Annotated in this window: 110 protein-coding genes and 2 tRNA genes; 73 read left to right on the top strand and 39 right to left on the bottom strand. The window is 54.7% G+C overall.

The window, feature by feature from the left end:
• Positions 1-35 precede the first annotated feature (35 nt).
• The 4 genes from ACT3UM_RS13770 to leuS all read right to left on the bottom strand — a co-directional run bounded on the left by ACT3UM_RS13770 (position 36) and on the right by leuS (position 4,661).
• Positions 36-434 carry a PA2779 family protein gene (locus ACT3UM_RS13770; RefSeq protein ID WP_498899637.1) on the bottom strand — a complete coding sequence of 133 codons (399 nt, stop codon included), beginning with the start codon at positions 432-434 and terminating at the stop codon, positions 36-38.
• Between the two features lie 86 nt (positions 435-520).
• A complete protein-coding gene (gene holA / locus ACT3UM_RS13765) occupies positions 521-1,588 on the bottom strand; it encodes a DNA polymerase III subunit delta (protein ID WP_498899635.1) in 1,068 nt (355 codons plus the stop codon).
• The gene (locus ACT3UM_RS13760) at positions 1,585-2,079 is read right to left on the bottom strand and encodes an LPS-assembly lipoprotein LptE (RefSeq protein WP_498899633.1); all 495 of its coding nucleotides are present in this window, start codon (positions 2,077-2,079) and stop codon (positions 1,585-1,587) included. Before ACT3UM_RS13760 ends, holA begins: the two co-directional genes overlap by 4 nt.
• Positions 2,076-4,661, bottom strand: coding sequence for a leucine--tRNA ligase (leuS, locus tag ACT3UM_RS13755; RefSeq protein ID WP_498899631.1), 2,586 nt, complete (start codon positions 4,659-4,661; stop codon positions 2,076-2,078). The genes ACT3UM_RS13760 and leuS overlap by 4 nt, the downstream gene beginning before the upstream one ends.
• A gap of 161 nt (positions 4,662-4,822) precedes the next feature.
• Here leuS and ACT3UM_RS13750 point away from each other — a divergent pair, with 161 nt between their 5' ends.
• Entirely contained in the window at positions 4,823-5,344 is a 522-nt protein-coding gene (locus ACT3UM_RS13750; protein ID WP_226251462.1) for a zinc ribbon-containing protein, read from the top strand.
• Between the two features lie 4 nt (positions 5,345-5,348).
• Here ACT3UM_RS13750 and ACT3UM_RS13745 read toward each other — a convergent pair whose 3' ends face one another.
• Together ACT3UM_RS13745 and ACT3UM_RS13740 are read right to left on the bottom strand one after the other, a co-directional pair.
• On the bottom strand, positions 5,349-6,662 hold the full coding sequence (locus tag ACT3UM_RS13745) for a hypothetical protein (RefSeq protein WP_498899629.1): 1,314 nt from the start codon (positions 6,660-6,662) through the stop codon (positions 5,349-5,351).
• 413 nt (positions 6,663-7,075) lie between these two features.
• Complete coding sequence (locus ACT3UM_RS13740; protein ID WP_498899627.1) at positions 7,076-8,038, bottom strand: integron integrase; 963 nt, start codon at positions 8,036-8,038, stop codon at positions 7,076-7,078.
• A gap of 310 nt (positions 8,039-8,348) precedes the next feature.
• On the opposite strand from ACT3UM_RS13740, the gene ACT3UM_RS13735 reads away from it, so the two are divergent.
• Genes ACT3UM_RS13735 through ACT3UM_RS13720 form a run of 4 tightly spaced genes read left to right on the top strand, consistent with a single transcriptional unit; the run spans position 8,349 to position 10,839 of the window.
• A complete protein-coding gene (locus tag ACT3UM_RS13735; RefSeq protein ID WP_498899625.1) occupies positions 8,349-8,969 on the top strand; it encodes a hypothetical protein in 621 nt (206 codons plus the stop codon).
• A 31-nt stretch (positions 8,970-9,000) separates the two neighbouring features.
• Positions 9,001-9,813 (top strand): DUF2971 domain-containing protein, encoded by an 813-nt coding sequence (locus tag ACT3UM_RS13730; protein WP_498899623.1) that lies wholly within the window; start codon positions 9,001-9,003, stop codon positions 9,811-9,813.
• Positions 9,785-10,408 carry an acetyltransferase gene (locus tag ACT3UM_RS13725; RefSeq protein ID WP_498899621.1) on the top strand — a complete coding sequence of 208 codons (624 nt, stop codon included), beginning with the start codon at positions 9,785-9,787 and terminating at the stop codon, positions 10,406-10,408. Before ACT3UM_RS13730 ends, ACT3UM_RS13725 begins: the two co-directional genes overlap by 29 nt.
• Positions 10,393-10,839, top strand: coding sequence for an ester cyclase (locus ACT3UM_RS13720; RefSeq protein ID WP_498899619.1), 447 nt, complete (start codon positions 10,393-10,395; stop codon positions 10,837-10,839). The genes ACT3UM_RS13725 and ACT3UM_RS13720 overlap by 16 nt, the downstream gene beginning before the upstream one ends.
• Before the next feature lie 197 nt (positions 10,840-11,036).
• Here the strand turns inward: ACT3UM_RS13720 and rlmF are convergent, their stop codons facing one another.
• A complete protein-coding gene (gene rlmF / locus ACT3UM_RS13715; RefSeq protein ID WP_498899617.1) occupies positions 11,037-11,975 on the bottom strand; it encodes a 23S rRNA (adenine(1618)-N(6))-methyltransferase RlmF in 939 nt (312 codons plus the stop codon).
• A 113-nt stretch (positions 11,976-12,088) separates the two neighbouring features.
• Between rlmF and ACT3UM_RS13710 the strand changes: the two genes are divergently transcribed.
• The 13 genes from ACT3UM_RS13710 to ACT3UM_RS13650 all read left to right on the top strand — a co-directional run bounded on the left by ACT3UM_RS13710 (position 12,089) and on the right by ACT3UM_RS13650 (position 20,342).
• Positions 12,089-13,603: an alkaline phosphatase D family protein gene (locus ACT3UM_RS13710; RefSeq protein ID WP_498899615.1), complete on the top strand. Its 1,515-nt coding sequence runs from the start codon at positions 12,089-12,091 to the stop codon at positions 13,601-13,603.
• Positions 13,604-13,903: 300 nt separating this feature from the next.
• Entirely contained in the window at positions 13,904-14,311 is a 408-nt protein-coding gene (locus ACT3UM_RS13705; protein WP_498899613.1) for a VOC family protein, read from the top strand.
• Positions 14,312-14,464: 153 nt separating this feature from the next.
• Entirely contained in the window at positions 14,465-14,884 is a 420-nt protein-coding gene (locus ACT3UM_RS13700; RefSeq protein ID WP_498899611.1) for a DUF899 family protein, read from the top strand.
• Positions 14,884-15,408, top strand: coding sequence for a GNAT family N-acetyltransferase (locus ACT3UM_RS13695; protein WP_498899809.1), 525 nt, complete (start codon positions 14,884-14,886; stop codon positions 15,406-15,408). The genes ACT3UM_RS13700 and ACT3UM_RS13695 overlap by 1 nt, the downstream gene beginning before the upstream one ends.
• A gap of 126 nt (positions 15,409-15,534) precedes the next feature.
• The gene (locus tag ACT3UM_RS13690) at positions 15,535-15,792 is read left to right on the top strand and encodes a GFA family protein (RefSeq protein WP_498899609.1); all 258 of its coding nucleotides are present in this window, start codon (positions 15,535-15,537) and stop codon (positions 15,790-15,792) included.
• A 4-nt stretch (positions 15,793-15,796) separates the two neighbouring features.
• Positions 15,797-16,438, top strand: coding sequence for a SagB/ThcOx family dehydrogenase (locus ACT3UM_RS13685; protein WP_498899607.1), 642 nt, complete (start codon positions 15,797-15,799; stop codon positions 16,436-16,438).
• A gap of 20 nt (positions 16,439-16,458) precedes the next feature.
• Positions 16,459-16,683: an addiction module protein gene (locus ACT3UM_RS13680; RefSeq protein ID WP_498899605.1), complete on the top strand. Its 225-nt coding sequence runs from the start codon at positions 16,459-16,461 to the stop codon at positions 16,681-16,683.
• A 331-nt stretch (positions 16,684-17,014) separates the two neighbouring features.
• Complete coding sequence (locus tag ACT3UM_RS13675; protein WP_498899603.1) at positions 17,015-17,389, top strand: VOC family protein; 375 nt, start codon at positions 17,015-17,017, stop codon at positions 17,387-17,389.
• A gap of 63 nt (positions 17,390-17,452) precedes the next feature.
• Positions 17,453-18,025, top strand: coding sequence for an isochorismatase family protein (locus tag ACT3UM_RS13670; protein ID WP_498899601.1), 573 nt, complete (start codon positions 17,453-17,455; stop codon positions 18,023-18,025).
• Positions 18,026-18,139: 114 nt separating this feature from the next.
• Positions 18,140-18,685 carry a macro domain-containing protein gene (locus ACT3UM_RS13665; RefSeq protein ID WP_498899599.1) on the top strand — a complete coding sequence of 182 codons (546 nt, stop codon included), beginning with the start codon at positions 18,140-18,142 and terminating at the stop codon, positions 18,683-18,685.
• A 491-nt stretch (positions 18,686-19,176) separates the two neighbouring features.
• The gene (locus tag ACT3UM_RS13660; RefSeq protein WP_498899597.1) at positions 19,177-19,596 is read left to right on the top strand and encodes a GFA family protein; all 420 of its coding nucleotides are present in this window, start codon (positions 19,177-19,179) and stop codon (positions 19,594-19,596) included.
• Positions 19,597-19,824: 228 nt separating this feature from the next.
• On the top strand, positions 19,825-20,052 hold the full coding sequence (locus tag ACT3UM_RS13655) for an addiction module protein (RefSeq protein ID WP_498899595.1): 228 nt from the start codon (positions 19,825-19,827) through the stop codon (positions 20,050-20,052).
• Positions 20,052-20,342, top strand: coding sequence for a type II toxin-antitoxin system RelE/ParE family toxin (locus tag ACT3UM_RS13650; RefSeq protein WP_498899592.1), 291 nt, complete (start codon positions 20,052-20,054; stop codon positions 20,340-20,342). Before ACT3UM_RS13655 ends, ACT3UM_RS13650 begins: the two co-directional genes overlap by 1 nt.
• On the opposite strand, the gene ACT3UM_RS13645 is transcribed toward ACT3UM_RS13650, so the two are convergent.
• Complete coding sequence (locus ACT3UM_RS13645) at positions 20,321-21,229, bottom strand: LysR family transcriptional regulator (protein WP_498899590.1); 909 nt, start codon at positions 21,227-21,229, stop codon at positions 20,321-20,323. The two genes, ACT3UM_RS13650 and ACT3UM_RS13645, sit on opposite strands and share 22 nt — an antisense overlap.
• Before the next feature lie 159 nt (positions 21,230-21,388).
• On the opposite strand from ACT3UM_RS13645, the gene leuC reads away from it, so the two are divergent.
• From leuC to ACT3UM_RS13570, 15 genes are all read left to right on the top strand, one after another.
• Positions 21,389-22,840: a 3-isopropylmalate dehydratase large subunit gene (gene leuC, locus ACT3UM_RS13640; protein WP_498899588.1), complete on the top strand. Its 1,452-nt coding sequence runs from the start codon at positions 21,389-21,391 to the stop codon at positions 22,838-22,840.
• A gap of 3 nt (positions 22,841-22,843) precedes the next feature.
• Positions 22,844-23,491 carry a 3-isopropylmalate dehydratase small subunit gene (gene leuD / locus ACT3UM_RS13635; protein WP_386077940.1) on the top strand — a complete coding sequence of 216 codons (648 nt, stop codon included), beginning with the start codon at positions 22,844-22,846 and terminating at the stop codon, positions 23,489-23,491.
• Between the two features lie 35 nt (positions 23,492-23,526).
• A complete protein-coding gene (leuB, locus tag ACT3UM_RS13630) occupies positions 23,527-24,606 on the top strand; it encodes a 3-isopropylmalate dehydrogenase (RefSeq protein ID WP_498899586.1) in 1,080 nt (359 codons plus the stop codon).
• A 276-nt stretch (positions 24,607-24,882) separates the two neighbouring features.
• Positions 24,883-25,995, top strand: a complete 1,113-nt coding sequence (asd, locus tag ACT3UM_RS13625) for an aspartate-semialdehyde dehydrogenase (protein ID WP_498899584.1) — start codon at positions 24,883-24,885, stop codon at positions 25,993-25,995.
• A gap of 180 nt (positions 25,996-26,175) precedes the next feature.
• A complete protein-coding gene (locus tag ACT3UM_RS13620) occupies positions 26,176-28,203 on the top strand; it encodes a type IV pilus assembly protein FimV (RefSeq protein WP_498899582.1) in 2,028 nt (675 codons plus the stop codon).
• A gap of 9 nt (positions 28,204-28,212) precedes the next feature.
• Positions 28,213-29,151 carry a tRNA pseudouridine(38-40) synthase TruA gene (truA, locus tag ACT3UM_RS13615; RefSeq protein ID WP_498899580.1) on the top strand — a complete coding sequence of 313 codons (939 nt, stop codon included), beginning with the start codon at positions 28,213-28,215 and terminating at the stop codon, positions 29,149-29,151.
• Entirely contained in the window at positions 29,148-29,786 is a 639-nt protein-coding gene (locus tag ACT3UM_RS13610) for a phosphoribosylanthranilate isomerase (protein WP_498899578.1), read from the top strand. Before truA ends, ACT3UM_RS13610 begins: the two co-directional genes overlap by 4 nt.
• 147 nt (positions 29,787-29,933) lie before the next feature.
• The gene (trpB, locus tag ACT3UM_RS13605) at positions 29,934-31,121 is read left to right on the top strand and encodes a tryptophan synthase subunit beta (protein WP_171051224.1); all 1,188 of its coding nucleotides are present in this window, start codon (positions 29,934-29,936) and stop codon (positions 31,119-31,121) included.
• A gap of 23 nt (positions 31,122-31,144) precedes the next feature.
• The gene (trpA, locus tag ACT3UM_RS13600) at positions 31,145-31,948 is read left to right on the top strand and encodes a tryptophan synthase subunit alpha (RefSeq protein WP_035579702.1); all 804 of its coding nucleotides are present in this window, start codon (positions 31,145-31,147) and stop codon (positions 31,946-31,948) included.
• 94 nt (positions 31,949-32,042) lie between these two features.
• Positions 32,043-33,062, top strand: coding sequence for an acetyl-CoA carboxylase, carboxyltransferase subunit beta (accD, locus tag ACT3UM_RS13595; protein ID WP_498899576.1), 1,020 nt, complete (start codon positions 32,043-32,045; stop codon positions 33,060-33,062).
• The gene (gene folC / locus ACT3UM_RS13590; protein ID WP_498899574.1) at positions 33,055-34,413 is read left to right on the top strand and encodes a bifunctional tetrahydrofolate synthase/dihydrofolate synthase; all 1,359 of its coding nucleotides are present in this window, start codon (positions 33,055-33,057) and stop codon (positions 34,411-34,413) included. The genes accD and folC overlap by 8 nt, the downstream gene beginning before the upstream one ends.
• A complete protein-coding gene (locus tag ACT3UM_RS13585) occupies positions 34,400-35,113 on the top strand; it encodes an SPOR domain-containing protein (RefSeq protein ID WP_498899572.1) in 714 nt (237 codons plus the stop codon). The genes folC and ACT3UM_RS13585 overlap by 14 nt, the downstream gene beginning before the upstream one ends.
• 3 nt (positions 35,114-35,116) lie before the next feature.
• Complete coding sequence (locus ACT3UM_RS13580) at positions 35,117-35,692, top strand: CvpA family protein (RefSeq protein WP_498899570.1); 576 nt, start codon at positions 35,117-35,119, stop codon at positions 35,690-35,692.
• 80 nt (positions 35,693-35,772) lie between these two features.
• Positions 35,773-37,293, top strand: coding sequence for an amidophosphoribosyltransferase (gene purF / locus ACT3UM_RS13575; protein ID WP_141441012.1), 1,521 nt, complete (start codon positions 35,773-35,775; stop codon positions 37,291-37,293).
• Between the two features lie 12 nt (positions 37,294-37,305).
• Positions 37,306-38,517: an O-succinylhomoserine sulfhydrylase gene (locus ACT3UM_RS13570; protein ID WP_498899568.1), complete on the top strand. Its 1,212-nt coding sequence runs from the start codon at positions 37,306-37,308 to the stop codon at positions 38,515-38,517.
• A gap of 115 nt (positions 38,518-38,632) precedes the next feature.
• On the opposite strand, the gene ACT3UM_RS13565 is transcribed toward ACT3UM_RS13570, so the two are convergent.
• Entirely contained in the window at positions 38,633-38,911 is a 279-nt protein-coding gene (locus tag ACT3UM_RS13565) for a hypothetical protein (RefSeq protein WP_498899566.1), read from the bottom strand.
• A 354-nt stretch (positions 38,912-39,265) separates the two neighbouring features.
• On the opposite strand from ACT3UM_RS13565, the gene ACT3UM_RS13560 reads away from it, so the two are divergent.
• The 3 genes from ACT3UM_RS13560 (at position 39,266) to ACT3UM_RS13550 (ending at position 41,925) form a co-directional block, all read left to right on the top strand.
• Complete coding sequence (locus tag ACT3UM_RS13560) at positions 39,266-39,832, top strand: cytochrome b (protein WP_498899564.1); 567 nt, start codon at positions 39,266-39,268, stop codon at positions 39,830-39,832.
• Positions 39,833-39,911: 79 nt separating this feature from the next.
• Positions 39,912-40,496, top strand: coding sequence for a YceI family protein (locus ACT3UM_RS13555; protein ID WP_498899562.1), 585 nt, complete (start codon positions 39,912-39,914; stop codon positions 40,494-40,496).
• A 94-nt stretch (positions 40,497-40,590) separates the two neighbouring features.
• Positions 40,591-41,925, top strand: a complete 1,335-nt coding sequence (locus ACT3UM_RS13550; protein WP_498899806.1) for an MATE family efflux transporter — start codon at positions 40,591-40,593, stop codon at positions 41,923-41,925.
• A gap of 51 nt (positions 41,926-41,976) precedes the next feature.
• Here ACT3UM_RS13550 and ACT3UM_RS13545 read toward each other — a convergent pair whose 3' ends face one another.
• From ACT3UM_RS13545 to ACT3UM_RS13535, 3 genes are read right to left on the bottom strand one after another with little or no spacing between them, the layout of a single operon-like run.
• Entirely contained in the window at positions 41,977-43,167 is a 1,191-nt protein-coding gene (locus ACT3UM_RS13545) for an amino acid aminotransferase (protein ID WP_498899561.1), read from the bottom strand.
• On the bottom strand, positions 43,168-43,506 hold the full coding sequence (locus ACT3UM_RS13540) for a 4a-hydroxytetrahydrobiopterin dehydratase (RefSeq protein ID WP_498899559.1): 339 nt from the start codon (positions 43,504-43,506) through the stop codon (positions 43,168-43,170).
• A 31-nt stretch (positions 43,507-43,537) separates the two neighbouring features.
• Complete coding sequence (locus tag ACT3UM_RS13535) at positions 43,538-44,440, bottom strand: GGDEF domain-containing protein (RefSeq protein ID WP_498899557.1); 903 nt, start codon at positions 44,438-44,440, stop codon at positions 43,538-43,540.
• Positions 44,441-44,685: 245 nt separating this feature from the next.
• On the opposite strand from ACT3UM_RS13535, the gene cobA reads away from it, so the two are divergent.
• From cobA to dcd, 4 genes are all read left to right on the top strand, one after another.
• Complete coding sequence (cobA, locus tag ACT3UM_RS13530; protein ID WP_498899555.1) at positions 44,686-45,507, top strand: uroporphyrinogen-III C-methyltransferase; 822 nt, start codon at positions 44,686-44,688, stop codon at positions 45,505-45,507.
• Positions 45,508-45,729: 222 nt separating this feature from the next.
• Positions 45,730-46,971 (top strand): coiled-coil domain-containing protein, encoded by a 1,242-nt coding sequence (locus tag ACT3UM_RS13525; RefSeq protein WP_498899553.1) that lies wholly within the window; start codon positions 45,730-45,732, stop codon positions 46,969-46,971.
• A 174-nt stretch (positions 46,972-47,145) separates the two neighbouring features.
• Complete coding sequence (gene apbC, locus ACT3UM_RS13520; protein WP_050713426.1) at positions 47,146-47,946, top strand: iron-sulfur cluster carrier protein ApbC; 801 nt, start codon at positions 47,146-47,148, stop codon at positions 47,944-47,946.
• A gap of 11 nt (positions 47,947-47,957) precedes the next feature.
• Positions 47,958-48,524 carry a dCTP deaminase gene (dcd, locus tag ACT3UM_RS13515; RefSeq protein WP_498899551.1) on the top strand — a complete coding sequence of 189 codons (567 nt, stop codon included), beginning with the start codon at positions 47,958-47,960 and terminating at the stop codon, positions 48,522-48,524.
• Positions 48,525-48,612: 88 nt separating this feature from the next.
• Here dcd and purN read toward each other — a convergent pair whose 3' ends face one another.
• The gene (gene purN / locus ACT3UM_RS13510; RefSeq protein WP_498899549.1) at positions 48,613-49,362 is read right to left on the bottom strand and encodes a phosphoribosylglycinamide formyltransferase; all 750 of its coding nucleotides are present in this window, start codon (positions 49,360-49,362) and stop codon (positions 48,613-48,615) included.
• The gene (gene purM, locus ACT3UM_RS13505; RefSeq protein ID WP_498899547.1) at positions 49,359-50,426 is read right to left on the bottom strand and encodes a phosphoribosylformylglycinamidine cyclo-ligase; all 1,068 of its coding nucleotides are present in this window, start codon (positions 50,424-50,426) and stop codon (positions 49,359-49,361) included. The genes purN and purM overlap by 4 nt, the downstream gene beginning before the upstream one ends.
• Before the next feature lie 316 nt (positions 50,427-50,742).
• Here purM and ACT3UM_RS13500 point away from each other — a divergent pair, with 316 nt between their 5' ends.
• Positions 50,743-51,873 (top strand): AI-2E family transporter, encoded by a 1,131-nt coding sequence (locus ACT3UM_RS13500; protein ID WP_498899545.1) that lies wholly within the window; start codon positions 50,743-50,745, stop codon positions 51,871-51,873.
• Positions 51,870-52,577, top strand: a complete 708-nt coding sequence (gene hda / locus ACT3UM_RS13495) for a DnaA regulatory inactivator Hda (protein ID WP_035579662.1) — start codon at positions 51,870-51,872, stop codon at positions 52,575-52,577. The genes ACT3UM_RS13500 and hda overlap by 4 nt, the downstream gene beginning before the upstream one ends.
• Positions 52,578-52,683: 106 nt before the next feature.
• Here the strand turns inward: hda and ACT3UM_RS13490 are convergent, their stop codons facing one another.
• A complete protein-coding gene (locus ACT3UM_RS13490) occupies positions 52,684-53,058 on the bottom strand; it encodes a phasin family protein (RefSeq protein ID WP_064233518.1) in 375 nt (124 codons plus the stop codon).
• 290 nt (positions 53,059-53,348) lie between these two features.
• Between ACT3UM_RS13490 and ACT3UM_RS13485 the strand changes: the two genes are divergently transcribed.
• Positions 53,349-54,725 carry a class II fumarate hydratase gene (locus ACT3UM_RS13485; RefSeq protein WP_035579659.1) on the top strand — a complete coding sequence of 459 codons (1,377 nt, stop codon included), beginning with the start codon at positions 53,349-53,351 and terminating at the stop codon, positions 54,723-54,725.
• 36 nt (positions 54,726-54,761) lie between these two features.
• Here the strand turns inward: ACT3UM_RS13485 and ACT3UM_RS13480 are convergent, their stop codons facing one another.
• Positions 54,762-55,832: an endonuclease/exonuclease/phosphatase family protein gene (locus ACT3UM_RS13480; protein ID WP_035579657.1), complete on the bottom strand. Its 1,071-nt coding sequence runs from the start codon at positions 55,830-55,832 to the stop codon at positions 54,762-54,764.
• A gap of 244 nt (positions 55,833-56,076) precedes the next feature.
• Between ACT3UM_RS13480 and ACT3UM_RS13475 the strand changes: the two genes are divergently transcribed.
• Both ACT3UM_RS13475 and ACT3UM_RS13470 read left to right on the top strand, forming a co-directional pair.
• A tRNA-Val gene (locus ACT3UM_RS13475) sits at positions 56,077-56,153 on the top strand.
• A 23-nt stretch (positions 56,154-56,176) separates the two neighbouring features.
• Positions 56,177-56,253: transfer RNA gene (locus ACT3UM_RS13470), tRNA-Val, on the top strand.
• Between the two features lie 55 nt (positions 56,254-56,308).
• On the opposite strand, the gene ACT3UM_RS13465 is transcribed toward ACT3UM_RS13470, so the two are convergent.
• From ACT3UM_RS13465 to ACT3UM_RS13450, 4 genes are all read right to left on the bottom strand, one after another.
• Positions 56,309-56,794, bottom strand: coding sequence for a GAF domain-containing protein (locus tag ACT3UM_RS13465; RefSeq protein ID WP_498899542.1), 486 nt, complete (start codon positions 56,792-56,794; stop codon positions 56,309-56,311).
• Between the two features lie 100 nt (positions 56,795-56,894).
• Positions 56,895-57,686, bottom strand: a complete 792-nt coding sequence (locus tag ACT3UM_RS13460) for a MetQ/NlpA family ABC transporter substrate-binding protein (RefSeq protein ID WP_007114419.1) — start codon at positions 57,684-57,686, stop codon at positions 56,895-56,897.
• A gap of 103 nt (positions 57,687-57,789) precedes the next feature.
• Positions 57,790-58,443 carry a methionine ABC transporter permease gene (locus ACT3UM_RS13455; RefSeq protein WP_007114418.1) on the bottom strand — a complete coding sequence of 218 codons (654 nt, stop codon included), beginning with the start codon at positions 58,441-58,443 and terminating at the stop codon, positions 57,790-57,792.
• Positions 58,424-59,467: a methionine ABC transporter ATP-binding protein gene (locus tag ACT3UM_RS13450; protein WP_498899539.1), complete on the bottom strand. Its 1,044-nt coding sequence runs from the start codon at positions 59,465-59,467 to the stop codon at positions 58,424-58,426. Before ACT3UM_RS13450 ends, ACT3UM_RS13455 begins: the two co-directional genes overlap by 20 nt.
• A 316-nt stretch (positions 59,468-59,783) precedes the next feature.
• On the opposite strand from ACT3UM_RS13450, the gene ACT3UM_RS13445 reads away from it, so the two are divergent.
• From ACT3UM_RS13445 to moaE, 10 genes are all read left to right on the top strand, one after another.
• Positions 59,784-60,461 (top strand): riboflavin synthase subunit alpha, encoded by a 678-nt coding sequence (locus ACT3UM_RS13445; RefSeq protein ID WP_498899537.1) that lies wholly within the window; start codon positions 59,784-59,786, stop codon positions 60,459-60,461.
• A 213-nt stretch (positions 60,462-60,674) separates the two neighbouring features.
• Positions 60,675-61,973 carry an NCS2 family permease gene (locus tag ACT3UM_RS13440; protein ID WP_498899535.1) on the top strand — a complete coding sequence of 433 codons (1,299 nt, stop codon included), beginning with the start codon at positions 60,675-60,677 and terminating at the stop codon, positions 61,971-61,973.
• Between the two features lie 38 nt (positions 61,974-62,011).
• Positions 62,012-62,557 carry an adenine phosphoribosyltransferase gene (locus tag ACT3UM_RS13435; protein WP_035579646.1) on the top strand — a complete coding sequence of 182 codons (546 nt, stop codon included), beginning with the start codon at positions 62,012-62,014 and terminating at the stop codon, positions 62,555-62,557.
• A 6-nt stretch (positions 62,558-62,563) separates the two neighbouring features.
• A complete protein-coding gene (gene gpt / locus ACT3UM_RS13430; protein WP_009286932.1) occupies positions 62,564-63,043 on the top strand; it encodes a xanthine phosphoribosyltransferase in 480 nt (159 codons plus the stop codon).
• A gap of 2 nt (positions 63,044-63,045) precedes the next feature.
• Positions 63,046-63,729, top strand: a complete 684-nt coding sequence (ung, locus tag ACT3UM_RS13425; protein WP_498899804.1) for a uracil-DNA glycosylase — start codon at positions 63,046-63,048, stop codon at positions 63,727-63,729.
• Between the two features lie 95 nt (positions 63,730-63,824).
• The gene (upp, locus tag ACT3UM_RS13420; protein WP_498899532.1) at positions 63,825-64,454 is read left to right on the top strand and encodes a uracil phosphoribosyltransferase; all 630 of its coding nucleotides are present in this window, start codon (positions 63,825-63,827) and stop codon (positions 64,452-64,454) included.
• Positions 64,455-64,541: 87 nt separating this feature from the next.
• Positions 64,542-65,774, top strand: a complete 1,233-nt coding sequence (locus ACT3UM_RS13415) for a uracil-xanthine permease family protein (protein WP_035579639.1) — start codon at positions 64,542-64,544, stop codon at positions 65,772-65,774.
• Positions 65,775-65,858: 84 nt separating this feature from the next.
• A complete protein-coding gene (gene mobB, locus ACT3UM_RS13410) occupies positions 65,859-66,440 on the top strand; it encodes a molybdopterin-guanine dinucleotide biosynthesis protein B (RefSeq protein ID WP_498899530.1) in 582 nt (193 codons plus the stop codon).
• A 4-nt stretch (positions 66,441-66,444) separates the two neighbouring features.
• The gene (gene moaC / locus ACT3UM_RS13405) at positions 66,445-67,242 is read left to right on the top strand and encodes a cyclic pyranopterin monophosphate synthase MoaC (protein ID WP_498899528.1); all 798 of its coding nucleotides are present in this window, start codon (positions 66,445-66,447) and stop codon (positions 67,240-67,242) included.
• A 1-nt stretch (position 67,243) separates the two neighbouring features.
• Entirely contained in the window at positions 67,244-67,711 is a 468-nt protein-coding gene (moaE, locus tag ACT3UM_RS13400; protein WP_498899526.1) for a molybdopterin synthase catalytic subunit MoaE, read from the top strand.
• A gap of 25 nt (positions 67,712-67,736) precedes the next feature.
• Here moaE and ACT3UM_RS13395 read toward each other — a convergent pair whose 3' ends face one another.
• Positions 67,737-69,347, bottom strand: coding sequence for a ribonuclease J (locus tag ACT3UM_RS13395; protein ID WP_498899524.1), 1,611 nt, complete (start codon positions 69,345-69,347; stop codon positions 67,737-67,739).
• A gap of 230 nt (positions 69,348-69,577) precedes the next feature.
• Between ACT3UM_RS13395 and purU the strand changes: the two genes are divergently transcribed.
• Complete coding sequence (gene purU, locus ACT3UM_RS13390) at positions 69,578-70,432, top strand: formyltetrahydrofolate deformylase (RefSeq protein WP_498899522.1); 855 nt, start codon at positions 69,578-69,580, stop codon at positions 70,430-70,432.
• Positions 70,433-70,456: 24 nt separating this feature from the next.
• Positions 70,457-71,128: an energy-coupling factor ABC transporter permease gene (locus ACT3UM_RS13385; RefSeq protein ID WP_498899520.1), complete on the top strand. Its 672-nt coding sequence runs from the start codon at positions 70,457-70,459 to the stop codon at positions 71,126-71,128.
• A 19-nt stretch (positions 71,129-71,147) separates the two neighbouring features.
• Here the strand turns inward: ACT3UM_RS13385 and lexA are convergent, their stop codons facing one another.
• A complete protein-coding gene (gene lexA / locus ACT3UM_RS13380; protein WP_035579627.1) occupies positions 71,148-71,828 on the bottom strand; it encodes a transcriptional repressor LexA in 681 nt (226 codons plus the stop codon).
• A gap of 267 nt (positions 71,829-72,095) precedes the next feature.
• On the opposite strand from lexA, the gene ACT3UM_RS13375 reads away from it, so the two are divergent.
• The 4 genes from ACT3UM_RS13375 to ACT3UM_RS13360 all read left to right on the top strand — a co-directional run bounded on the left by ACT3UM_RS13375 (position 72,096) and on the right by ACT3UM_RS13360 (position 75,024).
• A complete protein-coding gene (locus ACT3UM_RS13375) occupies positions 72,096-72,788 on the top strand; it encodes a TetR/AcrR family transcriptional regulator (protein WP_498899518.1) in 693 nt (230 codons plus the stop codon).
• On the top strand, positions 72,766-73,302 hold the full coding sequence (locus ACT3UM_RS13370) for a L,D-transpeptidase family protein (RefSeq protein ID WP_498899516.1): 537 nt from the start codon (positions 72,766-72,768) through the stop codon (positions 73,300-73,302). Before ACT3UM_RS13375 ends, ACT3UM_RS13370 begins: the two co-directional genes overlap by 23 nt.
• Positions 73,303-73,365: 63 nt before the next feature.
• Positions 73,366-74,397 carry a beta-N-acetylhexosaminidase gene (gene nagZ / locus ACT3UM_RS13365; RefSeq protein WP_144813636.1) on the top strand — a complete coding sequence of 344 codons (1,032 nt, stop codon included), beginning with the start codon at positions 73,366-73,368 and terminating at the stop codon, positions 74,395-74,397.
• Positions 74,398-74,445: 48 nt separating this feature from the next.
• Positions 74,446-75,024 (top strand): hypoxanthine-guanine phosphoribosyltransferase, encoded by a 579-nt coding sequence (locus ACT3UM_RS13360; RefSeq protein WP_007114399.1) that lies wholly within the window; start codon positions 74,446-74,448, stop codon positions 75,022-75,024.
• Positions 75,025-75,055: 31 nt separating this feature from the next.
• Here ACT3UM_RS13360 and ppsR read toward each other — a convergent pair whose 3' ends face one another.
• Positions 75,056-75,889: a posphoenolpyruvate synthetase regulatory kinase/phosphorylase PpsR gene (gene ppsR, locus ACT3UM_RS13355; RefSeq protein WP_035579619.1), complete on the bottom strand. Its 834-nt coding sequence runs from the start codon at positions 75,887-75,889 to the stop codon at positions 75,056-75,058.
• A gap of 271 nt (positions 75,890-76,160) precedes the next feature.
• On the opposite strand from ppsR, the gene ppsA reads away from it, so the two are divergent.
• Positions 76,161-78,536: a phosphoenolpyruvate synthase gene (gene ppsA, locus ACT3UM_RS13350; protein WP_498899802.1), complete on the top strand. Its 2,376-nt coding sequence runs from the start codon at positions 76,161-76,163 to the stop codon at positions 78,534-78,536.
• A 107-nt stretch (positions 78,537-78,643) separates the two neighbouring features.
• Entirely contained in the window at positions 78,644-80,434 is a 1,791-nt protein-coding gene (gene ggt, locus ACT3UM_RS13345; protein WP_498899513.1) for a gamma-glutamyltransferase, read from the top strand.
• Positions 80,435-80,442: 8 nt separating this feature from the next.
• Here ggt and ACT3UM_RS13340 read toward each other — a convergent pair whose 3' ends face one another.
• From ACT3UM_RS13340 to acnB, 3 genes are all read right to left on the bottom strand, one after another.
• Positions 80,443-82,386 carry a glycerophosphodiester phosphodiesterase family protein gene (locus ACT3UM_RS13340; protein ID WP_035579615.1) on the bottom strand — a complete coding sequence of 648 codons (1,944 nt, stop codon included), beginning with the start codon at positions 82,384-82,386 and terminating at the stop codon, positions 80,443-80,445.
• 42 nt (positions 82,387-82,428) lie between these two features.
• On the bottom strand, positions 82,429-82,926 hold the full coding sequence (rraA, locus tag ACT3UM_RS13335; RefSeq protein ID WP_035579613.1) for a ribonuclease E activity regulator RraA: 498 nt from the start codon (positions 82,924-82,926) through the stop codon (positions 82,429-82,431).
• A gap of 185 nt (positions 82,927-83,111) precedes the next feature.
• Positions 83,112-85,715, bottom strand: a complete 2,604-nt coding sequence (gene acnB, locus ACT3UM_RS13330) for a bifunctional aconitate hydratase 2/2-methylisocitrate dehydratase (protein ID WP_498899510.1) — start codon at positions 85,713-85,715, stop codon at positions 83,112-83,114.
• A 608-nt stretch (positions 85,716-86,323) separates the two neighbouring features.
• Here acnB and ACT3UM_RS13325 point away from each other — a divergent pair.
• Complete coding sequence (locus ACT3UM_RS13325; RefSeq protein WP_035579609.1) at positions 86,324-86,953, top strand: MiaE family protein; 630 nt, start codon at positions 86,324-86,326, stop codon at positions 86,951-86,953.
• A 27-nt stretch (positions 86,954-86,980) separates the two neighbouring features.
• Positions 86,981-90,880, top strand: coding sequence for an ATP-binding protein (locus tag ACT3UM_RS13320; RefSeq protein WP_498899508.1), 3,900 nt, complete (start codon positions 86,981-86,983; stop codon positions 90,878-90,880).
• On the opposite strand, the gene ACT3UM_RS13315 is transcribed toward ACT3UM_RS13320, so the two are convergent.
• Genes ACT3UM_RS13315 through queC form a run of 4 tightly spaced genes read right to left on the bottom strand, consistent with a single transcriptional unit; the run spans position 90,877 to position 93,346 of the window.
• Entirely contained in the window at positions 90,877-91,134 is a 258-nt protein-coding gene (locus ACT3UM_RS13315) for a YkgJ family cysteine cluster protein (RefSeq protein ID WP_498899506.1), read from the bottom strand. The genes ACT3UM_RS13320 and ACT3UM_RS13315 overlap by 4 nt on opposite strands.
• 6 nt (positions 91,135-91,140) lie before the next feature.
• Positions 91,141-91,989, bottom strand: coding sequence for a 6-carboxytetrahydropterin synthase (locus ACT3UM_RS13310; RefSeq protein WP_498899504.1), 849 nt, complete (start codon positions 91,987-91,989; stop codon positions 91,141-91,143).
• On the bottom strand, positions 91,989-92,633 hold the full coding sequence (gene queE / locus ACT3UM_RS13305; RefSeq protein WP_498899502.1) for a 7-carboxy-7-deazaguanine synthase: 645 nt from the start codon (positions 92,631-92,633) through the stop codon (positions 91,989-91,991). The genes ACT3UM_RS13310 and queE overlap by 1 nt, the downstream gene beginning before the upstream one ends.
• Positions 92,633-93,346, bottom strand: a complete 714-nt coding sequence (gene queC / locus ACT3UM_RS13300) for a 7-cyano-7-deazaguanine synthase QueC (protein WP_498899500.1) — start codon at positions 93,344-93,346, stop codon at positions 92,633-92,635. The genes queE and queC overlap by 1 nt, the downstream gene beginning before the upstream one ends.
• 221 nt (positions 93,347-93,567) lie before the next feature.
• Here queC and ACT3UM_RS13295 point away from each other — a divergent pair, with 221 nt between their 5' ends.
• Positions 93,568-93,984: an SRPBCC family protein gene (locus ACT3UM_RS13295; RefSeq protein WP_498899498.1), complete on the top strand. Its 417-nt coding sequence runs from the start codon at positions 93,568-93,570 to the stop codon at positions 93,982-93,984.
• Complete coding sequence (locus ACT3UM_RS13290) at positions 93,977-94,642, top strand: TVP38/TMEM64 family protein (protein ID WP_035579595.1); 666 nt, start codon at positions 93,977-93,979, stop codon at positions 94,640-94,642. Before ACT3UM_RS13295 ends, ACT3UM_RS13290 begins: the two co-directional genes overlap by 8 nt.
• Before the next feature lie 10 nt (positions 94,643-94,652).
• Here ACT3UM_RS13290 and ACT3UM_RS13285 read toward each other — a convergent pair whose 3' ends face one another.
• From ACT3UM_RS13285 to ACT3UM_RS13245, 9 genes are all read right to left on the bottom strand, one after another.
• Positions 94,653-94,892 carry a DUF2789 domain-containing protein gene (locus ACT3UM_RS13285; RefSeq protein ID WP_498899496.1) on the bottom strand — a complete coding sequence of 80 codons (240 nt, stop codon included), beginning with the start codon at positions 94,890-94,892 and terminating at the stop codon, positions 94,653-94,655.
• Between the two features lie 87 nt (positions 94,893-94,979).
• Entirely contained in the window at positions 94,980-96,050 is a 1,071-nt protein-coding gene (locus ACT3UM_RS13280; RefSeq protein ID WP_498899494.1) for an asparaginase, read from the bottom strand.
• A 17-nt stretch (positions 96,051-96,067) separates the two neighbouring features.
• Entirely contained in the window at positions 96,068-97,279 is a 1,212-nt protein-coding gene (locus tag ACT3UM_RS13275) for an MFS transporter (protein WP_498899492.1), read from the bottom strand.
• 25 nt (positions 97,280-97,304) lie between these two features.
• Complete coding sequence (locus ACT3UM_RS13270; RefSeq protein ID WP_498899490.1) at positions 97,305-97,808, bottom strand: hypothetical protein; 504 nt, start codon at positions 97,806-97,808, stop codon at positions 97,305-97,307.
• A 95-nt stretch (positions 97,809-97,903) separates the two neighbouring features.
• Positions 97,904-99,160, bottom strand: a complete 1,257-nt coding sequence (locus ACT3UM_RS13265; RefSeq protein WP_498899488.1) for a DEAD/DEAH box helicase — start codon at positions 99,158-99,160, stop codon at positions 97,904-97,906.
• A gap of 279 nt (positions 99,161-99,439) precedes the next feature.
• The gene (locus tag ACT3UM_RS13260; protein WP_498899486.1) at positions 99,440-99,946 is read right to left on the bottom strand and encodes a helix-hairpin-helix domain-containing protein; all 507 of its coding nucleotides are present in this window, start codon (positions 99,944-99,946) and stop codon (positions 99,440-99,442) included.
• 65 nt (positions 99,947-100,011) lie between these two features.
• On the bottom strand, positions 100,012-100,599 hold the full coding sequence (locus ACT3UM_RS13255) for a PqiC family protein (protein WP_498899484.1): 588 nt from the start codon (positions 100,597-100,599) through the stop codon (positions 100,012-100,014).
• Positions 100,600-100,609: 10 nt separating this feature from the next.
• The gene (gene pqiB / locus ACT3UM_RS13250) at positions 100,610-102,295 is read right to left on the bottom strand and encodes an intermembrane transport protein PqiB (protein WP_498899482.1); all 1,686 of its coding nucleotides are present in this window, start codon (positions 102,293-102,295) and stop codon (positions 100,610-100,612) included.
• The gene (locus tag ACT3UM_RS13245) at positions 102,288-103,661 is read right to left on the bottom strand and encodes a PqiA/YebS family transporter subunit (RefSeq protein ID WP_498899480.1); all 1,374 of its coding nucleotides are present in this window, start codon (positions 103,659-103,661) and stop codon (positions 102,288-102,290) included. Before ACT3UM_RS13245 ends, pqiB begins: the two co-directional genes overlap by 8 nt.
• Before the next feature lie 342 nt (positions 103,662-104,003).
• Here ACT3UM_RS13245 and ACT3UM_RS13240 point away from each other — a divergent pair, with 342 nt between their 5' ends.
• From ACT3UM_RS13240 to ACT3UM_RS13215, 6 genes are all read left to right on the top strand, one after another.
• Positions 104,004-104,981, top strand: coding sequence for a calcium/sodium antiporter (locus tag ACT3UM_RS13240; protein ID WP_498899478.1), 978 nt, complete (start codon positions 104,004-104,006; stop codon positions 104,979-104,981).
• Positions 104,982-105,239: 258 nt separating this feature from the next.
• Entirely contained in the window at positions 105,240-106,655 is a 1,416-nt protein-coding gene (locus tag ACT3UM_RS13235) for a cytochrome ubiquinol oxidase subunit I (RefSeq protein ID WP_035579577.1), read from the top strand.
• Positions 106,656-106,657: 2 nt separating this feature from the next.
• Positions 106,658-107,659, top strand: coding sequence for a cytochrome d ubiquinol oxidase subunit II (gene cydB / locus ACT3UM_RS13230; RefSeq protein WP_035579575.1), 1,002 nt, complete (start codon positions 106,658-106,660; stop codon positions 107,657-107,659).
• Positions 107,660-107,662: 3 nt separating this feature from the next.
• A complete protein-coding gene (cydD, locus tag ACT3UM_RS13225) occupies positions 107,663-109,336 on the top strand; it encodes a thiol reductant ABC exporter subunit CydD (protein ID WP_498899475.1) in 1,674 nt (557 codons plus the stop codon).
• The gene (gene cydC / locus ACT3UM_RS13220; RefSeq protein ID WP_498899473.1) at positions 109,333-111,039 is read left to right on the top strand and encodes a thiol reductant ABC exporter subunit CydC; all 1,707 of its coding nucleotides are present in this window, start codon (positions 109,333-109,335) and stop codon (positions 111,037-111,039) included. The genes cydD and cydC overlap by 4 nt, the downstream gene beginning before the upstream one ends.
• A gap of 42 nt (positions 111,040-111,081) precedes the next feature.
• The gene (locus ACT3UM_RS13215; RefSeq protein WP_498899471.1) at positions 111,082-112,074 is read left to right on the top strand and encodes an adenosine deaminase; all 993 of its coding nucleotides are present in this window, start codon (positions 111,082-111,084) and stop codon (positions 112,072-112,074) included.
• The last annotated feature ends 195 nt before the right edge of the window (positions 112,075-112,269 follow it).

Here is a 112,269-nt window from a genome sequence, read left to right as displayed (position 1 = left end):
ATTCAACAACATAGGAGTCATGTGCTGCCTATTAATTAACGAGTAAACGGGTAAACGTCGGTCAGGCCAAGAATATCGGTTACCAGCAGGATGATGAAAACAGCAAATAGGGCGCCTACAACGCCAGCACCGGCAGGCAGTTGCTCAAGCTGTTCGGCCATTTGCTGCGCTTCAGCATCGCTCAGTGCGGCAACACGAGCTTCGACTTCGTCCAGGTCAACACCTTGTTTTACCAACTGATCTTGCACATCGGCGCGGGCCAGGATCTCGTTAATCCGTTCGCGATCAGCGCCAGCACGGTCAGCTGCCAAAACAGATTGGGTGGAGACTAAATCCATGGATTGGGGCGCAGTGGGTGCAGCGGCAACGGGTAAGCTGGTAATAACCAGCGCTGCAATCAGTAGGGTAGAGAGGTAAGCACGCAATGTTTTCATCGTCTTCTTCCTTATAGACTAGTCGGGGTGGTGTGGAATGAGTATAGAAACAAATGGGTTGATTTTTAAGCTTAAGATGCAAAATGCTAATTGTTTGCACTAATGCGATAGGTCCAGGCGGATTCGGATAGCAGCCCGCGGCCCCCGGCCATGGTCATCGCCAAATCGTGCAGGCCGGGCCATAGCGGCACCGCCGCCGCGCCTTTGACGGCTAAGTCGAGGCGTTGCGCCATTAACAGCAATTTATGCAGCCGCTTCATGGGCAGGCGGCCAATCGCTTTCTGGTACGCCGGGCGGCGTTTATCAAAAATCATCGGCTTTTGGGTTTTGCAGGCGTGCTCAAAGCTTTGGCCTTGATCCAGGTGCTGATGCAGCGAGAGCAGGGTACGTAGCTCCCGGCTAAGCGCCCACAGCACAATCGGTGCCTCAACGCCTTCACTGCGTAGCCCGTTGACAATGCGCGAAGCACGGCTGGGTTCGCCTTTTAAGCAGGCATCGGCCAAGTTGAAAACATCGAAGCGGGTGCTGTCTTCGACTCCTTGGGCAATGCTTTCAACGTTTAAGCGCGTGCCCTGAGGATGAATCAGTGCCAGCTTCTGAAGCTCTTGGTCAGCGGCCAGCAAATTGCCTTCGGTGCGCTCGCCCAGCAGTCGGGCGGCGTCCAGGTCAATCTGTAAGCCATGAAATGATGCGCGGTCGCGCAGCCAATAACCTAACCGGGAGGCATCCACCGGCCACACCGGTACAAACAGGCCGTGTTTATCCAGGGTTTTAAACCAAGCGGTTTTCTGCTGCTTGGCGTCTAGCTTACCCATGCTGATCAGTAGTACATCGTCGCTGTTATCCAGGGTTTCAGCGTACTGCGCCAACGCTTTACTGCCTTCTTGGCCTAGCTTGTGATTGCCTAGCCGCAGTTCCAGCAGCTTGCTGGTCGCAAACAGCGAGAGATTGCTCGACATTTCCATCAACCGGCCCCAAGCGAAATTGGGCTCCACGTCGAGGACTTCGCGTTCTTCAACGCCTGCCTGGCGTGCGGCGGCCCTCACCGCATCGCAGGCGTCGCGATGCTGTAAGGGTTCATCGCCCGAGACAATCACTACGCGGGGCAGCTTTTTTGCCAACGCAGCGGGTAGCTGATCAGCAAATACCTTCACTGCATACCCTCAACGTACGCCAGGCGTTCGATAATGCGATCAGAGAGCTGGCGTGAAAGCGTTTGCTCAGCTTCCATCATCAGCGTTTCGCGGTTGAGCAGGTCGTCATCGCTAACGCGAATGCGGGTATCCGTCGACAGCGTTTCATTATTGATGTGGTAAGCATTAGACGCCCGCTCTTGAACGGAAAGCCTGACGCTGAGTGTTAGCTCGTGCTCACGGCTTGCTCTGCCATCGCCGCCTAATCGACGCTCGGTCAATACAGGCGAGCCCAAGGTGACCCGCCAGGGCGCATCAGCGGCTACCTGAGTGCCTAACTGTTGAAGCCGCGAAGCGACCTGCTGGGCGACGGCACTATTGTTGTCGCCTTCTAAGGCAAGAGTGGGCAGCGTAGGCAGCGATTCAGTGCCGCGTAGCCGAAACCCGCAGCCGCTGAGCAGCACCGCCGCCGAGGCGGCGATGCTTGTGGTTAGAAAAGTGCGTCGGTTCATCCACTCACCACGATGTTAACCAGTTTGCCGGGCACCACGATCACTTTACGCACGGTGTTGCCTTCAAGGAAACGTTGTACGTTTTCGTGTTCCATGGCGAGTTTTTCGATGGACGCTTTATCGGCGCTTGAAGGTACCTCAAGGCGCGCGCGCAGTTTACCGTTGACCTGCACCACCAGCTCAATAGAGTCGCGTGTAAGGGCAGATTCATCCACCACCGGCCAGGTTGCTTCAATCGCCGGGCCTGAGTGGCCAAGCGCTTCCCAGAGACTATGGCACAGGTGCGGCGTAATCGGCGAGAGCAGCAGCACGCAGGCTTCCAGCGCTTCGCGGCTAACCGCCAGGCCAGGCTCAGAGCTATCGTCGAACTTGCCAACCGCGTTAGAGAGCTCCATCACCGCGGCAATAGCGGTATTGAAGGTGGTGCGGCGGCCAATATCGTCGCTGGCTTTCTTGATGGTTTCGTGGGTTTTGCGCCGCAGCGTTTTCTGGTCGTCATTGAGTTCGCTGATATCCAGTTTGCTAGGCGTACCCGCTGCCAGATGGTCATTCACCTGACGCCATAGGCGCTTCAAGAAGCGGTGGGCGCCTTCTACGCCGGAGTCCGACCACTCCAGGGACTGCTCGGGCGGGGCGGCAAACATCATAAACAGGCGCACGGTATCGGCACCGAACTTGTCGATCATCGACTGCGGGTCAACGCCGTTGTTTTTCGATTTGGACATCTTCTCAATGCCGCCCATCTCCACCGGCTCGCCGTCGCTCATCAAAATAGCGCTAAGCGGGCGACCTTTCTCATCACGCTTCACTTCCACGTCAGCGGGGTTAAACCACTGCTTGCCGCCGTTATCGGTGGGGCGGTAGAAGGTTTCCGCAATGACCATGCCCTGGGTCAACAGCTGCTGGAAGGGCTCGTCGGAATCCACCAAACCGAAGTCGCGCATCAGCTTGTGGAAGAAGCGCGCATACAGCAGGTGTAGAATGGCGTGTTCGATACCACCGATATAGAGATCCACCGGCAGCCAGTAGTTGGCGCGGTCATCTAGCATCGCTTCGGTATTATCGGCACAGCAGAAGCGCGCGTAGTACCAAGACGACTCCATAAAGGTGTCGAAGGTATCGGTTTCGCGGGTCCAGCCGTCGCCCAGATCAGAGAACGCTGGCATCTTCTTCAGCGGCGAGCCCGAGGCGTCGACGGTAACTTCCATAGGCAACGATACCGGTAGCTCGTCATCGGTCAGCGGTACCGTCTGACCTTCCGGGCCGTATTTAACCGGAATCGGCGCGCCCCAGTAGCGCTGGCGGGCAACGCCCCAATCGCGCAGGCGGAAGTTGGTTTTGACTTCGCCACGGCCAAGTTCCGCCAGCTTCGCGGCAATGGCATCGAACGCTTGCTCAAAGCCCAGCCCATCGAACTCCCCGGAATTGACCACGGTGCCGTACTCGGCGTAAGCGGCTTCGGAAATGTCCGCAGGTTTGCCGCTCTCGTCAGCAATCACTGCTTTAATTGGGACGCCGTACTTGGTGGCAAACTCCCAGTCGCGCTGGTCGTGGCCGGGTACCGCCATCACCGCACCGGTACCAAACTCCATGAGTACAAAGTTAGCCACGTAAACGGGCACTTCATCGCCGGTTAGCGGGTGAACCGCCGTATGCCCGGTGAGCATGCCTTTCTTCTCTTTGGTAGCCATCTCGGCTTCGGAAGTGCCACCCCTGGCGCACTCATCACAGAAAGCTGCAAGCTCACTGTTCTGCTCGGCCGCCTGCTTGGCCAGCGGGTGGCCAGCGGCAACCGCCACATAGGTAACGCCCAGCAGCGTATCCGGGCGAGTGGTATAGACCGCTAGCGGCTCATTGGCTTGGCCATCAGCGCCTTTGACATCAAAGGTCAGCTCGACACCGCGGGATTTGCCAATCCAGTTGCGCTGCATGGTTTTGACCTGCTCGGGCCACTCGACTTTATCCAGATCGGCCAACAGCTCATCAGCGTAGTCGGTAATCTTCAAGAACCACAGCGGGATCTCTTTACGCTCAACCAGCGCGCCGGAGCGCCAGCCGCGGCCTTCAATGACCTGCTCATTGGCGAGCACGGTCTGATCAACCGGATCCCAGTTCACCGTCGACATCTTTTTATACACCAAGCCCTTCTCCACCAGCTTGGTGAAGAACCACTGCTCCCAGCGGTAGTAGCTGGTATCACAGGTGGCGAACTCGCGGCTCCAGTCGTAGGCAAAGCCCAGTGCCTTCAACTGATTGCGCATGTAATCGATGTTTTGGTAGGTCCACTTGGCAGGCGGCACCTGATTCTGAATGGCGGCGTTTTCCGCGGGCATGCCAAACGCATCCCAGCCCATGGGCTGCATGACATTTTTACCCTGCATGCGCTGGAAACGGGACACAACGTCGCCGATAGTGTAGTTACGCACGTGGCCCATGTGCAGCTTGCCGCTGGGGTAGGGGAACATGGAGAGGCAGTAGAACTTCTCCTTGTTGGCATCCTCTACGGCTTTGAAGCACTGATGTTTGTCCCAGTACTGCTGGGCGTCGCGTTCGATATCACGAGGGCTGTAGTGTGCGTCCATCGGTTTATTAATGCCTTGGCGTATTCGCCCAAAAGGGGCGCAAAGTGAATGTTAGATGACATCTGTCAGATAAGTGAGGTCGATTGTATCCTATGCGGGTGTATCCTTGAACGGTAAGCCGATGATAGGTAACTGCACGCGTCGACAAAAGGAGAGGCACCATGAGTGAACAGCAGAATGACAATCGCCTACGCGAAGGCTACGAACGCCTGCTAGAGCGGATGCAGGGGGGCGCTAACGAGCTAACCTGGGAAAACTTACAGAAGGATCTGGACGACGCGGTCGAGTTTGAAGCGGAGCTGGAAGAGTACACCAAGGACGAGCTGGCCTTGCTGCGCGCCTGGGTCGAGCGTGACCTGAAAGATATGCGCTACTACATGGCAGATACCGGCAAGCAGGTGGCCAGCTGGTTGGGTATCGATATTGATGGCCTTTCACGCCGTGTGGCGGAGTCGCTGCTTTCGATTGCCGACCGTAGCGTGGTCGAACGCGAGCGCTTTGAGGAAGATTTAGAGGCCGCCCGCGCCGACTACTGCGAAGGTGAGATGGCGGCGCCCGGTCTAATGGCCTGCACCCACTGCGATGCCCAGGTAATGCTGCCCACCGTGGCGCGCCTGGAGCCTTGCCATCAGTGCGGCCATCGCTATTTCTACCGCTTCCCTAGCAAAATCGTTGAGACCTGATCGATTAGGTAACCAGTAAACTGACGCCTGCGATCGCCCCCAGCGAGAGCAGGCTCATCACCGCCGCATAGAACAGGTTATTTTTCATCATGCGGTAACCGCTCACCCCGTAGCGTCCCTGCAGTGACAGGTTAATGCCCGAAAGCGGGCCCACGCTGGTGCCCACCGCCCAAGAGGTTAACGCCACAAACGCAAATACAGTCTGTTCGCCATTCTGCAGATTCAGCATTGAGGCCAACACCGACACCCCAATAATGGGATGTAAGCCTGCCAGTGCGCTCAACGTGATCCCCGCAAAGCTAAGCATCGCCTGGGGCGCACCAAAGCGGGTGAACAATGTCCAGTCGCTGCCAGCCGCGGCGGTTACCAGGGTCGAAAGGCCAATGGTTAATAACCCCGCCGCCAAAAACAGCGAAATCTCCCCGCGCATGGCGGGTAGCCGCGTGGTAGTGTGCTGGCGAATGCGTCGCAGGGTAAAACGGGGCCCATGGGGTAGGTTGCTCAACACCGCCACGCTGGGCAGCAGAAAGGTAATAATGCTGACGATGGTAAGGGCAGGGGTAAGCACAAAGTGAAACAGCATCACCAACGCCGCCATGCCCACTGGCATTAACAGGCTGCGCGGAGCCAGTGAGTAGCCATCCACCTCAGCAAGATCGAACCGCCGCCTAAGCTCCAGAGTGGTTAACAGCCCCGACAGCATCGCCATGGGAAAGCCCACCACGGCAATTTGCGCATACTCAACGTCGGGTACTAGCGCGATCACCACGCCCATGGAGGCAAAAAAGGGCGACCACAGCGCCGCGCTGCTCAGCCCACGGTTAAGCGCCAACAGCTGCGGCGTAGTGAGCGGCCCACGCCGAGCCAGCTTATCGCCAACCATAAACACGGTAGAGAGATTTAAAATCGTACCCAGGAAGTGAACGCCCAGCCAAGTACGCAAAATACCGCCCGCCCCAGTCACGCGGCTTCCCGTTGCGCCCTTATTACCTTGCTTACCAATCAGCGAGATAAAGCTAACGCCCACCAACATAGCCGCCACAAACGAGTTGCCCTGCAACATGGCAGGCCAATCGACATCCGTACCATACACAAACCGCGCCACCAGCAGCATGCCCGCACCGAGTGCGATGAGTACGGCCGCCTGGACACGCGAACGGCGAGGAATATCCCGCCACAGCAACACAACCGCCGCCCACAGCAAATAACTCACCGCATGGGCAGTGCTCAACCAGCCAGTAAAGCCAATAATTTGTGCGATCAAACCAAGCAAAATCAGCACGCCCGCCAAGCGCTGCCGAGGAGTCGTCTCTTGCATGCCAAACCCTTAATAGTGAATTAGCAGGCTAATCGGATTTGCAAAGGAAGGCCAGTGGCAACAGCGCATCAGACCGTCAATATTGTGGGAGGGCGCTTCAGCACGCGAAGATTAAGCCGCAATGCTGGCGGTGTTACTGAAATGTAAGAAAGCAACCTTGTAGCGCGTGGTAACGAATCTGCGAGGAACGAGCAAATGAGGCACCCGCGAAAGTACCGCGAAGCGGTACCAGATCAAGGCAACCAACGATCTATTGACCCCAAAGAGGAAACACTTTTTTGCACCGGCACGTGACCTAAACCAAATTTATGAATAAGGTGTAATTAATGAGTCAAGCACAGTTGCAACTGGAACGTTCTAACGTAACCCAGGTGTGCCGTGGCGGTAGCGTGGTTAGAGTAAAAGTCTAGTCACTATGTTATAGCATCAAGAGGGCTTGTTAAGCCTGCAAAATGCTGGCCAAGGACGTGTGTGTAAATCTGTGTCGTAGATACGTCAGAATGCCCCAGTAACTCTTGAACCGTTCGAATATCTCTGCCGTTTCTTAGCAGCTCGGTAGCAAAACTGTGGCGAAACGTGTGGCAAGATATTTTTTTATTAGACAGCTTTGCCGCAACCACTGCCTTCTTTAACGCTTTTCTGGGTACCGAGTCATGTAAATGGTGGCGACAAAGCACGCCAGTGACTGGGTGGCGAGAAATGCTGATAGAGGGAAATAAATACATCCATGCAGGCTGGCGATAAGCAGAAGGGTATTTTTTGGCTAAAACACCTGGAATAGAAGGGCCAATACCTTCCTTGTTGTCCCGTGCTTGTAGTTCCAGCGCATTGGAGATTACCTCTCGCGTGCTTTCAAAAAGGGATGGGCTAAAGATGGTCACTCGATCTTTCGACCCTTTACCGTCTCTCACGGTGATTGCCCCTCGGGAGAAGTCGATATCTTTCACCCTTAAGCGCAGGCATTCAGTAATTCGTAACCCAGAACCGTACAGAAGTGAAAAAATCAGTTTATCTCTACCGGTCATCTCCTTAAGGATATTAGCGACTTCAGCCGCCATGAGCACTTCAGGCAAACGTTGTGGTTTAGAGGCATAATTGAATTCAAGATCGCCTAATGGCTGCTTGAGAAATTGGTTATATAAATAAGCCAGCGCATTCAACGCTATACGTTGGGTATTGACTGCCACATTGCGTTCAGTGGCGAGGTAGCCCAGAAAACGTACTACTTCAGTTGCCCCCATCTCACTGGGGTGGCGACAATTGTTGTACCGAATGAAAAAACGTATCCAGTAAATATATGTTTTCTCGGTTCGGATGCTCATTCCACGAACACGGATGGAGGTGCGAACCTCATTAAGGAAAGGGCTGCTAGCCATTTGTGGAAATCCTCAATTTGCTGTATATAAAAACAGTATAATTGGGTATTTTCAATCTGCAATGCGTGTTTCTCAGTATTCCTGGTATGGTTATGTGCTCAATTTCACGTGTGCTGCTTTATAAAACGTATAAATAACAAGGAGTTGGTAAATTTCTTTATGTGTTTATGTGCAATTTTTAAAGATGGCTTAAAATGATAACGCGCATGCGCATTTTTCTAGCAAGCTCAAACATGGGGATTGGTGGTTTTTTATGATTATCAATGGCTTGTAGGTTGTTTGTGAGGCTGGGCTTTCCAGGAAAACGCGCATGCGCACTAATAAACTGTTAGCTCTAGGAGAGTACATGGGCTTCAAAGTTGTCGTAGATACACTTGCTTCGTTGGCTGCACTTATAGCAATCCTGTCAGTTTTGGTTGGATGGTATAGCAGTGCGCGGAAGCCTCTTAGTATTTCTAGGGTGGTGGTACATAAAAAGGATGACGGCTTAACCTATATCATAGTGACGAAGAACAGAACGTCGTATCCAGTTGAAACAAAAAGAATTGATTGCTTTTCACAGAAAACTTTCGAGATAGAGCAGCGGGTAGGAGAAAAGCCAGAATACGTTGAGAAACTATCCAGCCGATACTCTGTGTTTTCGTCAAAAGCTTCATTCGAGGTGCCAGCCAAAGGAAATATCGATATTCGTATGGAGGTGGGTGGACAGAACGACATCCCCGATCGCCTTATCTTTTCGATTGATACTACTCACGGATACCATGAGATTTCCTGTAACGATATTACCGTCGTCGAAATCGGAAAGTCCGTGGTTTACTCGGTCGAATTCAAGAAGGAATATGGTTCCAAGAGTCGCGCGATGATGGTGTACTTTTGGAAGCGAATTGTCGAGCTAACCAAGCGCTGCAGCCGACGGCTTCGCCGCGCCTGAGCTCAGCGTTAGCTTCTTTTGAGGGAGGTTCATGATTCTATACAAGTACATGTCCTTCGGTGCCGCGCGAAAGGTAATCGATACCCTATCACTAGGATTTTCTTGCCTTGAAGATTTGAACGACCCTTTTGAGTGTACAGCCTTTGGCTTTAAGGATAGCGATGAGTCTATAAGCGCGAAAACCGTCACGGGTGCTTGTAAAAACCGTTTCTCGAGAAAATACGGTGTCTTATCGTTGACTCGTCAGCCGTTGAACGCGCTTATGTGGTCGCATTATGGAGACTCTCACCAAGGGGTAGTTCTTGGGTTCGATAGTGATTCGGCCGGCTTTTCAGACCCGCAAAGCAATGTGATTCCAAGCCAGTATGGAGAGATGATTTACTCAGCTACGAAGCCGCACAACGATCTACCCGTGATTGGCGAGCATGAGCTAATGAATATTGGTGGTAGCCTTCGTTTTGACTCGAATGCCTTCAATCTAATGAAGAGAGCTTTTCTGTATAAGTCTCTCGAGTGGGCATACGAAGAAGAGGTCCGTGTTGTAAAAAGTATAGAAAATATCCCCTTTGGTTATCACACGGGTGGTGGTCGCTATCGTGAATGGAATAAGGTGACTGTCTTTGGTCGACCTCTATACTGCTTTGATTTGCCGGAGAACTCGCTTAGAGAAATTTACTTGGGGCGACATTTATATAGAAATGTTACCAAAGGCGGCTCTGTTACCGGTGAAGAGTTGAAAGGTGTGCTTCAGTCCTGGGGGAGGAAAGATATCAAGATGATGCAATGTGAACCCGATGTTCACTCGTGGAACCTCGTTGCAAAACTATCTATCAACCAAAGCTAACCAGTGGCTGTTGGCGGACGCACCTGGCGCTCCGGCACGCCGCAAAGCCAGGGCGTTAAATTTTCAATCGGGTTTAGTGATGAATATTGAGATCGTAGAAAAAGCAGATCACCTTCAGCTGATAGAAGTCTGGGAAGCCTCAGTCAGGGCAACGCATGATTTTCTGGCTGAAGTTGATCTACAGGAGTTAAAGCCGTTAATTCTGGAACAGTATTTTGACGCAGTTGATTTAAGGTGTGCTAAAAACGGTAAAGGTGAAATTCAGGGATTCTGCGGAGTACATGACGGTAATATTGAGATGTTGTTCATTTCACCTTATGCACGCGGCAAAGGCATTGGTGCCATGCTAGCGGCCCATGCTATCAAAGAGCAGGGGGCATCAAAGGTTGATGTAAACGAGCAGAATGAACAGGCGCTAGGTTTTTACCAGCATATTGGCTTCAAAGTGACAGGTCGATCACCAGTTGATGGGCAGGGTAAGCCTTATCCGTTGTTGCATATGGCGCTATGGAAATTTAACAAGGCCAGGCACGGCGACGTCTTTTTCGTTGCGGCTTCGCCTTCACTACAAAGCCGCGCGTGCTGGCGGCGTTAGGCCTCAGAGGAAGTTATCTCTTGCGTGCATTGGACATCATTCAGCGCCTTCACGATCTCTGGAACTCAGGTGCTGCCGACGAAATACCGTTGGTCTACTCCTCATCCTTCGTTGCCCATATGCCGAAGGGGTGGTCTCAGTCGACATTCGAAGGGCATGCAGGTGCCAGAGCCATGCTCTTGCGCATTAGGACAGCTTTTCCCGACTGGCGCGAGGAGATTCTCGATACCATCGAGACCGCCGACACGGTTGTCACTCGCTATCGCTCGAGTGGGATCAACACGGGCCCGCTGGACGGCGCTCCACCTTCGGGGCGCAAGATCGTAGTCGATGAGATTTCCATCTACCGCATCGCGGATGCCCTCGTACAGGAGCAGTGGTGCCTTGTGGACGATCTGACATTTGCGCGTCAACTAGGCCGCCTTGGGTAGCCTTATAACTACGATCAGAACATCGTGGTGGTGATCAACTACCAAGATCAGCTTCAACCAGACTCCTTCTGAACACGCAGCGCACTGTCTGATCAAGCACAAGCTCGACTTGGTGGTTTTCTATCCAGGGCGATGTGCTTATAGCGTAGTAATGCCACGGCAGGTTTCGCATAATGATGCGCTACCTCACGAACGGCTCACATAAATGTCCAGGCCAATATCCTCGTGATCTTATTTCCCTGCTTCATCTCTATTTCCCGTACGTCAACGGCACCGAGCTTACGAATCAGCTTCTTGGCAGGCTTAACATTGTCGGCTTTTGAGACCAGGCTGCTAAACCATCGGCATTGAGTTGAATACGCTTGGCTTTCTCTTATTAGCTTTTTAAGAAACAGCTGTTCGCCCCCCTTGCACCAAAGTTCTGCCCCCAGCCCGCCGAAATTCAGACTGGGAGATTTGGTTTTTGCTTTTTGTTCATCGCGACTACGCGCAAGGTTATTGAGTTTACGCTGGTTACCTTTAAGTGCTTCATCGAGCGAGGTATGGAAGGGCGGGTTGCATACGCTGACGTCAAAGAACTCCCCAGGTTGAATGATCCCTTCAAAAATATGGTTTTTATCGTGTTGCGTGCGCAGCGTGAAGCGATCTTTGAGCGTGGGATTGTGGGTGATAATCGTGGCGACGTTCTCAAGCGACTGAGGGTTAATGTCGCTACCGACACACTGCCAACCATAAATTTGGCAGGCCAGTAGCGGGTAGATCCCATTGGCTCCAGTGCCTATATCGAGCAGCTTAATGCTGGGCTGTTCATGCCCAAGCCCAATTAAGTCCGCCATGTAATGGATATAGTCGGCTCTGCCTGGGATGGGAGGGCAAAGCGCGCCCTCTGGAATATCCCAATCGACAATGTTGTAGTATCGATTTAATAACGCGGCGTTGAGCGTTTTTACTGCCTGTGGGTCTGCGAAATCGATGGAAAGGGCGCCATGAGCGTTCGGTTTCACATGGGAGGCTAGTGCTGGGTGGTTTTTCACCAGAGCCGGAAAGTCATAGCCTTGGTTGTGTAGATTCTTCGGGTGCAGGCCTTTGCGAACAGGCTTGGTATTGCTTTTTTCACTTTGAGGGTGGTTGTTCACAGTATTAGGCCTGAGGCTTGGCGTTCAGTAGTCGAGCGGGTTTGGCTTAGTCCGTGATTATAACCTTAGAGGTTGTAAAGATGTCATCTTGAATGGACAAGAAGGAGAATCTCATGACAGCAAGGTTAATCGTAGGCCCGTTACTTGGGTTTGAAGGCAACGACATCTATACCGTTTGCTTCCTCACGGGCAAGGAAGTGTCGTCGACAGCCCTTGTACTCGGTGGTGACTCTATCGCAGGTAGATTGGTTGACACCCTCCCTGATGGCAAATTCTGGCGTGTGGAAGCACGTATAGAAGCTAGCGTGGGGGAGCGGGGCAGGCAGGAGCAATATCAGATTCAAGTGGACGGGAACGTCGTGACTGATTTACACGGCAGAGATAGTTGGCAATTTTATGTCCCTTCGGGCAGCGAGCGTCCAAAGTTTGCTTATGCATCCTGCAATGGGGTTTCAAAGGCCGATATCATAACGAAACTTGAAGACCCGTTTGCCTTGTGGCGGCAGATGGCTGAACTCCACCGTGATGATCCCTTCTCTCTCCTGATCATGGGCGGAGATCAAGTGTATGCAGACTCTATCTGGGAAAAAGTAACCACGCTTGAGAGTTGGTCATTATTGAAGCTGGAGAAGCAAATATTACGGATGCCCACAAAAAAGATGTCTATACAACTCGATAAATTTTATAGCAATCTTTATCGGCAACGCTGGTCGGACGAAAATATGTCCTATATGTTGGCCTCGGTTCCAAGCGTCATGATGTGGGATGATCACGATATATTCGACGGATGGGGAAGCTTTCCAAAAGAGCTTCAGCAGTGTCCGGTGTTTTCGGAAATATTTCGGTATGCGAAGAAGTATTTTGAGATTTTCCAAATACGATGTCGCTCGAACCGCTCGCTACTTATCGACGACGGTTCTCATTTCGCCTTTTGCGTTCGGTTCAGGGATTATACGATCCTAGGTCTGGATAACCGTAGCGGTCGGTCAATCCAGGAAGTGATGAGCCGCGCACAATGGCAGCAGGTCATACAGCAGTTGGCAGAAATTAACGACGGGACGCTATTTGTGATGTCAGCTGTACCTGTCATCTATCGCGACTTCTCCTTCACTGAGACCGCTTTCGATGTTACTCCGTGGGATGAAAGTTTAACAGATGATCTCAAAGATCATTGGCGCGCAAAGGAGCATCAAGGTGAACGTAATCGGCTAATCATGCGACTTCTTGATAATGCGCGACTCCGGCAGCAGGGCAAAAAATCTTCCAGAACCGTCATCCTTTCGGGAGATGTTCATGTCGGCTGCGTTGGCGTCTTGAACGATTCTCGCTGCCACCTATCGCCGTTAAAGATCCACCAAGTTGTATCTTCAGGGATAGTTCATCCGGCACCTAGTTTGATGCAGTGGTTAGGTATTGCTGCGGTGACGAACGATGATGCGGAAATTATAAATGAAGAGGGGACGATCGAGGCCAGAATGCTCAAACCAGTGGGGGCGAAACGTTACATCCGTATGCGGAACTTTGCCACTCTAGAAGAGGGCACCGACAAGAAATTGTGGGTGAACTGGATTACGGAGGATATAGTTGGATCCGAAACTGCAGAGTACCCCCTATACCCAATAAGCTGACTCTGATAGCCAGTGGCCCTAGGATAAAAGGGTGTAGTGGGCCATTATATATAGCTATTGCCATAGATAGTGAAACGTATCAATACATGATTTCATCGGATGCAGCTAGTAAAGCAGATCTACGTGCAGCAACGTTTGGCACGTTGTCAGTCTGAGCTACGGCGCGGCTAGAAACTAACATTAACAAGTCGCTATAGTACGCGGTCGATAGCGGCCAGACGCCCTTTTCATTGTGGCTTCGTCTCCATTGCAAGGGCGCTAAACTCAGCGTTATGCGTCTCAATTGGAACGGAGGCATGCATGAAGTCCATTACGACATCGCTAATGTTTGTCGGCGAGCAAGCCGGGAAGGCCGAAGAGGCAATCAGGTTCTATACCTCACTCTTTCCTGATTCAGAGGTTCTCGATATTCAGCGCTACCAAGCGGGTGAGAATGAGCCAGAGGGTTCCACCAAGATGGCTCGCTTTACGATAAACGGTACTGAGTTTCTGGCGCTAGATAGCCACCTTGATCACCAATTTACTTTCACGCCATCGATGTCATTGTATGTTGAGTGTGAATCTACGAGCGAAATTGAAAAGGCTTTTCATGCCCTAGCTGAGGGTGGCGCTGAGCTAATGCCTTTGGATGCCTACGGTTTCAGTAAGCAGTTTGGGTGGTTAAAGGATAGGTATGGCGTTTCTTGGCAGCTCAACCTGTCGAACTAAGGCTGCGATGCATCAATACTTCACCAAGCGCATCGTCATTAATTGCGGCGGTGTTGTCGATTTTGATCAGTGGCGAACGACTACTCTATGCAAAACGCATTATTCCGATGCTGCAAGCCGGAGCAACGCTGAATCTACGCGAGGAAGTCCGTCATGAGCCAGATTGAATCACCGAGAGTTGCCTCCAAAGAGGAATGGTTTCAGGCACGCAAAGCTCACTTAAAGAACGAGAAGGCGCTCACCCGTATGCGCGACCTGGTTGCCCGTGAGCGGCGCGTACTGCCATGGGTCAAGATAGAGAAGGAATACGTCTTCGACACGCTGGAAGGTAAGAAGACACTTGCCGAGCTATTTGGCGCAAACAGTCAACTGGTCATTCACCATTTCATGTTCGGCCCTGATTGGAATGCGGGCTGCCCGAGCTGCTCGTTGGAGGCGGATCATGCCGAGGGCGCCTTCGTTTATCTCGACATCACGCCAAAGGGCCGCAACGAGAAGGAAATTATGGACTGGGTTCGGCGCCACGATGAGTATGACGCGAGTCCGGCAAACGTGAGTTGTCACTCTTACTGATGATGCAGCCAATTCTGACGACAAGCAGATTAGTCATGACGCCAAGGTCGGCTGAGGATCTGGAAGCATGCTTGGCGATGGATCGAGACCCAGAAGTAACCCGGTACGTATCCGGTCCGTGGGATGACCCGGATCAGCACAGGAGCTTTGTTCTGGATAGGATGCGACAGCGATATCCACCGGGTCTGGGCTACTGGTCTGTGCGCAAACATGATGCCAGCGACTTTTTAGGCTGGATACTCTTGATTCCCTATGAGGCAGTACGCGACGAAGTCGAAATCGGATGGCGCTTTACTCGTGCAAGTTGGGGGCATGGATTCGCTACCGAAGCGGCAGCCGCCATTCTGGAACACGCCTTTGACAGTGTTTACTTAACGGAGGTCGTCGCAGACATAAATCCAATGAATTTTCCATCAATTCGAGTAGCAGAGAAAGTTGGCATGCGATGCGAAGGCAATAGAGTTTTGCATGGTACTTCGTTCCGATCGTACCGACTTAAAAGTTGCGAACGAAGTCCGGCTTAACCATTCTTTCAACCGGAAACAGTGGTGCATGCCATCGCCTAGGCCTTCACTTCATTATGTACCAGCTGCCGTTCTGCACCGCTGTTCCGTTAACTCACACGTTAGAGGCCAAGGGAGATCAAACACTTGATCACTGGAAGCTGCCATTGCAAATCGATTTGTTTCACCATTGATCGGCCCCGGCTTTCGGTGAGGCGATGCTATTGCGAGACCTGCCGTAAGCTCTCTGGCTCAGACTATTCGTCCGTAGCCCGAGTTGCGCGCGACAAGTTCACTGTTACATCAGGAGCAAAGCAATTAGTGCCCTATGAGTCACGCTCTGGAAAGCAGCGCTTCTACTGTTCCAATAGCTACAGTCCGATTTACGTCACAGTTCGGGAGTAAACGCATGGCCTTCGACTTACCTGCTCCAGAACAGCAAGACTCCCAGTCATTGGTTGGCAGTATTGCGGCTCGGCGCAGCGTGAGGGAGTACACGAATGCTCCACTACCTATAAGTGTTTTGTCTCAATTGCTTTGGTCGGCCCAGGGCGTAACAGGGCCGAATAAAAAAAGAGCCACGCCATCGGCAGGTGGGTTATATCCGCTGCACCTAAAAATTTTGGTGCAGCGAGTATCGGAACTTGAGGCCGGTATCTATGAGTATCAGGCTGAGAGCCATTCGTTAAGCCTAATGAGTGGCCGTGTTCCGGAAGGGACTGTGCAATCGCTAGGGATTGGCGATCAACCATGGTTGAAAGAATCTTCCCTTGTCATCGCGGTTACCGCGAAACTTAGCGATGCAGTTCAGCACTTTGAAGCTCAGCCACCCCAGGGAGAGCGCGGCGCTCGCTATGTGTATATGGAAACGGGGGCGCTAGCACAAAATGTCCATCTTCAGAGTACTGCTCTCGGAGTTGGTTGTGTTTTAGTGGCAGGTTTCGATGATTCAAGGGTGAAGGAAGTATTGCGATTGCCTTCAGGCTTGGAACCTACTGCGCTGCTATGCATCGGGCAGCCGCTACCCATCCGTGCCAAAATTTACGGATAAACGAACGAGAGGTTTCGCCCATGAGTCTCCAAAAAATTGAAGACGAGGCGCTCCACCTGCCAAAAGAGGAGCGAGCTCAGTTGATCCAGCGATTAATTTTGAGTCTTGAATCTCCGACAGAGGAAGAGCTGAAATCCTACTGGTTATTTGAGGCTCGCAGGAGAGCAGAAGAACTTGATAATGAATCGGTGCAAGCTGTGACCGGTGACGACGTTACGAGGAAGGCTCGATCACTGATCAAATGAACTATTTTTTCGCCCGGCAGCGGAAGCCGAGTTTCTGGAATCAGTCGGTTACTACGAGTCGAAAGTCCCAGGGTTGGGTGGTGCCTTTATAGAGAAATTTGAGGCCCTGGCCGTATTGAATGACGAGTCGCCAGAAGTTTGGCAAGTCCAGCTTGAGCCAGACATTCGCAGAGCTCCCCTTCATCGATTTCCACTATCAATCGTCTACCGAGAGCACCCTGGAGGTTTCCAGGTTCTTGATGTTGCACATGACCGGCGACGCCCATATTACTGGCTGACCAGGCTTGAACAAGGACGTTATGAGTGAGCATCCACGAGGAAGGAACCATCGATGTTTGAGGTAAAAGCAACTCAACATGTGCTGGCAGTTAACAATATCGAGAAGACTGAGAGCTACTTTCTCGACAAGCTTGGATTTTCCCTACGTTTTCGTGTGGATGGCTGGTCGTTCCTTAGCCTAGGTGATTTTCACGTAATGCTGGGGCACTGCCCGGACGAACTTCCCGCCCATGATACGCACGAGCATTCGTACTTCGCGTATGTAAACTGCGCGGGCATAGATGAGCTTTACCGTGATTATCAGCAGCGGGGCACCGAGATTTTCCAGGCAATAGCGGATAAGCCTTGGGGGCTACGTGAGTTTGGTGTAGCAACGCCTGAGGGGCATCGAATCATGTTTGGTCAAGATCTCTCGTTGGGTGACTGATGCCAGTGGCGCTATGATGTCAATAACGGTGTTGCAACGTCGACAAGCTAGCAGGAGGTGGTTATGGGTGCTTCGGAAACACTTTGCTCACAGGACGCCGTGATCGCGATTGATGTGCAGAACGATTTCTGCCCCGGTGGGGCGCTGGGCATTGAAGGTGGCGATGCGGTAGTGCCGGTGCTCAACGATTGGTTGGCTAATGCCGCCCGGCAGGGCGCACTGGCCATTGCTTCCAGGGACTGGCACCCGGTGGCACACTGCTCCTTTGTGGCCCAAGGCGGCCCCTGGCCAGCGCACTGCCTTCAGGACACCGAGGGAGCCGCCTTTCATCCAGATCTACAGTTGCCGCCGGACACCGTGCGCGTTAGCAAGGGTAGCGCATTTGATCGCGACGCCTATTCCGCTTTCGATGGCACCGGCCTTCAGGGCTTTCTTGAGAGCCGGGGTATCAAGCGCGTTTGGATTGGAGGGCTGGCCTGCGATGTTTGCGTTAAGGCTACCGTGCTAGACGCCTGCCAGTTTGGCTTTGAAACCCACCTAATTGCCAATGCCACCCGCGCAGTGAACCCGGCGCAATTGGGCGCCGTGATGGACGAGATGCGTAAAGCTGGGGCGATTATCGAAGACAACGCATGAACTGTCGGTTGAACGGAAGCGCTCTGTTCCGTCTGCACTTTCGATATTTGCCGCAGTAAAGGAAGGTCTTCACTAGCGGGCGTTACATGATGTGGGTAATAGAGGGAGGAGCTTATGAGCGATCACAGCAGAATTCGCGTGCAGTGCGTAGTGGGCGATATTGCCCAACAGTCCGATGTGGATGCAGTAGTTAATGCTGCCAATGCGCAGTTGCGAACCGGTGGCGGCGTTGCAGGCGCGCTTCATCGCGCTGCCGGGCCAGGCTTAGCAGAAGAGGGGCGGCCTATGGCGCCCATCGTCCCGGGCCAAGCGGTACTCACTGGCGGCCATAAGCTGCCCAATCGCTGGGTGATTCACTGCTTGGGGCCGGTGTACGGCGTCGATAAGCCGGAGGGTCAGTTGCTGGCGGACTGTTATCGCAACGCACTGGAACTTGCCGATGAAAATGGTATTGAGCGGCTGGCCTTTCCGGCACTCTCTACTGGCGCCTTCGGCTACCCAGCGGAAGAGGCCGCTCAAGTGTGCGCGGCTACCCTTGAAGTCATACTGCCCAGCTTGCATAAAGTGCAACTGATCCGCTTTGTCCTGTTCAACGAAGCGGCTCGGCATACCCTTTACCAAGCCCTGGCTCAACGCTTAACCATCGACGCAGTAGGCTAATGGGTTCACCCACTATTTGCCTTTCACCGGTGGTGAAAAGCTTTAGGTCTTACCAGGAGCATCGCATTGAGCACGTTCAAAAGCCTTCTAACCCTCGGCTTCGTCTTCCTCGCTAACGGCATAACATTCCTTATTGTTGGCTTAACCACTCATTTGACGACGCTTTGGGTGATTAGCCCCTCGTTTATGGTGCTTGGCATTATTTTTTTAGCTATTTCCAAGTCTCGCAAGAACGCTCAAGACAGTTCGCCTTACCCTTGAGGAGGTGGGAGCTATGGCAGTTGGGGCGCCAACCCGTGTCCGCTCTTTGCTTCTCGTCATCCAGAGATGAAATGACGCTATGAAAAGAAGAGTTTCTACCCATTTGATCCAAGATACACGCGCCCGTAGCGGAAAGTCCTCATAGATTAAAGGGGGGCCAATATTGAGGGGGCAATTTTGAGCTATCTTGGCTTTTGAGGGTTAAACACGAACAACTGAAGGAGACAAACATGGCATCCACCACACAGCTTCATGGGGCCTGTCTTTGCGGAATTGTCAGCGTTACTGTTGCCACCAACAGCAATCATGTCGGCGTTTGTCACTGCTCGATGTGTAGAAAGTGGGGTGGTGGCCCGTTGTTTGCGGTTGAGTTTGCTGGTGATGTGGACTTTAAAGGCTCCGAGCATATATCCACCTTCAGTTCCTCGGAGTGGGCCGAGCGTGGTTTCTGCCAGCAGTGTGGTACCCATCTCTTCTATCGCTTAAAGCAGGATGGGCATTACGCGCTACCCGTTGGGCTTCTTGATGGCGCGGATGATTGGAAAATAACCGAGCAAATATTTATCGATCAAAAGCCGCGCTACTATTCACTAGCAGAAAAAACTAAGCTGCTGACCGGCGAAGAAGTGTTCGCCCAGTTTGGTGAATAGGTAGGCAGTTCAGGAGGTGGCGAAACGGTGTCCGGAGGCATCTAAGCTAAACCCCGGCACCGCTTCGCGCTGCTTTCGCGCCGGGCCGCCGTCGCGGGTGCGCTTCGCTTACCACGCGCTACGAAAACCCGTCAATCCAGCTTTGTGCACAAATCGTAGCGTGGGTCAGTTCGATCTACTGGTGCCCCAGTACCGTGTATACTTTAAGGCAAATGCCGGAGGTGATCTATGCAGGTGTCACTTAAGCAGCTAGAAGAGCAGGCTTTAAGCCTTAATGCTGAAGAAAGGGCAAAATTAGCAGAGGTGATGCTTGAATCATTGAAAGCACCTCTTGCTGAAATTGAAGAGGCTTGGGCTCATGAAATCGAGCAGCGCGTGGTAGCCTATGATAAGGGGCTTATTGAGGCTTACGCTGCTGAAGATGTTTTTGCTGAAGCCCGGCATCTTGCCAAGTAATGCGTGTAAAATTTATTGCGCCTGCGCGGCGGGAATTCCTCAAGGAAGTGGTCTACTACAATGAGCAGCAGGCAGGGCTAGGTGCAGCATTTGCTTCGGATATTGAAGAAGCAACTGCCCGAGCTTTGGAGTTTCCTGAATCTGGGTCTCCAGCTACACAAAATACTAAACGGGTGTTCGCTAAAAAATTCCCATTTTCTGTCGTTTATCGACCAGACAGTGACGGCATTATTGTGTTCGCTGTTGCTCACCATGCACGTCGTCCTGGTTATTGGGCGTCACGTATATAGATACTCTCACCCCGCGTATTTTCCAGCTCCTCAATCATCATTCGCGCCGCATTGGAGAGCGTTCGGTTGGTATGCACCAAGTACCCCAGCGGGCGGTAAATAGGCGGGGTGTCTACTTTTAGCTCTACCAGTTCGCTGTCGATCATTTTTTCCGGTAGTAGGCTCCAACCTAACCCCACGCTGCACATCATCTTTAGCGTTTCTAAATAGTTGGTTGCCATGCTCACCGGCAGTTCCAGGCCCGCTTGGCTAAAACGCTGCGCGATAAGGGATCCTGTAAAGGTCTTCGCCCCCGGCATTACGCAGTTGTATTCGCACAGATCAGTCAGTGACAGAATGCTTTGAGAGACCGGGTGGGTAAGAGGGTGATCGATAGCGCAGGCAAAACAGAGCCGGTCACGCCACAGTTCCACGACCTGTAGTTGCTCATGAGGGTGGGGCGCTAGCGTTACCACGGCCATTTCCAACGTGCCATCCAGCACGCCCTGGTAAGCCTGTTCGGAATCCAGAAAGTGCAGGTCTAGCGTGACCTCCGGGTGGCGCTGGGTGTACTGCTTTAATAACGGCGGTAAGCGGTGCAGGCCAATATGGTGGCTGGTGGCCAGGGTCAGCTTGCCGCCTACTTGGCCAGAAAGGTTGGCCAGTGCCCGGCGGCTATCTTCTACGCTAAACAGTATCCGCCGCGCTTGGGGTAGCAGCACGCTACCGGCTTCGGTTAACGCAATACGCCGACCAATACGATCAAACAGTCGTGTACCCACCTGGGACTCTAGCGTGGCAATGCGTTTGCTTACCGCAGGCTGTGTCAGGTGCAGCTGTTCAGCCGCCCGTGAGAAACTTTGTGTATCTGCCACGGCCAAAAAGGCTTGTAGGCTTTGGGTATCCACGGGCTGCTCCCTAATTAGCTATTCCAGTTTGGAATCTAAACTATGAATAACATGAATTGCTTTTATGCGCGAGTCGCGTGAAACTGACTGCACAAGCAATTCAAGCAGCCCATAGAGGCGGCCATACCGAACTAGCAGGGCACTGCCCAGGAGAGTCACATGTCAGGCCAAACCCTTTACGACAAGCTTTGGAATCAACACTTGGTGAAGCAGCGCGATGACGGCACTGCGTTGATCTACATTGACCGCCAGTTGCTTCACGAAGTGACTTCGCCCCAGGCGTTTGAAGGGCTGCGTTTAGCCAACCGCAAGCCGTGGCGTTTGGATGCCAATTTAGCCACGCCTGACCATAACGTGCCAACGACCATTAAAGAGCGGGCCGAGGGCAACAGCGGGATTAAAGACCCAGTGTCGTTGATTCAGGTGCAGACCCTGGATGACAACTGCCTTGAGTACGGCATCGAAGAGTTCAAAATCAACGACCCTCGCCAGGGGATCGTGCACGTGGTTGGCCCTGAGCAGGGCGCAACCCTTCCGGGAATGACCGTAGTGTGTGGCGACTCCCATACCGCCACCCACGGCGCTTTTGGTGCTTTGGCCCACGGTATCGGTACCTCTGAGGTCGAACACGTGATGGCGACTCAGTGCTTGCTGGCGCAAAAAATGAAGAATATGCAGGTGCGCGTGGAAGGCGAATTAGGTCTGGGTGTGACGGCCAAAGACGTGGTGCTGGCCATTATCGGCAAGATCGGTACCGCAGGCGGCACAGGCTACGCCATTGAGTTTGCCGGCAGTGCGATTGGATCGCTCTCGATGGAAGGCCGCATGACCGTGTGCAATATGGCCATTGAGGCGGGTGCACGGGTCGGTTTGATCGCCGTAGACGACACCACTATCGATTATCTTGGTAAGCGCCCCTTTGCACCGACCGCTGAACAGTGGGAAGCCGCAGTAGCCGACTGGCGCAATCTGGTCTCTGATGACGATGCGCAGTTCGATAAAGTGGTTACTTTGCAGGCTGAAGAGATCGAGCCACAGGTGAGCTGGGGTACCAGCCCGGAAATGGTCACCGGCATTTCCGGCCAAGTGCCCGACCCGTTAGCCGCGCTGGATGAAACCGTACAGCGCAGCCATACGCGAGCGCTTGAGTATATGGGCCTTCAGCCCAACCAGAAAATTACCGACATTAAGCTGGATAAGATTTTTATCGGCTCCTGCACTAACTCGCGTATCGAAGACCTGCGCGAAGCCGCCAAGGTGGCCAAGGGCAAAAAAGTCGCTGACTCCATCAAGCTTGCCATGGTGGTGCCGGGCTCTGGCTTGGTGAAGCGCCAGGCAGAAGCGGAAGGGTTAGATAAAATCTTTATTGAAGCGGGTTTTGAGTGGCGTGAGCCGGGCTGCTCCATGTGTTTGGCCATGAACGCGGATAAGTTGGGTGCCGGCGAACACTGCGCTTCGACCTCTAACCGCAACTTTGAAGGCCGTCAGGGCTACGGTGGCCGCACCCACTTGGTCAGCCCTGCCATGGCCGCAGCAGCGGCAATCGCCGGTCACTTTGTTGACGTTCGCAGCTTGCCTGCCAACGACGCCACTCACGCTCAGGAGGCCTAAGCCATGAAAAAATTTGAACGTTTTGAAGGTGTGGTTGCGCCCCTTGATCGCGCCAACGTCGATACCGATTTGATTATCCCGAAGCAGTTTTTGAAGTCGATCAAGCGCACCGGCTTTGGCGTTAACCTGTTTGACGAATTGCGTTACTTGGATGAGGGGCAGCCGGGGCAGGATTGCTCGCAGCGCCCGCTCAATCCTGATTTTGTCTTGAATCAGCCGCGCTTCAAAGGTTCTGAAGTGCTGCTGGCGCGGCGCAACTTTGGTTGCGGTAGCTCCCGCGAGCACGCACCTTGGGCGCTGGAAGATTTTGGCTTTAAGGTGGTAATTGCACCTAGCTTTGCCGATATTTTCTACAACAACTCTTTCAAGAACGGCATTCTGCTGATTACCTTCCCAGAGGATGTGATCGATAGACTGTTTGCCGAGGTAGAAGCTAATGAAGGCTACCAATTGGATGTGGACTTGGAGAACCAGCGGGTCATTACCCCAAGCGGCGAGATTTTAGAGTTTGAAGTGGACGAGTTCCGCAAGCACTGCTTGCTGGAAGGGCTGGACGATATCGGTCTGACGCTAAAAGATGAAGACGCCATTCGTGCCTTTGAGCAGAAGCATAAAGCTGCGCGCCCCTGGTTGTTCCGTCAGTCTGCCTAAGCCAGTCTCCAATAATTAAATGCTAAGGATTTTGCATGACACATAAGGTTTTGTTACTGCCGGGTGATGGTATTGGCCCCGAAATTGCTGCTCAGGCGGCACGTTTGTTGAAGGCGTGCCAGGAAGCGGGCTTGGATATTGAGGTAGAAGAAGGCCTGGTGGGTGGCTCTGCCTATGATGTGCATGGCGACCCGCTGCCTGCGGAAACCCTGGAAAAAGCCAAAGCGGCCAGCGCGATTTTGCTAGGTGCGGTGGGTGGCCCCAAGTGGGATAAAATCGAAGATCTTTCCAAGCGACCCGAAAAGGGCCTGCTGGGACTGCGTAAAAATTTAGGTCTGTTCGGCAACCTGCGCCCGGCCATGCTCTACCCGCAGTTGGCCAGTGCCTCCAGTCTTAAGCCTGAGCTGGTAGCAGGTTTGGATATCATGATCGTACGCGAACTCACCGGCGGCATCTACTTCGGTCAGCCCCGGGGCATTGAAGTACGCAACGGCGAGCGGGTGGGTTTTAACACCTATGTCTACTCCGAGAGCGAAATTGAGCGCATAGGTCGCGTTGCCTTCGAAATGGCCCAAAAGCGTGGCAAAAAGCTCTGCTCCGTCGATAAAGCCAACGTGCTCGAAGTCACTATTTTGTGGCGCGAAGTGATGGAGCGTTTGGCGCCGGAATACCCGGATGTAGAACTTTCCCATATGTACGTGGATAACGCTGCCATGCAGCTGGTGCGTGCGCCCAAGCAGTTTGACGTGGTGGTCACCGGCAATATGTTTGGCGATATTCTTTCTGACGCCGCCGCGATGCTCACCGGCTCTATCGGTATGCTGCCATCTGCTTCACTGAACGAAAGCGGGCAGGGCATGTACGAGCCATGCCACGGCAGCGCGCCGGATATCGCCGGTCAGAACGTAGCTAACCCCCTGGCGATGATGCTGTCGGTGGCCATGATGCTACGCTACTCGCTGAACGAGAATGCCATGGCAGAGCGTATTGAAGCCGCCGTGGGCAGCGTATTGGATAATGGCTTGCGTACTGCTGATATTGCGTCAGAAGGAATGCAAACCATTGGCACCGATGCTATGGGCGATGCGGTGTTGGCGGCGTTTGCTAAGCAGTGAGTGAAGCCGTCGGGCTACTCCGGCGATAGGGCTACGAGGGGGCGCTGTGAACCCCTCCCTGGGCGCTACATTTGCCACTGACCGCCATGGATGGATGGCGGGAATGCCGTGATTGAATGGACGCATTTCACGGCCATGGCAAATGACCCCCTCTACGCCCTATCCCCGGCGCCCTTGTGTGTTCAACCATTATCATTAACAGATCAGTGCAGCTTCAAAATCACCGTAAAGAAGTGTGTATAATATAAGGACTCATTCTTTGCAGGAGGACTTCATATGTTGAAAGTCGGTTTCGTGGGATGGCGCGGCATGGTGGGCTCAGTGCTTATGCAGCGCATGCAGGACGATGGTGATTTCAAGGGCATTGAGCCAGTGTTCTTCACCACCTCCCAGGTTGGTCAGCCCGGCCCCGATATCGGTGTGGATGTGCCTCCGCTTAAAGACGCCTTTGATATTGAGGCGCTCAAAGCGCTAGATGTCGTCGTGACCTGCCAGGGCGGTGACTACACCAAGCCGGTCTACAAAGATCTACGCAACGCAGGCTGGAAAGGCTACTGGATCGATGCCGCCAGCACCCTGCGCATGGAAGACGAAGCAACTATCGTGCTGGATCCGGTCAACCGCAAGGTGATTGATGACCAGCTAGCCAAGGGCGCCAAAACCTTTGTCGGCGGCAACTGCACTGTCAGCCTAATGTTGATGGGTCTGGGCGGTCTGTTTGAAGCCGATATGATCGAGTGGATGACTTCCATGACCTATCAGGCTGCCTCTGGTTCGGGCGCTAAGCATATGCGTGAGCTGCTCAATCAAATGGGGACACTGCGGGATAGCGTTGGCGAAGAGCTAAAAGATCCCTCCAGCGCGATTTTGGATATCGACCGCAAAGTAACGGCGGCCATGCGCAGTGGCGACTTCCCGACCGATAACTTTGCCGCACCGCTGGCGGGTAGTCTGCTGCCATGGATCGATACCAAGTTAGATAACGGCCAGAGCCGAGAAGAGTGGAAGGGCAGTGTTGAGACCAACAAGATTCTCGGTCTCGACAACAACCCGATTCCTATCGATGGTCTGTGTGTACGTATCGGCGCGATGCGCTCGCATAGTCAGGCGTTTACGATCAAGTTGAAGCATGATGTGCCACTGGATGAGATCGAAGATCGCATCGCCAAGCACAACGAGTGGGTCAAGCTGATTCCTAACGATAAAGATGCCACCATCGCTGGCCTAACGCCTGCGGCTGCCACTGGCACGCTGCAAGTGCCGGTTGGCCGTCTGCGTAAGCTGCAAATGGGGGGTGAGTATCTCTCGGCATTTAGCGTGGGTGACCAGCTGCTGTGGGGTGCCGCAGAGCCGCTCAAGCGGATGCTGAAGATTCTGCGCGAACAGTAATAACTGATTGTTGCACACCAGTCGAAAACGGGAAGCTGTTCGCAGCTTCCCGTTTTTTTTGCAGCCATTCATCACGGTAGTGGGAATAACGGCGCTATTTCGTTAAGTTATGATAAAACAGACGTAATACAATAATCTGGCATCAATAGTTAAAAGTAAGTAGGCGATCAGGGAACATGCATGAAAAAAACACTGACATGGATGACATGGCTCTCGTTGAGTGCAGCGAGTCCTTTTGCGCTGGCCATTGGCTTGGGGCAGGCGAGTGTCAGCTCTTATTTGAATGCGCCGTTAGATGCCTCTATCCCGCTATTGGAAAGCAGTGATTACGCACTAGACAATATTCGTGTAGAGATTGCCGACCCCTCTGATTTCGCCACAGCAGGCCTTGAGTGGACGCCGTTAGCTGCCAGTGTTCGTGCTCAGGTGGTGGAGTATCAGGGGCAGCGTCAGGTGCGCTTAAGTTCTGACCAAGCGATGCAGGAGCCCTGGCTTGATGTGCTGTTGACGGTTGAGTTTCCAGGCGGGCAACAGTTTCGCGATATCACATTACTGTTTGATCCCCAGGGTTATTCTCAACAGGGTCAGTCGCAACAGGGCCTGGCCTCAGCGATTGTCTCTCCAACTGCTGAGGCTAGGCCCGCAGCGCCCGCTCGTGCCCGCGGCGGCGCCACCGGCAATGCCCGCAGCGCTTACATAGGCAGTGGCGATACGTTATGGAGTGTTGCCGAACGTATTAAACACGACGATGTGAGCGTACAGCAGATGATGATCGCGCTGCTGGAGGCCAACCCTGACGTATTTCCTTCAGGCAATATAAATGACATGCGTGCAGGTCAAACGTTAGCAGTGCCTGACGCTGAACGCATTCTGGCGCGCTCTCATGCTGATGCCGACACGGCTATTAAAGCCATGAATGAAGCCTGGCGGGCACGCCGCAATGGCTCGTTGCAGGCAGTGTCGCTATCGGAAGTTGAAGCCGTCCCAGTTGCTGATGCCGCCATAGCGGCCGCCCAAACCCTACAGGCTAATGGTGCTAACCAGCCTGATAGTGCGCTTGCCGCTGGCGGTTCGGAAGCGGTCATGCCGGATGGTTCAGAACCCGACGAGCCGGAAGCGTTAACTCGTGCAGAGCTGACCGAGCAACTGCGCCTAAGCCAAGCGACGCTTCAGCAGGTGCTTGAAGAGCGTGAGTTGATGCGCGCAGAGCTTAACGAACTGCGTGGCGAGGTCGCCTCGCTGACCCAGGCGCTAAGCGAGGCATTGGCGGCTCAAGAGCAGTCCCCAGAACCACTTGCTGCTAATTTGAGTGAGACAGATAGCCCAGGTATAGCAGCCCTTATTGAGCGCTATCAGTGGCCGCTGGCGTTGGCGGCCATTGCACTGCTGGTAGCGCTATTAGTGTGGCTACGTAAGCGCCGGGAAGAGACCTGGGATGACGTCCCGCTTGTTGAGCCAGTGGTAAAGCCAACGGTGTCGCCCGGCGCATCCCCCAAGGCAACGTCCATGCCGGAGGCTGTTCCCGTCACACATCCAGCGCAGCCCAATGATGATGCTGTGAACGAGCCGCGTAATGACAGCGGCCAATCAACCGCGCCTGACAACGAACCAGAGGCACAGGCTGAGGCAGCCGATGCTCCGGCCACCAACGACGAGCTGCCCTTAGATACCGACCAGTGGCTGGTCGACGATCAAGCGCAGACGCCAGTGCCAGATAACACTCTACGCTATGAAAAAAGCCAGGCGTCGGGACTGGCTGAGCAGGGTCGTCAGCGGCGGTTAGGGCTGCATGCCGTTGCCACTGACAGCTCTGAAAGCGTTTCATTGGCGCCACCGCCGAGTACTGCCTCCAGGAGCCAGCTGCTGGCTTCTATCGGGACTGCGTCTGAACCAGCGGCGGCTGCGCAGCCAACCGAGAAGCCATCGGTTGCCGCTGAGGATCCCGGCCATCGCTTTATCGATTACCATCCGCCGATCTTAAATAGCGCTGCAAACAGCTCTTCAAATAGCTTTTCAGACCGTCAGGATGGCCCACGCATTGAGACCCCAATGCAACCCACGGTAGAGTTTACCAGTGAGCCGCATGCAGAACCGGTGCCTACGGCGAAACACCCACGTCGGCCAGTTGAGGAGGAGTGGGAAATTGAAGAGGTAGCATTCAAGCCGCGAGGGCTGGATAATAGCGATCCTTCAAAATCTTCAAAATGATGTGGCTTGATGACGCTGTTCTATCACTTCGATGAGAAAATTCCGCTAACCGGGCGCCTGGCAATGGGTATCGAGTACGACGGTACCCATTACTGCGGCTTTCAGCGCCTTAAGCACGCCGCATCTGTCCAGGCTTCGCTAGAGGCTGCGCTGTCCAAGGTGGCCGATGAGCCTATTCAGGTGCATGCCAGCGGTCGCACTGATTCGGGTGTGCATGCCACACGCCAAATCGTGCATTTTGACCCCACCGCGGGGCGTTCTGAGAAAGCCTGGATTTTTGGTGCCAACACCCAGTTACCTCGCGACATAGCCGTGCGCTGGGTGAAACCAGTGGGCGACGACTTTCATTCCCGCCTGTGCGCCCTGGGGCGGCGCTACCGCTACGTGCTACTGAATCAGATTAGCCGCCCCGTACTGGAGCGGGCCAATGTGACGTGGTGTCGTGACCCGTTAGACGCCGATGCCATGCACAGGGCTGCCCAGGCGCTGGTCGGTGAGCACGATTTTTCAAGCTTCCGTGCGGCAGGTTGTCAATCCAAAACCCCTTGGCGGCATATGCACTTTGTGGACGTAAAGCGCTATGGCCAGCTGGTGATGATTGATATCCAAGGCAATGCGTTTTTGCACCATATGATTCGTAACATCGCCGGGGCACTGGTGAGTGTAGGGCGTGGTGCTCAGAGTGAGACCTATATTGGCGAACTGCTGGCGCTGCAAAACCGCCGCAAAGGCGATGTCACCGCGCCTGCCTGTGGGTTGCATTTTGTCGATTCGGTTTACGATGAGCGCTTTGATCTGCCCAAAGAGCCGCTGGGGCCGCATTTGCTCTCATTTACCGGTGAATGGACCGGGGAGCGCGAGTTGCCTGATACGCCGCGGATAGCTTATCGGCGCAATCGTTCGCTTCGCCATCCGGCTGCTAACCCTGAGCAGGAGGTGTCGTCATGAGTGCTGCTGCGCTAATCCGTACCCGCATCAAGTTCTGCGGCTTTACCCGCGGCGAGGATATTGACCGCGCCGTGGCGCTGGGCGTAGACGCCTTGGGTTTCGTTATGTGGCCGAAAAGTGCCCGCAGCGTGAGTGTTGAGCAACTGGCCGCGTTGTCTGCCCAGGTGCCCGCCTTTGTGACCCGGGTGGGGCTGTTCGTTGACCAGCCCGCTGAGTTCATTGAGCAGTGCTTGCCCTATCTCGATATGCTCCAGTTTCACGGCAATGAAACGCCCGAACAGTGTCAGCGCTTTGCGCTACCCTGGATGAAAGCGCTGCGTATGCGCGATGAGATCGACCTGACTCATGAAGCGCAGCGCTATCATCAGGCCCAAGCGTTGCTGTTAGATGCCTATCGACCGGGAACGCCGGGGGGCACGGGAGAGACCTTTGATTGGTCGAGAATCCCCGCAAATCTTGCAAAACCTGTTATCCTCGCCGGTGGGTTGAGTGCTGATAACATTGCTGACGCTGTGCGTCAGGTAGCGCCTTATGCAGTGGATGTGTCGGGCGGTATTGAAGCCTCCCACGGCTGTAAAGATGCCGACAAGATGGCGTCTTTCGTTCGTTATGTAGCGTTAGCCGACGCTCGTTAGAGTACGCCGCGCAGTGACGTGTACTGAATCTGCTGCGTGATTAGTGAGTTCATTTATTGTTTGCCTGTTCTGGCGATCTTGTGAGGTATCTCTGTGACAGTTTCTGCGACGCCTGCTCCGAAAACTAAATTCAGCGACCTGACCCGAATGCCGGATGCCCGTGGTCATTTTGGCCCCTACGGCGGTCGGTTCGTGTCAGAAACTCTCAGCTTTGCGTTGGAAGAGTTGGAGAAAACCTACTTAAGCCTGCGTGATGACCCCGACTTCCAGGCCGAGTTTGACTACGACCTTGCCCACTACGTGGGGCGCCCCTCACCGCTTTACCACGCCAAGCGCTGGTCGGCGAGTCTTGGCGGTGCGCAGATTTGGTTGAAGCGGGAAGACCTGAATCATACCGGCGCTCACAAGGTCAACAACACCATTGGCCAGGCACTGCTGGCCAAAAAAACCGGCAAGCCGCGGATTATTGCTGAAACTGGGGCGGGCCAGCATGGCGTTGCCTCTGCGACCGTGGCCGCTCGCTTAGGGCTTGAGTGCGACGTCTATATGGGCGCTGAAGACGTCCAGCGCCAGAAGCTAAACGTCTATCGTATGCGCCTGCTGGGTGCTCGGGTGATTCCGGTGGAGTCCGGTACCCGCACGCTTAAAGATGCCATGAACGAGGCGCTGCGTGACTGGGTCACTAACGTTGATAACACCTTCTATATCATCGGTACCGTGGCAGGCCCGCACCCCTATCCACTGCTGGTGCGCGATTTCAATGCGGTGGTGGGGCGTGAAGCGCGCCGCCAGTCGCTAGAGCAGATTGGCCGTCTACCCGATGCGCTGATTGCCTGTGTGGGCGGTGGCTCCAACGCCTTGGGTCTGTTCTACCCCTTTGTGGAAGATGACGACGTGGCCATGTACGGCGTTGAAGCCGGTGGCGATGGCGTGGAAACCGGTCGCCATGCGGCGCCGCTGGCATCCAATGCCCCCCGCGGCGTGCTACACGGTAACCGCACCTACTTAATGTCAGATGAAGCGGGGCAGGTGTCTGATACCCACTCGATTTCGGCCGGCCTGGATTATCCCGGCGTGGGCCCCGAGCACGCGCTGTGGAAAGACGTGGGACGGGTCTCCTATGTGGCGGCTAACGACAAAGAAGTGCTCGAAGCGTTTCGCGAGCTGACCCATATGGAAGGGATCATGCCCGCGCTGGAGTCGGCCCATGCGCTGGCCCATGCCAAGGTGTTGGCGCCTACCATGCGTCCTGACCAGCATATCGTGGTCAACCTTTCCGGGCGTGGCGACAAAGACATCATGACCGTAGCTAAGATTGATGGTATCGAATTTTAAGGTCAGCTTTTTTAAGGGCAAGCATGAACCGTATTGATCAGCGTTTCAGTGAACTTAAACAGCAGGGTCGCAAGGCTCTGATCCCTTACATCACCGCAGGGGACCCAGCACCGCAGTATACCGTAGGCTTTATGCATGCCCTGGTGGAAGCGGGCGCTGATGTGATTGAGCTGGGTGTACCGTTTTCTGATCCCATGGCCGATGGCCCGGTGATTCAAAAAGCCTGTGAACGTGCTTTAAAGCAGGGCACACGGCTGGTTGACCTTATGCAAATGGTCAAAGAGTTTCGCCAAACCGATACCACCACGCCGGTGGTGTTGATGGGGTATTTGAATCCTATTGAGCGGATTGGTTACGAGAACTTTGCCGATCAAGCCGCCAGCGTAGGCGTTGACGGCGTGCTGATAGTGGATATGCCCCCGGAAGAGGCCGAAGAGATTGGGCCGCTGCTGAAATCGCGGCATTTAGCAGCGATTTTTCTCGTTGCGCCTACCACTTCGCACCAGCGTGCCGCTACAATATGCGCCCATGGTGAAGGCTACCTCTACTATGTCTCGCTGAAAGGCGTGACCGGTGCCGCCACCCTGAACGCAGACGATGTAGCCGAGCACCTGGCGCCGCTGCGGGGGATGACCGATTTGCCGCTATGTGTTGGTTTCGGCATCCGCGATGGTGTGACTGCTGCGGAAGTCGCTAAAGTCGCCGATGGTGTGATTGTAGGCAGCGCTTTGGTTAACCGCATTGCTGAAAGTGTCGATGCGCCGGAAACCATTGCAGGCCAGTTGAAAAGTGTATTAGCAGAGATGCGTACGGCGATGGATGCCTAAAGCAGCATGCTTTATCGCCTATACTGAATAGATTAACGACACTCATCAAGCCTGGTTTTGCCGGGCGTTGACGTATAACGGAAGCCTTTTTGATATGAGCTGGTTAGACAAGATCGTACCCTCCATGGGTCGTATCCAGCGTAAAGACCGTCGCGCTAGCGTGCCCGACGGCCTCTGGCGTAAATGTCCCAAGTGCGAAGCGGTTCTCTATCTCCCTGAGCTAGAGAAACATAACAGCGTATGCCCCAAGTGCGATCATCACCTGCGCTTGACGGCACGCAAACGCTTGGACTGGTTCTTGGATAAAGCAGGACGCGAAGAGATCGCTGCTGAAATCGAACCTGTTGATCGATTGAAGTTCCGCGACTCTAAGAAATACAAAGACCGCCTGACCGCGGCGCAAAAAGACACCGGTGAGAAAGATGCGCTGGTCGCTATGCGCGGTGAGTTGGATGGTCTGCCGGTGATTGCCGTTGCCTTTGAGTTTACCTTTATGGGGGGCTCAATGGGGGCGGTGGTCGGCGAGAAATTTATTCGCGCCGCTACCCTGGCGCTGGAAGAGAATATTCCGCTGGTGTGTTTTGCCGCCTCGGGTGGTGCACGCATGCAGGAAGCACTGTTCTCGTTGATGCAGATGGCCAAAACCTCCGCCGCGCTCGAAAAGCTCAAGCAAGCGGGTGTGCCGTACATTTCGGTGCTCACGGATCCCGTCTTTGGCGGCGTTTCAGCCTCGTTGGCCATGCTGGGTGATTTGAATATTGCCGAACCCAATGCCTTGATTGGTTTTGCAGGCCCCAGGGTTATCGAACAAACGGTGCGTGAAACCTTGCCGGAAGGTTTCCAGCGCAGTGAGTTCCTGCTCGAACACGGCACCGTCGATATGATCGTCCATCGCCATGAAATGCGTGCTCGCGTGGGCAGTGTGCTGCGTAAGCTAACGCACCACGATGCGACCCCGGTGAGTTCGATAACCCCTGATGATGCTGACGTTGTTGAGCCGATCGTCGAGGAAGCTACCTTAGCGGATACTGCTAACGTCACTTTTGAAAAGGTCGATGCGACCAAGCAGGATACCACTTCCGCTAAGAGTGATGATCATTCACGCAATGCCTGACTCTCTAGAACCACACGCTCTACAGCCATATTCTTTGCAGCCATACTCTTTACAACAGTGGCTTGAGCATTTAGAAACCCTGCACCCGGTGGGGATTGATCTGGGCCTGGAGCGGGTCTCTGAGGTGGCAAATCGCATGGGGCTGCTTGCAAGCCCCATTGCCCCTCGCGTTATTACGGTAGCAGGCACCAATGGCAAGGGCTCAACCCTTGCCATGATTGATAGCGTTGCCCGTGCCCATGGTTGGCGTGTGGGTACCTATACTTCCCCCCATTTATTGCGCTACAACGAACGCGTTAAAATCGACGGTCAGGAAGCCGACGACCAACTGCTTGTGCAGGGGTTTGAGCAGGTGGAGCGTGCGCGCTTGCAGGATAGTGAAATCAGCCTCACCTATTTTGAAGCGGGTACGCTGTGTGGTCTGTGGTGCCTGGTCAATGCAGAGCTTGATCTTGCGGTACTGGAAGTCGGGCTGGGTGGGCGCCTAGATGCGGTTAATATTGTTGATGCGGATGTGGCTATCGTCACCACCATCGCTCAGGATCACGCTAACTTTTTGGGCACCGACTTAGCCCAGATAGGGCGTGAAAAAGCCGGTATTTTTCGGCCCAATCGGCCCGCCGTGTTAGGTAGTCAAACGTTGCCAGAAAGTGTTGCTGAGTGTGCCCAGGCGCTTGCCGCGCCCACGTTTAGTTTGGGCCAGCAATTCACTCATCTGGCGATGGCGGGTGAGCGCTCCCAATGGCACTGGCAGGGGCAGTATCTTGATGGTCAACCCATTGCTATTGAGGAGCTTCCCGATCCTGGGCTGCCTGTCGATAACGCTGCCAGCGCTTTACAGTCGCTTGTGCTTGCCGGGCTTGAGTTAGAAAAATCGCGTGTGCAAGCAGCACTTGGTTCAGTGCAGTTGGCAGGACGGCTGCAATGGGTTGGGCCCTGGTGCCTGGATGTGGGGCATAATCCTCATGCCGCCGAGTATGTCGTTCGCCATTTGCCGTCACCGCCGGAAGGTGGTCGCCAGTGGGGACTTATCGGCATGTTGAATGATAAGGATATTGACGGTGTCATACAGGCATTAGCGACCCGCATTAATGATTGGGTGTGCGTGTCGCTTGGTGGCGAGCGAGGTTGCCAGGCAAGCGAGTTGTCGCAACGTATTATCGCTCAGGGAGGGCGGGTGCATTTTAGCGCCGATTCGCCGCAAGTAGGCGTCGATTGGCTAGCGCAAATGTTAACGCCCAATGATCGTGTCTTGGCCACCGGGTCGTTCTTTACAGTAGCGGCACTGTTAGCTCGGCCACTGCCAACAGGCGCTGCGCCGCTTGATGGAGACGGAAATGAAATACGGTAAAACGGAACGCATTAGCGGCATTGTGATTCTACTCGCGTTACTGGCGATCTTTGTGCCGTGGCTAATGAGTGATCCCGCTCCGAGGGAAGAGCGCCCCCAGCCGAGCTTTGTGATTGAACAGCCGGTTGAAGTGGAGCGCCGTGACGTGCCCGCGCCAGAAAGGCCTTCAACCATTGGTGAATCGTCGCTATCGTCGACCTCTCAAGGAGAGAGTGACGAGGGCGATATCCCTATTGACGCCAATCCGCGGCTGCCGGAAACCGATCAAATCGCGGCTTCCAATCAGTCTTCCCGCCCAGAATCGGCGGCCAACAGTGAAGCGGATGAAACCCCGGCAACCCCTAATAGCGACCCTATCGCTGATTTAATCGCCAGCAATAGCGGCAGTGGTCAAAGCAGCGCTGGAGGCGCTTCACAAAGTTCATCGCAAAGCTCGTCATCTAGCGCACCGAGCCCCTCATCCAGCGCTCAGGGAGAGTGGGCAGTGCAGGTTGGCAGTTTTGGTGAACCTGGTAATGCACAGCGCCTTAGCGAACAGCTTTCTGAAGAGGGTTTTACTGTTTATCAGCGTGAGCGCGATAACAATATGACCACCGTCTTTGTGGGCCCTTATGCCACCTCGGAAGAGGGCGAGTCCGCCATGTCCTCGATTAAAGAGCGCGCTAATGTGCAGGGCCTGCTTGTTCGGGTAAGAGACTAACCCATGGCGTTAACCTGGATTGATGCGCTGTTCTTGGCCGTGCTGGCGCTGTCGATGCTGGCAGGCTTCGTCAGGGGGTTTGTTCGCGAAGCGTTGGGGCTGGCCGCTTGGGTGGTAGCGTTAATGGTTGCCCGAGTGCTCGCCGAGCCGGTGGCCGAACTGATGAGCGGTTTTATCGATAGCTTTGATGCCCGCTTAGTACTCGCCTTTATATTGGTGATCTTTGCCGTTATTTTGCTTTGCGGCATCGTGATTCGCTTGGTGCATGCCGCGATAGAGTGGGTGGGCATGGGGCTTTTGAACCGCGTGGCGGGGGCCGCCTTTGGCGTTGCCCGCGGGGCGGTTATTTTGCTTATCGCTACGGTGCTGATTACCCTTACGCCGCTGGCGGAGCTGCAGGCGTGGCAGCAAGCCGAGCTGCGCCCGACCTTTATTCAACTGCGCGACTGGGCGGTGAGCCAGTTAGACCAGTGGGATCGCGAGCTGCCTGAGGCGCCAACGTCGCTGCGCGACATCTCTCTACCCGAGCTGCGCATGCCAGGTGCGGCAGAGCGAGAAGTTATCCCAACAGGTGATTGACCTGTAACTGAAGTTGATTCTACCAACGTTCGGGCTTGCTTAGGTATAGGCAAGCCATGGCATTAAGCGAGGTAACGTGAATGTGCGGTATAGTGGGCCTTCTGGGCAAGCAAGCGGTAAATCAGGGAATCTACGATGCCCTGACCGTACTTCAGCATCGTGGCCAGGACGCTGCCGGCATGATGACATGGAGCGAGGGACGCTTCCTACTGCGCAAGAGTAACGGCTTGGTACGTGATGTCTTTCACACCCGCCATATGGCCCGCCTAAAAGGTAATCTAGGCATCGGTCACGTGCGTTACCCGACGGCCGGCTCTTCTAGCGAAGCCGAGTCGCAGCCGTTCTATGTTAACTCTCCTTACGGTATTGCGCTGGCGCACAACGGTAACCTGACCAACTCAGAGCAGTTGAAGCAGGAGCTGTTCTCCACCGATCTGCGCCATATCAATACCAGCTCCGATTCCGAAGTGCTGCTCAACGTATTTGCCCACGAGCTGGGTAAGCAGGGATTGCACCTGGAAGCGGAAGATATTTTTGACGCAGTGCGTCGTGTTCACCGTCGCTGTAAAGGTGGCTATGCCGCCGTGGCGATTATTAACGGCTTCGGTATGGTGGCGTTCCGCGATCCCTTCGGCATTCGCCCGGTAGTGTTTGGTACCCGCGAAGAGGAGAACGGTCAGGCGGTCATGATTGCCTCTGAATCCGTTGCCTTGGATGTCGGTGGCTTTGAGCTGGAGCGTGATCTATCACCCGGTGAAGCTATTTTTGTTGATATTGAGGGCAATATTCATACTCAGGTATGCGCTGACCGCCCGCAGCTTCGCTCGTGCATTTTTGAGCACGTCTATCTAGCTCGCCCTGATTCGCTGCTGGACGGTGCCTATGTTTACGGTACTCGCATGCAAATGGGCCGTAAGCTGGGTGACCGCATTCTTAACGAGTGGCCGGACCACGATATTGATGTGGTGATTCCAATTCCCGATACCTCGCGCACCTCCGCGCTTGAAATGGCGCAGCACCTGGGGGTGACCTACCGCGAAGGTTTCATGAAGAATCGTTACATTGGCCGTACCTTTATTATGCCGGGGCAGACCCAGCGTAAAAAATCGGTTCGCCAGAAACTCAATGCCATCGACGTTGAGTTTAAAGGCAAAAACGTCCTGCTAGTGGATGACTCCATAGTGCGGGGCACCACCTGTAAGCAGATTATCCAAATGGCCCGCGATGCCGGGGCGCGTAAAGTGTATTTTGCCTCGGCGGCGCCGCCGGTGCGTTTCCCCAATGTGTATGGCATCGATATGCCTGCGGCCTCTGAGTTGATTGCTCATGGCCGTAGCGAAGAGGAAGTGGGTGATTTAATCGGCGCTGATCGCATCTTCTATCAAAACCTGGAAGATCTAAAAGCGGCCTGTCGTGAAGTGAACCCAGAGATGGAAGAGTTTGATTGCTCGGTGTTTGACGGTAACTACGTGACCGGTGATATCGACGACGCCTACCTGGCTGCCTTGGAAGCTAGCCGCAATGATTCCGCCAAGGATCAAAGCGCCGGTGACCATGCCCTGGTCGATATGCACAATCAGGACGATGACCTGGACGATTAGGAGAGACGCCTTATGCATGATGACAATCACCAGGAAGACGGTCAACAGGACGAGTGGTCACTAGAGACGCTGGCGATCCGCGCGGGCCATCAGCGCACCTTCGAGCAGGAGCACTCGGAGCCTATTTTTCCGACCTCAAGCTTTGTTTACGAAAGCGCTGCCGAGGCGGCGCGTAAATTTGGTGGCCAAGAGCCAGGCAACGTTTACTCGCGCTTTACCAACCCAACGGTGCATACCTTTGAGCGCCGCCTAGCGGCCCTTGAAGGTGGTGAGCGCTGCGTGGCTACCAGCTCGGGCATGTCGGCTATTCTCTCCACCGCGCTGGCGCTGCTTTCAGCGGGAGATGAGATTGTCGCTTCCCGGTCGCTGTTTGGCTCTACGGTGAGCCTGTTCGATAAGTACCTAGGCAAGTTTGGTATTACCACACGCTACGTGGAGCTTTCCAGCATGTCTGCCTGGGAAGCGGCGATTACCCCTAAAACGCGGCTACTGTTTGCTGAAACGCCCTCAAATCCACGCTCGGAAATTGCCGATATTGCGGCCCTGGCCGCGTTGGCAAAGCGTCATAATGTGCTATTGGCCATCGATAACTGCTTTCTGACGCCGGCACTTCAGCAGCCGCTAGCGTTAGGCGCTGATTTGGTTATTCACTCGGCGACCAAGTATCTGGACGGTCAAGGCCGCGCCATTGGTGGCGCCGTGGTAGGTAGCCATGCGCTGCTTGAAGAGGTGTTCGGTGTGGTGCGCACCTGCGGGCCTTGCCTTAGCCCCTTCAACGCCTGGATTTTTACCAAGGGACTGGAAACCCTGTCGCTACGCATGAATGCTCATTGTGAAAATGCCTTAACCCTGGCGCGCTGGCTCGATGCTCACCCGGCGGTTAAGCAAGTGTTTTACAGCGGACTGGAAGATCATCCGCAGCACGCCTTGGCTAAACAGCAGCAAAAGGGCTTCGGTGCCGTATTGGGCTTTGAAGTGAAGGGCGGCCAGGAGGGCGCGTGGCAGGTCATCGATGCGACCCGTATGGTGTCTATCACGGGTAACTTAGGTGATGTTAAAACCACCATTACCCATCCTGCGACGACGACCCATGGCCGTTTATCGGATATGCAGAAAGAAGCGGCGGGTATTGCGCCAGGGCTTATTCGCGTGGCGGTAGGCCTTGAGAGCCAGCACGATATCCAGCGTGATCTTGCCCGTGGGCTGGATGTTCTGGCTAGCTAGTGGGTGTTAAGCAATTCAGCGCAGAAACGAAAACCCACCTTTATGAAGGTGGGTTTTTCGCACTTTTGAAACCTAATGGGTTATATGCTTTGCAAGTAAAGCACCATTATTTGTTTCAAGAAGCGTTGCGGTGGGGCAGATCTGACAGCGCAATCTGGTCTTCACTATCGGAAGAGCGATTGGCGTGAGAGCTCGGAGCAGCAACGCTGTTTTTCGCTGCATCGCCGTTAACTAAAGGCAAATCAGCCGGCGTCATGTACAAGCTGTCCGTGCTGTGATTCGCTGAAGAGCCAGGGTGAGCAATCTGGTTTAGTTCGCCAGAGCCTTGTTCAGCTAGAACGACAGTAGAAGTTAATGTCATGGCAATAGCGGTGATAAGGGTAATTTTTTTCATGATTGGCGCTCTCTAGTAGAAAATTTGTGTGCAGCTTTTGAAATCGCTGCACAATGTCTCTTAGGACATGCGCTAATAGTAAGCGCGCAAATAAAATGATAAAATTGATTAAATTTGCTAAATATATTCGATTTTATAGAATGAATTATCGTTTCCCTTATTCAGCAGGGCGCTGCGTAAAAATCGTTAGCTGGTTATTCAATGGTTTTTACGAATGAAAGATTCTGCTTTTTTCAGAGGTTTTCAGCAGCTTCTAGCGGTAAGGTTCTCGTCGTGGGTGAATAGCGTAATCCAAGTTCTGATAGACGCGTTGGCGAAGTTGAAGTAGCCACAGATAAAATGAGGAATAGCACAATGTGGCGGAACAGTCGCAGTGGATGGGGATTGATCAGTATTCTATTTCACTGGCTAAGCGCGCTGACCATTATTGGCTTGTTTGCGTTAGGCTGGTGGATGACCGATCTGGGCTACTATGACCCTTGGTATAACCAGGGGCCTTGGGTGCACCGCTCAATTGGTATTTTGCTACTGTTTGCTACGATAGCGCGTTTGGTATGGCGCTTCGCCCAGCCGACACCCCGTGCAGAGGGTCGCCGTTTAGAAATTATTGCCGCTCATCTCGGTCATATTGCCCTTTATGTGCTTGTATTAGGGGTCATGGTAAGCGGTTACTTGATCTCTACCGCCGATGGCCGTGGCATCAGTGTATTTGGTTGGTTTGAGGTGCCTGCGCTGTTATATGACCTGCCCAATCAAGCAAGTTTGGCAGGTGTAATCCATTGGTACAGTGCTTTGGCGCTAATGATATTAGCCGCTGGACATGCGCTCGCAGCGCTTAAGCACCATTGGTTAGACAAGCACACAACGCTGGTGCGTATGCTTACTCCAGCCTATAGCTCGCACAATGAGCCAAAGTATTAAGATACCTACGTTTTGACCGCCGTGAAGGCTATATCTGCCTGTCACGGTGTTTATTAAGTAACCCAAGGAGTTGTTCACCATGTTAAAGAAGACAGCATTTGCCTCTGCGATTGCCGCTGCGGCGCTGGTACCATTGAGCCAGGCCCAGGCAGCTGATTATCAAATCGATACCGAAGGCCAGCACGCCTTTGTTCAATTTAAAATTTCTCACCTGGGCTTCTCTTACATTCTGGGCAGCTTTGAAGAGTTTGAGGGTCAGTTTGCTTACGATCCTGAAGATCTCGATGCCTCCTCTGCCGAAATTGAAGTGCAGGTTGATAGCCTGACCAGCAACCACGCTGAGCGTGATCGCCACATTCTGAGCGGCGACTTTCTCAACGCCAGCGAATTCCCGACTGCCACGTTCACTTCAACAGGCTTTGAGTCAACGGGCGACAGTGAAGGTGTGCTGTCCGGTGACCTAACCCTGCACGGCGAAACCCAAGAGATTGAAATGCCGGTTACGCTGATGGGTGAAGGCGATGACCCTTGGGGCAACTACCGCGCTGGCTTTGAAGGCAGCACCACGCTGACCCTGGGCGATTATGGCATCGATATGAGCGATTTCCCTGAGTCCATGCATGAGCTTGAGCTATACGTGACGTTTGAAGGCATTCGTCAGTAAAGCGTCGTTTTAATTAAACGCCATCACCCTGGGAGGGGTGGTGGCGTTTTTTGCGTTAAAGGCGAATAAAAGGAGATTAGGCTTGGCAATTGATATGCAGCAACGCGAGTTGGCGATAACCCTATGGCGCCAAACCTGGCCAATGGCCATTGGGGTGTTGGCGTTATTGGGTTTTCAACTTGTTGATAGTGCGTTTATTGCCCGCTTGGGTACCGCGCCCCTCGCCGCGCAGTCGTTCACCTTTCCGCTGTCCTTTCTGATTATCGGCATTCAGGTGGGCATGGGCATTGCCATTGCCGCGCTTATTTCCCGTGCATTAGGCGCAGGAGAAGGGGAGCGCGCTAGGCGCTTAAGCAGTTTGGTGTTAATGGCGGGTGGTGGGGTGATCGGTCTGTTAGCGATCGCTTTGTGGCTATTTCATGTGCCCATTTTTCAACTGCTGGGGGCGGATCAAACCACGCTGTCGTATATCCGTATTTATTGGGGCCCGCAGCTGCTATCGGCTTGGCTGGGAGCGCTGCTCTATTTTAGCTATAGCGTCTTTCGCGCCCACGGCGATACCCGCCTACCGGGCAAAATGATGGTGCTGAGTAGCCTTGTTAACCTGGTGCTCGACCCTCTGCTGATTTTTGGGGTAGGCGATTGGCAGGGCTGGGGGTTGCCTGGTGCTGCTTGGGCAACGGCGATTGCCTTTTCAGTCGGGCTGTTGGTGACCACGCGCAAATTACTCAAACGCCAGTGGGCATCGCAACACGGTTTGTGGCGAGAAGCAAAGCAGTCGTGGCGGCCGTTTAGCGGCATTGCTGCCCCTGCTATGGTCAGCCAACTAATGCCCCCCCTGGCGGCGATGCTGGCTATCTCCGTGGTGGCGGGCCTGGGTGAAAGTGAAGTAGCGGCCTGGGGCTTGGCGAGCCGTTTGGAGACGCTTTCGCTAATGGTTATTCTGGCCATGACCATGTCGCTGCCACCGTGGTTAGGGCGCTGCTACGGCGCCGGTGATTGGGGGCAGATACAGCAGCTTATGCGCTTGGCGGTTAAGGTCGCGCTAGTGTGGCAGCTAAGTCTTGGCGTGTTATTGGCACTGGGAGCCCCCTGGCTGGCCATGGCGTTAGCGGGCAACCCTGATGTGCAAAGCGAGCTAACGCTACTGATTCGCTTTCTATTGCCCAGCTATGCTGCGCTGGGGGTCTGCATGCTGGTGGTCTCGGCGGGCAATGCGCTAGGTTGGCCGCTGCGAGCGATGCTGTTATCCAGTGCTCGGCTGTTTATTTGCTATTTGCCCTGTTTATGGCTGGGCTCGCAGTTGTACGGCTGGTGGGGTCTTGCGGCAGGCGCCGCCGTAGGTAACCTGCTGGCGGGCTTGATGGCGTGGCAAGTCATGCGGCGTATTCTGTCCCGCCCGCATCGGCAGGCGGGGTTCGTCAATTAAAACGCCCAGGAGTTTCCCCCCGGGCGTTTGAGTGCGGTAATGCTTGGGTAGCTAGTCGTTGACAGCGGCGATCGCTTTGGCCAAGTAGGGTAAGTTCTCGTGCGAGAAGCCCGCGACGTTGGCACGACCTGAGCGAACCATGTAGATGCCAAACTCATCGCGCAGGCGGTCTACCTGTTCCGGCGTTAAGCCGGTGTAGGAGAACATACCACGCTGCTCTGCCACGCAGGCGTATTTTTCATCCAGCCCATAGGGCTTGAGAGCTTCTACGAAGTCGCGACGCAGGGTGTTAATACGGTCACGCATTTCGGTGAGCTCTTCACGCCATAGCGCAGTCAGCTCGGCGTCGTGGAGAATTTCGCTGACGATAGAGCCACCATGCGCAGGCGGGTTTGAATAGTTTTCCCGGGCAACGATGGCGACCTGCGAGCGAATGTTGTCCATCTGCTCGCTGTCTTTTGCCACCATGATCAAGCAGCCGGTACGCTCACAATAAATACCGAAGTTCTTTGAGCAGGAACTGGTGATGATGGCTTCGTCGAGGTTTTCCGCCAATAGGCGTACGCCGTAAGCGTCCTCATCCAGGCCTTCGCCAAAGCCCTGATAGGCAAAGTCGATCAACGGCAGTAGCTTGCGTTCACGGACAATTTCTAGCACTTCCTGCCACTGGGCGTGGGAAAGATCAAACCCGGTCGGGTTGTGGCAGCAGGCGTGGAGTACCACTACATCGCCTTCTGGGATGCTTTTCAGCGCTGCGCGCATGCCGTCAAAATCGAGACGGTTATCAGGATCAACGTAAGGGTACTTATGTAGCTCAATACCCGCCGCGGTAAAAATACCGTGGTGGTTGGGCCAGGTTGGGTCGCTTACCCAGATACCTTTGCCCGGCAGCTGTGAAGAGATGAAGTCAGCTGCTAAACGCAGGGCGCCGGTGCCGCCAGGCGACTGGGTAGCGCTGGCACGGTTAGCTTTCAGTACCGGTGACTCAGCGCCAAACACCATGGGAAGCACGACTTCACCATAGCTGGGGGCGCCGTGAGAACCAATATAGGTTTTCGTCGTTTCATTCTTGAGCAGGCGAGCTTCTGCTTCCTTAACGGCGCGCATTACCGGCGTATTGCCTTGGGTATCGCGGTAAACACCAACACCTAGATCCACTTTTTGCGGATTGGTATCTTTTTTGAAAGCTTCGATCAGCCCGAGAATGGCGTCTCCTGGGACTCGCTCAATATGCTCAAACATTTATTCGGCTACCTCGTCGGTTCTGGCGGCAAGAATGAAGTCATTAAGATGCAGGCCTTTAATAGCGTGAGACCACCACGTGACGGTGGCTTTGCCCCACTCAGTCACGATAACGGGGTGATGGCCAGCCTGCTCGGCAATATCGCCAACGCTTTGGGTAAACGCCAATGCGCTGGCAAAGTCACGGAATTTAAAACTTCGCGACAGCTTCATGATGCCATCGTGTTCGACAATCTGCCACTGGCTGAGGCTTTTTAGCCGCTCTTGGGCTTCATCTTTGCTTAGCGGCTGAGCATCTTGGCTACACGGTTCACAAATAGCGTTGGCTAGCGTAGTCATCGTTTGGCTCCTGCGCTTGGGGATTTCCTTTTTAGCGTAGATGGCAAACGCAGTCGCGACCAACGTCTTTGGCGCTATACAGCGCTTGGTCTGCGCGTTCGATCAAACTGGTGAGAGGCTCACCGCAGCGGTACTCGGCAACGCCTATGCTCAGCGTTACCTGTCCTGATCCCATGCCGAAGTCGCGTACACTAATGGCCTGGCGTAAGCGGTCGGCGAGTGTATGGCATTGCTGCAGCGGCGTGAGCGGCAGCACGACCATAAACTCTTCGCCTCCCAGCCGAGCCACCATGTCTTCACAGCGCAGCAGCGACTGGGCATGGGTGGCCAGCTGTTTAAGCACGTCATCGCCATGCAGGTGGCCCCAGCGGTCGTTAAGGCGTTTAAAATGGTCGATGTCGATCATCATGATGGAGAGCGGCGTGCCGTGGCGGGTACTCACCGATGCAACATGGGTTAAGTGCATCATCAGTTTGCGTCGATTGGGCAATTGAGTCAGCGGGTCTGTATCGCATAGCTTACGCAGTCGCTGCTCTTCCGCTACCTGATCGCTAATGTCCATCATGATGCCGTTCCACTGCACGCCATCCTCAACGGGCTTTGGTTTTGCACTAACCGCGATCCAGTGAGGCTTGTCTTTTGGAAACGGTAACCGAAAGCGCGTGGTGAGAGGCAGCATCCAGCGCGCCGAGCGCTCTATCGCGGACATTATCTTGGGATGGTCGCTGCCGGTCAGTTGCTCAACCAGCGGGCTGGCATTTTCTGCGAGCAGATCGCGGTCAATATGTTTGAGAGCCGCGCCGCCGCCCTCTAAATAGGGGAACCGCATGTGACCATTGCGAGCGCGGTGAAACTGGAAGATAACGCCGGGTATGTGGGTAACGAGGTGGTCTGCACAGACTCGCTGGGGTGTGTCTATATCATTCACGGGCATGCGTGAATCTCCAAACATATGCCAATTTAAATTCGATCGTGAAGATTAGCCTTAAATACGTAATCAGGATGTAAGCCATTGCAGACAAAATGGCTATTATCTATATTTTTTTAGAATATATATGTTCTATTTTTATATATATTCGATTGTATTCTAAGCAACAGGCAAGGCGTTATTGGTATTTAGTGGTAAAATTAATTACTTTTTTGCATATCAAAAACCTTTTTTATTCCTGGGGTGGTTTCTTGGAAGCAGGACGAGAGCAAACGTCTCCGCCATACGGCTTGGTTAGTTTAGTGGGCGCAGGCCCTGGCGATCCGGAATTGTTAACGCTAAAAGCGTATAAGCGCCTTCAGTCCGCTGAAGTGGTGCTCTACGACCGCTTGGTTAGCGATGAAATTGTCGCCTTTATACCGCCACAGGCGCAGCGCTTTTATGTGGGTAAGGCACGCTCGCTGCACAGCGTTCCCCAAGAGGGTATTAATCAGGCGCTAGTCAAGTGGGCCCAGCAGGGTAAGCGTGTCGTGCGCTTGAAAGGCGGCGACCCGTTTATTTTTGGCCGCGGCGGAGAAGAGCTTGAAGCACTGGTGGCGGCACAAGTGAGCGTGGAAGTGATTCCAGGGGTGACCGCAGCCTCAGGCTGTGCCGCGTATGCAGGTATTCCCTTAACCCATCGCGATCATGCCCAGTCGGTGCGTTTTGTCACCGGGCATTTGCAGCAGGGCGAGTGTGAGCTTGACTGGGATGCGCTAGCGCGGCCTGGGCAAACCTTGGTGTTTTATATGGGGCTGGGCAGCGTTAGGGTGATCAGCCAAGCACTGATTGAGCACGGCTTAGCGCCCGAAACACCGCTGGCGCTCATTGAGCAGGGAACCACCCGCCAACAGCTTACCCACGTAGGGTCGCTATCGGCGCTACCAGGTGCTTTCTTGGCAGGTCATATTAAGCCGCCTACGCTGATGATAGTGGGCAGCGTGGTATCCCTGCACACCACGCTGGATTGGTTTGATGTGCTGAATGGGGAGGCCTCGGGCTTTCATGAAGGAAAACATCCCTCTTCCGATTGAAATAATCATTATTCCTGTTTGTCTCAGTAACGTAATTGCAACATTTGTACACGATTTTGCAAACAGACTGGCTAGATGCAGAGAGCTGTGTATGCTGAAGGGGGGAGATCGTTTACGGTTAGCGCATGATCTACGGATTTGATTAGCAAGCAGTTGATCATCACTAGCTTTGACAAACGTTAGCTTTGACAAAAGTTAGCTCAGACCATAGAGGAACGCATAATGTCGGAAGCAAACCAACCGGATCACCAGTCGCCTGCCAACAAGCCAGAGCCGGCTAAAAAGTCGGACATGAAAACCCTCTTTCAGGATAACCGCGTAAAAGCGATTGCCGGTATCGCCGCCATCGCGGTTATCTGGGCGATTATGGCGCAGTCAAACGCAGGCTCCCGTCAGGATCGCGTCGATAGTTTAGAAGAGCAGCTTGCCAGCGCTGAGCAAGAAAACAGCCAAATGAGCCAGCGCATTAACGAAATCGAGGAAGCTGAAAGCAATTTAGCCGCGCTGCAGGAGGAGATGGCCTCCCTGGAGACGCAGCAGCAAGAAGCCAGCTCGTCGCTTGAAAGTGCCCAAGGCAACGTCAGTGATGTGCAGTCGCGTTTAGAGGAGCTTGAGTCTGAGCGAGCTGCGCTGGAAGAAGAAGTTGCCTCGCTTAATGACCAAGTAGAGAGCGCCGAGAGCGAGATGACCGCGCTGCGTGAAGAGCGTGATGAGATCACCAGCACGCGGGATGAGGCGGAGAGCGCCCTTCAGCAAGTGGAAGAAGCGCGTGATAGCGCTGAAGAAGCCCGTCAGGAAGCTGAGGCCGCTCGCCAGGAAGCCGAGCAACAGCGTCAGCAGGCAGTGGAAGAGCTGGGTAATACTCAAGAGGAGCTGTCCGCCCTTGAAGAGCAGATCAGTCAAGCCAACGACGAGTTGAGCGGCTTGAAAGAGGAAATTTCAACTACCCAAAGCGAGCTCGATGAGTTGCAAAATGAGCGCGACTCACTCACCAGTGAGCGCGATGAACTGCAAAATGATGTTGATTCGCTAACGGCGCTACGTGAAGAGGAAGAGCAGAGCTTGAATCAGGTGCGTAGTGAGTTGGATGACGTCATGGTCGCTCTGGACATGGGGCGTGAAGAGGTGGCAAGCGTTGAGAGCGATATCGAAGAGCGGGAAAGCCAGCTCGCGCGTTTAGAGAGCCAGTTAAGTGAATGGCGCGATGAGTTGTCGACGCTCGACAGTCGCTTGGCCGATGCGGAGCAGTCAGCGGGTGAGGCTACCTCATCTTCACAGGGCAGCTCTTCACAGAACAGCTCTTCACAGAACAGCTCTTCACAGAACGGCGGCTCTGAAGAGGGTTCATCAGCGGAGGGTTCATCAGCAGAAAGTTCTTCAGATGAAGGATCTTCGGGCTCTTCAAGTGAAAGCGCCAACGACAGCGATGGTGGTAGTGAAGAGTCGCAGCAAAACGCTGGCTAATTGTTGGCTAAAGCGTAATACGCTAACGCATCTTTCACGTTAGCAAAGTGAGGGCGGATGTCGGGGAACCGGCATCCGCCCTCTTGTGTTGGTTTATGATTGGGGCTACGAGGCGTATCATTCACACAAATCCAAATGCAGTTGTTAACAGCATCAAACGAGGAGTGCCATTGAATGGATGGGGTTAAGCATATTATTGCAGTGGCATCGGGCAAGGGCGGTGTGGGAAAATCCACCGTCACCGTTAATTTGGCATTAGCCTTGGCAGCACAAGGCTACCGCGTGGGTGTCCTGGATGCGGATATCTACGGGCCCAGTCAGGCGCAAATGCTCGGTGTTAAAGAGGGCACGCGCCCACAGGCAGCCAGTAATGACAAATTTCTACCGCTCCAGGCCCATGGTATTCAGGCTATGTCGATGGCGTTTATGGTCAATACTCGCGAGCCAATGGTGTGGCGTGGGCCGATGGTAGTGGGCGCATTCCAGCAGATGTTGACCCAGACCCAATGGGATAATCTCGATTTTCTGTTGATCGATATGCCCCCAGGCACCGGTGATATCCAACTGACCCTGGCACAGAAAGTGCCGGTCGCGGGCGCGGTAATTGTGACCACCCCCCAGGACATCGCGTTGTTAGATGCCCGTAAAGGTATCGAAATGTTCCGCAAGGTTAATGTGCCGGTGCTTGGCGTGGTAGAGAATATGAGTCTCTACCACTGTGAAAATTGCGGCCACGAAGCGGCTATTTTCGGCACTGGCGGTGGCGACAGTATCGCCCAGGAATACGATACCCAAGTGCTTGGACGATTGCCGCTGACGCTCTCCATCCGTGAACTAACGGATTCGGGGCGCCCAAGCGTCGTGTCTGAACCTGAAGGCTCGGTGAGCCAAACCTTCGCGGCAATTGCCCAAAAAGTCGCTGAGGCGGTGAGTGCGAACCAAGGCGACGGCCCAACTATTTCTTTTAGTGAGTGATAACGAAATAAATGAGTATCAAATCTGATAATTGGATTCGTCGCATGGCCAAAAGCGACGCGATGATCGAGCCGTTTGAAGCCGAGCAAGTACGCTATGTGAATGACCAGCGGGTTATCTCCTACGGCACGTCTAGCTATGGCTACGACGTGCGCTGCTCAGATGAATTTAAAGTCTTCACTAATATTCACTCAGCGATTGTCGACCCCAAAGCGTTCGATGCGAAAAGCTTCGTCGATATTCAAGGCGACGTATGCATTATTCCGCCCAACTCTTTCGCGCTGGCGCGCACGGTGGAGTACTTTCGCATTCCCCGTAACGTGCTGACGATTTGTCTGGGTAAATCCACCTACGCGCGCTGTGGCATTATTGTTAACGTGACGCCGCTGGAGCCCGAGTGGGAAGGCCACGTTACACTGGAATTCTCTAACACCACCAATCTGCCGGCAAAAATCTATGCCCATGAGGGCGTCGCGCAGATGCTGTTCCTAGAGTCTGATGAGGTGTGCGAAACGTCGTATAAAGACCGCGGCGGGAAGTATATGGGTCAGCGTGGCGTTACTTTGCCGCGTACCTAGCCCTCCGAAGTGTATTGTTAAAAAAAGCGCCTTACGGCAAAACCGTAAGGCGCTTTTTAATGCTTATAGCGATGATACCAGTCTAGCCCTAGGACTCTTCGTCGACTTCTTCATCAAGCTCTTCCGCTGCGTCGGCGTGGGAGAGCCGCATACCGTGTTCCGGCAGCAGATGGCCATCCATCTTGGCGCCTTCGGCGCTGAACTGCAGCCGACCTTCCAAAAACCACTGCACTGCAATGGGATAGATCAGATGCTCGCGGGCGCGAACCTTCTCTTGCAGTGTTTCCGCGCTGTCGTCATCGCTGACCAGCAGCTCCGCCTGCAGTACTACCGGGCCACCGTCTAGCTCTTCGGTAACGAAGTGAACGCTACAGCCGTGGCTGGCAATACCGTCTGCCAGGGCGCGGGCGTGGGTGTTGAGCCCTTGGTAAGCTGGCAGCAGCGAAGGGTGGATGTTCAGCATTCGACCCAGGAAGCGCTGCACAAAGCGAGGCGTCAAAATGCGCATAAAGCCCGCCAGGATGATCAGGTCCGGCTCGTGGCGCTCGATGACTTTGATTAAAGCGCCGTCGTAAGCTTCGCGGCTATCGTACTCCCGATGAGGAAGCGCGACCGCTTCAATGCCCGCTTCATGGGCGCGCTTCAGGCCATAGGCGTCAGCGATATTGGAAATCACCGCGACAATCTCACCGCCGCCTAAGCGGTCGTGAGACTGAGCATCAATCAGCGCCTGCAGATTGCTGCCACTGCCTGAGATAAGCACCACGATACGGCGTGCGCCGAGGGGCTCTGGCGTTACGTCTTTAATGGTATCGCTCTGGTAGTCCGTATTGGTCATGCCGAGAGGTTCTCCAGAATAACGGCGTCCCCTTGGCGCTCAACGATCTGGCCTAGGCGATAAACGGATTCGCCTTCGGCTTCCAGATGCGCCACCGCCTGCTCTGCTTGCTGTTGCGGTACCACAACCACCATGCCAATACCGCAGTTAAGCACGCGGTGCATTTCGGTTTCACTCACGTTGCCGTTTGCCTGCAGCCAATCAAATACGGCTGGGCGCTGCCAGCTGGCAATATCAATGTGCGCCGCGAGGTTGTCGGGCAGTACGCGGGGAATGTTTTCAAGCAGCCCGCCACCGGTGATGTGCGAGAGCGCGTGTACGGCAATATCGCTGCCGCGCATTAAGGAGAGCAGTGATTTAACATAGATGCGGGTAGGAGCCATCAGCGCATCGCCGAGGGTTTTGCCCTCGATGTCGGTTGCTAGCGAAGCGTCGCTGACCTCGAGAATTTTACGAATCAGCGAGTAGCCGTTGGAGTGTGGCCCGGATGACGCAAGCCCCAAAATGACATCGCCTTCGGCCACTTTACTGCCATCTAAGATGTCGGCTTTTTCAACGACGCCCACGCAAAAACCCGCTAAATCGTAGTCACTACCTGCGTACATGCCCGGCATTTCGGCGGTTTCGCCGCCTACCAGGGCGCAGCCTGCCAGTTCGCAACCAGCGCCAATGCCGGTGACAACGTCAGCAGCAATATCCACATCAAGCTTACCCGTGGCATAGTAGTCGAGAAATAGTAGCGGTTCGGCGCCCGCTACGATGAGATCGTTGACACACATAGCGACCAAGTCAATACCGATGGTGTCGTGTTTGCCAAGGTCCATCGCCAGGCGCAGCTTGGTGCCGACGCCATCGGTACCTGAGACAAGTACGGGCTGCCGGTAGCCCGCCGGTATTTCGCATAGCGCGCCAAAACCGCCAAGGCCACCCATGACTTCTGGGCGAGTCGTGCGTTTGGCAACGTGTTTAATGCGGTCAACCAGGGCGTTACCGGCATCAATATCGACGCCTGCGTCCTTATAGCTGAGGGAAGGAGTAGACGAAGAAGAAGAGGTCTCGGTCATGACAGATCCTGTGAAGCAAATAGCGGTGCTAGTAGTGCTGGCGAAGAGCCAGTGCTGGAAGTAACTGGAGCGGATTGTAACACTCAGAGGTCCGTGTCGCACCGCTGTTGCATAGGATGAAAAGCGTACGAGCGACTTTCCTTAATATCCGGCATAGTAGGCAAGCGAGAGTAGGCAAGTGAGAGTAAGTAAGCGAGAGTAGGTAAGTAAGTAAGCGTAGATGCGCCAGAGTAGATGAGTAACAACAGTAGCGATAAGCGCACCTAGTCATGATAAGCGCAAAACAGCAGTTTAAATTCACGTTAGAGAGGGAACTATGCGGAATTCTTGGTGGGGTGTCCTATTTTTGGTGGTGATAGGCGGTTTAATCTATTTGTTAGATGCGGTTCTGATGCCTTTTATTGCTGGGATGATTCTCGCTTACTTAGCTGATCCGCTGGCTAATCGTTTCCAACGCTGGGGCATGAATCGGCCCGTCGCGGTGAGTAGCGTGTTTTTAGTACTTTTGATCGTGCTTGTGGCGAGCCTGTTGATATTAATACCGCTGCTTGTTCAGCAGCTTAAACAGCTGGGCGAGGCTATCCCTGGTATCTTTAATTGGGTAGAAAATACGCTCGCTCCTCAGGTACAAGAGTGGACAGGCTATGACTTAAGCGCGGAGTTAACTAATGTGCGTGAGACGCTGGTCGAAAACTGGCGTGATGCTGGCGGCTACTTAGCCCAGGCGCTTGGTCACATAGGCCGTTCCGGTATGGCCTTTGCGTCTTGGATCACCTATGTGGCACTGATCCCGGTGGTTACCTTCTATTTGCTGTTGGACTGGAACCGGCTGCTGACCAATATCGCTAACCTCATACCCCGCCAGTGGGCGGACGACACCTTCCGGCTGGCGCGTCGCTGCGATGAGGTGCTGTCGTCGTTTTTACGTGGGCAACTGCTGGTGATGCTCTGTTTAGGGATTATTTATGCAGTGGGCTTAACACTGATGGGGCTGAATTTTGGTCTGTTGATCGGCTTTGTGTCCGGGCTGGTTAGCATTGTGCCGTTCTTGGGCTTTATTGTTGGCTTGGTGATTGCGCTTGTTGTCGCGCTGTTTCAATACGCCACCTGGTGGGCGGTGCTAGGGGTTATCCTGGTGTTTAGTATTGGTCAAATGGCCGAGAGCGTGATTCTACAGCCTAAATTATTGGGTGATAAAATTGGCCTGCACCCGGTCGCGGTTATATTTGCCGTATTGGCGGGGGGCAATCTGTTCGGCTTAACAGGGGTGTTGTTGGCGCTGCCGGTGGCCGCGGTGATCCTAGTGCTGCTAAAAGAGGTGAAGGTTCGCTATCAGGATAGCGAGCTATACGACGAAAATAATACCGACAAACATAGCTCAATCATTGAGGTCAGTTCTTCGCACCATGATGAGCTGGGACATCATGATGGACGGGAGTCACCATGAGCCGAGTACCGGCACAGCTTCCTCTGGGAATTGGCCTGCGCGATGACGCGACCTTTGATAACTACTATGTAGCGCGTTCGAATACCCCGCTGGTGGAACACCTTACCCAGCAGCTCACCCCTGAGGGGGAGCAGTTTCTTTACTTATGGGGGGCGCCAGGGGTGGGGCGTAGCCATCTGCTCCAGGCGGCGTGCCATGCGGCATCAGATGCCGATAAACGCGCGCTTTACTTACCGCTGGATGACTTGGGCCACTTCCCGCCCTTAATGCTGGAAGATATAGAACGCCTGGATATTGTCGCCATTGATGACCTGGAGTGCGTGATGGGTCGCAAGCGCTGGGAGGAAGCGCTGTTTCACGCCTTTAACCGGCTAAGAGATGCGGGCAAAAAATTAGTGATTGCCGCCAGTGCCTCCCCGCGACAGCTTAACGTGGTGTTACCCGATTTGGCGTCGCGGTTGACCTGGGGAGTGACGTTCCACGTTCACCCTTTAGACGATGACGATGAGCGTTTGGCCGCTTTAAAACTGCGCGCCAGCGTGAGGGGGATGCAGCTACCTGATGATGTTGGGCGCTATATTTTACATCGTGGCCCCCGCGAGTTGGGTGAGCTGTGCCGCGCGGTGGAAACGCTGGATAAAGCATCGCTGTCAGCCAAGCGCAAGCTAACCATTCCGTTTGTGAAATCTGCCCTCGGATGGTGAGGCCGCTCGCTGGTTAAAAGCCAGACACTAAAACGCCCCTGTCAGCGAGGGCTAACAGAGGCGTTTTATACGTCTTAACTGACCAGCTTGCTTAGTCGATAAGCGGTTAAGCGGTTTTGCTTAACTTGCTAGCGGCGGTTTGCGCCTGCTTGACGTTGTCTTCGGTAATTTTCTGACTTTTCTGGATAAAGTCCTGCTGCAGCGATACGACTTTATCGGTATCGCCCTTAACACGCTCAGCCAGCTCTTTAGCCACTTTTTGCTGGCCTTCCATGTAGCTGCGCAGACCTTCCGCGTCTTTAACGTCCATCATTTGACGCATTTGCGCAATGCCGGTATCGACATAGGCTTTGCTGGCGTCCATTTGAGCGTTAAGCATTTTTTCGCTGTAATCGATGCTCAGCGCCATATAAGCGCGTACCGGCGCCATAAACATATTGTCAAACTGCTGAGTCATTTCGTTAGTATTTAATGTGCGCATCGTCATACCCTCCAGGGTTTGGTCTTGCCAAAAGCAGCTATCCAGAGGTTGGCGCTGCTTGTTGAGTGGTTAGCTTTTTAAGCTATCTTGCGTTGCAGCATAGCAACTCTTTTTGTGCAGTGCAACATTTGGCTTTTAGCATTTACCCAACTAGCAGCGAGGCGGGTTTACCCGGCTCGCCTAACCCGCTAGCTTGAAGGTGGTCGATGTGGCTTTGCGCTAGCGAACGAAAGAGTGGTTCTAGGCTCAGATAGACAGCACTACTAATCTCACTGATGGGAGAAAGAGCAATGGCAACACGGATGGAACGCGATAGCATGGGCGAACTGGAAGTACCTGCTGAAGCCCTTTATGGCGCTCAGACCCAGCGGGCAATTAATAACTTTCCCGTCTCTCATTCGCCTATGCCCCCAGCCTTTATTCACGCCGTCGCCCGCATCAAGCTCGCGGCAGCCCGGGCAAATCAAACGCTAGGGGGGCTTGATAGCGCCCGCGGTGAGGCGATTCAAAAAGCCGCGCGCGAAGTATTAACGGGCAAGCACGACCAGCATTTCCCCATCGACGTATTTCAAACCGGTTCGGGTACCTCCACCAATATGAACGTCAACGAAGTGTTGGCGACATTGGCCAGCCGAGAGGGCATCGAGGTCACCCCGAACGATCACGTCAATATGGGGCAGTCCAGCAATGATGTGATTCCCACAGCGATTCATCTGTCGGCTGCCATTGCGGTGCACGAATCGCTACGCCCAGCTCTGGTTCACCTGCGCGACACCATCGACCAGCGCGCCAGTGAGCTGAGCCACGTGGTTAAAACCGGCCGCACTCACCTCATGGATGCCATGCCACTACGTATGGATCAAGAGCTGGGCGCCTGGTCAAGCCAATTAAGCCAGGCCATTGAGCGCTTTGATAGCGCCATGAAAAGGCTGTGTCGGTTAGCCCAGGGCGGCACCGCCGTAGGTACCGGGATCAACGCTCCTATCGGTTTTGCTGAGCAGATCGCGCAAGAGCTGAGCGAACAGACGGGATTGATGTTCACCCCTAACGACAGCTTCTTTGCCAGCCTCTCGTCACAGGATGCAGCGGTAGAGCTTTCCGGGCAGTTAAAAGGCTTGGCCTGCGTCATTATGAAAATTGCTAACGATTTGCGCTGGATGAATTCAGGGCCGCTGGCTGGGCTAGGGGAAATTGAGCTCGAGGCGCTACAGCCCGGTAGTTCGATTATGCCAGGGAAAGTTAACCCGGTTATTCCCGAGTCGGCCGCTCAGGCCGCCGCACAAGTCATAGGCCTGGATGCCGCGATTACCGTCGCAGGCCAGAGTGGCAATTTTCAGTTAAACGTAATGCTGCCGCTGGTGGCTTCCAATTTGCTTACCTCAATTAGCTTGATGAGTAATACCGCACGGCTGCTGGCTGACCGTGCGATTGCCACCTTTAAGGTTCGTGAAGATAACTTAAAAGGCCCGCTGGCAAGGAATCCCATCTTGGTGACGGCGTTAAATGGCGCCATTGGCTATAACGCCGCCGCGGCGATTGCCAAAGAGGCTTACCAGGCGGGGCGGCCAATTATTGATGTGGCAGAGGAGAAGACTGACCTTGACCGAGAGACGCTAGAGCGACTGCTGGATCCGGCCGCGTTAACTCAGGGAGGCATCCCCGAGTAACACGAATCAGGTTAGCTGAAGTAAGCTCGCCAGCGCTCAGGTTTCCTGCTGTTCGGTTTTACCTTCCTGTATCGTTTCGCTGGCTTCGCTGCGCTCCTCGGCATCGGCTTCAGGCGTTTCATGCTCGTCTTGGCGCGAGGGTCGATAGCAAAAGGTGGCCAGTATCGGGAAGTGGTCGGAACCGAAGTAGTGAAGCCGCTGCATGCCGACCAAGGTAAAGTGCTCGGTGACAAAGATATGATCGAGCGGCCAGCGCAACGCGGGGTGTTTAGCATGAAAGGTGCTGAACAACCCGCGTCCCCGGCGTGGGTCTAGCATGCCGCCAACACGGCAAAAAAGCCGTGTAGTACGCGACCACGCCACATCGTTCAGATCCCCAGCAACCAGCGTTGCACGCGGATCCTCATGAATCTTTTTACCCACCAGCAGCAGCTCAGCATCCCGCCACAGGGATTTTTCACTCTCGCTGGGCGCCGGTGGCCGGGGATGCAGCGCGTAGAAGCGAATACTCTCGCCGTTGGCTAGCGTTACTCGGGTATGAATGGACGGAATGTCGTCTTGAATCAGCCACTCAACGGAGGTGTCGGTGAGCTCCAGATGCGAGTAAAGGTGCATGCCGTAGAGATTGTCGAGCGGAATTTTAACACTGTGCGGCCACTGCTCAGCGAGTGCCGGATCCAACTGATCCTGCCACCACTGGTCGGACTCCAGTGTTAATACAATGTCTGGCTGATGCTGTTTGATCATATCGATCAGCGCTTGGGCCTGGCGATTAGGGGTCAGCACATTGGCGATTAGCAGCGTGATCTTTTTATCGGCATCGTCACTCTCTGCCGTTTTAACCTGCACAGGCCACAGCGGCGTCCATGGCAGGATATAGTAAACTTGCACCAGTAAAGTGATGCCCGAGGCGAGTAGGGCCACCCATAGCCATGGGCCCGTTTCAACCAGGGTAACGGTTAATATCCAGGTGATTAAGGCTAGAAACGCGATCTGCAGGCGTGGAAATTCAAAACTGCGAATCCACCACCAGTGTAAATGTATGCGTGCGATCAACGTCGCCAATAACAGCGCGATCGCTATGCTTCCTAGCAAAATCCCCAGCATGGTTTATCTCCCTATCGATAACACTCTGTATATTGAAGCGCTAAGCCTAGCGCTAGAAGGTTGCAGGTGTCGAATTGAACATCTATTCGTAATGGGGTTAATGCTTGGGAGAAGGGTGTGCGCAAACGAAAAGAGCTTGCAATTCAGCGATGAAAGCGTAAAATGTGCATCCGTTGCAAGGCGTGCGGTGTCAAAATAGCGCACTCTAGATAGTTTAAACAGATAATCTAATCGATAGCCTAATAGAACCATAGCTCAGTTGGTTAGAGCGCCACGTTGACATCGTGGAGGTCGGCGGTTCAAATCCGCCTGGTTCTACCAATCTAGCGCCAACACCTCTTTTCAGGACCATAGCTCAGTTGGTTAGAGCGCCACGTTGACATCGTGGAGGTCGGCGGTTCAAATCCGCCTGGTCCTACCAGCTTTTATCAAAAACGCCCCAGGCATTTGCTGCTTGGGGCGTTTTTGCGTGGGCGTTATGTGGCGGGCTCAATCAGATTGGGCAGATCAGTTTGACGCATAAACGTTGCTACCAGTGCTTCAAGGCCTGCTTGGTCTTGTTGGCTGAAGCGGGCATGCAGCGGGCTATCCAGGTCGAGTACGCCCCACAGGCGGCCATCCACCACGATGGGAACCACTAGCTCAGAGCGAGAGTTGGCGTCGCAGGCAATATGGTCGGCGACCGCATGCACGTCGTCCACTCGCTGGGTGGTTTGTTGACGAGCGGCCGCCCCGCAAACGCCTTTGCTATAGGGTATCGGATGGCAGGCGGGCTGCCCCTGAAATGGGCCTAGGCCTAAAACATCAGGCTGGCGCTGAAGATAAAAGCCTACCCAGTTAAGGTCGCTAAGCTGTTGCTGAATAAAGGCGCAGGTTTGCGCGCTGTTGGTGAGCCAGTCGCGTGTATCGAGCAGCGCTTCGAGCTGGCGATTGAGGAAGGGGTAGTCAATACTGTTTTGCATTTGGCTTCCTTGGCTACTAACGCAACAGGCCGACACTTTTGCATAGGGGATTGCCTATGCGTGCCGGCCTGTTGTTATCTATTGATGGCGAGTTCTGGTGTTACTCGATCCAGCCAGGAACGGCTGCGCCTTTGAACAGTTCTTCGGCTTTCTCGATCACTTCATCACGCTGATAGGCGTCGACCAGCTGGCGAATCTCTTCACGCTCTTCGTCGCCGCCGCGTACTGCGATTAGGTTGACGTAAGGGGATTCGGGGCCCTCTTTGATCAAAGCGTCATCCAGGCTTAAGCCGGCCGGCTGTGCGAAGGTGTTGTTGATGAACGCCATGTCCACATCAGGCAGCACGCGGGGTAGTTGGGCGGCTTCAATTTCGCGGAAACGGAAGTCGCGGGGGTTTTCCGCGATATCGATAGGCGTGGATTCAAGGAATTCTGGGTCGTTAAGGGTGATCAGGCCTTCGTTGTGCATCAAAATCAGCGCGCGACCTTCGTTGGAAGGGTCGTTGGGCAGCGCGATTTGTGCGCCGTCAGGCAGGTCATCAATGCTGTCGTATTTTTCTGAGTAAGCGCCAATCGGGTAAACGAACGTATAGCCAGCGATGGCCAGGTCATAGCCACGGTCATCGACCATCGACTGTAAGTAGGGCTCGTGCTGATAGGCATTGGCATCTAAGCTGCCGTCGGCCAGGGCGGCATTCGGAGTGACATAGTCGGTAAACTCGATGATTTCCACATCAAGGTCGTACTCTTCTTTGGCAATGCGCGCTGCCACTTCCATCACTTCGGTTTCAGGGCCCGCAACGGTGCCCATTTTAATGCTGCGCGTTTCAGCATTGGCGACGTTAACCGCAAGCGCCAGGGCGGTAAGGCTACCAATAATTAGTTTTTGCATAAGAACTCTCCAGTGGCGTTGTGCTTAATGATGCAATGATGCGGCAATAAAAAACTGCTGTCTAATGCATTTTTGTTATAAGGGATGATTGATGAACGCAATGTCACTTGCGGTCACTTTTGCGTACCAAGTAGTCGCCCAGGCTCTGAAAGCCCTGCACCATGATGACCAAGATCACCACCGTAATCAGCATAATGGTAGGGTTGAAGCGGTTGTAACCATAGCGAATGCCCAAGTCGCCGAGACCGCCGCCGCCCACTGCGCCTGCCATGGCAGAGTAGCTGACCAGCGTCACTACGGTAATGGTTAAGCCTGTCATGATCCCGCCACGAGCCTCTGGGATCAGCACTTTGCGAATAATTTGCCAGGGCGTGGCGCCCATGGCTTGGGCGGCTTCGATTAATCCCGGTGAGATTTCATTAAGCGCCGCCTCTACCAACCGAGCGACAAACGGAATAGCGGCAATCGTCAGCGGTACCGACGCGGCATTAATACCAATCGAGGTGCCCACCAGCATGCGGGTAAAGGGAATAATCGCCACCATCAAAATAATAAACGGGATGGAGCGGCCAACGTTGGTAATAATGCTCAGCACCTGATTAAGAACCGGCTTCGCCAATATTTGCCGGGGACGCGTAACGTAAAGCATTACCCCAAGTGGCAGGCCAACGAGGGTAGAAATCAGCCCTGAAACGGCCACCATATAAAGGGTATCCAGCGTGGCCTGTAAAATTAAATCAATCATTGCGCTGGACATGGCCGAGTACCTCCACTTGTAATTGGTGAGATTCGAGATAGTGCATGGCTTGCTGAGTTTGCGTCGGCGAGCCCAGCAGCTCCGCAATCATCAGGCCCAGGGTGCGCTCCTGAATGGACTCTACTTTTGCTTGCAGAATGCTGACATCGACGCCGCACTCCCGGGCAAGTCGGGAAATCAACGGGGTCGAGACCGCGTCGCCCGAGAAGGTTAGGCGTACCACTGGGTGGGTATGTTCGCCGGGCGCATCAAGCAGCCTTTCGATCAGCTCTTTGGGTGGTGTTAGTTGTAGGAAGTCGTTAAGAAACTCCCGACCAAGCTGGGTACGCGGGGCGGTAAAGAAGTCGCCGACTTCTGAGTCCTCCACCAATTCACCGTCCGAAATCAGGCTCACCCGGTGGCAAATGGATTTGACCACTTCCATTTCATGGGTGATCAGCAGGATGGTAATGCCCAGTTGGTGATTAATATCGCGCAGCAGTTCTAGTATGGAGCTGGTGGTTTGTGGGTCTAATGCAGAGGTTGCCTCATCACAGAGCAGTACCTGCGGTTTGCTGGCTAGCGCCCGGGCGATCGCAACCCGCTGCTTTTGGCCGCCGGAAAGCTGGGCAGGGTACTGATTGGCTTTATCCGTCAGGCCGACCATGTCGAGTAGCGGAATAACGCGGTCGCGAACGGTGTGGCGTTTTTGCCCCATTAGCTCAAGGGGTAGGGCAACGTTATCGAACACCGTGCGTGTGGTCAGCAAATTGAAGTGTTGAAAAATCATGCCAATACGATGGCGCGCCCGGTTTAAGGCCGCGTTGCTCAAGCGGGTCATTTCTTGGCCATCGACTGTGACGCTGCCGCTTGTCGGGCGTTCTAGCAAATTCACGCAGCGAATCAGCGTGGACTTACCTGCGCCAGAAAGGCCGATGACGCCGTGAATGGTGCCTTTAGGCACAGTGAGGTTGGCTGCTTTAAGCGCATGGACGGCGCTTGTGCCGCTACCATATGTTTTACTGACGTTGCTAAGTTCAATCATAGCGTCTGCCTTACTGGTAGGCCGAAGACGAAGTGCGGGAGAGTAGGAGCAGGCGTAGGGTGGGAATAAAAAAAGCCACCCTTGTGGGTGGCCATTAATGCTGGACACACCCTTTTAGCTGCACTTCACTAGGCTTCTGGCCTGGTGGACGCCCGCAAGATGGGTACAAATCGGCGTCGTTACATTTGCGCCAAAAGTCTAAAGATAGGTGGTGTGCATGTCAATTAGAAGCGGGGTGACTGCACAAAGATGAGGCACCAGTAGTAAGCTGGCGGATTACATCCATTATTTTTACGAGTTCAAGGAGCAAGGCGCTATGTTTACCGGCATTGTGCAGGGTGTGGCTAAAGTAGTGGCAGTGCGCGAGCTAGAAGAGTTCCGTGTTCATGTGGTGGAGCTGTCATCTTCTATGCGCAAAGGGCTTGAGATTGGTGCATCGGTGGCACATAACGGGGTTTGCTTAACGGTAACGGCGATAGAGGGTGATAGCGTTAGTTTTGATCTAATGCGTGAAACGCTGCGGTTGACTAATCTTGGTGCAATTACCCCTGGGCAATGCGTCAATATAGAGCGCGCGGCGCGCTTTGGTGATGAGATTGGTGGACACTCGATGTCGGGGCACATCATTTCCATGGCAGAAGTGGTGGCTATCGAAGAGGCGCCTAACAACCGTCGGCTGTGGTTCTCACTGCCGGAAAGGCTGGGCCGATTCGTGTTTGAAAAGGGCTATGTCGGGGTAGACGGTATCAGCTTGACCATTGGTGATGTGCGCTACGCTGAGAGCGGAGCTGTGGAGTTTAGCGTCAATCTAATCCCTGAAACGCTGTCGCGCACCACGCTTCAGGAGCGAGCACCTGGGGATCAGGTCAACATCGAAATTGATCCACAAACTCAGGTGATCGTTGAAACCGTTGAGCGCGTGCTTGCTAAGCAAAACGGGACTAAGCAAAACGGGACTAATCAAGACCGGACTATGCAAAACGGGGCGGAGTAACGTTAATTAGCTTTATTGGCTTCTGATTGACCGATCGGTTAGGTTGTGGCCTGAAGATTGCTTGGTATTCACTGGCGGGGCTGCCCCCGTCATTATTGGTCGCCATACTGAGGCGCTCGCATCAGGGCGAGCGTTTCGGTAGTATGTGCGGCTTTTCTCAGCACCCGAACGCATACATATCATGCAGCGTTAGCGCTAAGGACAACAAACTTCATGAAACTTCTGGATAACTATTTCAAGCTCTCCGAGCAAAAAACCAACGTGAAGACAGAAGTTATCGCCGGGATCACCACTTTCCTGACGATGGCCTATATCATCTTTGTTAACCCGAGCATCCTTTCCGAAGCGGGGATGGACTACGGCGCGGTGTTCGTGGCGACTTGCCTAGCGGCAGCGATTGGCTGTTTCGTTATGGGACTTTGGGCCAATTATCCGATTGCCCAGGCGCCAGGCATGGGGCTAAACGCCTTTTTCACCTACGGCGTTGTGCTGGGTATGGGCTATACCTGGGAAGCCGCATTGGGGGCGGTCTTCTTCTCCGGTTTAACCTTTTTCTTGTTAAGTATTTTTAAAATTCGCGAGTGGATCATTAACGCCATTCCAATGACGTTACGGTTGGGGATCGCCGCCGGTATCGGCTTGTTCCTGGCAATGATCGCGTTGAAAAACGCCGGCATTGTGGTTGCCAACCCGGCTACTTACGTGACGCTGGGTGACCTTTCTCAGCCGCCAGCTATTTATGCGCTGTTGGGGTTCTTTGTTATTACCGCGCTCTCTTACCTGCGAGTGACTGGTGCAGTGATGATCGGTATTTTAGGCATTACCGTGATCGCGATGGTGCTTGGCCATAACGAGTACGGTGGCCTGATGTCGATGCCGCCCTCCATTGCGCCGACCTTTATGGCGATGGATTTAATGGGCGCGCTGGATGTGGCGATGCTTAGCGTGATCTTTGCCTTTCTGTTTGTTGATCTATTTGATACTTCAGGCACGCTGGTGGGGGTTGCCCATCGTGGCAAGCTGCTAGACAAAGATGGCAAGCTACCGCGTATTGGTCGCGCCATGATGGCTGACAGTACTGCGTCAATGGCGGGTGCCGCATTGGGTACTTCCACAACGACCAGCTATATTGAATCAACCGCGGGTATCGCGTCGGGTGGCCGTACTGGCTTAACGGCGGTAGTGGTGGGTGTGTTGTTCCTGGTCAGCCTGTTCTTTGCACCGCTGGCGGGTTCGATTCCGGCTTACGCTACCGCAGGTGCGCTGCTGTATGTGGCTGTACTGATGGCGGGTAGCCTGGCCCACGCGAATTGGGAAGACCCCACCGATGCTGCGCCGGTGCTGATTGCTGCTCTGGCGATGCCGCTGACGTTCTCGATTGCCGAAGGAATCGCGCTAGGCTTTATTAGCTATGTGGCGATCAAGGCGCTGTCAGGCCGTTTCAGCGACCTGAATCCGGCAGTGATTATCTTGTCACTGCTGTTTGCGGCTAGATACCTTTTCTTGGTTTGATTAATCATTACCCTTTTTATTACTCAATGAGAGACGCGATGAGCATCTACGGCGACTACATTAAGTCGGTTATTCGCACGGTTCCCGATTGGCCTGAACAGGGCGTGAATTTTCGCGATATTACCCCCTTGCTGCAGAACAGTGCGGCCTTTCGCAAGCTGATCGATAGCTTCGTTCACCGCTATCAGGAGATGAACCTGGATGCCATCGCGGCTATCGATGCGCGTGGTTTTATTATTGGTGCGCCGCTCGCCTATGAGTTGGGCTGCAGCTTTGTCCCGGTGCGCAAAAAGGGCAAGCTACCCTTCAAGACGATTAGCGAGACCTACACGCTGGAGTACGGTCATTCTGAAGTGGAGCTGCACTCCGATGCGTTCCAGAAAGATGACCGTATCCTGCTGATGGATGACTTGATCGCTACCGGTGGCACCATGCTGGCAGCGGCCAACCTGATTCAGCGCAGCGGTGGTCAGGTGGTCGAGACGGCCACCATTATCGATCTACCTGAGCTTGGCGGTTCACAGAAAATTCGCGATGCCGGTTACAGCGTATTCGCCGTTTGTTCTTTCACCGAAGACGAGTAATTCCCCATGAGCAGCGATCGCTATCACCAACATTTCACTGTCTCCTGGGATCAGTTGCACCGGGATGTGCGCACCCTGTGTCATCAGATGATCGAGCGTGATTTTAAAGGCATCGTAGCGATTACCCGCGGCGGTTTAATTCCCGCTGCACTGATTGCTCGCGAGCTTAATATTCGGTTGATCGATACCGTGTGTATTAAGAGCTATGACCATATGGATCAAGGCGGCCTGGATATCATGAAAGGCGTCGATCATGACGGCGAAGGTTGGTTGCTGGTCGATGACTTGGTGGATACCGGTAAAACGGCGCGGGCAGTACGTAAAATGCTGCCTAAAGCTCACTTTGTGACTATCTACGCCAAGCCGGATGGACGTCCTTTGGTGGATCAATACCTGACCGAAGTGGCTCAGCAGTGCTGGATTCAATTCCCCTGGGATATGGGCGTTGCGTACGTTGAGCCGCTTGTCGATCAAATGAAGAGGTAATGATGGCCAATCCACTTCCCGACGATTGGAATCAGTGGCTGGGTAATGAGTTCCAGGCTGGCTATATGCTGGCGCTAAAAGATTTTTTGGCGCAGCAAAAGGCCGCGAAGAAGATCATATATCCCCACTCAACGCAGTGGTTTCGTGCCTTTGAACTGACCCCGTTGAATGAAGTGAAGGTGGTTATTTTAGGCCAGGATCCCTATCACGGGCCCAATCAGGCTCACGGTTTATGCTTTTCCGTGCAGCCCGGTGTCCCCGTGCCGCCGTCGCTGGTCAATATCTACAAAGAGTTGGCCACCGATGTTGGTTTTACCCCTGTGCGCCACGGCCATCTGGAAGCATGGGCCAAGCAGGGCGTGTTGTTGTTAAACACCTCGCTGACCGTGGAGCAGGGCAATGCGGCGTCGCATCGCGGTAAAGGGTGGGAGCCGTTCACCGATCGCGCGATTGAAACCGTCAGCCAGCATGCGCCGCCGTGTGTGTTTCTGTTATGGGGAAGTCATGCGCGCCAGAAGAAAGCGTTAATCGACCAGGGGCGCCACTTAATACTTGAAGCTCCGCATCCTTCACCGCTCTCCGCACACCGGGGCTTTTTTGGTACCCGGCACTTTTCCCAAGCCAATCAATTTCTGCAAGCGCAAGGGCGAGCACCTATCGAATGGCAATTGCCGGAAACCCCTTAACCTTGTAAGTGGTTGCGGGTAGAATACGCGCAATTTTGTGCCTAGCTGATGCAACCTTGGTTGCCATTCTGAATCCCCTGCAGTGAGGAAGTCCCATGAGTGTTTACGCCATTAACCATCCGCTTGTACAACATAAGCTGGGTCTGATGCGCGAAGTTGACCTGAGCACAAAGAGCTTTCGTGAACTGGCAGGTGAAGTCGCCAAGCTGTTGACCTATGAAGCAACCAAAGGTCTTGAGCTGGAGGATCATGAAATCCAGGGATGGAACGGCGAGCCAATTGCAACGCGCCGATTAAAAGGTAAAAAAGTCACCGTCGTACCGATTCTACGTGCTGGGCTCGGCATGCTGGAAGGTGTAACGGATCTGATCCCCAGTGCCCGGGTAAGCGTTGTCGGTCTTTATCGCGATGAAGAGACGCTGCAGCCGGTGCCTTACTTTGCCAAGTTTGCCAACGATATCGAAGAGCGCATGGCGATCGTGATTGACCCCATGTTGGCGACGGGTGGCTCGATGGTGGCAACGCTGGACATGCTGCGTGAACGCGGCTGTGAAAGCATGAAGGTGATCGTGTTAGTCGCCGCCCCTGAAGGCATCAAACGGGTGCAGGACGCTTACCCGGATATCGAAATTTACACTGCTTCAATCGATGACCACCTCGACGAAAATGGCTATATCGTCCCCGGATTGGGTGACGCTGGCGATAAGATTTTCGGAACGCGCTAAGCATCCTTACTGACATTGCCCCTTACGCCTAGCGTCAGGGGCATTTTTTTGCACACCTGCTATTGAATAATCACTAGGAATACACTTATGCGTGAAGCTGCCAGTCAGGCTGAGTCGTGGCCGAAAATCATCTTAACCGGCGCGCAAATGCTGTTTGTGGCGTTTGGCGCCTTGGTGTTAGTGCCGCTTTTGACAGGACTCGACCCAAGCGTTGCGCTGTTTACGGCTGGTGTCGGAACCTTGGTATTTCATGGGGTGACCAAGCAGAGCGTGCCGGTGTTTTTGGCCTCATCGTTTGCTTTTATTGCCCCCATTCAAGGCTCTGTGGCGAGCTTCGGCGTGTCGGCGACCATGGGCGGATTAATGGCGGCGGGGCTAGTCTATGTGGCGATCTCCCAGGCGGTGCGTTTAAAAGGTACTGCCTGGCTGCACCGCTTACTGCCCGCTGTAGTAGTGGGGCCGGTGATTATGGTGATTGGCCTGGCGCTGGCGCCGGTGGCGGTTAGCATGGCAACCGGTGAAACCAGCGACAACATCGGCTATGGCGCGGCGATTTTCCTCTCGATGACTAGTTTGCTGGTGACGCTGGTGCTGGCGGTATTTGGTCGCGGGCTGCTTCGTTTGGTGCCGATCATGGGTGGCATTGTCACCGGCTATTGTTTGGCGCTGGTGATGGGTGTCGTCGACTTTACGCCGGTGCGTGAGGCGGCGTGGCTATCAATACCAAGTTTCACTGCTCCGAGTTTTCATTGGGCGGCCATTCTATTTATGATTCCGGTCGCGATTGCCCCGGCGGTAGAACACATTGGCGATATGGTGGCGATTGGCTCGGTGACCCGCAAGAACTACCTGGAAAAGCCTGGCCTGCATCGCACGCTGTTAGGCGACGGGTTGGCAACCAGCGTAGCCGCGCTATTCGGCGGGCCGCCGAATACCACTTACTCGGAAGTCACCGGGGCAGTAACCCTTACTCGGGCGTTTAATCCCAAGTACATGATCGTTGCAGCCATTATTGCCATTGTGCTGGCATTTGTATCCAAGCTGGGTGCGCTACTGCAGACCATTCCGGGCCCGGTAATGGGCGGTATAATGACACTGCTGTTCGGCTCCATTGCGGTCGTCGGTATGAACACTCTGGTGCGCGCTGGTCAGTCGCTGACGGCACCCCGCAATTTAGTGGTGGTCTCACTGATACTGGTGTTCGGTATTGGTGGCATGCAGTTTGGCGGTGGCCAGTTTACGCTACAGGGCGTTAGTCTTGCCGCCTTGGTGGGTATTGCGTTGAACTGGGTATTACCTCGCGAGCAAGAGGGCGAGTAAGCTAACCGCCAGTAACGCCGTATGCATCGTAAGGATGGCATTACTTGTAACGTGCGTTTAGAGATCATTAGGAGTGTCGGCAGCATGGAAAACGAACTAACCGCACCCTTTCCTATTCTAGGGATTGCTGCTTGGAGCGGCACCGGTAAAACAACGCTGTTAGAGAAGCTGCTGCCACGCTTAGCTGAGTATGGGTTGAAAGTCGCTGTGATCAAGCATGCGCACCACTCGTTTGATGTCGACCAGCCCGGCAAGGATAGCTATAAGCTGCGCAGCGCAGGTGCCGCACCGGTACTGGTGGCTTCCCGTCAGCGCTTTGCGCTGATGCAGGAAACCCCTGACCAGGACGAGCCTGATTTAGCCCAGTTAGTTGCCATGATGGCACCGCACGATCCCGACTTGGTGATTGTCGAAGGTTTTAAAGCCTGGCCGATTCCCAAGCTGGTGCTTTACCGCGATGGCATTGGCGATCCGGCTATTTTAACCGGGCCTTGGGTTGAGGCAGCCGCGCTCAGCGCGCCACCGCCCATCGACTTAGCGACTGCGGTGATCCGGTTAAATCTAGACGATAGTGATGCAATAGCGCGCTGGATAGTCAGTTGGGTGAGCGCGAAAAACGACGCTATATTTTTAAGTGCTGCTTCGGCTTCAAAAAAGGAACGGTGACAACATGCATCTGACCCACCTCAATACCCGTGGCGAAGCCAATATGGTGGATGTTGGCGATAAACAGGAAACCCGCCGCGAAGCCGTCGCTTCGGGGCGTATTGTGATGCTGTCGGAAACGCTGCAATTACTTAGTGACGGTGAATTGCCTAAAGGCGATGTGCTGGCTACCGCGCGAATCGCCGGTATTCAGGCGGCCAAACGCACCCATGAGCTGATTCCTCTCTGCCACTCCCTGGCGCTATCAAAAGTGTCGGTTGAGTTTGATATTGATGTAGCCGAATCCTGCGTTCACGTGACGTCGCTGTGTCGCTTGAATGGCCGCACCGGGGTTGAAATGGAGGCGCTTACCGCCGTCTCGGTGGCTTGTTTAACGCTTTACGATATGTGTAAAGCAGTCGATAAAAATATGCGTATTGAGGCCATTCAGCTTGATAGTAAGCAGGGTGGCCAGCGCGGTGATTACCAGCGCATAAACGCGCAGGCGCCGATAGTGACAGGCGATGGCATGGCCGGAGAGGTCAGCTTGGGTGAACGCTGCCCATCGCCCTGCGTGCGGGTTAAGTTTTTAGCCGAACTGCGCGAGCGGCTAGGTGAGAGCGAGGCAGTAGTGAGTCTCGATCAGTTGGCTAGCCGTGATATTGGCGGATTGAAAGCAGCGCTGGCCGAGCGCGATAGTCGCTTTAAGCAGCTCACCGACCAGCGTACGCTATGTGCCATCAATCAAGTCATGGCCAATGACGATGCGTTAGTGACCGATGATGACGAAGTAGCGTTTTTCCCACCGGTCACAGGGGGCTAGAGTGGATATTAAGCTGGATATTAATGTGGCGATTCAAGCCGCCCCGTTCTCGATGGCCTACGGCTATGACGATGCCTTGGCGGGGCGTAGCGATATTGGCGCGGTGGTGAGTTTTACCGGCTTAGTGCGTGATTTTAATGAAACGCCTGACGTCACGGGGTTAACGCTGGAGCACTACCCCGGCATGACTGAGCGCACGCTGACAGATATTGGCGAACAGGCCTGGCAGCGCTGGTCGCTCCAGGCGGTGCGGATTATTCATCGCGTTGGCTACCTGGAACCGGGCGATCCGATTGTGCGGGTGTTAGTGGCTAGTGCACACCGCCGTGAGGCGTTCGAAGCCTGCGATTTTATTATGGATTTCCTTAAAACCCAGGCGCCTTTCTGGAAGAAAGAGCACTCTACCCAGGGTGAGTACTGGGTCAAAGAGCGCTACTCTGATCAACAGGATGCGGCGCGTTGGCGTTGATGTTGGCCCAGCGCGAGCAACTCTTCTAACGATTGGCGGCGTTGTCCAGAATAATAGGATCTGGCATTTCGGCGGCCATAATTTGTAAATGCACATCGGGTAGGTGCTGCATATGCTCTGCCAGCCAGTGAACCAAGCGGGGCTGCAATGCCTGTCGCAAGTCGGCCAGCGTCTCTGCGGCAATCTCCTCAAGCTGATCATCCAACCAATCGCTAAAGCTATCTTCATCCAGCGGGCTGGCCCCTGAGGCATCCAGCATTAAGCGGCCAATACGCGCCCAGCCAGTGTCAGTTGCGGTCACTGGTAGCGCTAGATACAAGCTGCCGCGACGGGCTTTATTGGCATCGTTTACCTCCAAGCCAGGGTGGGGCACGACGCTGTTTTGACTGACAATGCAGGGAGGCTGCGGGTAGCGCGCTTCACACTGCAATCCGTGGCTATCAAAACTGATCAGATCGCCGTTTACCGGCGTCAATGGGGCGCTAATACCAAGCTGCGAGGCAATGGCCTGGTGAGCCTGCTGATGGCGTGCTTCGCCATGCACCGGCATAAGATGCTTGGGCCTGACCCACTGATAGAGCTTGATCAGCTCATCCTGAGCAGGATGCCCAGTGGCGTGCAGTTCAGGGTGGTTGAACTCGTCATAGATGCTGACACCTAGGTGCGCCAAACGCTTTTTAAGCTGCTCAATGGGTCGCTCATTGCCGGGAATGGCTTTGGCCGAGAAGATGACGTTATCGCCTGGCTGAAGATCCATATAGGGGTGACGGCCCTGGGCTAGGCGCTGTAACGCGGCGCGGGGCTCTCCCTGACTGCCGGTGGCGATAATCACCACTTCATCCGGGGGCAGGTAGCCAAGGTCGTGATTGGGCACCAGCGGCGGTAAATCATCCATATAGCCGAGCCCCCGCGCGACGCTGACCATGCGCTCCATGGAACGCCCCATCAAGCTGATACGACGGCCACATTGATGGGCTGCGCGTCCTATCGCTAACACCCGGGCAAGATTGCTCGCAAAGCAGGAGATCACCACGCGGCCCTGGCAGTTGCTGAGGGTTTTTGCTAGCGCACGGGCAACATCCCCCTCGCTGCCTGAGTGGCCGGGCATGGGAGCGTTGGTGGAGTCGCCCACCACTAAATCCACTGGGGCGAGCGCCTTGAATTGGGCCGCGCTTATCGGCGTGCCGATGATCGGTTCAGGGTCGAGTTTCCAGTCGCCGGTATGTAAGACGCGGTAGCCACCGACGCTCATGATCAACGCACAGCTTTCGGGTATAGAGTGCGTTAACAGCAAATAGCGCAGCGTGAACGGCCCGCTTTCCAGCGCCTCGCCAGGTTCAATAACATGGATAGCCGCGCTGCTAAGCTGATGCTCGGCAAACTTTAGCCGCAACAGGCCAGCCGCCAGCGGGGTGGCGTAAATGGGGCAGTTCCACATCGGCCAAAGCCAGGCAGCTGCACCAATGTGGTCTTCATGGCCGTGGGTGATAAAGAGCGCTTTGGGCACGATTCCCAGTGCTTTCGGTGTATCGAGATTGGGTACCTGCAGTGGCGAGTTGGGAAGATCCTGACGGATCATCATGCCGCAATCGACGGCTATCCAGTGATCGTCGTAGCCGTATAGCGTTAGATTCATTCCAATCTCACCGCATCCCCCCAGCGGCAACATGCGCAGCGGTGGACGACGACGGGGACGAATTTGAACGCGTGGTGAATGCATCTGTTATGAAAAACCTAAAAAGTAGTGACTTAACTATACGGGAAGGCAGGGGCGGCTAACAATCTTCCATGCCCTTCCGATACACTATGCGACCTAAGCCGCTGGTTTGTCATAATTAACTTAGCAATAGGTCAAGAGTAGCTCACATGTCTCATTATTATCGTTTAGTGGTTTCCTGTCCTGACCGGGTGGGGATTGTTGCACGGGTATCGAGCTTTATTGCCCAGCAGGGCGGCTCCATTACCGAAGCCAGCCAGCACTCCGATTTAGAAACCGGCTGCTTTTTTATGCGCTACGAAATTCTGGCGGATTCGGTCGGTATGTCGGTGGAAGCCCTGCGCGCGGCGTTCGAGCCGGTGGCCAGCGAATTCAATATGCAGTGGTCCCTGGTGGATACCCAGCTGCGTCGGCGTGTGGTGCTGATGGTGTCGCGGGAGTCACACTGCTTGGTCGATCTACTTTACCGCTGGCAGGCGGGTGAGCTGGATTGCGATATTGTCGGTGTTATCTCCAACCATGACGATATGCGTTCGCTGACCGAGTGGTACGGCATTCCTTACCACCACGTCCCGGTAGACCCGGATAATAAGCAAACGTCGTTTGCCAAGGTGCAGGCCGAAATCGATAGCGCTCGCGCTGACTGCGTGGTGCTGGCGCGCTATATGCAAATACTGCCCCCCGAGCTGTGCGCGCGCTATGCGGGAAGAGTGATCAATATTCATCACAGCTTTTTGCCCTCCTTTGCCGGGGCAAAACCCTACCACCAGGCATACCAGCGGGGCGTTAAGCTGATAGGTGCTACTTGCCACTACGTGACCGAGGAACTCGACGCAGGCCCCATCATCGAACAGGATATTCATCGCGTAAGCCACTGCCATACGCCCACTGACTTAGTACGTTTTGGCCGTGACGTTGAAAAAGCCGTACTTGCTCGCGGTTTGCGCTGGCACTTAGAGGATCGCGTGCTGGTCCACGGTAATAAGACAGTGGTCTTTAGTTAACCCTCATCAACCTGAGAGGCCGCCATGTCGTTTGCGCAAAGTGTATTAGCACCCTGGGCGCTGCTGCTCACCTGGCTACTCTCGTTAGCAGTGATCGCGTGGGCACTTTGGGGGCGGCCCTGGCAGGTGTTAATAGCGGATACCGCGCTTCAGCACCGCTGGCTGGGCGCCACGCTGGCGGTGATGCTGATGTGGCAGCTGCGTGCGCAGGCGGTTGATTGGCTAACGTTGCACCTTGTTTTCACGGTTTTAATGACACTCGTTTTTAAAGCGCCATTGGCGCTGATTAGCAACGTGCTGATTAATATCGCCATGGTGGTAATTGGGCGCAATGAATGGCTGCTGCTGGGGGCAAACGTGCTGGTTACCGGTGTCGTCCCGGCGGCCGTCATTGGCGCGGTATGGCGGCTGGTAGATCGCCGCCTGCCGGATAACCTGATGGTGTTTTTGTTTGCCTGCGGCTTTTTTGGCGCGGCGCTGGCAACGCTGGGAGGAGGGCTGGCAGCGGTGCTGCTGATCATCGTTGCGGGGACTGACCCTGAGGCGGTTTATCTCGCCCAGGAGTATGCGCGCTTCTTACCGCTGTTAATGCCTTCAGAGGCGTTTATCACCGGCATGCTGCTGAGTATTATGCTGGTTTATCACCCTCATTGGGTGGCCACCTTCAATGACCACCGCTATATCGATCTACAGTAGGGGTGGCTAGGGGCGGCGGCTAACCGAGTGCCTGGCCGTTGCCGCCACGAATCACACCAACGCCGACGCCTTCGATATCGAGCGACTGGGAGCGCAGGTCGATTTCAATGGGCGCAAAATCAGGGTTCTCTGCAAACAGCGTTACCTGGTGGCCCTGGCGTTTAAAGCGTTTAACCGTTACTTCATCCTCCAGTCGGGCAACCACAATCTGGCCATCGCGAACCCGATCGGTGCGATGAACTGCCAGTAAATCGCCTTCCAAAATGCCAATGTCCTTCATGGAAAGGCCGCGCACGCGCAGCAAGTAATCGGCTTTGGGGGTAAAGTACTCGGCGGGTAGCGGGCAGTAACGGTCAATATGTTCAGCGGCCAAAATGGGGCTGCCTGCGGCCACTTCACCGATCACGGGTAGGCCCGTTGGCAGCGTTTCAACGTTGGCTGCGGGTAAGGCGGTGGCAGCACTCTCCATGACTTCTTGCGGTTCCTGGTTGGGCAGGCGGATACCGCGAGAAGTGTTGCGAATAATGCGAATAACGCCTTTGCGTTCCAGCGCGCGCAGGTGCTCTTCGGCCGCGTTGGGGGAGCGGAAGCCAAGCGCCTTGGCAATTTCGGCGCGGGTAGGAGGGTAGCCAAATTCGCCCATCGTTTTAACGATAAAATCGAACACGTGCTGTTGGCGAGCGGTTAGCGGACGCGACATACCAGACTCCATAAATAGTGAATAGACAGTAACAAATTAAATGGCAACTTAATCAATCAGTGGTTAAGTATACAGTATGTTCCTCTGTCCAGTATATGCCTTGTCAGTGGCTATCTTCGATGTCTATGCAATTTTTCTAATCGTTTGAAACTAAGCTTCTGCTTATTTAACGGGCTGTATTTTGTTAATAAATCAAGCGTTGAGACCGCCATGGTTATGGCATAGTATTTTGCTATGTTTTAAACACCTGTTTCCCTGGAGAGCGACATGGCTCAATCTGATACGGTGACCCGTATACTCGATACTGCCGAGGTGCTGTTTGCAGAGCGGGGTTTTGCCGAAACTTCGCTGCGCAACATCACTAGCAAAGCGCGCGTCAATTTAGCCGCTGTGAATTACCATTTTGGCTCCAAAAAAGCTTTGATTCAGGCCGTCTTTGCCCGCTATTTGGATCCCTTCTCCCAGCGTTTTCACACCGCCCTTGATGAGCTGGAAGGACAGCATGCTGGGCGGGTTATTGAGCTTGAAACCCTGCTCGAAACCATGGCAACCACCGTTCTTGCAGTGCCCGCTGAACGCAATAGTTTAAAAGTGTTTATGCGCTTGCTCGGCCTTGCCTACAGCCAGGCACAGGGGCATCTTAGGCGCTATATCCAGCAAGAGTATGGCGATGTGTTTACCCGCTTCACCGAGCTGGTGCGACAAGCCACGCCGGACCTACCTGACGCGGAGCGCTTTTGGCGGCTACACTTTATGCTTGGCACGGTAATATTTACCCTGTCCGGCCTTGATGCACTGCGTGATATCGCTGAAAAAGATTATCACGAACAGGTTTCAGTACGTGATTTAGTCAAGCGATTGCTGCCGGTCGTTGTGGCGGCCATGAATGCACCGTTACCGCTCGCCCTTGAAGAAGCCAAGCCAGAAGAAGGAAAACATGCGAACGCCTACGCTAGCTGAGCTACCCCCGGCTGAGAATATCTGGCTGGAGATTGATACTACCCAGCAGCTGCTGCGCTGCTGGCGAGGGCCGAAAGTGCTCCATGAGTGTGCGATCTCATCCGCTGCCGCCGGTGTCGGGGAGCGTAATGGTAGTGGTAAAACCCCCCACGGCTGGCACTATGTGCGCGCCGCCATTGGCGGTGATATGCCCGACAACGCAGTGTTTCGAGGCCGCCGCTGGACAGGCGAGACGTTTTCATCCGCGCTAGCCGAAGCGCATCCAGAGCGTGACTGGATTTTGACCCGCATTCTGTGGCTTTGCGGATTAGAAAAGGGCGTGAACCGCGGCGGTCAGGTGGACTCGCAACGGCGCTATATATACCTGCACGGCACACCGCCTGACGAACCCATGGGCGTTGCGGCCTCCCACGGCTGCATTCGTTTACGTAATAGTGATTTGCTAACCCTCTTTGCGCTCGCGTTACCGGGCACCCCGGTTTGGTTGCACGGCGGACGGCAATCCTTTGATTGATAAGTTTTTGACACCGCTAGACGATCGTCTAGAATCATCGCCCCTTTTCATGGACCTATCACGATGACTCAACCGTTAGGCCCGGTCATGCTTGACCTTGAAGGCCCAAAATTGACGGCGGCAGAAAAACGCCTGTTGCTGGAACCGACGGTAGGGGGCGTTATTCTATTTGCCCGCAATGTCGAAAATGGCTACCAGGTGCGCCAGCTGTGCAGCGATATTCGCCGCGTGCGGGCTGATTTACTGCTCGCAGTGGATCAGGAGGGCGGTCGCGTTCAGCGTATTAAAGAGGGCTTAACACGCCTGCCTGCCATGGCGCGTATCGGCGAGTGCTATCGCGCTTCCCCGGAAGACGGTCTGGCGTTAGCCAAGGACGCTGGTTGGCTGTTGGGGATGGAGATGGCCGCCTGCGGGCTGGATCTTAGTTTCGCTCCGGTATTGGATGTTGAGAGCGGCCTCTCCAGCGTTATTGGTGACCGCAGTTTTAGCAGTGATCCCCAGCACGTGGCCCAGCTGGGCAGCGCCTTTATTCAAGGGCTTCACGATGCCGGTATGGCCGCAGTGGGCAAGCACTTCCCCGGCCATGGTGGGGTGGCGGCGGACTCCCATGTTGCCCTACCGATAGACGATCGCCCGCTAGACGTGATTAAACAGCACGATCTTGTGCCCTTTACCCAGTTAGCCTCGCAGTTAGATGGGGTCATGCCTGCGCATGTTATTTACTCCGCTTTCGATACACGCCCCGCAGGATTTTCACCCAATTGGTTGGGTATGTTACGGGAGTCGCTAGGCTTCAAAGGCTGCATTTTTTCTGATGATCTGAGTATGGCGGGCGCCCACGAAGCGGGCGAACCCAAGGCGCGTGCCCAAGCCGCGCTCGCAGCAGGCTGCGATATGCTGCTGGTGTGTAATGACCGAGCCGCCGCGCTTGAGGTCATGGAGGCGTGCCAAGGGATCAATAACAAGCGCCCCGCCAAGCTGCGCTATAGTCGCGCGCGGCCAGACCTGGATGCACTGAGTGCGCTGGGCCGTTGGCGGCGTGCCCACGCTAAATTGGAAGCGTTGGCGGATAAGCCCAAGCCCAGCGCTGAATAAATCGCTTGCTCAAATAAATGAAGCTTTTAACCCGCGTGGAGTTGGTAGATGTCAAAGCTGGATAAAGAAGCCTTAGAGTCGCTGGACTCGATGCGCGAACTAATGGATAACGCCGACTGCTTAATTTCGCAGCAAGAAGTAGAGCGGGCACTTGACCGCATGGCAGAAGCTATCACCCGAGATTTAGGCGATAAACTGCCTGTGTTTTACTGCGTGATGAATGGCGGCTTAATTACCACGGGACACCTGCTGACCCGCTTGGGCTTCCCGCTGGAAGTGGATTATCTGCATGCCACTCGCTACCGCAACGAGCTACGTGGCGGCGAGCTATTTTGGCGGGTTTCTCCGGAAGTGCCGATGGCCGGTCGTCATGTTGTTATCGTTGACGATATTTTGGATGAAGGCGCGACCCTGGCGGCGATTTTGGCCTACTGCGAAGAAGCCCAGGCCGCCAGTGTTACCACGGCGGTGCTGGTGGATAAACAGCACAACCGCAAAGCAGTGCCCGGTTTAAAAGCTGACTACTGCAGCCTGGAAGTGGCCGACCGCTATGTGTTTGGCTTTGGCATGGATTACAAAGGCTACTGGCGCAACGCACCGGGAATTTTTGCCCCCAAGGGCATGTGATCCGCTGAGGGCTTGTGGTGATGTTTTAGGCTTAGCGGGGCGAGAAGCGCCTCGCTAAGCCGGTTTCGGCAATCATTCGTGTGGAAATCTCCTCGACCGAGAAACGTGTCGCATCAATATAGGGAATGTGCATGGTGCGGTAGAGCGACTCTGCCTGTTCCACTTCTTGCAGGCACTGATCCATCGAGCTATAGCGGCTATTGGGACGTCGCTCGTTGCGAATCGCCGATAGGCGCCGCGCATCAATGGTTAAGCCAAACAGCTTTTGCCGATGGGGCACGAGCGCCTTGGGTAGCTTGAGCATGCCGTCTTCGTCTAAATCATCTTCTGTCAGCGGATAGTTAGCCGCTCGAATGCCGAACTGTAAAGCCAGGTAGAGCGAAGTAGGGGTTTTGCCGCAGCGCGAAACGCCGACCAGAATGATATCTGCCTTATCGTATTGATGCGTCCGGGCACCGTCGTCGTTATCCAGCGCAAAGTGCACGGAGTGTATGCGGTCCATGTAAACGTCATCGCTGCCAATCGAATGGGTGCGGCCAACGCTGTAGGAAGAGTGAGTCTCTAGCTCCTGCTCCAAGGGCTCAAGGAAAGTGGAAAAAATATCGACTTTAAACCCGGATGCCTGACGGATAACATCGCGAATCTGTTGATCCACAATGGTATCAATGATGATCGGGCGATGGCCGTCGCGGTTGGCCGTTGACTCAATAATTGCGGCTAACGCCTGAGCTTTTTCCAACGTATCGATATAGGGCTTGGTCAGCATATCGATCTCAACATCGCTGAACTGAGCCAGCAAGCTACGGCCTAAACTTTCCGCCGTGATCCCGGTACCATCTGAAATAAAAAAAGCCGTACGTCTCATAACGAAATCCACTGATGAGTGATCCGCCTATTGTGTGCCGAGGCGTTTGCCAGCACAACGTGTCATCGGCCGCTATGGCTGCGTCGGATGGGCCTGACTACATAAATAGCCAAAAAAGCGCCGCTGTTGTAAAAATCCTCCACTCTCTTCGCTATTAGACCAATGGCGAATGTATTGGCGCGGTGCTAGGGTAGCCATTGAATTATCCATGGCCCACGGCATTAATGCCCATATCAGTGGCCATGCCGATATCTATGAGCGAGGGGGTTACGTGGAAGAGTACATTCTGTGGTTCGATCAGCTGGGCATGGCCGACGTCGAACGCGTAGGTGGTAAAAACGCCTCGCTGGGTGAAATGATTTCCAACCTCTCCGGTGCTGGCGTAACGGTGCCCGGTGGCTTTGCCACTACCGCCCACGCTTACCGTGAATTTCTCTCCCACGAAGGGTTAAACGAGCGTATTAATGCCACCCTGGCTCGCCTGGATGTCGACGATGTTAAGGCGCTGGCCGAGGCGGGTCGTAATATTCGCCAATGGATCATCGATACACCGCTACCCCCTAGCTTTGAAGCGGCCCTGCGCGATGCTTACGGCCAGTTGCAGCAACAACACCCGCAGTTGAAAGTGGCTGTGCGCAGCTCAGCGACCGCTGAAGACCTGCCCGATGCCTCCTTCGCTGGTCAACAGGAAACCTTCCTTAATATTGAGGGCTTCGACAATATCAAGCGTGCGGTGCACGAAGTTTTCGCCTCGCTATTTAATGATCGCGCAATCTCTTACCGTGTCCACCGCGGCTACGCCCACGAAAATGTCGCCTTGTCGGCAGGCGTGCAGAAAATGGTGCGTTCAGAGACCGGCGCGGCAGGTGTTATGTTTACCCTAGACACCGAATCCGGCTTTAAAGAGGCCGTTTTCGTCACCGCCTCGTGGGGCCTGGGCGAAACGGTGGTACAGGGCGCCGTCAACCCTGATGAGTTCTACGTGCATAAACCGACCCTGGCGGCGGGCCGCCCGGCGGTGCTGCGGCGTAACTTAGGCTCCAAGCTGATCAAGATGGTTTACGGCCAGGACGCCAGCGCCGGTAAATCGGTGGAAACCGTCGATGTGCCGCACTCGGATCGCGGCCGTTTCTGCCTTAATGATCAGCAAGTCATGGATCTGGCCCGTCAGGCGATGACCATTGAGCAGCACTACCAGCGCCCCATGGATATTGAGTGGGCGTTGGATGGCGATGACGGTGAGCTCTACATCGTTCAAGCCCGTCCTGAAACGGTGGTCTCCCAGCAGGAAGGCGGCAAGCTTGAGCGCTTCCAACTGCGTGAAAAGGGTCGCACATTAATCACCGGTCGGGCGATTGGTCAGCGCATCGGGCGGGGGACTGTCAAAGTCGTACTCAGCCCTGACGATATGGATAAAATCCATGATGGCGATATCCTGGTCACCGATATGACTGACCCGGATTGGGAGCCGATCATGAAGCGGGCTTCCGCGATCGTCACCAACCGCGGCGGGCGCACCTGCCACGCGGCGATCATCGCCCGCGAGCTGGGCATCCCCGCGGTGGTAGGCTGTGGTGATGCGACGACTCAGTTAAAAGAGGGTATCGACGTCACGGTCTCTTGTGCGGAAGGCGATACCGGCAATGTGTATGAGGGGCTGCTGGAATTTGATTGCAAAGTCTCCAGTGTCGATGCCATGCCGGAGATCCCCTTCAAAATCATGATGAATGTGGGCAACCCCGACCGCGCCTTTGGCTTTGCCAGTCTGCCTCACGCAGGTGTTGGCTTAGCGCGTCTCGAATTTATCATTAACCGCATGATCGGCGTCCATCCCAAGGCGTTATTGGAGTACGACACGCTGCCGGTGGACTTGCAGCAGGTGATCGATTTACGTACCGCGGGCTATAGCGACCCGGTGAGTTTCTATGTCGATAAACTGGTTGAAGGCATCTCTACGCTGGCGGCGGCTTTCCATCCCCAGCGTGTCATCGTGCGGCTGTCAGATTTCAAATCAAACGAATATGAAAACCTGATTGGCGGCAAGCTCTATGAGCCGGGTGAAGAGAACCCCATGCTCGGTTTCCGGGGCGCATCGCGCTACATTTCAGAGGCATTCCGGCCCTGCTTTGAGCTTGAGTGCCGGGCGCTGAAGCGGGTGCGCGAAGAGATGGGCTTCGAGAATATCGAAATCATGGTGCCTTTTGTGCGTACCACCGACGAAGCGCGTGAGGTGGTAGAGCTGCTGGCAGCCAATGGCCTTGAACGTGGCGGCCCCACAGGCTTAAAAGTGATTATGATGTGCGAGCTGCCGGCTAACGCTTTGCTGGCCGACGAGTTTTTGGAGTATTTTGACGGTTTCTCCATCGGCTCAAACGATCTGACTCAGCTAACGTTAGGCTTGGATCGTGACTCGGGTATCGTGGCGCATCTGTTTGACGAGCGTAATGGGGCGGTTAAAAAGCTGCTCGCAATGGCAATTCAGGCGTGCAAGGCGAAAGGCAAGTATGTGGGTATCTGTGGGCAGGGGCCGTCAGATCATCCTGACCTGGCTAAATGGTTGATGGAGCAGGGTATTGACTCTGTATCACTTAATCCCGACGCGGTACTGGAAACCTGGTTTATGCTCGCAGGGCAAAAAATCGAATAGTTATATTTATTTTGACTAATTTACGCCCGGCCATTGTGCCGGGCGTCGTTGTTTTTATAGGCTACTCTTCTGGAGTGGTTTTTTAATTTGTCGCGGAGAGCGCTGAGATGTCCCCAAAGTCAATTAAGTTCGCGCTACCTGTTTTGCTGGTGGCGCCATTATATAGCTGGGGGTTTAGCTATGAGACTCCTTCAATTTCACCCGAAAGCGAGTCTGGTTACGAAGAGAAGCCGGGCTGGGCGGCGGAGTCATTTGCGGTGGCCGCGGCCAATCCGCTAGCCACCGATGCTGGTTATCAAGTCCTTAAAGCCGGTGGTAACGCCATTGATGCGGCCATTGCGGTGCAAATGGTGCTGAATTTGGTGGAGCCGCAATCCAGCGGTATCGGCGGCGGCGCTTTTTTGATGCTCTACGACGGCGACGAAGTACGTGCCTACGATGGGCGTGAAACGGCCCCCCAGGGCGTTAATGGCGAGCTGTTTTTACAGGATGGTGAGCCGATGGCGTTTAACGACGCGGTGGTTAGTGGTCTATCAGTAGGCGTGCCGGGCACGCTGCGTATGCTTGAGAAGGCTCACGCTGAGCATGGTGAGCTGGCGTGGGCGGAGCTGTTTAAACCGGCGATTACCTTAGCGGAAGAGGGGTTTGCCGTTAGCAACCGGCTGCACACCAGCCTTGAAAGCGATGAGTTCCTGCGTCAAGACCCTCTGGCGAGCCAATTTTATTACGATGCTGAAGGCGAGCCCATTGCCGTCGGTGAAACGCTCAAAAACCCTGCCTTGGCAGCGGTTTTACGCCAAATCGCTGAGGAAGGCAGCGCCGCCCTGCATGAAGGGGTCGTAGCCGAAGACATCGTTGAGCGCGTTCAGAACCACCCTGAGCGCCCAGGCAGCTTGTCGATGGAGGACATGAGTGGCTATGAGGCGCTTGACCGCGAGCCGCTATGTACGCCTTGGCAGCAGTGGGAAGTGTGCGGCTTCCCGCCGCCTTCGTCGGGTCATCTGACCGTGATGCAGATTTTGGGCATGCTTGATCAGCAGCCGTTGCTTGAGGCCCCGCTAGATGATGGTGTTTCCAGCAGCGGGTGGCTGCACCAGTTTTTAGAAGCGTCGCGCTTAGCATTTGCCGATCGTGGTCGCTACATCGCCGACCCTGACTTTGTCGAGGCACCGGGTGGCGACTGGTCGCTGATGCTGGCGCCCGATTATCTTGAGCAGCGCAGTGCGCTTATCGAAGAGATGAGTATGGGCGATAGCGCGGAACCCGGTAATCCTGGCGAGCTAAGCGTTAGCTGGGCTAGCCAGCCCGAACAGCCCGAGTACGGTACCAGCCACATCAGCATCGTCGATGAGGAGGGCAACGCGGTTGCGATGACCACCACCATCGAGCAGGCGTTTGGCTCGCGGATTATGTCCGATGGCGGCACGGGACTAACCGGTGGTTTCCTGCTTAATAACGAACTCACCGACTTTTCATTTGTGCCTGAGGTTGATGGCGAACCGGTGGCAAACCGAGTTGAGCCCGGCAAACGTCCACGTTCCAGCATGAGTCCGACCCTGGTATTCAATCAGGACAGCGGTGAATTAGTGGCAAGTCTTGGATCGCCGGGCGGTGCTGCCATTATTCATTATACTGCGCGTACGTTAGTGGCGATGCGTGACTGGGGCTTGAGTGCGCAGGAAGCGCTCAACCTTCCCCATGCTATAACACTCGGCGGGGATGTCTATGTGGAGGAGGGGCGTTTTCCTGAGGCGACCATCGAGTCACTGCGCGAGCGCGGCCACACGGTCAGCGAGCGAGAACTCACCAGCGGGCTCCAAGCCATTATGCGCCTTGAAGATGGCAGCCTGTTTGGTGGCGCTGACCCCCGTCGCGAAGGCGTGGTCATGGGCGATTAAGTGAATGCCTATTGGCGGAGCCAGTTACGCAGCTTGACCAGCATCAATGCACCGTCGCTTAATTCGCGGCGGTCATGAATTAGTTCGGTTAAGCGATCTGGGTAGTCGGTGATGATCGCATCGACACCCAGATCAATCAGCGTCGACATTCGGGCTCGATCATTGACGGTCCAGGCGTGTATTTCGTACCCATATAGGCGTGCTAAGCGTATTTCCCCTTCCGTAATACGGTTATGTCGTAGACCCAGTGCATCAAAGTCGCGCCGATCCAGTGTGCCGGGAAGAATAAGCTGGGCCAGTAAGGTTACGCGCAGCGCTGGTGCACGCTCATTCAGATATTCCAGCAGTGTTGGTGACATGGTGGCCATGCGCATATCCATTAGCGCATTAGGGAAACCGCACGCCGTATAGCCGTCGAAAGCGCTTTGTTGGGTCGCCCAGCAGCGATAGCGCACGTCGCTCTCTGCATTTAAGGCGTCAATAACGGCCTCGGCTAACGCCTGTTCTTGACCTGGTAGCGGCTTGATATCAATCATTAATCCCGCTTTGCCACGGACTCTTTCGAGAGCTTCGTCCAAGCCGGGAATATTCTCGCCTTGAAAAGCATCGCCAAACCAACTGCCCACATCGAATTGACTAAGCTGCTCTCTGGTCAGTTCGCCAAACTCGCGGTTATCGCCGGTGAGCCTCGCCATGCTGCGGTCGTGGTAGAGCATTACCTGCTGGTCACTGCTCAAGCGCACGTCAATTTCGATATAGTCAGCGCCATCGATCAGAGACTGTTCTAACGCGGAAAGGGTGTTTTCAGGCGCGACCATGGAGCTGCCACGGTGGGCAATGACCGCGACATTGTCACGTATCTCAAAGCTATTCAGAATCCACCACGCTTGAAGTCCGGCAAAAATCAGCACGCTGAGTTCAACTGCCCAGGCCAGTTTGCCTGCGTTAATGTCCTCAGCAGGGGCTGCTGGGCGGGGTTCGCGGTGGGCTAACTGCATATACAGACAGGCGGAAAGCAGCGCATTGGCGGCAATACCGATAAAGGTAATGGCCAGGGTGACCAGGACATAGCCGAGTAAGTAGGCGAGCATCGCCGGGATAAGCACGGCATTATGCTCTGGTAGCCACCACAGTAGCGGCGTAAATAACCGGTCAAACAGCAGCGTCACCAGCAGGGGCAGGCTGATAATCAGCACCAGGAGCAGCAGCACCGCAGCGCCAATAGAGCGGCGCCAGCCACGGGTTAGGGTGACGCTACGCTTAAGTGCCTGCCACGGGCTGCAGCGTTCCAGGGCCACTAGAGGCAGTGCTAACAGCCAGCGCAGGTAGAGCCATGACGCTGCCCACGCCCAAGCGATTATCAGCGGCAGTGCGCAGGCAACGAAATACCACAGTACGGGGGGGCGCACGCGCTGCAGGTAGTAGGGGTCTATACCGCCTAGCCAGACATCGTAAAGCCATGCTAACCCGGCCATAAAGGGTGCCAGCAATAATAAGTGGGTGCCTACCTGGAGTATCACCAGACCCGCCAAAGCGGGCAGCCGTCGGGTACTCAGCCAGAGCGCTTCAAGAGCTAGCCGATAGTGGTTATCGCGGGGTCTGACGGCCACCTGCAGCATGCCCGCCTGCTGCCAATAAATAATCACAAACGTGAAGCCAAGCCCTACCAGCATGCCGATCAGCCCCAGCGGGCTGAAGAGTAGCCCAATCAACTCGTCGTTGGTGACCACGGTACGGTTAAGCTGCGCTAGCAGCCCACGCGTCACCCAGGTGATCGCTGGCAGCAGCAAGGCTGAGGCGAGCAGGGTAAAAAACAGGTGGTAGGCGATCAGTGGGCGAAGATGATCGCGTAATGTGCGCAGTAAGGCAGAGCCAAGGTAGGTCAAAGGCTGCATCGTCATGAAACGGTAAGAATGAGCCACCAGGGTGGCAGTAACCGCCACACCTGGCAAGGGGCTCTATTTAAAACAATCTTCGTTAATACTGCGTTGTTCTCAAGCAAGCGGCAGCTCATGGTCAGCAACAATAATGCCGTTGTTATCGGCATACAGCCACTGGCCGGGCTGCAGGGTGGCACCGGCAAAAGTGACATTGATATCACGCTGCCCGTCACCGCGCTTTTCACTTTTGCGCGGGTGGCTGCCCAACGCCTGAACGCCAATCGGCAGGGCGGCGAGTATATCCACATCGCGCACGCAGCCGTACATGACGACGCCCGCCCAGCCATTGGCGACCGCCTGTTCAGCGAGCATATCCCCCAGCATGGCGCAGCGGTGGGAGCCACCCGCATCAACGACCAGCACCGCGCCGTTACCCGGCTCGGCGACGGCCTGCTTGACCATGGAGTTATCTTCAAAGCACTTTATCGTACGAATAGGGCCGTAGAAGGCGTCAAGCCCACCAAAATTGGCAAACAGCGGTTCCAGCACTGCGACCTCCGGGTGTGCATCGCAGAGATCGGGCGTCACGATATCAATCGAGTTCGTCATCATAGGCTCCTGTTATGAAAGGCTAGTATCAGCATAGACAGCTAATCGGGCCGTGCAAAAAAACGCCCCGCCCTGTAAAACAGTGGCGGGGCGTTCGGTCATCGACTCAGAAAATGCAACCTGTCACATCTTCTGCGATGTTGCGAGCATCGGCGATGGGGCGGTCTATCTCAAGTGCTTAACGAACGTTAGGCTTCTTGAGCGACCGGTATCACGTTTGAGGCGATCTTTTGATACTCCTCAATCTCGTGAAAGTTCATGTAACGATAAATCTCGCCCGCCATAGCGTCAAACTCACCCATATAGCGTTGATACTCTTCAACGCTGGGTAGGCGTCCTTCTACTGCGGCAACGGCCGCCAGTTCCGCTGAGGCTAGGTACACATTGGCACCGTCGCCCAAGCGATTCGGGAAGTTACGTGTAGACGTAGACACCACGGTGCTCTTAGCAGCAACGCGGGCCTGGTTACCCATACACAGTGAACAACCCGGCATTTCCATGCGGGCACCGGCACGGCCGTAAATGCCGTAGTAGCCCTCTTCGGTCAGCTGATGCTGATCCATTTTCGTCGGTGGTGCCAGCCACAGGCGGGTTTTTAAACTGCCGGCAGGCTGCTTTTCAAGCAGTTTGCCGGCAGCCCGGAAGTGGCCGATGTTGGTCATGCATGAGCCGATAAAGACTTCGTCGATTTTCTGGCCTGCGACTTCAGACAGCAGGCGCGCATCATCCGGGTCATTCGGCGCACACAGAACCGGCTCTTTAATTTCAGCCAGATCAATTTCGATAACTTCGGTGTACTCGGCGTCTTGATCGGCGCGCATCAGGCTTGGGTTGGCCAGCCACGCTTCCATGCCTTCAATACGACGGCTGATGGTGCGCTCGTCGCCGTAACCGTTGCCCATCATCCACTTCAACAGAGTGATGTTGGACTTGAGGTACTCAGTAACGCTCTCTTCTGACAGGGTAATGGTACAGCCAGCGGCAGAGCGCTCGGCGGACGCATCAGAAAGCTCAAAAGCTTGCTCTACGGTCAGATCTTCCAGACCTTCAATTTCCAACACGCGCCCGGAGAAGGCGTTTTTCTTGTTGGATTTATCAACGGTCAGCAAGCCTTGCTTGATGGCGTAGAGCGGAATAGCGTGAACAAGGTCGCGCAGGGTTACGCCAGGCTGGCGCTTGCCTTTAAAGCGAACCAGTACCGATTCCGGCATATCCAGCGGCATGACGCCGGTGGCAGCGGCAAAGGCGACTAGGCCCGAACCGGCTGGGAACGAGATGCCGAGCGGGAAACGGGTGTGCGAGTCGCCGCCGGTGCCCACTGTATCGGGCAGCAGCATACGGTTCAGCCAGCTGTGAATAATACCATCGCCAGGGCGCAGCGAAACGCCGCCGCGGTTCATGATGAAGTCGGGCAGGGTGTGGTGGGTATCCACATCCACCGGCTTCGGATAAGCGGCGGTATGACAGAACGACTGCATGACCAGGTCAGCCTGAAAGCCCAGGCAGGCCAGGTCTTTCAGCTCGTCACGGGTCATCGGTCCGGTGGTGTCTTGCGAGCCAACGGTAGTCATCTTGGGTTCGCAGTACATGCCAGGGCGAACGCCGTCCAAACCACACGCCTTACCCACCATTTTCTGCGCTAAGGTAAAGCCTTTGCCAGTATCTTTGGGCTGATCAGGTAGGCGGAAAACGTCAGAAGTGGGTAGGCCCAGCGACTCACGCGCCTTGCCAGTGAGCCCGCGACCAATGATCAGGGGAATACGGCCGCCAGCGCGTACTTCATCCAGAATCAGCTGCGTTTTAAGCTCAAAGGTGGTGATAACATCATCGCTATCGTGCTTGCACACTTTACCCGCGTAGGGGTAAACATCGATGACATCACCCATGTTGAGGTGGGTGACGTCCATCTCAACCGGCAGGGCGCCCGAATCTTCCATGGTGTTAAAGAAGATAGGCGCAATTTTGCTGCCAAAGCAGAAACCGCCAGCGCGCTTGTTGGGAGCGTAGGGGATATCGTCGCCGAAAAACCACAGTACGGAGTTGGTGGCTGACTTACGCGATGAACCGGTGCCTACAACGTCGCCTACATAGACGACTGGGAAACCTTTGGCTTTAACGTCTTCAATCTGCTTGAGCGGGCCAGTGGTACCCGGAACCACTGGCTCAATGCCGTCACGCTCGTTTTTGAGCATGGCATTGGCGTGGAGCGGAATATCCGGGCGTGACCAGGCATCCGGTGCAGGAGAGAGGTCGTCGGTATTGGTTTCGCCAGGAACCTTAAACACGCTCAGGGTGATTTTTTCCGCCAGTGCCGGTTTGGAAAGGAACCACTCGGCGTCAGCCCAGGACTGGATAACCTCTTTCGCGACACTGTTGCCATTTTTGGCACGGCTTTCCACATCGTGGAAGGCGTCGAACATCAGCAGTGTGTGCTTGAGCTGTTCGCCTGCTTCGCGGGCCAGCTCATCATTATCGAGTAGCTCCACCATCGATACGATGTTGTAGCCACCCTGCATGGTGCCCAACAGCTTAACGGCGTGGATCTTGTCGATCAGCGGAGAGCTTGCCTCACCTTTGGCGATGGCAGTGAGAAAACCGGCTTTTACATAAGCGGCTTCGTCAACACCCGGCGGAACGCGGTTGGTGATTAAGTCGAGAATAAATTCTTCTTCACCGGCCGGTGGCGTCTTCAGTAGCTCAACCAGTGAGGCGACTTGTTCGGCGGTTAGGGGTTTGGGCGGGACGCCCTCAGCGGCACGTTCCTCTACATGTTGGCGGTAAGCTTCAAGCACGTTGGGGCCCTCTCATTGACGTTCTCATTTGACGTTCTCATTAAGCTTATGGTGACGGCCTCGTTGCACGCTGTGGGTCATACCGCGTTGGGCAATGGGCCGACCACATACGACATACGCTTGACAAACAGCGTGTGGTTGGATGGCTGAGATTCTACGCCAAACTGTCGACAATGTTAAGCTGGCAAGCAGCGACGGCTGTTGTACTTTATGTTGATGCCACGATTTAAACGGGTCAAAAAAGCGCTTTTTATAGGCCAATTGGCTCAAAATCAGGAAAGTTTTTTCCAATTCATCGCCAACCACCCGCGGTGTGGGTGTGATTGTGGTTACAGCGCGTTACCATAGTCCTCACTTTATAACCTTAGCGCCACGCTAATGACTGCTGGTGCTGATAGCAGCGTGCCAATAAAAGTGTGTGGAGCATTTTTAAACGCACAGCTACATTAGTTATAGACGATGAAGGCTATGAAGAACGCAATGCAACAGGGAACTAAGCGCCTTGTGCGCTTATATGTTGTACAATAGTGAGATATAAGATTGGTAATGGTATTATGTTGATACAACCTGGTATATCACAGCCCGCTACACAAGCGAGTGTTTTGCAAATGGCTGATCACGCGGTGAAAGCGGATGATCTGCTGCCGGAAAGTTTGCATCAGTTTTTGGCCTGCTCGACCCCCGAAGCGTGGCTACAGTGGGCGCTTGAAAACCCGGAAACGCTCTTGATTGACCATGCGCAGTGCGAAAAAAAAGCGGCTTCTACGGCGATGAGCTTGCTTTATCGCTACGTTGATCAGCCTCTTTTGCTTAGCAAAATGTCGCAGTTGGCGCGTGAAGAGTTGCTGCATTTTGAACAGGTGGTCGCACTCATGGAGGCCCGTGGCGTGGCCTACCGGCACCTAACTGCTTCACGCTATGCGGAAGGCTTAAGGCAGCACTTACGCAGCAACGACCCCGAACGGCTCATCGATGTGTTAATCATTGGCGCCCTTATTGAGGCGCGTAGCTGTGAACGATTTGCTTGCTTGATTCCTTATTTAGATGAAGAGCTTGCTAGGTTTTATCGCACTTTGGTGAAGTCAGAAGGTCGTCATTTTGAGGACTATCTGTTACTGGCTCGCCAGCAGACATCGGACTCGATTGATGAGCGAATCACTTTTTTTGTAGCGCGTGAAGCGGAGCTGATTACTTCGCCCGATACGGCTTTTCGTTTTCATAGCGGTGTGCCAGCTTAAGCCGCTTAGCCCGGCAGGATGTTTATCATGCGCGATGCTCGTGAAACAGATCAGTTAACTCTCTTTGGTCACTTTTCGCTTACCCAGGGCGAAGACGTCTTAACCCACTTTAGTTACGACAAAGTGAAGGCGCTGCTCGTTTATCTGCTGCTGCACCGACAGCCGGTTAACCGTGCCGCGCTGGCCGAGCTACTGTGGCCGGACCAGGGATTATCTTCTGGTCGAACTAACCTGCGTCACGCGCTGCACTGTTTGCGCCAGTCGCTAGGTGAAAGTGCCGACCAAGTGTTGAGTGTCTCCCGGCAAACGATTGCCTTCCAGCTTCCAGCCCATTGGAAAGTCGACCTGCATACGCTGCAGCAGCTGCTCGAAGGGCCGCGCGACTTAGATACGCTCGAAGCGCTGATGGCTTGCTACCAAGGCGATCTGATTGAAGAGCTTCAGTTAGCGAGCTGTAGTGAATTTCAGCGCTGGCTAGTCCAGGTACGCAATGAGTGGCGTCAGCGCGTCATCCGTTTTGCTGAACAGGTGCTCGACGCTCACAGCGATGTGCCGGACCTGATTCTGGAAACCTTGGTGAGTCGTTTTTCAGGCTATGGCCCCTTTCATGAGCGTCTGGTGCGCCAGCTTGCCGAGCAGAACCAAATGGCCGCCGCTCACGAACAGTATAATAGCTACCTGCAGTTACTGGCGTTGTCAGGGCAGCAGCCTGAGCCCAGCTTTTTGCAGTTGGCCAGCTATTGGTCCGACGGCCACCACGACCCTCGCATGATGAGCCCCCAAGGCGCTTTTTCACGTGCGCTGGCGGCGGACAGCAAGCCTCTGCGTGAAGATGAAATTGAGCTGCGACAGCTCTCCGTGATGGCTATCCGGCTACGTTTAAAAGGGGAGTGGCAAGACCGAGCTGCAACGCGCCACTGCCTAACGCTACAGTTAGAGTTGCTGCGTTGGTTAGAGCAGCAGTGCCATCACCTAGGCGGTTTTTGGTTGCCCGGCGCCACCGGTGGCTTGGGGTTGGCGTGTTTCGGCACCCATGGACCCGCTCACCAGTTGGCGGAGTTGGTGGCGCTCTATGAGCACTGCCGCCAGGCGCTTCCCCAAGAGAGCGCCCGTCACTGGTCTGGCGAAGACGAAGTGCCGCAGTTCGAACTGGCGGCTGGTTTGCACAGCGGGCGCGTTGTCTACCTGCCCGAGCGGCAGTTGGCCGATCCCCTTGGACAAGTCACCCAAACCTCTCTGGAATTAATGAGTGCGGCCGAAGGCAGTGAGCTGGTGATCTCACAGGAGGCCAGTCAGCATATGCCGCCAGCGCTTGATCTACAGCCACGGCTGGTATCGCGCTTGGTGGCTAGCGACGGCCGCGTACGTTTGCGTGCGCTGGTGTTAGGCCAAAACGAAGGCGGCCGCGATGCGCTGCCGCCTAGCCTGGTTGGCCGTGAAACCTCGCTGCGTACCCTGCGTGATGCGCTGGCACGGGCAGGTATTGGCTTGCGTCAAAGCGTTTTGGTGCGCGGCGCATCGGGTATGGGCAAATCAGCGCTGATGGTCGGATTTCGCCAGTTAGAGCTTAGCCGCGATGCGGCTATTTGCTGGCAGCCCACCACGCGACTGTCGGTGCTCGATCCCTACGGGGTTGCCCGCACGCTGGTGGGCTGGTACCTCCAACAACCGCTGACCGTTGAGGCGATTCACGCGCTTCAGGCAACGCTTGAGTTTGATCAGCTTACGCCTGAGCGTCAGCAGCTGTTGGAAGAGGCGCTTGGGTTGCACGAAGTTCAGGAGATCACCCAGCTTGCCCAAAGCGGTGAAGCCGTTGAGCTGGTGGTGATGTTCCTGCACCGCTTAATCGAGCGCCAGGCGACGACTCATACCCTGGTGCTGATGGTCGACGATCTCCAGTGGCTGGATGAGCCTTCCTTTAAAGTGCTCGCCGGGCTACAGGCACGCTTGCCCATCAATACTGCCTTTATGCTAGTGGCTAGCCATCACGGTCGCGAACTGCTGCCGGTAAAACTGCATTGGGATCAGCAAATTAGCCTGGGTAATCTGGATGCGCAGCAGTCCTCACGGCTATTGTCACAGCTTTCGCGGCGTTATCGTATTCACATGAGCCCGCGGCTACGTAACCAGATTATTGAACGCTGCGATGGCGTGCCGCTGTATATGCAGGAAATTTGTCGCCGCTTGGATATGGATCGTCGCGAAGGGCGCAGTGTCCAGTTCGACGAACTCCCCAAAGGGCTGCTGGGTCTATTGGCCAGCCGTATTGATCAACTGGAAAGCGATCGAGAAATTGCCCATGTGGCAGCCGTGCTGGGTAAGCGCTTCCGGTTGGATTTCTTACAGGAGTGCAGCGGCTGGGAAAAAGGGCGGCTGAACCAAGCGCTCGAGCATATGCGCGTTTTGGAGATCATCGAGCCGGTCGATAAAGACAGCGGTGAGCACGAGTACCAGTTTAGCCATCAGCTGTTGCAAGAAGCTGCTTATCTTTCCTGTCCGCGCGATGTGCGGGTAAAACTGCACCAGCAGGTGGTGACCTTAATAGAGGAACGCTTCCCGGTATGGATTAGTCGCCACCCCGGTGATTTTGCTACCCATCTGCGTCGTAGCGGTCACTACGCCCGTGGCGCTCGCTACTTTGAGCTAGCTGCACGAGAGGCGCTGAAAGTCAGCGCTAACCGAACCGCGCTACGCATGGCCGATTTTGGTTTGGCGAGCCTGCGCCACGTTGAGCATGAGATTGAGCGTGAAGTGAGCCTACTCACCGTGCGCGGTCAGGCGGCGTTTTCATTAGAGGGACACGGCTCGCCAACCGCTCACGAGAGCTTTGTGCGTGCCCGTGAGCTGTTGCGCGAATCGGGCACCGATAGCCTGGAAGACCCAGAAGATCTAGAGCAGATATTCCTGGTCAAATGGGGGCTTTGGGTGGGGCGTAGCCAGCGCTATGCCCATGCAGATGCCTTCGCCCTGGCGTCGACGCTCGCCGATATTGCCGCGCGCCTTGAAGACCCACGCTATCGCCGCTTGGCCGACTATGCGCGTGCCAACTGCGAGTATTGGGCCGGTCGTATCCAGCAGGCCCACGACCATCTGGATGAAATCGACCCGCTCAATGCGCAGATGATGATCGAATGGCTGCCGTTCTCCGATCACCCGCAAGTCTCGGCCGCCTGTTTCCAGGGCTGGGCGCTGTGCCTGCGGGGTGATTATCAACGCGCCGAGCGTCAGGTATCGGCAGCAATTCGGTTGGCGGAGAAGATTGCCCACCCCGGCACCTTGGCGCTGGCACTACTGTTTGCCGCGGCACTCTATCGCCAGCTTGGCCACGTTCACTTGGCCACACGGCATGCGGAGCGGGCGGCGGCAATGACCGGCACGCCAGATTTACAGCTATGGCAAATTTCCAGCCAGTGTATTCTCGGTTGGCAACGTGCCCTGGCGGGCGATGCCACTGGCTTGGCTCAGTTGCGCGATAGCCTGGATCAGATGGCGGAACTGAAGGGTCGCGACCGCTACCAGCGGCCGGTATTCTGGTACTCGGATGCCTGTATTGAGCTGGGTGAGCTAAATGCTGCAGAGGAGTATCTTGACCAGTGCTTGGTGATTGCCCGTGAGCGCACTACGCTGTTTCTGCCCGAATTAGCCACCCAGCTGGCGAAGGTGCGTGAGCTGCTTGGGCATCCTGCCAATGAAGTCAAAGCACTGGCTGAAATGGCAATTAACCAGGCCCGCGAGCATGGCAATCGCCACCAGGAGTTGGCTGCTCTTGAGCTATGGCTAACGCGCATTGAGCCTAACGACCAGCAGGCTAAGGAGAGCTTTAGGCGGTTGTTGAGCGAAGTCAGCCACAGCGATGCCCCGGTGCTGACCCGCTGGATTAGCTTGCTGGATCGGCGCTTGCCGCACCCTGTGGGCATTGAAGGCTAACCGGTATCCCGTTCTAGCCATGTCAAGGTGGCGAGCGCCTCTTCCCGGTGTTCGCCACATACGCTGGCGTCGAAGTTAAAGCGCTCGCAAACCTTGGGGCGGCTTGGGTCGCCAAATAGACGGCACAGGTTATGCTCATCTAATTGCACGCAGCGAACGCCCGCCGGCTTGCCCTCTGGCATGCCGGGGATGGCGGAACTGATGGAGGGCGCGATGCAGCAGGCGCCACACCCGGCCCGACAGCCTTCACTCATAGCCTGTCACCTGGGTATAGCACTGGGTGAAAACGCGGCAATTGCGCCCTTGTTGATCCCCTCAAAGGCCTGGATGCGCGTGGTCAAGCCGCTCTGCGTGGAAACCTCTTTTGCCAGCCAAGCGGCAATATTTTCTACCGTGGTAGGGCCGGGGAGAACTGCGCATAGCGACTGTGGCAGCGTAATGGAGAAATCACCTTGGGCGGCCCGGTAGCCGCAGGTAAGGAAGTCGTTATCCCGTGAGGTGATATCGGCCTCTTCAAGCAGGTAGCGATTATCCAGCCACGCCGCCCACTGATGTTCGAGCTCGGCTTGACGCACCCCCTGCTGAAAGATATGTAGCCGCGAGCGGTGGCCATGAGCGATACGCTGGCAGTTGCCCAGGTGGCGTTTCAGGCCATGCGTGTAGCCATAGGCAGCGCCGTTGATAGTTTCGTCACTAAGCGTCAAAGTGACTTGATGGACATTCTCTGGGCGCTGCTCGGTGAGCTGCTGGCTTAAATGCTCGGCCACCGTGTTCATATCAATAGCCTGCCAGGGTAGTAAACTAAACGCCTCTTTCGGCCCGCGTACTTCCATGGGGTAGGTGGTGGTGGTACGTACGCAGACACCCTCAGGGCACTCCGTCACCGTGACCCCAGGTGCTTGAGTGGGCACCAGCAGGGTGTGGTCGAGTCCGCTGTCGAGCGTGCGTTTGATCCATGGTTTAACTTCACCAAAGTCGAACAGCATGCCATCTTCGCCCAGCTCGCCATCCAGCACTGCGTCTACCTGCCAGCTACAGCCGACTAAGCCGCGCTGAGAACACCAGAGGGATACGTCAATATGGGTCAGTTGTTGAACAAATAGGGACATTAATCAAAACCTGCTAATTTGTGCATTTGCAGCGACAGTCGCCACTGGGGGTTAGCCATACAGTAAGCAGTCGCTTCAGCGACGGTGGTCTTAGCCTGATTGAGAGGAGCAAGATCCATCGGCTGTAGAAAGAAATGGTGAAACCCAAGGCGTGAAAACTGCTCCGGGGGAGCATCTGCCTGGGGGTAAACGAGCTTTAATTCGTCACCTTGGGTAACGACCAGCGGATTGTTGCCCTTGGGGCTTACGCAGAGCCAGTCTATGCCTGGGGGTGGGGGCAGCGTACCGTTGGTTTCGACAGCCACCTCAAACCCATGGCTATGCAGGGTGGCAATCAGCGGCGCATCGAGCTGCAGCAACGGTTCTCCGCCGGTAAATACCACATAGGGCGTCGCATTGTCGCTCTGGCTGGGCCAGAGCGCAGCAATATGCTCGGCCAGGGCAGCGGCGGTGGCAAATTTCCCGCCATTGATGCCGTTAGTGCCGATAAAATCGGTATCGCAAAAGGTGCATTTAGCCGTTGCCCGGTCAACCTCACGGCCCGACCACAGATTGCAGCCGCTAAATCGACAGAAAACGCTTGCTCTGCCGGCCTGGGCGCCTTCACCTTGCAGGGTATAAAAAGCTTCTTTGACCTGATACATCAGCACTGACCTGCTGTGCTGTTTACGCTATAAGCCAGTGGGTCGGTGACACCGTTGGCCGCAAAGGCGGCCAGCCGTTCGCGGCAACTGCCGCATACGCCGCAGGCGAGCTCACGGCCTTCGTAGCATGTCCAGGTATGGGCGTAGTCCAATCCCATGGCAAGGCCTTCGCGCAAAATATCGGCCTTGCTTGTGTATAAATAGGGGGCGTGTAACTTTACCGGCTCGAAGTTGGCAATGCCCGCTACTTGATTCATTGCCTCGACGAATTCGGGGCGACAGTCAGGGTAGAGAACGTGGTCACCGCCATGGGCGCCGTAGTCGACTCGCTCCGCACCAATATTAACGGCCTTGGCAATCGCCAGGGAGAGCAGAATCATATTACGGTTAGGCACCACGGTGGCGCGTAGATTGTCCGCGTCATAGTCGCCCTGGGGCATCGCTTGGTCGGGATTGGTGAGTGCCGAATTATCAATCAAACCGTGTATCGCACGAATATCGACCACTTGATGGGGCAGCTCAAGAGAGGTGCAAACCTGGCGCGCAGTATCGAGTTCGCGGGCATGGCGCTGACCGTAGTCAAACGAAAGCGCGTGTACGTTAAGCCCTTCCCGCAGCGCGCGGTGAAGTACGGTAAAAGAGTCCATTCCACCGGAATAGATAACAACGGTCGTGGTGGCTGTGTCAGCAGCCACTGGGGGGATTGATGACATGAGAAAACACTCTTTGTCGGAGAATTTATTAATCGCGAGCAGCGTTGAGCTGGCGCGGCGTTCCGGGGTCCGGTCCGGAAGTGAGGCAGTTTACGCAATAGTCGTGAATCTGACCAGTTCTAGCGCCAATCGACGTACCTTGTTGAAGTAAAAATAGCGTAGGCGGGCAGCATTAATATCAACATGCTACGCTATCCCTCCATGCTGTTAGAGGCGAACCAATGGCAACGATTGAACATAGTGAAATCATTAACGCGCCGCCCGAACGCGTGTTCGAACTACTGCGCCGTGTCGAAGATTTTGCCGATTACTCAGACCTGATTCGCTCAATTGAAACCCTGGACGAAAACCGCTATCGCTGGCATGTCCGTGCCGTGGGTATGGACTGGTCGTTTGATGTCATGGTGACCGAGATTCAGCCGCCCCATGTGCTTGCCTGGGAGTCGTTGGATGGCGTAAAAAACCAGGGGCGTTATCGCCTTCGCGAGGTGCCCGAAGGCACCGAGGTGGCGTTGACGCTCACTTATGAGATCCGCAATCGTCTGATGGAAAAAGCCGTTAACAAAGCGGCGAAGCCGTTAGTAGGAAAAGTCAGCCGACAAATTCTTGAGCGGGTGGAAGCTCGCTTGAATGAATAGCCCACCACGACATCCTTGGCGCTGGGCGCTAGGGTTTGCAAGTTTTGCCATGCTGGCCTACGTGTGGCTATGGTATTCGCCCGATTTGATGGCGGTTAAGCAATGGGCTTCTCAGGCGTCTCATTATCCGATGGTGATTATGGGGGTGATGCTAATCATGGCCGTTACCTTGGCCATAGGATTGCCGGGCAGTATTGGGCTGTGGCTTATTGCGCCTTTTTACCCGCCGCTTATCGCCACGGTAATGCTGACACTCAGTAGCGTGGCGGGAGCATGGGGGGCTTATCAAATAGCGGCGCGGGCAGGGCGGCGTTGGAATCCTCAAGGGCTGACCTTAAAAGTCATGCAGATGTTAGAGCAGCGAAGCGATGTAATGACCCAGTGCGCAATGCGTATATTGCCCGGCTTTCCCCACTCGGTTATCAATTTTGCCGCAGGTTTACGCCATCTGCCTCTTAAGACGTACCTAGTGGCAGCGGCTTTGGGTTTGTCGATAAAATGGGCGGTTTATAGTAGTGCGATATACGGCGCCTTAGAGGCTATCGAAGACGAGGATGCGCTGCAGTTTGATGTAGTGCTGCCTCTGATAGCACTGGCGCTACTGCTACTGGCAGGGGCGTGGTACAGGCGCCGCGTTGAAGCGGCGCGGGGCGCCTAGCAAACCGGTTCTAGCGAGCTTTGTGCATTGAGGCGTCGAGGTGGTCGACCACTTCGGCCCAGTCGGCGTCCTCTTCCACCGCTTCTTTTAAAAATTCCGCCTGCCCCTCGTTCCAGCAGGGGGCCTCAGCCAGTGGCATTGTTTCCGGGAGCGGGGCGTTGCGCTGGATAAAGCGCTCAATTGACGCTGCATCGGATGCCAAGCCTAACTGTTCGAATAGTTCGCTGAAATGGTGTACCGGTTTTTCCATAACCTGTTGCTCCTTCAAACGCTTAGAATCGTTTCTATAACATAGCTTGATTCTCAGCCTACGCCACCTTTCAACCGCTTTGGCGGGCTAGCGTTCACCGATTAGCGAGGTTAAAAAACGCTGACGCTGATCTTCTAGTGCGAGTGGTTGCGCCACTAAGTGGGCTAGCTTGGTGAAAGCCGCTTCTGGCGTCATATCATCACCGGCGAGAACGCCTGCATCGCTAAGGCCATGCCCCGCAGCGTAAGCGCCCAGATGGAGACTACCCTGCGGGCACTGGCTGATGGCGGCAAGCAATTTGCCTTCCCCGCTGGCCTTGGCGAGTACGTCCAGTAAGCTTGGGTCGTCGGGCAGATTACCGGCGCCCCAGAGTTGTAGTAACGCCCCTTTAACCCGTGGATCACTCAGCCAGGCGCTTAACTGCCATGCCGAAATGCCCGGCCAAAGGGCGATGCGGACGACCTCTCCTTGATTAACCAAGCGGTAGTCGGGCAGCTCGAAACGCGGTGCGCCGCGCTGCTGAAGGCCAAGTCCACGGCTGGGGTAATAAACGAAGTCGTCGCCTACCCGCTCACCCAGCAATGGATAGTTGGGGCTGGCGAACGCGTTGGCTGCTTGACTGTGCTGCTTAATGGCGCGGGCGCCCCGCAGCAACTGCCCGGCAAAGTAAATAGCCACCTCTTGGAGCGCGGGCTTGGCGGCGAACTGCAGCGCGCCATACAAATTGCCTAAGGCGTCGCTGCCGGGCACTTCCAGTGGCAACATGGAGCCTGTTATTACCACCGGTCGGTCCAGTCCCTGGAGTTGGTAGGCAAGACTAGCAGCCGTCCAGCTAAGCGTATCGGTACCATGAATAATGACGAAGCCGGCGTAGGCCGTTAGCTGGTCGCTCACATCGCGGGCGAGCTGTTGCCAGGTAAGCGGCGTGGCCGCGCTTGAATCAATTAATGTCGCGTAGCTAACTAGATCATAGCCGGGTAAAGCTTGCTGTTGGGTAAGGGGTAGCTGGTTCAGCGCCGTTGCCATGCGAGTGGCAAAGTCACCGCTAGGCGCAAGTCCATCGGCATGCTGCTGCATACCGATTGTTCCGCCTGTGTAAATAACCAGAATACGCTCTTTATTAGGGGGCTTGTCAGCTAAAGGGGAGTGGGAGCTCATTGCCTTTTCCTGGAGGGTCAGTAAGTACGAGTAACGTGCTCTACCAAAAGTCCACCGCTTTGGTCATCTAAGCGCTGGTTGCGACCCGCCAGTAGGGCAAAGCCACAGCAAACCGTGATCAGAACGATCAATAGCCAGGCGATATGTGATATGTCGGCGCCTGACTGCAGCATAACCCCCACACCGAAAGGGCCAAGTGCTGCCAGTGTATAACCACCGCCCTGGACGAGCCCAGAGAGCTGACCGGCAAGGCGTGAGTTGGCTGTGCGCAAGACTAACAGGCTCAGCGCCAGGCTAAAGCTGCCGCCTTGGCCGATGCCGAGGAGTGCGGCGCCGGGCCATTTCCATATTAATGGCGCGATAAGCAGCATCCACAGACCCATGGCGGTGCTAATCAGTACCAGTAATAGCGCGGGCCGCTGGTCACGACCCAGGCGCGCAACCCAGGGGGCGCCCAGCGCGGAGACTAGCTGGCACATAATCGAAACCGCCATGGTCCAGCCTGCATCGGCTTCGTTGTAGCCGCGATCAACCAGTAGAGTGGGCAGCCAGCCAAATACGATATATGCCATGGAAGACTGAATGCCCATAAAGAACATAATGTGCCAGGTAAGCGGCTGCTTAAGTAGCCGTAAAATGCCGCTTTTGGGTGGTGTGGGTATGTCTGCCCTCGTAGTACTGGGCATTTGAAAGTGCCACAGTAGCAGTGCGAAGAGCGCTAGTAGAGACCAACTCATTAAGCTTGCTTGCCAGCTGCCCAATAGTTGGGTTAGAGGAACGCTAAACCCGGCTCCTAAGGCGCCGCCTAAACAGAGCGCCATGGTGTATAGACCGGTGAGCAGGTCGGCGCTGTCGGGAAGTTCACGCTTAACCAAGGCCGGTAGTAGAGTGCCACTAATGCCAATTGCACAGCCTGCCATTGCCGAGCCGACAAAGAGTCCGCCGGGAAGTGGCAAACCACGCAGAATAAGCCCTGCTGCCAGTAGTGTCAGCGCTGCACTCAGTGCCCGTTCGCTGCCTATGCGTTTAGCCAGCGTTGGGGCAAGTGGCGCGGAGAGGCCTAAAAACAGCACAGGAAGCGTGGTGAGTAGCCCTGCGGCGGTAGCGGAAAGCCCCGCACTCTCTTGTAGCCGGGTGAGTAAGGGGGCGACCGAAGACATGGCGGGGCGTAGATTTAGCCCCACCACAACCATCAGCAAAATAAACGTAATTGAACGACGCGATGCCATATTTATACTTATTTAAAATCCGCTTTTACTTAAGGTGGGGGCGCAAGTCTCCACGAACGGCATCGAGTAGCGTGATAAAATGGTAATCCTGGGGGGTATCCAGGCAGTCCACCCTGACGTTGGTGCGCATACCTTTATCCATATTCAATTGATCGAATATTTCCAACGTTAACTTGCGTGCAGGTTTATCGCCTGGCGCCATGATGCCGTCTTCAAGGGTAAAGGTTTCAAGCAGCGTTACGCGCACACGGGTACTGTTGCCTTCGCTAAGTACGCGGCGCACAAACAGCCAGCCTTCGCAGGGAAGGGCGTGGTTGTCCTCCCGCTGGCGTAAGAAGATCGTGCGGTAGCAAGCGCCTTCAATCGACGCTTTTTCAGCCATGCTGCGGTAGGCTTGAACTACTTGATTAGCTGACGCCCGGGCGTCCTCTAAGCGCTGCACGATCCCTTGATGTTCGCGGCTGAGCTGCTCTTGACGTTGAAACGTCAGCCATTGGCGGTACTCGGCCATTAGTTGAGAAGACGCCATATTCACTCCGTGAAAGGTGTTGGCTGAAATAGCTGCTGGAAACAGCGGCTTGGAATATGCGAAGGCGACACCTTCGCATATTCCTGCGCTCTGAGCTAGCGGCGAACGCGTCGTTTACGCTCACCACCGGTATTGGCACTCTGGCCATCGGGTTTGCGCTTGGCACGCGGCTGGCGCTGATTGCGTCGGCCATTCTCGATAGGCTCAGGTTTGATACTGGGGTCGGGCTCAAAACCTGGTTCAATATGCTTTGGCAGCGTCTGTTTGATGAGTCGCTCAATACTGCCCAGCAGGGCGTCTTCGTCAACACACACCAGCGAGACGGCTTTGCCATTGCTGCCAGCACGGCCGGTACGGCCAATGCGGTGGACGTAATCTTCCGCCACATTGGGGAGATCAAAATTGACGACGTGGGGCAGCTCATTGATATCCAGACCACGGGCAGCAATATCGGTGGCCACGAGTACCTGTAGGTCGCCACTCTTAAAGGCGGTTAACGCGCGGGTGCGCGCCCCCTGACTTTTGTTGCCATGGATCGCCATGGAGGGAATATTCTGCTTGGAGAGCTGCTCGGCCAAGCGGTTAGCGCCATGTTTAGTGCGCGTAAATACCAGCACTTGAAACCAGCCGTTTTGCTGGATTAAGTGGGCCAGAAGCTCGCGCTTCTTCTCGCGATCAACGCGGTAAATGGCCTGCTCAATTTTGTCGGCAGTGGCATTGCGCGGCGCGACTTCAATCATCGCCGGGTTATCCAGCAGCTGTTGCGCTAGGGCTTGGATCTCGTTAGAGAACGTTGCTGAGAACAGCAGGTTCTGGCGCTTTTTAGGCACCAGCCGCAGCAGGCGTTTAATATCATGGATGAAGCCCATGTCCAGCATGCGATCCGCTTCATCAAGCACTAGAATCTCAACGCAGGAGAGGTCTACATGCCCCTGTTGGTGAAGATCCAGCAGTCGACCGGGGGTGGCAACCAGTACGTCCAAGCCGGCTTTTAGCGCATCGATTTGAGGCTGTTGGCCAACGCCGCCAAAAATAATGTGAGAGCGCAGGGCCAGGTGCTGGCCATAGGTCGACACGCTTTCGCCTACTTGAGCGGCAAGCTCACGGGTCGGGGTTAGCACCAGCGCCCGTACCTGACGTTTCGCAGGTCGTTTGCCGGTGTTTAGGCGTTGCAGCATTGGCAGCGTAAAGCCAGCGGTTTTGCCAGTGCCGGTTTGGGCGCTGGCTAGCATGTCACGACCTTCTAATACGACGGGGATGGCCTGTCGTTGTATCGGGGTAGGTTCGGTGTAACCTTGCGCTGTGACAGCGCGTAACAAATCGGCGTGCAGGCCAAGTTCAGAAAAGCTCATGCGTTCTCCGCAATCACCTAGTGAATTAATACCGTTAAGTGGTTGTTATCACTAGATGTAATGTTCAAAAAGCGAGGTTGATTCACCATCGCGGCAGCGAAGTGTGCCAGATAATTCAGTGTGCCGCGATGGTCGTTGGTTAGCCGTGGATGACAGGAGACGTGAAGGAGATAGCGCCAAGGCGCACTATCATCTGATGTGCACGGACACACCAGTAAACCTAGGCGTTAGTAACACGTGTCAGTAATAAGCCGAATAGTGTAACACGGTTATGCAGCGTCAGCTTGTTTCGCTGTCACGTGTCAGTGATGGGTGCTGGGCATGCAGTGGAATTACCCGAGCTAAGGTAGCGGGCGGTAGCTGTAGTTGTGCCACCTGTTTAGGCGTTAAGGCAAAAAAGTGCTCAGGGGTGAAAACCCCCAGTTGAAAGAGTTGGCGCGCAGTGGCTGGCCCGACACCGTCGAGAGCCAATAGCTGTCGCGCAAAGAGGGCGATAAAGCGGCCGCTTTGCTGTTCATCAAATTCGCCGTTAACCGTTTGATAGTAGTGCCCAGCTTGAACAGTAATAAATTGCTCGATGCGCTGGAGCGCGGCCAGTGTTGAGGTGTCGGGTGTGCGTGCTGCTAGCTGATCGCGAAGGGCGTCGTGGCTATTGAGGGCTGTTTCAAAAACCCCTTGAGACGCTTCGCCCTCTATCAGCGCCGTGACCGTTTCCATTAGGGCGTTAATGGCATCACGCAGTTGTTCAACCGGCACTTCAGTCGTTTGGTTCGGTTCATCTGTCATGTAGGCGCCCCAGAGAGGAATAGCGTTAAGCTTAGTGCAGCAAACCCTGTTTAGAAAAGCGCTGACTAATCAAAATAGTCGCCCTGGCGTATTGCGTTGGCAATAAGCTCGGCAGCCTGATCCCAGCTATCGCTTAATGCGCGCACCAGAGCGGGGTAGCCATCCTCTGTCAGGGCTGTTTCCGTGTGGAAATTTTCCATCGCTAGCAGTTCACCCGCAGCGTTAAGCAATTGCCATTGGCCGCTAGCCACGGCGACACCGTCAAAGCGGCCCTGGAATTGATCAACGTTGAGGCGCAGGGTCAATGCGTTGGCCTGTTCACCTTCCTCACGCATAACCCTAAGCCTTGGCAGCGCTTGCGCTAAGTTAGCGCGCACCCTTCGCTCCAGCTGTCTGCCCAACCCTTCGGCCCACTGGTGTTCCCGCGCGGCGTTCAGGGTAATATCGTCGAGCTGCATCACGATGCCATCGACATCAAGGTAATGGGCAAGCCGAGGGGAGCTGACCAGTAGCGTGCCCTGTGGCTGCTGGGGTGTGCTTGCCAATGGCGCGCTCGGCAGCATATAGCGTGCAGGGGGCGTGACGCTGCTGGCGCAGGCGGAGACCAGTAAGCAGACCAACAGCAGCAGCAAATACTTAATCCACATCAACATACTTTGCTCCTTAATCACGCGGCGCACGCGGAATGGGGTCTTGGGCATCCAGATTGTCAAACAACAGTGCTCTGGGGTTGTCATTGAGCGTTCGAGTGAGTGGCTGCAGGTCACGCATCAAGCGATCCAACCGTTCAATCGCCGTTGTAAGCTCTTGGTAGGCAGGCGATGAAGGGGATAAGCCCTGTAGCGTGTTGCGCAGTTCTTCTAGCGTCGCGTTTAGGTTGCCCCCAACAGCTTGTGTTTCCGGGTCATTGAGCAACTGGTTAAGGGAGGTGCTCACATCGCGAATCTCATTCAGCATGCTCTCAGAAGCCTGCAGGTTACGATCCAAGCCGGTTAACAGCGGCTCGACCTCAAGGGCGTTTAGCTTCTCGAGTAAATCCGTCACCTGAGCTTGTATCTGGGCAAAACCGCCAGGCACGGTGGGGAATACGGCTCGATCCGAGAAGCGTTCGGCAACATACTCATCGGCAAGATCACGCTGGAAGTTTAAATCGACAAACAGGGCGCCCGTCAGCAGGCTGCCACTTTTTAGCGAGGCGCGCAGCCCCAAGCCAAACATGCGCTGGAAGCGTGCCTCCCACTCTTCCAGGTCAATATCGCTATTTTCTATGCCCAGGCGCTGAGGCTCAATCCTAATCAGGACGGGAATCGCAAAGCGTGCGCGGGAGTCGGGCTGGGGTGCGGTAAAGTTCCAGGGCACGGCGGCAACGGTGCCCAGTCGCACGCCGCGAAACTCTACTGGCGCGCCTTTGGAAAGTCCGCGTACCGTTTCGTCTACCAGCAGCACATACTCCAAGTAGCGGTTAAAGGTGCCTTCCCGTGCGGCGTTTTCATCAGCATAGAGGGTGAAGTGTGTATTGGCTTCAACGGGTTGTCCCATCGGCAGGTCTTCGGGCACGCCGAAGGTAACACCGCCCCCCAGTAGTGCTTCTAGGGATTCAACGTTAACCCGAACTCCGTCGGCGTCTAAGCGAAAATCAACACCGCTAGAGGTCCAGAAACGGGTGCTGTCGGTGACTAAATTGGTATACGGCTCTTCAATAAACACCTGATGCTTCATGGTGCGTGACTCGGGCTCAAAACTATTCTCTTCGATACGCCCTACGGTGTAGCCCTGGTAAGAAACCGGGTCACCTACTCGCAGTGAATTGCCCAGTTGACTCGTTAAGCTAAGACGCAGGCCTGCTTGGCCTGCGGGCGCAACAGGGGGGATATCGCTTACCGGGAATTCTCGCCGGGGTGCTGTCTCTGTGCCTGGCTCAAGCTGAATGTAAGCGCCAGAGAGCACGGTGCCCAGCCCACTAATCCCTTCACGGCCAATGCGCGGCTTGACCACCCAAAAACGGGTGTCTTCGCGCAGCATATCCTCTACCTCTGGCTGAATGCGGGCGGTTAACACCGCATGGGAAAGGTCGTCAGACAGGCGCACACTCTGGACTCGGCCGACTTCAACATTGCGGCTGCGAATCAGCGTATTGCCCGCTTCGATACCCTCGGCGTTATCCATTGTTAGTGTCACTTGAGTGCCACGACTGGCGTAGTTGTCATAAACCAGCCACAACCCAATGACAATCGCCACGATAGGCACGACCCAGATGGGCGAGAGCCTGGTCTGGCGTGATGTTTTGGCTTTATTTAAATCCTGACCATTTGTTGGGTTGGGATTTGGCGATGTTGGTTCATTAGCCATCAACAGGTTCCTTGGTGGCCGCTTTACGGCGAAGAAGAGAGGGACGAGGTGGGAGTGGCGTATCCCAAATTAAGCGCGGATCAAAGCTCATCGCCGCCAACATGGTTAACACAACCACGGAGCCAAAGGCGAGTGCCGCCGGGCCTGGGGTAATTGACATCAAGGAGCCTGCGCGAATCAGCGCAACCAAGATGGCCACCACGAACACATCGACCATTGACCAGCGGCCGATAAATTCTGTTAAGCGGTACAGCCGGGTGCGACTTTGGGCGTTAAATGCACTGCTGCGCCTGACAACTAAGCAAAGCCAGGTTAACGCCACCAATTTGCCGACGGGGACGATCACGCTGGCAATAAAGATAACTACTGCAATCGGCCATGAGCCCATCTGAATCAGTTGCACCACACCGCCAATAATGGTCGAAGGCGAGGAGTTGCCTAAGCTGGTGGTGGTCATAATAGGGTATACATTGGCTGGAATGTACATGATGGCAGATGCACCGAGAAGTGCCCATGTGCGCTGCAAGCTGTTCGGTAGCCGCTGATGAAGTTTTTCATGGCAGCGAATGCAGCGCCCACGGCCCTGTGGCGATAGCCTGTTGATAAGCCCGCAGGTAGGGCAGCCGGTTAGCCCTTGTTCGCCAGCCGGTAGCCCCGTCTGAGTGCCTTCGGGAGCCAGTGATTCTCCCTCTAGCGAGAACCACATCCAATCGGCGTCCAGGGACTGACTGGTCATCAGTAGCAGTAGTGCAAAAGCACAAAATGCCCAGAAGGAGATGCCTATGGTCACGTCGGCCAGACCGGCGATTTTTATCAGGCTGACCAATGCGCCGATAATAAACACATCGGCCATCATCCACGGCGTTAAGTGCGCTAATGACCGGGCAATATCACGGCTAAAGGGCAGGGGGCGATCGCGGAGTAGCCCAAACTGCAGCCAGATAACGCCCAGTAGGTAGACCGCGGGCAGTACCACAATGGTCATAATGACCGCTATGGCGACCACCGGCTGGTGAAAGCCGATCAACGTGGTGGCCGTCTGTGTCAGTTCAATGCGGTTACTCACTCCGCTGACAGTAAAGCTAATAAACGGGAACGACACTGCCACTATAAGGGCTGCAAGCGAGGCAATGGCTAGAGCCATGCTGCGCTGGGCTGGGTAGCGGTGGCGTTTAACCAGCACGTGTGAGCAGCGTGGGCAGCTGGCTTTCTCGCCAGAGTTTAACGGCGTCAACGCCGATACCCAGTCACACTCATGACAGGCACGCAAACGCCGTCGCTGAGTTCTGGCCTCAGGTGGCAAACGGTCAACGAGGGGGGCGTTGACCGGCAATGTAGGGCGTTTAATCAATCGTTGTGGAGGCAAAAACCAAAACTCTCAGTGCGAGCCCCTAGCAAAACTACTAGGATGTGGCGGATTAAGCTGTCAAATACGTAGTTTAGCAACTCTATGTCGCTGAAATAATGTTCAAAAACATAGGCTAGACGCTTGACCAAAGCGTTAGTTTAGACAACGATGCTGCAGCGCAGTGACGAACGGTTAAATCCGCTCAGAATGGCCGCGTAATTCTGCGTCGGATTAGTTTCTCAGTGTCGCAAAATAGTGGCAGGGATTGCTAGTAATAGCATCTTACTACCGCCGCTATGAAGTCTTATTTAGATCAGAATCTGTGAACATTGCCAATCATTATGCCACGAAGGAAACGAAATGTTGCTTCCCACATTAGCGGTTGTGTTTGGATTAGTCCTATTGGTTTGGAGTGCCGAGAAATTTATCGACGGTGCTGCGGCAACCTCGCGTTGGCTGGGTTTGTCACCGCTATTGATTGGCATGCTGGTTATCGGGTTTGGTACTTCAGCACCGGAAATGATGGTGTCGGTACTGGCGGCGATGGACGGAAATCCCGGCTTGGCGGTCGGCAATGCTTACGGTTCAAATATTGCCAATATTGGTCTGATACTTGGCTTGATAGCACTTATCGCGCCCCTTTCGGTTCACTCTAGCGTAATCCGTAAAGAGATGCCGATATTGATGCTGGTGATGCTAGCAACAGGCTTGATACTGCTGGACGGGTTTGTTGCGCGCTGGGAGGCTGTTGGTCTTTTGCTGGCGTTGGTTGTTTTTATTGTTGTGAGCATTTTGCGTTCTCGCAAGCAGCCCGAAGATTCTATCGTCGCTGAAGTGGCAGAAACCTTGGACAGCAAGCCGATGTCCCGGGGTAAAGCCATTATGTGGACGCTAGTGGGGTTAGTGCTGCTAATCGCTAGTTCACGTCTGCTGGTATGGGGAGCCGTTGAGATTGCGCTGCGCTTCGGTGTGAGCGACTTGATTATTGGTCTGACCGTGGTAGCCATAGGTACGTCACTGCCTGAACTCGCATCCTCCATTACCGCTCTGCGCCGCAAGGAGCATGATATGGTGCTGGGTAATGTGGTTGGGTCTAACCTGTTTAACAGCTTGGCAGTGGTTGGTCTTGCGGGGGTGATTGCGCCTATCGAAGCAGGGCGAGAGGTGCTGGTGCGGGATTGGAGCGTGATGACCGGTATGACGCTGCTGATGATCCTATTTGCGTTTTCTTGGCGCGGCCGCCCACGGCGCATTAATCGTCTGGAAGGGGGCGTTCTACTGGCACTATTTGTCGCTTACACCGGCTATATGGTCAGCGTGGTGATAATGTCTCGGTAGTGCTTTTATTGTCATGGCGCGCCGCTATGGTATTCAGGCCATAAAGGTTGGCGCAGGCTGAACGGTGCGTCAATGCGACTCATCTTGGGCAGTGAGGGCTTGTTGTATAATAATTGTCCAAGAGTGGCGCTAGTGACAGGATCCTGGCGTAAAGCAATAAGCTTAGTGCTTATAACTAAAAGTGTCGTGCCATAAAGGCTCAACTAAGCTTGTGTTAACCCATTCATGGGATACCGATTCAGGTCTTAGGAGAGTGAAATGGAACTTGATCCGCTGGTATTATCGCGATTGCAATTTGCATTCGTTGTGTCGTTTCACGCTATCTTCCCCGTGTTCACGATTGGCTTGGCGTCCTATATCGCGCTGCTCCATGGCCTGTTCTTCAAGACGAAGAATCCTGCGTGGGATCGCCTTTCGCTATTCTGGACAAAGGTGTTTGCCGTTGTCTTTGGTATGGGGGTGGTGTCAGGCATCGTAATGTCCTTTCAGTTCGGCACGAACTGGAGCAACTTTTCTCAGGCCTCTTCGAATTTCCTCGGGCCCATGCTTAGCTATGAAGTCGTCACGGCGTTCTTTTTAGAGGCAGCCTTCTTGGGTGTGCTGCTATTTGGGCGCGGTAAAGTCCCTCAAGGGGTGCACCTATTTGCGGCGATTATGGTGGCGGTGGGCACCTTTATCTCTTCCTTCTGGATTCTATCGGCTAACAGCTGGCTGCATACTCCTGCCGGCGTTGAGCTGATCGACTTTCGCTTCCACGTGACTTCCTGGAGCGAGGCGATCTTTAACCCTTCGTTTCCTTACCGCTTTATGCATATGGCCGTTGCCTCGTTTTTGACCGGTGGCTTTGTTGTGGCAGGGGTGAGTGCTTGGTTCCTGTTACGTGACCGTGACCCAGAAGCGAATCGTCGTGCACTCTCCATGTGTCTCTGGCTGTTGCTGTTTCTGGCACCGACCCAGGCGGTCATTGGCGATTTCCATGGCATTAACACCTTAGAGCACCAGCCGACGAAAGTGGCTGCCATGGAAGGGCACTGGGAGACCTCTGGCAATGTGCCGCTGTTGCTGTTCGCCATCCCTGACCAGGACGCACAAACCAACCACTTTGAGCTGGGTATTCCGAACCTGGCCAGTATCATCTTGACCCACTCTCTTGATGGGGAAGTGCCTGGCATTAGCGAGGCAGCGCCTGACGAGCAGCCGCCGGTGCTGATTGTATTTTGGGGCTTCCGCGTTATGGTCGGGATTGGTCTGCTGATGATTGCGGTGGCGTTGACGGGGTTAATCTTGCGTCGCAAAGGTCGTATCTACGACAAGCGGCTATTTTTAAAAGGCCTGACGGCGATGATTCCCATGCCGTTTGTGGCTGTTTTGGCGGGCTGGATCGTCACAGAGTCAGGCCGTTCGCCGTGGCTGGTTTACGGCATGATGACCCATGCCGAGGGCTTAACCCCGTCGCTCACCGGCCCTATGGCGCTGTTTACGCTGATTGGCTATGCCTTGGTCTACGGCGTGGTGTTTTACGCGGGCATTTATTACCTCACCCGTGTGGTGCGTAACGGCATGCTGCCGGAAGAGGAACGCGAAACCACCGACGAGAACTTCAAGCGCCCCATGCGGCCTATGTCGGCGGCGCATACACCTTTTGATGATGACGTTGACCCGGTGAGGAGCTAGACATGGAAATGTTTGATCTAACGTTAGTTTGGGCCTTCATCATCGGTTTCGGCATCATGATGTATGTGCTTATGGATGGGTTTGATTTGGGGTTGGGTATTCTCTACCCCTTTGCTCCCGATGAAGATGCTCGGGATGTGATGATGAACTCGGTGGCGCCGATATGGGACGGCAACGAAACATGGCTGGTACTCGGCGGTGCTGGCTTGTTAGGCGCCTTTCCGCTGGTTTATTCGGTGTTCTTGCCTGCGCTTTACATCGGCGTCTTCTTAATGCTGGCCGGGTTGATCTTTCGCGGCGTTGCCTTTGAATTTCGTTTCAAGTCTCGCCGCAACAGGCGTTGGTGGAACCGCGCTTTTTGCTGGGGGTCGGCGGTCGCCGCCTTCGCTCAAGGGGCTGTGGTAGGAGCCTATATTCAAGGCTTTCCGGTTGAAGATTTCGCCTATGTAGGCGGTGCCTTTGACTGGCTAACGCCGTTCTCAGTGCTAACGGGGCTTGGCTTGATGGCGGGCTACGCGCTGCTAGGGGCGACTTGGCTAATACTCAAATCAGAAGGCCATGTGCAGGATTGGGCCTACAAAATCACTCCGCTGCTGCTGGCGCTGGTGCTGTTTGTTTTCGCTGTGATTAGCCTCTGGACGCCGTTTGTGAATCCTCTGGTCTGGGAACGCTGGTTCGGCAATATTCAACTGATTTGGGTTTTTCCCTTTGCTGCCTTGGCTTGCGCTTTTGTGGTTTTCCGTTCGGTACAGAAGCGTCGTGAAGGGGTGCCTTTCCTGGCGACTATCGGCATTTATGTTTTCACCTACCTGGGCTTGATCGTCAGTAAATGGCCGGTGATTGTGCCCCCGAACTACACGCTGTGGGACGCGGCTTCATCACCCGAGTCACAGCTATTCCTGCTAGTCGGTATGGTGTTTGTCATTCCGATTATATTGACCTATACCGCCTGGACCTACTGGGTGTTCCGCGGCAAGGTGCGTGTAGGCGAGGGATATCACTGATCCATGGTAACTGAAGTCGCGCTTTCTCTTACGCCGCGCAGTTGGCTACAAACGTTGGCTAAGGGAGAGCGCAAGCGCCTGCTGGGCGCTGCACTTTGCGGCGTGCTGGCAGGTAGTCAAACGATCGTTGTGGTAGTGGGTCTTGCCTGGCTGATTGATCAGTTGGTGGTTCACGATCAATCGCCCATGTCTCTAGTGCCGATATTTTCCCTGCTGGTGGGTTGCGTGCTGTTACGCGCTGCCTTTCAGTGGGGGCATGAAACGCTGAGCCTGGAAGCGAGCCTGCGCATTCGTCAACGTGCCAGGGCCCAGCTACTGGATAAACTATCTGCCTTAGGCCCGGTTTGGCTTACCAGTCAGCACAGCGGCTCCCTGGCCAACCAAGTGGTTGAACATATTGATGCGCTTGAAGGTTATTTCGCGCGTTTTTACCCCCAACTGCGTATCACGCTCTGCTTGCCGCTGTTGATATTGGCGGTGGCAGGTTGGCTCGATTACCTGGTGGCGCTGTTTCTACTTCTTTCTGCACCACTTATTCCGCTTTTTATGGCCTTGGTCGGCATGGGGGCTGAGCGCCTTAATCGTGATCAGTTTGTGGCCGTATCACGATTGTCAGCGCATTTTATTGACCGTGTGCGCGGTATGACCACACTGCAGCTATTTGGCCGTACATCAGCCGCGCAGCAGGATGTTTGGTATGCCACCGATGGCTATCGGCGCCTTAGCATGCGTACTCTTCGGTTGGCGTTTCTCTCATCGGCAGTGCTGGAGTTCTTTTCCTCAGTGGCGATTGCGGTTGTGGCCATGTATGTCGGTTTTGGCCTGCTCGGCTACATCGAGTATGGGCCGTCGCCATCACTGACGCTTTTTTCGGGCCTGGCGGTGCTGCTGCTTGCGCCCGAGTTTTTTCAGCCGCTACGCACCCTTTCTCAGCACTACCATGACCGCGCAGCGGCCTTGGGTGCCGCTGAGAGCGTGGTGAATATACTCAACCAGCCAAGCTTGGTGAGCGATTATGGCGCTATGGCGCCGCTGTCGGATAGGTCGGTCATTGAGTTAATGGCGGCTTGCGTTGCTTACCCTGGCCGAGGGCAGGTGATAGGCCCTATCGATTTCACCCTTCAGCGGGGTGAAGTAGTGGCGCTTAGCGGTGCCTCCGGTAGCGGTAAGTCGACGCTGCTTGCTTTACTCGCGGGCTTTATCGCACCCAGCGCTGGAGAGTGTCGGCGGCAAAAAAATAGCCCCTACGCCTGGCTGGATCAGCAGCCCTGTCTCTTGCACGGTAGTTTGATCGATAATCTGCGCTTGGCAGCACCTGATGCTAGCCGCGAAGAAATGGCCGCTGCACTAAATCGCGCTGGTTTTGGACCTCTGTTAACCCAGCTACCCGATGGCTTGGATACGTTAATCGGCGAGCGTGGAGTCGGGTTGTCGGGGGGGCAAGCCCAGCGCTTGGCGCTTGCCCGCGTATATCTTAGCGATGCGCCACTGCTGCTATTAGATGAGCCTACGGCGAGTTTAGACCAGGAAACTGAGCAGTTTGTTTTGGCGGCGTTGTTAGCGCTTGCCCAAGAAGGGCGTGCCTTAGTGATAGCGACCCATCATCCGGCTGTGATTGCTGTTGCTAATCGTCACTTGGCGTTTGAGCAGGGTGAGCTGGTCGAGGTGGTCTTATGATGGCTATTTATCGCGACTTCCGCCCCTGGCTACTGCTTTTAGTCCGGCGGCGTCGGCGCTTTTTATTGGGCGCTCTGCTGGTTTGGATTACCCTAATGGCTGGGCTTGCCCTGCTGGGCTTATCCGGTTGGTTTATTACTGCCAGCGCTCTGACCGGTATTGCCCTGGCTCTTGGCATTCCTGCGCGACTTGATGTTTATGTGCCCGGTGGCGGCATTCGTTTCTTCGCTTTGGCACGTACCGTCGCGCGCTACGTTGAACGTCTTTATAACCATAATACGGTGTTAACGCTGCTTGCCGATTTGCGCTATCGCGTATTTGGTTATTTAACACGCCTCGACGACGCTCGCTTGCACGGTGAACGTGCCAGCGACTGGTTGAGCCGGTTAACGGCGGATATCGACACCCTGGATAATTTTTATCTGCGTCTCTTGGTGCCACCTTTGGTGGCGCTACTTGGCGTGGTGGCTGTGTCGCTTTTTGTGGCTATTTGGTTGCCGGGCATTGCCATGCTGATGGCGGTGACACTGAGCTTTCTCTGGCTAGTGGCGACACTATTGGCGGCTGTCTGGGGATTTTCGCAAAGCTATCAGCAGGTGGTTGACCAGCAGTCGCTGCGGCGTTTAGTGGTCGACCAAGTGCAGGCGTCTGCTGAGTTGATGAGCTATCAAACGACCCAGTGGCATCGGGCCCTGATCGCTAGTCAAGAGCAGCAAGCGTTTAGCAACCAGCGCCGTTTAGGGCGTAAGGCAGCGTTGATTAACTGCCTGGTGAGTGTTGTCAGCGGATTAATGGTGGTGGCAGTAGTGTGGTTCGCTAGCTGGGTGTTTAGCCAGCAGTTGGTTACAGGACCTATTTTGGTGATGGCGGCATTGATAGCACTGGGGGCGAATGAGGCGTTCATTACGCTACCGGCTAGTTTTGTCAAGCTGGGTGCTAGCTATGCAGCGGTGCGGCGATTAAATGCGCTAACCGGTGATTTATCGGCGACGACCCCCACTGTTACGCTGCCAAACGGTGTTGGTCTAAGCATTCAAGTTGAACGGCTCTCTCTGCGCTATGCGCAGACATTAGCGCCCGCGTTAAGCGCTGTTGATTTCCAGCTGCCTGCAGGCAAACGAGCGGTGATTACCGGCAATTCCGGTGCCGGAAAATCGTCTTTAGCCAGGGTGTTAATGGGGCGCTTAAAAGCGACCGAGGGTAAGGCGCTGGTAGGCGGCATACCATCCTGGCAGCTTTCCACCGAAAACCGTGCCGCTCACTTTGCCATGCTGACCCAGCAGGTCGATCTGTTCGATGCTTCTATAGCCGAAAATCTGCGTATCGCCAACCCCGCGGCTAACGATGACATGCTTTGGGCGGTATTAAATGGCGTGGCCTTGAAAGGCTGGGTTGAGCAATTGCCGCAAGGCTTAGCTACGGCGGTGGGCGAGAAAGGCCAGCAGCTTTCAGGGGGACAAGGCCGGCGTTTGGCATTAGCCCGCCTGATGCTATGCAACCCTCAAGTGGTCATTCTTGACGAGCCGTTTGCAGGCGTTGATGCGGCGACGGCCAAGCACATCGCGGCGACCCTGGATAAATGGCTGGTTGACCGAACGGCTATTTTCTTTGTCCATCAGGTTAGTTCGCTGACTCTATTGCCTGGGGTCGAGTACCACTGGCATCTAGATGCCGGTAAACTTGAGCAATGCCCGCTTAAATAATGAGTGGCATTGATCAATTGATAAGACAGCTAGGAGCCCTTCATGCACGAATTTTTACGTGATCTTCCCAAAGTAGAACTCCATTTGCATATCGAAGGCTCGTTGGAACCTGAGTTAATGTTTGCTTTAGCGCAGCGCAATGGCATTGAGTTGCCTTATGCGACAGTTCAAGACGCCAAAGATGCCTACCACTTCAACGATCTGCAGGGTTTTTTGAATCTCTATTTTCAGGGTATGAGCGTACTTCGTAATGAAGAGGATTTTTACGACCTGGCGATGGATTATTTCAAGCGTGCGCGGGGCGAGGGCGTTGTGCATATCGACATGCACTTTGACCCCCAGGCGCATCTTCAACGTGGCGTACCCCTTGAAGTGGTAATGACCGGGCTATTAAAAGCCAAACAGGAGGCTGAAGAGACTCTCGATCTCTCTATCGGCATGATTATGGCTTTTCTACGCGATCGTCCGGCAGAAGAGGCCTTACATGTACTTGAACAGGCTGCGCCATATTGGAAAATGCTGGATGCCATTGGCTTGGATAGCGCCGAGCTAAACAATCCTCCCGCTGACTTTGTCGGCGTATTTGAGCGCGCTAAGCAGCTTGGATTGGTGCGCGTAGCCCATGCGGGGGAAGAGGGGCCTGCTGAATATATTACAGAGGCCCTGGATCTACTTGATGTTCAACGCATTGATCATGGGGTGCGCTGTTTAGAGAGTGATAAAGTAGTCGGGCGGTTGCGCCGCGAGCAAATTGTTTTAACGGTCTGCCCGCTATCTAACGTCAGTTTGAAGGTGGTAGAGGATCTTCGTGATCATCCGCTCCCGGAACTTTTGGCTGAAGGGCTCAAAGTAACCATTAGTTCCGACGATCCCGCTTACTTTGGTGGTGGTATGCTGACCAATCACCTTGCCTGCGCTGAAGCGTTTGGCTGGGATCAGACGGTCTTTCGTCAGCTAACCCGCAATGCCATCGAAGAAGCCTTTGCTACCCCTGAGCGACGCGAAGAGCTCATGGCTCGCTTGGCTGCAGCGTAAAGGGTTCACGCCTAGTTTATTGGGGCGGTGTGACGGCTATTAAATACAGGACTAGGTTTTTGCTCATAAATGTTCAAATCGCTGTTGACCCTGACGGTGAATCGGGTAGTATACGCACACGTCAACGGGGCACGGCCTCGGCGACCAGCTCTTTAACAATTTGATCAGGTAATTCATGTGGGCGCTTGCTGATGT

The organism is Halomonas sp. AOP13-D3-9, assembly GCF_052379125.1.
Classification (GTDB): Bacteria; Pseudomonadota; Gammaproteobacteria; order Pseudomonadales; family Halomonadaceae; genus Vreelandella.
Note: the sequence above shows the minus strand (reverse complement) of the source record. Positions and strands in the feature narration are given on the sequence as shown.

Coding starts and splice junctions, on each gene's coding strand:
- trpA (WP_035579702.1), top strand. CDS start 31,145: ATGAACCGTATTGATCAGCGTTTCAGTGAACTTAAACAGCAGGGTCGC.
- ACT3UM_RS13450 (WP_498899539.1), bottom strand. CDS start 59,467: ATGATTGAACTTAGCAACGTCAGTAAAACATATGGTAGCGGCACAAGC.
- ACT3UM_RS13660 (WP_498899597.1), top strand. CDS start 19,177: ATGGCATCCACCACACAGCTTCATGGGGCCTGTCTTTGCGGAATTGTC.
- ACT3UM_RS13415 (WP_035579639.1), top strand. CDS start 64,542: ATGCGTGAAGCTGCCAGTCAGGCTGAGTCGTGGCCGAAAATCATCTTA.
- ACT3UM_RS13310 (WP_498899504.1), bottom strand. CDS start 91,989: ATGTCCCTATTTGTTCAACAACTGACCCATATTGACGTATCCCTCTGG.
- ACT3UM_RS13455 (WP_007114418.1), bottom strand. CDS start 58,443: ATGTCCAGCGCAATGATTGATTTAATTTTACAGGCCACGCTGGATACC.
- ACT3UM_RS13535 (WP_498899557.1), bottom strand. CDS start 44,440: ATGCCCGTGAATGATATAGACACACCCCAGCGAGTCTGTGCAGACCAC.
- ACT3UM_RS13325 (WP_035579609.1), top strand. CDS start 86,324: ATGGCTGATCACGCGGTGAAAGCGGATGATCTGCTGCCGGAAAGTTTG.
- truA (WP_498899580.1), top strand. CDS start 28,213: ATGACGCTGTTCTATCACTTCGATGAGAAAATTCCGCTAACCGGGCGC.
- ACT3UM_RS13280 (WP_498899494.1), bottom strand. CDS start 96,050: ATGAGCTCCCACTCCCCTTTAGCTGACAAGCCCCCTAATAAAGAGCGT.
- trpB (WP_171051224.1), top strand. CDS start 29,934: ATGCCGGATGCCCGTGGTCATTTTGGCCCCTACGGCGGTCGGTTCGTG.
- leuD (WP_386077940.1), top strand. CDS start 22,844: ATGAAAAAATTTGAACGTTTTGAAGGTGTGGTTGCGCCCCTTGATCGC.
- ACT3UM_RS13235 (WP_035579577.1), top strand. CDS start 105,240: ATGGAACTTGATCCGCTGGTATTATCGCGATTGCAATTTGCATTCGTT.
- ACT3UM_RS13700 (WP_498899611.1), top strand. CDS start 14,465: ATGAGCCAGATTGAATCACCGAGAGTTGCCTCCAAAGAGGAATGGTTT.
- ACT3UM_RS13270 (WP_498899490.1), bottom strand. CDS start 97,808: ATGGCGTCTTCTCAACTAATGGCCGAGTACCGCCAATGGCTGACGTTT.
- hda (WP_035579662.1), top strand. CDS start 51,870: ATGAGCCGAGTACCGGCACAGCTTCCTCTGGGAATTGGCCTGCGCGAT.
- ACT3UM_RS13685 (WP_498899607.1), top strand. CDS start 15,797: ATGGCCTTCGACTTACCTGCTCCAGAACAGCAAGACTCCCAGTCATTG.
- ACT3UM_RS13650 (WP_498899592.1), top strand. CDS start 20,052: ATGCGTGTAAAATTTATTGCGCCTGCGCGGCGGGAATTCCTCAAGGAA.
- ACT3UM_RS13320 (WP_498899508.1), top strand. CDS start 86,981: ATGCGCGATGCTCGTGAAACAGATCAGTTAACTCTCTTTGGTCACTTT.
- ACT3UM_RS13550 (WP_498899806.1), top strand. CDS start 40,591: ATGCAGCAACGCGAGTTGGCGATAACCCTATGGCGCCAAACCTGGCCA.
- leuB (WP_498899586.1), top strand. CDS start 23,527: ATGACACATAAGGTTTTGTTACTGCCGGGTGATGGTATTGGCCCCGAA.
- ACT3UM_RS13705 (WP_498899613.1), top strand. CDS start 13,904: ATGAAGTCCATTACGACATCGCTAATGTTTGTCGGCGAGCAAGCCGGG.
- ACT3UM_RS13770 (WP_498899637.1), bottom strand. CDS start 434: ATGAAAACATTGCGTGCTTACCTCTCTACCCTACTGATTGCAGCGCTG.
- ACT3UM_RS13570 (WP_498899568.1), top strand. CDS start 37,306: ATGCATGATGACAATCACCAGGAAGACGGTCAACAGGACGAGTGGTCA.
- ACT3UM_RS13580 (WP_498899570.1), top strand. CDS start 35,117: ATGGCGTTAACCTGGATTGATGCGCTGTTCTTGGCCGTGCTGGCGCTG.
- ACT3UM_RS13555 (WP_498899562.1), top strand. CDS start 39,912: ATGTTAAAGAAGACAGCATTTGCCTCTGCGATTGCCGCTGCGGCGCTG.
- ACT3UM_RS13525 (WP_498899553.1), top strand. CDS start 45,730: ATGTCGGAAGCAAACCAACCGGATCACCAGTCGCCTGCCAACAAGCCA.
- folC (WP_498899574.1), top strand. CDS start 33,055: ATGCCTGACTCTCTAGAACCACACGCTCTACAGCCATATTCTTTGCAG.
- ACT3UM_RS13540 (WP_498899559.1), bottom strand. CDS start 43,506: ATGACTACGCTAGCCAACGCTATTTGTGAACCGTGTAGCCAAGATGCT.
- ACT3UM_RS13490 (WP_064233518.1), bottom strand. CDS start 53,058: ATGCGCACATTAAATACTAACGAAATGACTCAGCAGTTTGACAATATG.
- ACT3UM_RS13285 (WP_498899496.1), bottom strand. CDS start 94,892: ATGGAAAAACCGGTACACCATTTCAGCGAACTATTCGAACAGTTAGGC.
- ACT3UM_RS13265 (WP_498899488.1), bottom strand. CDS start 99,160: ATGAGCTTTTCTGAACTTGGCCTGCACGCCGATTTGTTACGCGCTGTC.
- ACT3UM_RS13465 (WP_498899542.1), bottom strand. CDS start 56,794: ATGCAAAACAGTATTGACTACCCCTTCCTCAATCGCCAGCTCGAAGCG.
- ACT3UM_RS13655 (WP_498899595.1), top strand. CDS start 19,825: ATGCAGGTGTCACTTAAGCAGCTAGAAGAGCAGGCTTTAAGCCTTAAT.
- ACT3UM_RS13375 (WP_498899518.1), top strand. CDS start 72,096: ATGGCTCAATCTGATACGGTGACCCGTATACTCGATACTGCCGAGGTG.
- ACT3UM_RS13745 (WP_498899629.1), bottom strand. CDS start 6,662: ATGCAAGAGACGACTCCTCGGCAGCGCTTGGCGGGCGTGCTGATTTTG.
- ACT3UM_RS13315 (WP_498899506.1), bottom strand. CDS start 91,134: ATGAGTGAAGGCTGTCGGGCCGGGTGTGGCGCCTGCTGCATCGCGCCC.
- ACT3UM_RS13435 (WP_035579646.1), top strand. CDS start 62,012: ATGAGCATCTACGGCGACTACATTAAGTCGGTTATTCGCACGGTTCCC.
- ACT3UM_RS13360 (WP_007114399.1), top strand. CDS start 74,446: ATGTCAAAGCTGGATAAAGAAGCCTTAGAGTCGCTGGACTCGATGCGC.
- purU (WP_498899522.1), top strand. CDS start 69,578: ATGTCTCATTATTATCGTTTAGTGGTTTCCTGTCCTGACCGGGTGGGG.
- purM (WP_498899547.1), bottom strand. CDS start 50,426: ATGACCGAGACCTCTTCTTCTTCGTCTACTCCTTCCCTCAGCTATAAG.
- accD (WP_498899576.1), top strand. CDS start 32,043: ATGAGCTGGTTAGACAAGATCGTACCCTCCATGGGTCGTATCCAGCGT.
- rraA (WP_035579613.1), bottom strand. CDS start 82,926: ATGATGACGAACTCGATTGATATCGTGACGCCCGATCTCTGCGATGCA.
- cydC (WP_498899473.1), top strand. CDS start 109,333: ATGATGGCTATTTATCGCGACTTCCGCCCCTGGCTACTGCTTTTAGTC.
- ACT3UM_RS13440 (WP_498899535.1), top strand. CDS start 60,675: ATGAAACTTCTGGATAACTATTTCAAGCTCTCCGAGCAAAAAACCAAC.
- ACT3UM_RS13460 (WP_007114419.1), bottom strand. CDS start 57,686: ATGCAAAAACTAATTATTGGTAGCCTTACCGCCCTGGCGCTTGCGGTT.
- ACT3UM_RS13620 (WP_498899582.1), top strand. CDS start 26,176: ATGAAAAAAACACTGACATGGATGACATGGCTCTCGTTGAGTGCAGCG.
- ACT3UM_RS13240 (WP_498899478.1), top strand. CDS start 104,004: ATGTTGCTTCCCACATTAGCGGTTGTGTTTGGATTAGTCCTATTGGTT.
- purF (WP_141441012.1), top strand. CDS start 35,773: ATGTGCGGTATAGTGGGCCTTCTGGGCAAGCAAGCGGTAAATCAGGGA.
- mobB (WP_498899530.1), top strand. CDS start 65,859: ATGGAAAACGAACTAACCGCACCCTTTCCTATTCTAGGGATTGCTGCT.
- cydB (WP_035579575.1), top strand. CDS start 106,658: ATGGAAATGTTTGATCTAACGTTAGTTTGGGCCTTCATCATCGGTTTC.
- ppsR (WP_035579619.1), bottom strand. CDS start 75,889: ATGAGACGTACGGCTTTTTTTATTTCAGATGGTACCGGGATCACGGCG.
- gpt (WP_009286932.1), top strand. CDS start 62,564: ATGAGCAGCGATCGCTATCACCAACATTTCACTGTCTCCTGGGATCAG.
- asd (WP_498899584.1), top strand. CDS start 24,883: ATGTTGAAAGTCGGTTTCGTGGGATGGCGCGGCATGGTGGGCTCAGTG.
- ACT3UM_RS13560 (WP_498899564.1), top strand. CDS start 39,266: ATGTGGCGGAACAGTCGCAGTGGATGGGGATTGATCAGTATTCTATTT.
- queC (WP_498899500.1), bottom strand. CDS start 93,346: ATGTCATCAATCCCCCCAGTGGCTGCTGACACAGCCACCACGACCGTT.
- ACT3UM_RS13680 (WP_498899605.1), top strand. CDS start 16,459: ATGAGTCTCCAAAAAATTGAAGACGAGGCGCTCCACCTGCCAAAAGAG.
- ACT3UM_RS13750 (WP_226251462.1), top strand. CDS start 4,823: ATGAGTGAACAGCAGAATGACAATCGCCTACGCGAAGGCTACGAACGC.
- ggt (WP_498899513.1), top strand. CDS start 78,644: ATGTCCCCAAAGTCAATTAAGTTCGCGCTACCTGTTTTGCTGGTGGCG.
- ung (WP_498899804.1), top strand. CDS start 63,046: ATGGCCAATCCACTTCCCGACGATTGGAATCAGTGGCTGGGTAATGAG.
- ACT3UM_RS13740 (WP_498899627.1), bottom strand. CDS start 8,038: ATGGCTAGCAGCCCTTTCCTTAATGAGGTTCGCACCTCCATCCGTGTT.
- cydD (WP_498899475.1), top strand. CDS start 107,663: ATGGTAACTGAAGTCGCGCTTTCTCTTACGCCGCGCAGTTGGCTACAA.
- leuC (WP_498899588.1), top strand. CDS start 21,389: ATGTCAGGCCAAACCCTTTACGACAAGCTTTGGAATCAACACTTGGTG.
- ACT3UM_RS13670 (WP_498899601.1), top strand. CDS start 17,453: ATGGGTGCTTCGGAAACACTTTGCTCACAGGACGCCGTGATCGCGATT.
- ACT3UM_RS13445 (WP_498899537.1), top strand. CDS start 59,784: ATGTTTACCGGCATTGTGCAGGGTGTGGCTAAAGTAGTGGCAGTGCGC.
- apbC (WP_050713426.1), top strand. CDS start 47,146: ATGGATGGGGTTAAGCATATTATTGCAGTGGCATCGGGCAAGGGCGGT.
- ACT3UM_RS13695 (WP_498899809.1), top strand. CDS start 14,884: ATGATGCAGCCAATTCTGACGACAAGCAGATTAGTCATGACGCCAAGG.
- ACT3UM_RS13500 (WP_498899545.1), top strand. CDS start 50,743: ATGCGGAATTCTTGGTGGGGTGTCCTATTTTTGGTGGTGATAGGCGGT.
- ACT3UM_RS13760 (WP_498899633.1), bottom strand. CDS start 2,079: ATGAACCGACGCACTTTTCTAACCACAAGCATCGCCGCCTCGGCGGCG.
- ACT3UM_RS13610 (WP_498899578.1), top strand. CDS start 29,148: ATGAGTGCTGCTGCGCTAATCCGTACCCGCATCAAGTTCTGCGGCTTT.
- ACT3UM_RS13260 (WP_498899486.1), bottom strand. CDS start 99,946: ATGACAGATGAACCGAACCAAACGACTGAAGTGCCGGTTGAACAACTG.
- ACT3UM_RS13545 (WP_498899561.1), bottom strand. CDS start 43,167: ATGTTTGAGCATATTGAGCGAGTCCCAGGAGACGCCATTCTCGGGCTG.
- queE (WP_498899502.1), bottom strand. CDS start 92,633: ATGTATCAGGTCAAAGAAGCTTTTTATACCCTGCAAGGTGAAGGCGCC.
- ACT3UM_RS13565 (WP_498899566.1), bottom strand. CDS start 38,911: ATGAAAAAAATTACCCTTATCACCGCTATTGCCATGACATTAACTTCT.
- ACT3UM_RS13370 (WP_498899516.1), top strand. CDS start 72,766: ATGCGAACGCCTACGCTAGCTGAGCTACCCCCGGCTGAGAATATCTGG.
- ACT3UM_RS13675 (WP_498899603.1), top strand. CDS start 17,015: ATGTTTGAGGTAAAAGCAACTCAACATGTGCTGGCAGTTAACAATATC.
- ACT3UM_RS13585 (WP_498899572.1), top strand. CDS start 34,400: ATGAAATACGGTAAAACGGAACGCATTAGCGGCATTGTGATTCTACTC.
- nagZ (WP_144813636.1), top strand. CDS start 73,366: ATGACTCAACCGTTAGGCCCGGTCATGCTTGACCTTGAAGGCCCAAAA.
- ACT3UM_RS13735 (WP_498899625.1), top strand. CDS start 8,349: ATGCGCACTAATAAACTGTTAGCTCTAGGAGAGTACATGGGCTTCAAA.
- ACT3UM_RS13395 (WP_498899524.1), bottom strand. CDS start 69,347: ATGAATCTAACGCTATACGGCTACGACGATCACTGGATAGCCGTCGAT.
- ACT3UM_RS13665 (WP_498899599.1), top strand. CDS start 18,140: ATGAGCGATCACAGCAGAATTCGCGTGCAGTGCGTAGTGGGCGATATT.
- moaC (WP_498899528.1), top strand. CDS start 66,445: ATGCATCTGACCCACCTCAATACCCGTGGCGAAGCCAATATGGTGGAT.
- ACT3UM_RS13385 (WP_498899520.1), top strand. CDS start 70,457: ATGTCGTTTGCGCAAAGTGTATTAGCACCCTGGGCGCTGCTGCTCACC.
- ACT3UM_RS13480 (WP_035579657.1), bottom strand. CDS start 55,832: ATGCTGGGGATTTTGCTAGGAAGCATAGCGATCGCGCTGTTATTGGCG.
- purN (WP_498899549.1), bottom strand. CDS start 49,362: ATGACCAATACGGACTACCAGAGCGATACCATTAAAGACGTAACGCCA.
- ACT3UM_RS13710 (WP_498899615.1), top strand. CDS start 12,089: ATGACAGCAAGGTTAATCGTAGGCCCGTTACTTGGGTTTGAAGGCAAC.
- upp (WP_498899532.1), top strand. CDS start 63,825: ATGAGTGTTTACGCCATTAACCATCCGCTTGTACAACATAAGCTGGGT.
- ACT3UM_RS13485 (WP_035579659.1), top strand. CDS start 53,349: ATGGCAACACGGATGGAACGCGATAGCATGGGCGAACTGGAAGTACCT.
- dcd (WP_498899551.1), top strand. CDS start 47,958: ATGAGTATCAAATCTGATAATTGGATTCGTCGCATGGCCAAAAGCGAC.
- leuS (WP_498899631.1), bottom strand. CDS start 4,661: ATGGACGCACACTACAGCCCTCGTGATATCGAACGCGACGCCCAGCAG.
- lexA (WP_035579627.1), bottom strand. CDS start 71,828: ATGTCGCGTCCGCTAACCGCTCGCCAACAGCACGTGTTCGATTTTATC.
- ACT3UM_RS13290 (WP_035579595.1), top strand. CDS start 93,977: ATGAATAGCCCACCACGACATCCTTGGCGCTGGGCGCTAGGGTTTGCA.
- ACT3UM_RS13255 (WP_498899484.1), bottom strand. CDS start 100,599: ATGTTGATGTGGATTAAGTATTTGCTGCTGCTGTTGGTCTGCTTACTG.
- pqiB (WP_498899482.1), bottom strand. CDS start 102,295: ATGGCTAATGAACCAACATCGCCAAATCCCAACCCAACAAATGGTCAG.
- ACT3UM_RS13295 (WP_498899498.1), top strand. CDS start 93,568: ATGGCAACGATTGAACATAGTGAAATCATTAACGCGCCGCCCGAACGC.
- ACT3UM_RS13215 (WP_498899471.1), top strand. CDS start 111,082: ATGCACGAATTTTTACGTGATCTTCCCAAAGTAGAACTCCATTTGCAT.
- ACT3UM_RS13730 (WP_498899623.1), top strand. CDS start 9,001: ATGATTCTATACAAGTACATGTCCTTCGGTGCCGCGCGAAAGGTAATC.
- ACT3UM_RS13275 (WP_498899492.1), bottom strand. CDS start 97,279: ATGGCATCGCGTCGTTCAATTACGTTTATTTTGCTGATGGTTGTGGTG.